The organism is Helicobacter pylori (genome assembly GCF_003637665.1).
Taxonomy (GTDB): domain Bacteria; phylum Campylobacterota; class Campylobacteria; order Campylobacterales; family Helicobacteraceae; genus Helicobacter; species Helicobacter pylori_CK.
Window position 1 is genome coordinate 230687 of the sequence record NZ_MVWR01000001.1, and the last position, 93947, is coordinate 324633.

The 93947-nt window shown below is 38.7% G+C and carries 87 protein-coding genes, 2 tRNA genes and 2 pseudogenes (1 of these 91 cut by a window edge); 42 read left to right on the plus strand and 49 right to left on the minus strand.

Annotated elements, in window-relative coordinates; genetic code table 11:
• The 4 genes from dxs to EAL49_RS01180 form a co-directional block, all read left to right on the plus strand.
• Window positions 1–1288: the 3' portion of a 1-deoxy-D-xylulose-5-phosphate synthase gene (gene dxs, locus EAL49_RS01165; RefSeq protein ID WP_162973060.1), read on the plus strand. The gene continues 563 nt to the left of window position 1, outside the view; the window shows 1288 of its 1851 coding nt (coding positions 564–1851); its start codon lies beyond the left edge, outside the window; the stop codon is at window positions 1286–1288.
• 20 nt (window positions 1289–1308) lie between these two features.
• Window positions 1309–3099, plus strand: coding sequence for a translation elongation factor 4 (gene lepA, locus EAL49_RS01170; protein WP_120828445.1), 1791 nt, complete (start codon window positions 1309–1311; stop codon window positions 3097–3099).
• A 15-nt stretch (window positions 3100–3114) separates the two neighbouring features.
• Window positions 3115–3873 (plus strand): protein NO VEIN domain-containing protein, encoded by a 759-nt coding sequence (locus EAL49_RS01175; protein WP_120828321.1) that lies wholly within the window; start codon window positions 3115–3117, stop codon window positions 3871–3873.
• Between the two features lie 351 nt (window positions 3874–4224).
• Window positions 4225–6285, plus strand: a complete 2061-nt coding sequence (locus EAL49_RS01180) for an OLD family protein (protein WP_120828323.1) — start codon at window positions 4225–4227, stop codon at window positions 6283–6285.
• A gap of 309 nt (window positions 6286–6594) precedes the next feature.
• Here the strand turns inward: EAL49_RS01180 and EAL49_RS01185 are convergent, their stop codons facing one another.
• The 8 genes from EAL49_RS01185 to EAL49_RS01220 all read right to left on the minus strand — a co-directional run bounded on the left by EAL49_RS01185 (window position 6595) and on the right by EAL49_RS01220 (window position 17891).
• On the minus strand, window positions 6595–7404 hold the full coding sequence (locus EAL49_RS01185; protein ID WP_120828325.1) for a flagellar hook-basal body protein: 810 nt from the start codon (window positions 7402–7404) through the stop codon (window positions 6595–6597).
• Window positions 7405–7456: 52 nt separating this feature from the next.
• Window positions 7457–8737 (minus strand): MFS transporter, encoded by a 1281-nt coding sequence (locus tag EAL49_RS01190; RefSeq protein WP_120828328.1) that lies wholly within the window; start codon window positions 8735–8737, stop codon window positions 7457–7459.
• A gap of 263 nt (window positions 8738–9000) precedes the next feature.
• Window positions 9001–11559: a DNA translocase FtsK gene (locus EAL49_RS01195; RefSeq protein ID WP_162973061.1), complete on the minus strand. Its 2559-nt coding sequence runs from the start codon at window positions 11557–11559 to the stop codon at window positions 9001–9003.
• Entirely contained in the window at window positions 11556–13892 is a 2337-nt protein-coding gene (addB, locus tag EAL49_RS01200; protein WP_120828332.1) for an ATP-dependent deoxyribonuclease AddB, read from the minus strand. Before addB ends, EAL49_RS01195 begins: the two co-directional genes overlap by 4 nt.
• Entirely contained in the window at window positions 13889–15814 is a 1926-nt protein-coding gene (tkt, locus tag EAL49_RS01205) for a transketolase (RefSeq protein ID WP_120828334.1), read from the minus strand. Before tkt ends, addB begins: the two co-directional genes overlap by 4 nt.
• 46 nt (window positions 15815–15860) lie before the next feature.
• A complete protein-coding gene (locus EAL49_RS01210) occupies window positions 15861–16703 on the minus strand; it encodes a bifunctional riboflavin kinase/FAD synthetase (protein ID WP_120828336.1) in 843 nt (280 codons plus the stop codon).
• Complete coding sequence (gene tlyA, locus EAL49_RS01215; RefSeq protein WP_120828338.1) at window positions 16669–17376, minus strand: 23S rRNA (cytidine-2'-O)-methyltransferase TlyA; 708 nt, start codon at window positions 17374–17376, stop codon at window positions 16669–16671. Before tlyA ends, EAL49_RS01210 begins: the two co-directional genes overlap by 35 nt.
• Window positions 17376–17891, minus strand: a complete 516-nt coding sequence (locus tag EAL49_RS01220) for a hypothetical protein (protein ID WP_000523535.1) — start codon at window positions 17889–17891, stop codon at window positions 17376–17378. Before EAL49_RS01220 ends, tlyA begins: the two co-directional genes overlap by 1 nt.
• 66 nt (window positions 17892–17957) lie before the next feature.
• Here EAL49_RS01220 and pyrB point away from each other — a divergent pair, with 66 nt between their 5' ends.
• The 6 genes and pseudogenes from pyrB to EAL49_RS01250 all read left to right on the plus strand — a co-directional run bounded on the left by pyrB (window position 17958) and on the right by EAL49_RS01250 (window position 24632).
• Entirely contained in the window at window positions 17958–18881 is a 924-nt protein-coding gene (pyrB, locus tag EAL49_RS01225) for an aspartate carbamoyltransferase (protein WP_120828339.1), read from the plus strand.
• A 253-nt stretch (window positions 18882–19134) separates the two neighbouring features.
• A pseudogene (gene hofB, locus EAL49_RS01230) lies at window positions 19135–20576 on the plus strand (outer membrane beta-barrel protein HofB).
• 90 nt (window positions 20577–20666) lie between these two features.
• A complete protein-coding gene (locus EAL49_RS01235; RefSeq protein ID WP_120828342.1) occupies window positions 20667–22322 on the plus strand; it encodes an ABC transporter ATP-binding protein in 1656 nt (551 codons plus the stop codon).
• Window positions 22316–22939: a neuraminyllactose-binding hemagglutinin family protein gene (locus EAL49_RS01240; protein WP_120828344.1), complete on the plus strand. Its 624-nt coding sequence runs from the start codon at window positions 22316–22318 to the stop codon at window positions 22937–22939. The genes EAL49_RS01235 and EAL49_RS01240 overlap by 7 nt, the downstream gene beginning before the upstream one ends.
• A 3-nt stretch (window positions 22940–22942) precedes the next feature.
• Entirely contained in the window at window positions 22943–23512 is a 570-nt protein-coding gene (locus EAL49_RS01245; RefSeq protein ID WP_120828346.1) for a restriction endonuclease, read from the plus strand.
• 124 nt (window positions 23513–23636) lie between these two features.
• Window positions 23637–24632: a HoxN/HupN/NixA family nickel/cobalt transporter gene (locus EAL49_RS01250; protein ID WP_120828348.1), complete on the plus strand. Its 996-nt coding sequence runs from the start codon at window positions 23637–23639 to the stop codon at window positions 24630–24632.
• Window positions 24633–24635: 3 nt separating this feature from the next.
• On the opposite strand, the gene EAL49_RS01255 is transcribed toward EAL49_RS01250, so the two are convergent.
• Window positions 24636–25157, minus strand: a complete 522-nt coding sequence (locus EAL49_RS01255) for a flagellar FLiS export co-chaperone (protein ID WP_120828447.1) — start codon at window positions 25155–25157, stop codon at window positions 24636–24638.
• 135 nt (window positions 25158–25292) lie between these two features.
• Here EAL49_RS01255 and csd4 point away from each other — a divergent pair, with 135 nt between their 5' ends.
• Together csd4 and EAL49_RS01265 are read left to right on the plus strand one after the other, a co-directional pair.
• The gene (gene csd4 / locus EAL49_RS01260; RefSeq protein ID WP_120828350.1) at window positions 25293–26609 is read left to right on the plus strand and encodes a DL-carboxypeptidase Csd4; all 1317 of its coding nucleotides are present in this window, start codon (window positions 25293–25295) and stop codon (window positions 26607–26609) included.
• A 209-nt stretch (window positions 26610–26818) separates the two neighbouring features.
• Window positions 26819–27091, plus strand: a complete 273-nt coding sequence (locus EAL49_RS01265; protein WP_120828449.1) for a hypothetical protein — start codon at window positions 26819–26821, stop codon at window positions 27089–27091.
• A gap of 161 nt (window positions 27092–27252) precedes the next feature.
• Here the strand turns inward: EAL49_RS01265 and copP are convergent, their stop codons facing one another.
• The 7 genes from copP to EAL49_RS01300 are packed head-to-tail and all read right to left on the minus strand — an operon-like array spanning window position 27253 to window position 33907.
• Window positions 27253–27453: a copper-binding metallochaperone CopP gene (gene copP / locus EAL49_RS01270; RefSeq protein ID WP_120828352.1), complete on the minus strand. Its 201-nt coding sequence runs from the start codon at window positions 27451–27453 to the stop codon at window positions 27253–27255.
• Window positions 27454–29679: a copper-translocating P-type ATPase CopA gene (gene copA / locus EAL49_RS01275; protein ID WP_120828354.1), complete on the minus strand. Its 2226-nt coding sequence runs from the start codon at window positions 29677–29679 to the stop codon at window positions 27454–27456.
• Entirely contained in the window at window positions 29676–30389 is a 714-nt protein-coding gene (gene pssA / locus EAL49_RS01280) for a CDP-diacylglycerol--serine O-phosphatidyltransferase (protein ID WP_001122192.1), read from the minus strand. Before pssA ends, copA begins: the two co-directional genes overlap by 4 nt.
• Window positions 30379–30633 (minus strand): hypothetical protein, encoded by a 255-nt coding sequence (locus tag EAL49_RS01285; RefSeq protein ID WP_120828356.1) that lies wholly within the window; start codon window positions 30631–30633, stop codon window positions 30379–30381. The genes pssA and EAL49_RS01285 overlap by 11 nt, the downstream gene beginning before the upstream one ends.
• Before the next feature lie 2 nt (window positions 30634–30635).
• Entirely contained in the window at window positions 30636–32534 is a 1899-nt protein-coding gene (ftsH, locus tag EAL49_RS01290) for an ATP-dependent zinc metalloprotease FtsH (protein ID WP_120828358.1), read from the minus strand.
• Window positions 32535–32542: 8 nt separating this feature from the next.
• Window positions 32543–33520, minus strand: a complete 978-nt coding sequence (prmA, locus tag EAL49_RS01295) for a 50S ribosomal protein L11 methyltransferase (protein WP_162973074.1) — start codon at window positions 33518–33520, stop codon at window positions 32543–32545.
• Window positions 33521–33532: 12 nt separating this feature from the next.
• Entirely contained in the window at window positions 33533–33907 is a 375-nt protein-coding gene (locus EAL49_RS01300) for a chemotaxis response regulator CheY (RefSeq protein WP_000772151.1), read from the minus strand.
• A gap of 290 nt (window positions 33908–34197) precedes the next feature.
• On the opposite strand from EAL49_RS01300, the gene EAL49_RS01305 reads away from it, so the two are divergent.
• On the plus strand, window positions 34198–34800 hold the full coding sequence (locus EAL49_RS01305) for an outer membrane protein (RefSeq protein WP_000291621.1): 603 nt from the start codon (window positions 34198–34200) through the stop codon (window positions 34798–34800).
• A 1-nt stretch (window position 34801) separates the two neighbouring features.
• Here EAL49_RS01305 and EAL49_RS01310 read toward each other — a convergent pair.
• From EAL49_RS01310 to panB, 9 genes are all read right to left on the minus strand, one after another.
• Window positions 34802–34889 (minus strand) — tRNA-Ser (locus EAL49_RS01310).
• 42 nt (window positions 34890–34931) lie between these two features.
• Window positions 34932–35339, minus strand: a complete 408-nt coding sequence (locus tag EAL49_RS01315; protein ID WP_120828362.1) for a hypothetical protein — start codon at window positions 35337–35339, stop codon at window positions 34932–34934.
• A 2-nt stretch (window positions 35340–35341) separates the two neighbouring features.
• Window positions 35342–35572: a PP0621 family protein gene (locus EAL49_RS01320; RefSeq protein ID WP_000944409.1), complete on the minus strand. Its 231-nt coding sequence runs from the start codon at window positions 35570–35572 to the stop codon at window positions 35342–35344.
• A complete protein-coding gene (gene rsmG, locus EAL49_RS01325) occupies window positions 35566–36102 on the minus strand; it encodes a 16S rRNA (guanine(527)-N(7))-methyltransferase RsmG (RefSeq protein ID WP_120828364.1) in 537 nt (178 codons plus the stop codon). Before rsmG ends, EAL49_RS01320 begins: the two co-directional genes overlap by 7 nt.
• A complete protein-coding gene (gene queA, locus EAL49_RS01330) occupies window positions 36099–37136 on the minus strand; it encodes a tRNA preQ1(34) S-adenosylmethionine ribosyltransferase-isomerase QueA (RefSeq protein ID WP_120828366.1) in 1038 nt (345 codons plus the stop codon). The genes rsmG and queA overlap by 4 nt, the downstream gene beginning before the upstream one ends.
• A complete protein-coding gene (gene tatC / locus EAL49_RS01335; RefSeq protein ID WP_120828368.1) occupies window positions 37137–37886 on the minus strand; it encodes a twin-arginine translocase subunit TatC in 750 nt (249 codons plus the stop codon).
• Window positions 37879–38364: a Sec-independent protein translocase protein TatB gene (gene tatB / locus EAL49_RS01340; RefSeq protein ID WP_120828370.1), complete on the minus strand. Its 486-nt coding sequence runs from the start codon at window positions 38362–38364 to the stop codon at window positions 37879–37881. The genes tatC and tatB overlap by 8 nt, the downstream gene beginning before the upstream one ends.
• A gap of 67 nt (window positions 38365–38431) precedes the next feature.
• Window positions 38432–39442, minus strand: coding sequence for a Holliday junction branch migration DNA helicase RuvB (ruvB, locus tag EAL49_RS01345; RefSeq protein ID WP_120828372.1), 1011 nt, complete (start codon window positions 39440–39442; stop codon window positions 38432–38434).
• Window positions 39443–40255: a 3-methyl-2-oxobutanoate hydroxymethyltransferase gene (gene panB / locus EAL49_RS01350; protein ID WP_120828374.1), complete on the minus strand. Its 813-nt coding sequence runs from the start codon at window positions 40253–40255 to the stop codon at window positions 39443–39445. It abuts the gene before it with no gap.
• Window positions 40256–40403: 148 nt separating this feature from the next.
• Here panB and EAL49_RS01355 point away from each other — a divergent pair, with 148 nt between their 5' ends.
• Genes EAL49_RS01355 through rimP form a run of 12 tightly spaced genes read left to right on the plus strand, consistent with a single transcriptional unit; the run spans window position 40404 to window position 51015 of the window.
• On the plus strand, window positions 40404–41126 hold the full coding sequence (locus tag EAL49_RS01355; protein WP_120828451.1) for a hypothetical protein: 723 nt from the start codon (window positions 40404–40406) through the stop codon (window positions 41124–41126).
• Complete coding sequence (locus EAL49_RS01360) at window positions 41116–41973, plus strand: outer membrane beta-barrel protein (RefSeq protein ID WP_120828376.1); 858 nt, start codon at window positions 41116–41118, stop codon at window positions 41971–41973. Before EAL49_RS01355 ends, EAL49_RS01360 begins: the two co-directional genes overlap by 11 nt.
• Before the next feature lie 8 nt (window positions 41974–41981).
• The gene (locus EAL49_RS01365; RefSeq protein WP_120828378.1) at window positions 41982–42926 is read left to right on the plus strand and encodes an outer membrane beta-barrel protein; all 945 of its coding nucleotides are present in this window, start codon (window positions 41982–41984) and stop codon (window positions 42924–42926) included.
• 9 nt (window positions 42927–42935) lie between these two features.
• On the plus strand, window positions 42936–44258 hold the full coding sequence (locus EAL49_RS01370; protein WP_162973062.1) for a M23 family metallopeptidase: 1323 nt from the start codon (window positions 42936–42938) through the stop codon (window positions 44256–44258).
• 2 nt (window positions 44259–44260) lie between these two features.
• Complete coding sequence (minC, locus tag EAL49_RS01375; protein ID WP_162973063.1) at window positions 44261–44845, plus strand: septum site-determining protein MinC; 585 nt, start codon at window positions 44261–44263, stop codon at window positions 44843–44845.
• Entirely contained in the window at window positions 44842–45729 is an 888-nt protein-coding gene (lpxC, locus tag EAL49_RS01380; RefSeq protein ID WP_120828382.1) for a UDP-3-O-acyl-N-acetylglucosamine deacetylase, read from the plus strand. The genes minC and lpxC overlap by 4 nt, the downstream gene beginning before the upstream one ends.
• A 19-nt stretch (window positions 45730–45748) precedes the next feature.
• Window positions 45749–46222, plus strand: a complete 474-nt coding sequence (locus EAL49_RS01385) for a tRNA threonylcarbamoyladenosine biosynthesis protein TsaB (protein ID WP_162973064.1) — start codon at window positions 45749–45751, stop codon at window positions 46220–46222.
• Between the two features lie 53 nt (window positions 46223–46275).
• Complete coding sequence (gene thrB, locus EAL49_RS01390; RefSeq protein WP_000261726.1) at window positions 46276–47157, plus strand: homoserine kinase; 882 nt, start codon at window positions 46276–46278, stop codon at window positions 47155–47157.
• Window positions 47144–47398 carry a DUF448 domain-containing protein gene (locus EAL49_RS01395; protein ID WP_001232482.1) on the plus strand — a complete coding sequence of 85 codons (255 nt, stop codon included), beginning with the start codon at window positions 47144–47146 and terminating at the stop codon, window positions 47396–47398. The genes thrB and EAL49_RS01395 overlap by 14 nt, the downstream gene beginning before the upstream one ends.
• The gene (infB, locus tag EAL49_RS01400) at window positions 47395–50247 is read left to right on the plus strand and encodes a translation initiation factor IF-2 (RefSeq protein ID WP_120828384.1); all 2853 of its coding nucleotides are present in this window, start codon (window positions 47395–47397) and stop codon (window positions 50245–50247) included. The genes EAL49_RS01395 and infB overlap by 4 nt, the downstream gene beginning before the upstream one ends.
• The gene (gene rbfA, locus EAL49_RS01405) at window positions 50247–50582 is read left to right on the plus strand and encodes a 30S ribosome-binding factor RbfA (RefSeq protein ID WP_033761304.1); all 336 of its coding nucleotides are present in this window, start codon (window positions 50247–50249) and stop codon (window positions 50580–50582) included. Before infB ends, rbfA begins: the two co-directional genes overlap by 1 nt.
• A complete protein-coding gene (gene rimP, locus EAL49_RS01410; RefSeq protein WP_000162254.1) occupies window positions 50575–51015 on the plus strand; it encodes a ribosome maturation factor RimP in 441 nt (146 codons plus the stop codon). The genes rbfA and rimP overlap by 8 nt, the downstream gene beginning before the upstream one ends.
• A 107-nt stretch (window positions 51016–51122) precedes the next feature.
• Here rimP and acs read toward each other — a convergent pair whose 3' ends face one another.
• Window positions 51123–53111, minus strand: a complete 1989-nt coding sequence (gene acs / locus EAL49_RS01415; RefSeq protein WP_120828386.1) for an acetate--CoA ligase — start codon at window positions 53109–53111, stop codon at window positions 51123–51125.
• A gap of 198 nt (window positions 53112–53309) precedes the next feature.
• On the opposite strand from acs, the gene EAL49_RS01420 reads away from it, so the two are divergent.
• The 3 genes from EAL49_RS01420 to EAL49_RS08225 all read left to right on the plus strand — a co-directional run bounded on the left by EAL49_RS01420 (window position 53310) and on the right by EAL49_RS08225 (window position 55692).
• Window positions 53310–54422, plus strand: coding sequence for a metallophosphoesterase (locus EAL49_RS01420; protein WP_120828388.1), 1113 nt, complete (start codon window positions 53310–53312; stop codon window positions 54420–54422).
• A gap of 339 nt (window positions 54423–54761) precedes the next feature.
• A complete protein-coding gene (hsrA, locus tag EAL49_RS01425; RefSeq protein ID WP_001264984.1) occupies window positions 54762–55433 on the plus strand; it encodes a response regulator-like transcription factor HsrA in 672 nt (223 codons plus the stop codon).
• 109 nt (window positions 55434–55542) lie between these two features.
• Complete coding sequence (locus tag EAL49_RS08225) at window positions 55543–55692, plus strand: hypothetical protein (RefSeq protein WP_162973052.1); 150 nt, start codon at window positions 55543–55545, stop codon at window positions 55690–55692.
• Window positions 55693–56403: 711 nt separating this feature from the next.
• On the opposite strand, the gene EAL49_RS01430 is transcribed toward EAL49_RS08225, so the two are convergent.
• Both EAL49_RS01430 and flhA read right to left on the minus strand, forming a co-directional pair.
• Window positions 56404–57447: a 3',5'-cyclic-nucleotide phosphodiesterase gene (locus EAL49_RS01430; RefSeq protein WP_162973065.1), complete on the minus strand. Its 1044-nt coding sequence runs from the start codon at window positions 57445–57447 to the stop codon at window positions 56404–56406.
• 30 nt (window positions 57448–57477) lie between these two features.
• Window positions 57478–59679 carry a flagellar biosynthesis protein FlhA gene (gene flhA, locus EAL49_RS01435; protein WP_120828390.1) on the minus strand — a complete coding sequence of 734 codons (2202 nt, stop codon included), beginning with the start codon at window positions 59677–59679 and terminating at the stop codon, window positions 57478–57480.
• Window positions 59680–59819: 140 nt separating this feature from the next.
• On the opposite strand from flhA, the gene rpsO reads away from it, so the two are divergent.
• The 13 genes from rpsO to EAL49_RS01500 all read left to right on the plus strand — a co-directional run bounded on the left by rpsO (window position 59820) and on the right by EAL49_RS01500 (window position 69924).
• Entirely contained in the window at window positions 59820–60092 is a 273-nt protein-coding gene (gene rpsO, locus EAL49_RS01440) for a 30S ribosomal protein S15 (RefSeq protein WP_001207122.1), read from the plus strand.
• 29 nt (window positions 60093–60121) lie between these two features.
• Complete coding sequence (locus EAL49_RS01445; RefSeq protein ID WP_120828392.1) at window positions 60122–61411, plus strand: O-antigen ligase family protein; 1290 nt, start codon at window positions 60122–60124, stop codon at window positions 61409–61411.
• 129 nt (window positions 61412–61540) lie between these two features.
• Window positions 61541–62044: a type II 3-dehydroquinate dehydratase gene (gene aroQ / locus EAL49_RS01450; RefSeq protein WP_000699284.1), complete on the plus strand. Its 504-nt coding sequence runs from the start codon at window positions 61541–61543 to the stop codon at window positions 62042–62044.
• Between the two features lie 13 nt (window positions 62045–62057).
• Window positions 62058–63131, plus strand: coding sequence for an aminopeptidase (locus EAL49_RS01455; RefSeq protein ID WP_120828394.1), 1074 nt, complete (start codon window positions 62058–62060; stop codon window positions 63129–63131).
• Window positions 63131–63619: a 2-amino-4-hydroxy-6-hydroxymethyldihydropteridine diphosphokinase gene (folK, locus tag EAL49_RS01460; RefSeq protein ID WP_162973066.1), complete on the plus strand. Its 489-nt coding sequence runs from the start codon at window positions 63131–63133 to the stop codon at window positions 63617–63619. Before EAL49_RS01455 ends, folK begins: the two co-directional genes overlap by 1 nt.
• The gene (gene flhF, locus EAL49_RS01465; RefSeq protein ID WP_162973067.1) at window positions 63616–64989 is read left to right on the plus strand and encodes a flagellar biosynthesis GTPase FlhF; all 1374 of its coding nucleotides are present in this window, start codon (window positions 63616–63618) and stop codon (window positions 64987–64989) included. The genes folK and flhF overlap by 4 nt, the downstream gene beginning before the upstream one ends.
• The gene (gene ylxH / locus EAL49_RS01470; RefSeq protein WP_100975000.1) at window positions 64986–65870 is read left to right on the plus strand and encodes a flagellum site-determining protein YlxH; all 885 of its coding nucleotides are present in this window, start codon (window positions 64986–64988) and stop codon (window positions 65868–65870) included. Before flhF ends, ylxH begins: the two co-directional genes overlap by 4 nt.
• A gap of 4 nt (window positions 65871–65874) precedes the next feature.
• A complete protein-coding gene (locus tag EAL49_RS01475) occupies window positions 65875–66189 on the plus strand; it encodes a hypothetical protein (RefSeq protein WP_000868000.1) in 315 nt (104 codons plus the stop codon).
• Window positions 66167–66934 carry an RNA polymerase sigma factor FliA gene (locus EAL49_RS01480; RefSeq protein ID WP_120828398.1) on the plus strand — a complete coding sequence of 256 codons (768 nt, stop codon included), beginning with the start codon at window positions 66167–66169 and terminating at the stop codon, window positions 66932–66934. The genes EAL49_RS01475 and EAL49_RS01480 overlap by 23 nt, the downstream gene beginning before the upstream one ends.
• A complete protein-coding gene (gene fliM / locus EAL49_RS01485) occupies window positions 66927–67991 on the plus strand; it encodes a flagellar motor switch protein FliM (protein ID WP_000763562.1) in 1065 nt (354 codons plus the stop codon). The genes EAL49_RS01480 and fliM overlap by 8 nt, the downstream gene beginning before the upstream one ends.
• Window positions 67992–67994: 3 nt before the next feature.
• Window positions 67995–68867: a flagellar motor switch protein FliY gene (gene fliY, locus EAL49_RS01490; RefSeq protein ID WP_120828400.1), complete on the plus strand. Its 873-nt coding sequence runs from the start codon at window positions 67995–67997 to the stop codon at window positions 68865–68867.
• Window positions 68868–68893: 26 nt separating this feature from the next.
• Entirely contained in the window at window positions 68894–69430 is a 537-nt protein-coding gene (locus EAL49_RS01495; protein ID WP_120828402.1) for a NanQ anomerase/TabA/YiaL family protein, read from the plus strand.
• Window positions 69427–69924: a DUF2147 domain-containing protein gene (locus EAL49_RS01500; RefSeq protein ID WP_000780285.1), complete on the plus strand. Its 498-nt coding sequence runs from the start codon at window positions 69427–69429 to the stop codon at window positions 69922–69924. Before EAL49_RS01495 ends, EAL49_RS01500 begins: the two co-directional genes overlap by 4 nt.
• A 19-nt stretch (window positions 69925–69943) precedes the next feature.
• Here the strand turns inward: EAL49_RS01500 and fur are convergent, their stop codons facing one another.
• The 4 genes from fur to EAL49_RS01520 form a co-directional block, all read right to left on the minus strand.
• A complete protein-coding gene (gene fur / locus EAL49_RS01505) occupies window positions 69944–70396 on the minus strand; it encodes a ferric iron uptake transcriptional regulator (RefSeq protein WP_000824996.1) in 453 nt (150 codons plus the stop codon).
• 159 nt (window positions 70397–70555) lie between these two features.
• Window positions 70556–71731 carry a replication-associated recombination protein A gene (locus EAL49_RS01510; protein ID WP_120828404.1) on the minus strand — a complete coding sequence of 392 codons (1176 nt, stop codon included), beginning with the start codon at window positions 71729–71731 and terminating at the stop codon, window positions 70556–70558.
• Window positions 71728–72099, minus strand: coding sequence for a heat shock protein transcriptional repressor HspR (locus tag EAL49_RS01515; RefSeq protein WP_000332999.1), 372 nt, complete (start codon window positions 72097–72099; stop codon window positions 71728–71730). The genes EAL49_RS01510 and EAL49_RS01515 overlap by 4 nt, the downstream gene beginning before the upstream one ends.
• A 9-nt stretch (window positions 72100–72108) precedes the next feature.
• Window positions 72109–72975, minus strand: a complete 867-nt coding sequence (locus tag EAL49_RS01520) for a DnaJ C-terminal domain-containing protein (RefSeq protein ID WP_120828406.1) — start codon at window positions 72973–72975, stop codon at window positions 72109–72111.
• 167 nt (window positions 72976–73142) lie between these two features.
• On the opposite strand from EAL49_RS01520, the gene EAL49_RS01525 reads away from it, so the two are divergent.
• Entirely contained in the window at window positions 73143–74393 is a 1251-nt protein-coding gene (locus tag EAL49_RS01525; RefSeq protein WP_120828408.1) for a hypothetical protein, read from the plus strand.
• Window positions 74394–74454: 61 nt separating this feature from the next.
• On the opposite strand, the gene EAL49_RS01530 is transcribed toward EAL49_RS01525, so the two are convergent.
• The 17 genes and pseudogenes from EAL49_RS01530 to EAL49_RS08575 all read right to left on the minus strand — a co-directional run.
• Window positions 74455–75312 carry a 5'-3' exonuclease gene (locus EAL49_RS01530; protein WP_120828410.1) on the minus strand — a complete coding sequence of 286 codons (858 nt, stop codon included), beginning with the start codon at window positions 75310–75312 and terminating at the stop codon, window positions 74455–74457.
• Between the two features lie 232 nt (window positions 75313–75544).
• Window positions 75545–76441, minus strand: a complete 897-nt coding sequence (locus EAL49_RS01540) for an OriC activity response regulator (RefSeq protein WP_120828412.1) — start codon at window positions 76439–76441, stop codon at window positions 75545–75547.
• Window positions 76442–76462: 21 nt separating this feature from the next.
• Window positions 76463–77683: a bifunctional 2-C-methyl-D-erythritol 4-phosphate cytidylyltransferase/2-C-methyl-D-erythritol 2,4-cyclodiphosphate synthase gene (locus EAL49_RS01545; protein ID WP_120828414.1), complete on the minus strand. Its 1221-nt coding sequence runs from the start codon at window positions 77681–77683 to the stop codon at window positions 76463–76465.
• Window positions 77684–77704: 21 nt separating this feature from the next.
• Window positions 77705–79135 (minus strand): DegQ family serine endoprotease, encoded by a 1431-nt coding sequence (locus tag EAL49_RS01550; RefSeq protein WP_120828416.1) that lies wholly within the window; start codon window positions 79133–79135, stop codon window positions 77705–77707.
• A gap of 44 nt (window positions 79136–79179) precedes the next feature.
• The gene (locus tag EAL49_RS01555) at window positions 79180–80622 is read right to left on the minus strand and encodes an amino acid permease (RefSeq protein ID WP_162973068.1); all 1443 of its coding nucleotides are present in this window, start codon (window positions 80620–80622) and stop codon (window positions 79180–79182) included.
• A gap of 191 nt (window positions 80623–80813) precedes the next feature.
• Window positions 80814–81353, minus strand: coding sequence for a CDP-diacylglycerol--glycerol-3-phosphate 3-phosphatidyltransferase (gene pgsA / locus EAL49_RS01560; protein WP_017180680.1), 540 nt, complete (start codon window positions 81351–81353; stop codon window positions 80814–80816).
• On the minus strand, window positions 81350–81958 hold the full coding sequence (locus tag EAL49_RS01565; protein ID WP_120828422.1) for a hypothetical protein: 609 nt from the start codon (window positions 81956–81958) through the stop codon (window positions 81350–81352). The genes pgsA and EAL49_RS01565 overlap by 4 nt, the downstream gene beginning before the upstream one ends.
• Before the next feature lie 9 nt (window positions 81959–81967).
• Window positions 81968–82756, minus strand: a complete 789-nt coding sequence (locus EAL49_RS01570) for an enoyl-ACP reductase (protein ID WP_033612894.1) — start codon at window positions 82754–82756, stop codon at window positions 81968–81970.
• A complete protein-coding gene (gene dapA, locus EAL49_RS01575) occupies window positions 82753–83655 on the minus strand; it encodes a 4-hydroxy-tetrahydrodipicolinate synthase (RefSeq protein ID WP_120828424.1) in 903 nt (300 codons plus the stop codon). The genes EAL49_RS01570 and dapA overlap by 4 nt, the downstream gene beginning before the upstream one ends.
• 14 nt (window positions 83656–83669) lie before the next feature.
• A complete protein-coding gene (gene pqqE / locus EAL49_RS01580) occupies window positions 83670–85004 on the minus strand; it encodes a zinc protease PqqE (protein WP_120828426.1) in 1335 nt (444 codons plus the stop codon).
• A complete protein-coding gene (locus EAL49_RS01585) occupies window positions 85001–86056 on the minus strand; it encodes a quinone-dependent dihydroorotate dehydrogenase (protein WP_120828427.1) in 1056 nt (351 codons plus the stop codon). The genes pqqE and EAL49_RS01585 overlap by 4 nt, the downstream gene beginning before the upstream one ends.
• Window positions 86057–86092: 36 nt before the next feature.
• Window positions 86093–88120, minus strand: coding sequence for an RNA degradosome polyphosphate kinase (locus tag EAL49_RS01590; RefSeq protein WP_120828429.1), 2028 nt, complete (start codon window positions 88118–88120; stop codon window positions 86093–86095).
• Window positions 88121–88214: 94 nt separating this feature from the next.
• Window positions 88215–88292 (minus strand) — tRNA-Pro (locus EAL49_RS01595).
• 266 nt (window positions 88293–88558) lie between these two features.
• On the minus strand, window positions 88559–89674 hold the full coding sequence (locus EAL49_RS01600; RefSeq protein ID WP_120828431.1) for a restriction endonuclease subunit S: 1116 nt from the start codon (window positions 89672–89674) through the stop codon (window positions 88559–88561).
• Window positions 89667–91298, minus strand: coding sequence for an N-6 DNA methylase (locus EAL49_RS01605; RefSeq protein ID WP_120828433.1), 1632 nt, complete (start codon window positions 91296–91298; stop codon window positions 89667–89669). The genes EAL49_RS01600 and EAL49_RS01605 overlap by 8 nt, the downstream gene beginning before the upstream one ends.
• On the minus strand, window positions 91288–93570 hold the full coding sequence (locus EAL49_RS01610; RefSeq protein ID WP_240461633.1) for a DEAD/DEAH box helicase family protein: 2283 nt from the start codon (window positions 93568–93570) through the stop codon (window positions 91288–91290). Before EAL49_RS01610 ends, EAL49_RS01605 begins: the two co-directional genes overlap by 11 nt.
• Before the next feature lie 173 nt (window positions 93571–93743).
• Window positions 93744–93822, minus strand: a pseudogene (locus EAL49_RS08575) (type I restriction endonuclease subunit R); the annotation flags it as partial.
• Window positions 93823–93947: the final 125 nt, after the last annotated feature.

Genomic DNA, 93947 nt, shown 5'->3' on the forward strand with positions numbered 1-93947 from the left:
GAAAGGCCCGTTTTACCAGTCTTTCCGCTCTAAAGTTAAAAAAATCTTAAGCACCTTACCTGAAAGCGTGAATTACTTAGCGAGCCGTTTTGAAGAATCTTTTAAACTCATCACCCCGGGCGTGTTTTTTGAAGAACTAGGCATTAACTATATAGGGCCTATTAATGGGCATGATTTGAATGCGATTATTGAAACCTTGAAATTAGCCAAAGAGCTTAAAGAACCGGTGCTAATCCATGCGCAAACCTTAAAAGGCAAAGGCTATAAAATCGCTGAAGGGCGCTATGAAAAATGGCATGGGGTGGGGCCTTTTGATTTGGATACCGGCTTGTCTAAAAAATCCAAAAGCGCGATTTTATCGCCCACTGAAGCGTATTCTAACACCCTTTTAGAATTGGCCAAGAAAGATGAAAAAATCGTAGGCGTAACCGCGGCGATGCCTAGAGGCACAGGATTAGACAAACTCATTGACGCTTACCCTTTGCGCTTTTTTGATGTCGCTATCGCTGAACAACACGCTTTAACTTCCAGTAGTGCTATGGCTAAAGAGGGGTTTAAACCTTTTGTGAGTATCTATTCTACTTTTTTGCAAAGGGCTTATGATTCTATTGTGCATGACGCTTGCATTTCTAGCCTGCCGATTAAATTAGCTATTGATAGGGCTGGGATCGTGGGTGAAGATGGCGAGACGCACCAAGGGCTTTTAGACGTGTCGTATTTGCGCTCTATCCCTAACATGGTCATTTTTGCCCCACGAGACAATGAGACTTTAAAAAACGCCGTGTATTTTGCTAATGAATACGATTCAAGCCCTTGCGCGTTCCGCTACCCTAGGGGATCGTTTGTATTAAAAGAGGGGGTTTTTGAGCCTAGCGGTTTTGTTTTGGGGCAAAGTGAATTGTTGAAAAAAGAGGGCGAAATTTTACTCATAGGCTATGGTAATGGTGTGGGGCGGGCGCATTTGGTCCAACTGGCTTTAAAAGAAAAAAACATAGAGTGCGCGCTTTTGGATTTGAGATTCCTTAAACCTTTAGATCCAAATTTAAGCGCGATCGTTGCCCCTTATCAAAAGCTCTATGTTTTTAGCGATAATTACAAGCTTGGGGGGGTGGCTAGCGCGATTTTAGAGTTTTTGAGCGAACAAAATATTTTAAAGCCTGTTAAAAGCTTTGAAATCATGGACGAATTTATCATGCATGGGAACACCGCTTTAGTGGAAAAATCCTTAGGCTTAGACACAGAGAGTTTGACTGACGCTATTTTAAAAGATTTAGGACAAGAGAGATGAAAGAAAAGACGCCTACGCCAATGAAAAATATCCGCAATTTTTCCATTATCGCTCACATTGACCATGGTAAAAGCACTTTAGCGGATTGTTTGATTTCTGAATGCAACGCTATCAGCAACAGAGAAATGACGAGCCAGGTGATGGACACTATGGATATTGAAAAAGAAAGGGGCATTACGATTAAGGCTCAAAGCGTGCGCCTGAATTACACTTTTAAAGGGGAGGATTATGTTTTAAACCTCATTGACACCCCAGGGCATGTGGATTTTAGCTATGAAGTGTCTCGCTCTTTGTGTTCGTGCGAAGGGGCGTTATTGGTGGTGGATGCCACTCAAGGCGTGGAAGCGCAAACCATCGCCAACACTTATATCGCTTTAGATAACAATTTAGAAATTTTACCGGTGATCAATAAAATTGATTTGCCCAATGCGAATGTTTTAGAAGTCAAACAAGATATAGAAGACACGATAGGGATTGATTGCTCTAACGCTAATGAAGTGAGCGCTAAAGCTAGGCTTGGCATTAAAGATTTGTTAGAAAAAATCATTACGACCATTCCTGCCCCTAGCGGCGATCCTAACGCTCCCTTAAAAGCACTCATTTATGATTCATGGTTTGACAATTATTTAGGGGCGCTAGCGCTGGTGCGCATCATGGACGGGAGCATTAATACAGAGCAAGAAATTTTAGTGATGGGAACGGGTAAAAAACATGGCGTTTTAGGGCTATACTACCCCAACCCTTTGAAAAAAATCCCCACTAAAAGTTTAGAATGCGGTGAGATTGGCATTGTGAGTTTGGGGCTAAAAAGCGTTACGGATATTGCGGTGGGCGACACGCTCACAGACGCTAAAAACCCTACCCCTAAACCCATTGAAGGCTTTATGCCGGCTAAACCCTTTGTTTTTGCAGGGCTTTACCCTATAGAAACGGACCGGTTTGAAGATTTAAGGGAAGCGTTATTGAAACTCCAGCTTAACGATTGCGCTTTAAACTTTGAGCCTGAAAGCTCTGTGGCGCTTGGCTTTGGCTTTAGGGTGGGCTTTTTAGGGTTATTGCACATGGAAGTGATTAAAGAAAGGCTGGAGAGGGAATTTGGCCTTAACCTCATCGCTACCGCTCCCACGGTGGTGTATGAAGTGCATTTAACCGATAATAGCATCAAATACGTTCAAAACCCTAGCGAATTGCCCCCTGAAAACCATATCGCTTGCATCAAAGAGCCTTTTGTGAGGGCGACGATCATCACGCCGAGTGAATTTTTGGGTAATTTAATGCAGTTATTGAATAATAAAAGAGGCATTCAAGAAAAAATGGAATATTTGAACCAATCTCGTGTCATGCTCACTTATTCCTTGCCGAGCAACGAAATTGTGATGGATTTTTATGACAAGCTCAAATCTTGCACTAAAGGGTATGCGAGCTTTGATTATGAGCCGATAGAAAACAGAGAGGCTCATTTAGTGAAGTTAGATGTGAGAGTGGCAGGCGATGTGGTGGATGCGCTTTCTATCATTATAGATAAAAACAAGGCGTATGAAAAGGGGCGAGCTTTAGTGGAAACGATGAAAGAGCTTATCCCAAGACAGCTTTTTGAAGTCGCTATCCAAGCGAGCGTGGGGAATAAAATCATCGCCAGAGAGACGATTAAATCTGTCGGTAAGAATGTAACGGCTAAGTGTTATGGGGGCGATATTACACGAAAAAGAAAACTCTTAGAAAAGCAAAAAGAGGGTAAGAAACGCATGAAAGCTATCGGCAAGGTGGAGCTTCCCCAAGAAGCGTTTTTAGCGATATTAAAGATTGATTAGGGCGTTGTTAAGTCTATGGCAAAACATAGAAATTATGAAATTTTAAATCTCATAGGCTATGTTTTGGCAAAATTTGATAATGACTTTATTAAAGAATTTGGTTTTTCTACTAAAAATGCTTTTTTTGAATATTGTGTCCAAATTGGCTTGGCTGACACGATTGGTGTTATCAAAAATCGCATGGATTTATTTGATTATTTTTTTCCTAACAAACGCAAAGGTTGGTGGCAAAAAGGCGATGCCTATATCCATAGAAAATTATGGATTGATAGTTTGTTTGGAAATGAAAGCGTTAAGGGTTTTAGCCATATTGTGAAATTGTTTTTGCAAGAACAATACGGAATCAAAGATTTAGGCATTACCCCTAACGCTTACCTTAAAACCCGCTATAAAAGCATGCAAGAAACGGGTTTAGAAGCCGAATTGTATTTTTTAAACTACTATAAAAACATCAAAATATTCTCTTGTGGGCATTTAAAAGACATGCGTCTTTTTGGCGATGGGTATGACTTCTATATTCAAACCAACAAGCAGGCGTTTTTAGTGGAAGTTAAGGGGATTAGAGAAAAGCAAGGGGCATTGAGATTGACCCAAAAAGAATACGATCAAGCGCAAACTTATAGCCATGATTATGTGCTTGTAGTGGTATTGAATTTGAGTGAAAAACCCTATCTTTTATCTATCGCTAACCCCTTAAAGCATTTAGAATTTAAGGCATGCGAGAGGAAGCAAAAAAGCATTTTAGAATACCACTTAATAGGGCAAATAAAATAACTATATTAAAGGTGGGGTTCATTTAATCTAATTAATAGCAGTGGTTGGAAATTTAGATATAATGAAGAGCTTTAACCAAGCTTGAGAGACGGATGAAAAAAATCCGCTTGAATTATCTTAAAAATGAGCCAAGAAGGGAAAAATCCACATGAGCAATCATCATAACAACAAAAAAGAAGAGAATACAAACAAGGCACAAGTTACCCCCCCCCCAACAATAATAACGATGCAGAGCCTTTAAAGGTAACCACGCGCTACTTAGAGGTCAAGAATTATAAAAATATTGGTGTTCAAAACGAGCAAGAAAAAGATGAAAGGCTGTATCTTAACAATTCGTTTAATGGCGATAAGTTGGGCGGTTTGGTTATTATTCTAGGTGAGAATAATACCGGTAAAAGCAATTTATTGAAAGCTTTAGGGTGTTTTAGCGAGCATGTAAATGAATTTAAGGAAAACTGCACCCCTAATTATTTAGGGTTTAAAGATGCGATCACGCAGTTAGGGTTGTGTGCAGAAGAAAAAAGTGGCAAAAATAAAAACAATGTGTTTAAGGCAAATATAGAGATTAAGAATGATGAAGTCTCGTATTCTCTAACCCCAACAACCGAGCAACTTAAAAGCGTTTGTTTTGCATTACTCAATAGTTTAGGTGGGTTAGAAGCCAATACTAAAACAGACTTTATCAACAAGCTTAATCGCACAAATAATGAAGACAGTTTGTTAAAGCTTTTTAACGAAATTGATCAGCTTTTAAGCAATGAAAAAGTTGTAATAGAAGTAAAAAAGCAATTTCAAAAAGATTTGTCTAATTGCAAGACAAAATTAAATCAAGAATTAGAACAAATCACTAATAAATGGAATGATTATCTAAGATCAGATGATACAATGATAGGAGAAATAATTGACAATATTGTTAATAAAGAGACAACGCTAGAACACATGCGTTCTTATTTAGAGCAATTCAGAGAACTTGTAAAAGGATGTGTCGACCGATACAATCGTAATAATTGGAACCATATAAACTATCCCAATTTCCCCACAATAGATTTAGAAGAACCTATTTTAAAAAATCCTACTTTAGGTTCGCATGTGGATTATGAGAATATGGAAAGTGTTTTAAAAGATTACCCATTAGAAAAGTATGCGGATGTAAAACATTTCTTGCATTCTAAACTAGGTCAAGTCTTTTATTACAAACCCACAAAGAGTTTTGAAGCTGAAGATTTGATGACAACGCCAGATGATTTGACTCAAAGCGAGTTTTTTGAACTCTTGTTTAATGCGATCGATCAAAATGCTTTTAAAGAAATAAAGGAAGCTTATAACGCTTATACAGAAAAAAAACAGAGAGGTTATTTAAACCAAGCAGAAAGAAAATATGAAAAGCTTATCAATGAAAAGGTTTCTAAACATTTCAATCAAATGTATTTTCAAAATAAAAATGAAGATTTTTATTATGAATTTGATTTTAAATTAGACAGTCAAGAGATCTCACTCTCACTTTTTAAGAGAAGCAAGGAAGAAAAAGAAGAAGTTTTAGTGTTAGACCATCAAAGCGAAGGGTTTAGGTGGTATTTTGATTTGTTTTTCAATCTCTTATGTAGTTCTCATTTAAAACCTAATTCTATTGTTATTATAGATGAAGGATTTTCTAAGCTTTCTGCACCTACATGCATAGAGTGCCACAATTTTTTAAAAAAATTAGGGCAAGACAAAGGGATTACTTTTGTGATAAGCACGCACAATCTCTATTTTGCAAATCTAGATTATTTAGATGAACTAAAATTTTTGAAAGTAAATAAGGATTTGCGTAGTGTGAGTGTCAATCAATTTACATCTAGAGATCTAAATGATAGCACTCCTTCAAAGGTTATAAAAAAATTAATATGTGCGAACCATAAGACTCTTAATGAAAACGATCGTCTTTTGTTTGTAGAAGGCATTAGCGATTACAATTATTTGAGCGCGTTTAAATTGCTCTATGAACAGGAAAAAAAGACCTCCTTAAACATCGTGTTTTTACCCGTTAACGGACTAGGGAATGATGATTTAAAAGAATCAAAAAAGCCACAAATGAAACAAATTTTAGAAACTTTAGTTCAAGAAGAGCCAAACACCACGCTATTAGTGGATGGGGATACAAGGGGTAAGGCATGCGAAGAGTTGAATAAGGAATTAAAGAATAAGCTCAACATTCTAAAACTCAATGATTGCGATGATAGTTTTAAAAATTTCAAAAACATTGAAGATTGTTTCAGCCAAAAGGATAAAATCAAATTGGACTTAAAAAACAAAAGCTCTCGCTCACACACCGCCTATACAAGCGCTTTAAAGAATGACTTGCTCTTAAACCCTAGTTTAGTGGAAGCAGAAAGAAAATTTTTACAAGCTTTTAAAATGGCTCTATCTTAAAATGGATACTGATAATCAAGTGGGTAATCAAAAAGCTTGATTGGGGCGATAAAAACATTAAGGGAATTAGAGACCAAGCCGACACTCTCTAACCATTACAGAGACGGCATCAACTGTAGCGTCTCAAACCTTAATGGGAATATCCTACCACAAACGAGCTTAAAACACAAAAGCCACAACGAACTGAACAATAAAAAAGAAAAAATAAACATGCAAACATGCGCATGCATGGAAATTTTTCACAAGTTAAAGAGGCAAAAGAAATTTTTGAAGACTCGCAAGCCAAAAACAATCCTAAACCATTCGCCTTTAAGCTTTTGTAGCGAGTTTATTGATCGCTTCAGCGTTCATGTCATCTTGATGGGTTTTTAGCACTTTAGAATACATGTCCAAAAAGCGGTTGATTTCAATTAAAGCGCTCATCTCACGCACCGCATTGACATTGCTTTTTTCTAGCATGTATTGTTTTAACGCACCAGAGTCAGAGACTTGATGGATGCCTTCGCCCTGATAAGTATAAAGGTTTTGCCCTATTTTTTTAAGGTTTTTAGGTTCGCTAAAACCCACTAAAGCTAACGCGCCCGCTTGAATTTGGGCTTCATTATCCCTAAAAGTGATTCCACCATTTTGATTGACTTCAATTTCAGCGTCAGGCATGAGCATGATCCCTCCTTTTTCGTTCAAGCCAGAGCGTGAAAGCACCTTAAAGCCATTAAGAGTAACTAAAAAGCCGTCTTTATCCACGCTAAAATGCCCGTCTCTGGTATAAGCGACGCCCTCATTAGTTTGTATCGCAAAATAGAGGTTAGGGCTTGTTAGGGCAAAATCTAGGGGGTTATGCGTTCCTTCAAACGCGCCAAGGCTTCTATCCGTATAGATTTCTGATAGAATAGGCACACGATTGAGATTGCGATTCAAATACTTCGCACTCGCTTTGGTTTGATCTTCTAATGGCAGTTGCTCTCGGTATTGTTGGTAAAGCCTTAAAAAATCGCCTGTAATTGTGTCGTCTCTTTTAAAGCCATTGGTGTTTAGGTTAGCTAAATTATTAGAGGTTAAATCCAAGCGGTTAAATTGTGTGGCCATCGCTCCTGCGGCCGCATAATACCCATTTTGCATGCAATAATCCTTTTAAAAGGAAAATTATAGCAAAAATTAAATAAGAACCAATTTACTCCAAATAGGTTTTTTTAGGGAATATGATAACCATAACCATAAAAATAATAATGCTCAACATGACATAGCCCACAAACCCCACTTCAAAACCATGTTGTTTGAATTCTAACGCTACATAGCTCGCACTCCCCCCAAAAAGCGCATTTGCAATCGCATAAGCCAGCCCCACGCCAAGCGCTCGCACATGTTCAGGGAATAATTCCGCCTTAATAACCCCAGCAATGCAAGTATAAAAACTCATCGCGCTCAATGCAAGCATTTCATAAAATAGGGCTTCATACACGCTAGTAGCATGCTTGATACCATAAAAGACAAGGGGCGTTACAATAAGCCCTGCGATAGCAAAAATCATCAACATTTGGGTGCGTTTGATCCTGTCTGCAAGCATCCCGCATAAAGGCTGCAAGAAGATGAAATAACTGAGCGCTAAAAGCATGATAAAACTGCTTTCTTTAGGGCTAAATGATGAGCTATTAGTTAAAAAGATTTTTAAATACACCGTAAAAGTATAGAAACACAAACTCCCTCCCATAGTTAGCCCAAAGACTATCATTAAGGCTTTTTTATGGTGGAGCAATTCCTTTAAACTGCCCCTTTGGGTTTCGTCTTTAATAGTGGTTTTGGAAGTTATCTCACTATCCATAGTTTCTTCCATGATATTTCTTAAAAAGAGCGAGAGTAAGGCTAATATACCCCCTAAAGCGAATAAATAACGCCAAGCGAACGCGCTGATTTGCTCATGCGTGTAAATATTTTCAACGATAAAGAGCGAAAAAATCGCTAAGAGTTGCCCTCCAACTAAAGTTACATATTGAAAAGAACCATAAAAACCTTTTTTGCCATTCTTGCCTAATTCAGAGAGGTAAGTGGCGACCACGCCGTATTCGCCTCCCACGCTAAAGCCTTGCAAAAGCCTGGCTAACAATAAAAATAAAAACGCCCATTCCCCTACGACTTCTTTAGTGGGGAGCAATGCCAACATGAAAGAGCCTAGCGCCATAAGGATAATAGAATACACCATAGAGGTTTTACGCCCCTTTTTATCCCCCAATTTACCAAAAAACAAACTCCCCAAAGGGCGCATGAAAAACCCTAGCATGAAAACCAAAAAAGCTGAGATTAGCGCTAAAGTGGGGTCGTTCGTGTGGGTAAATTCCTTAGCGAAATAAGGCGCTAAGAACGCATAAGCGTAAAAGTCATACCATTCCACTAAATTGCCTGAACTAGCGGCTAAAAGGGATTTTAAGGGTTTTTTGGTGGCGGTTTGGGGGCTCATGGCTATCCTTGAACATGAAATTTTTAGGTAATTTTACTAGGAGTTAGGGAAATCACAGATAATATTTGATTAATAGATGAAAGGTTGGTATCGTTTGTATCATTGAGAAAAGTTTTTGTTTTTAATGAAGGATTGATAATAAAGTCTAAAAAATGCGCAAAGGCATTTTTAAAATCAATCATAAAGAGCTTGCGAAAAGCAAGCGGTAACTTTTAAAAATTAAAAATAATGTTTCTATTGCCAATATCCAATGAAAACAAAGCCTAAAAGTTTTGCAAAATCTCTCTGTTGCCTTTGGCGTTTCTTGGGGATAAAAAGCCTTGAGCTTCTAATTCGTCAGTAATGGTAGCGGCTTGGTTGTAGCCGATTTTTAATTGGCGTTGTAAAAAACTCGTAGAAGTGATCTTTTTTTCTAAAATCACCGCTTTAGCCCTTTCTAGAATGTCATCGCCTTGATAGTTAGGGGTGTCTAAAGGCATGCGCGATTCTTCTAGCAAGAAATCTTTATCGTATTCCACTTCTTTTTGGGCTTTAATAAAATCCACGATTTTTTTGATTTCATCTTCAGTGGCAAAGGGGGCATGCAAGCGCACTAACCCGTTCGCTCCCGGGGGGGTAAAGAGCATATCGCCTCTTCCTAACAAGCTTTGCGCCCCATCGGTGTCTAAAATCACTTTAGAATCAATCTTAGTGCCTACCCTAAAACTCACCCTTGAAGGCAAGTTGGTTTTAATCAAGCCGGTTACGACATCCACGCTTGGGCGTTGGGTCGCTACAATGAGGTGCAAGCCGCTCGCGCGTCCCATTTGAGCGATTCTAGCGATAGGAAACTCCGCTTCCTTGCCCCCTGTCATCATGAGATCCGCTAATTCATCAATCACCACAATCAAATAGGGGAACGCTTCAACGCCGTTATTTGGGGCTTGCTCATTGTAAGAATCAATGGTTTTAACCTTGTATTCGCTCATTAAAGAATATCGGCGTTCCATTTCTTTAGCCACGCTTTGTAAAGCCCCAATAGCTTTTTTAGGGTCGGTGATAATGGGCGTGAGTAAGTGGGGAATGTCTGCATAAATGCTAAATTCTACCATTTTGGGATCGATCATCACTAATTTGAGCTGATCGGGGGGGTTTTTATAAAGTAAGGATAAAATCATCGCATTCACGCCCACGCTCTTACCGCTTCCTGTCGTGCCGGCGATGAGCAAATGGGGGAGCTTTTTTAAATCCGTGATGAAAGGGTTACCCACAATGTCTTTGCCTAAAGCTAGAGTTAAGGGCGAGCTGGATTTTTGAAACAATTCGCTCTCTAGAATTTCTCTTAAATAAATAATTTGGCTTTGGCTGTTAGGGATTTCAATGCCAACGACATCTTTACCTTTAATAGGGGCTTGAATGCGGATGGATTCAGCGCATAAAGTCATCGCTAAATCATCGCTCAAGCCTAAAATACGACTCACCTTAACATTGGGAGCTGGGCGGAATTCAAAAGTGGTTACAATAGGGCCTGAATAAGTGCGGATAATATCGCCATCAATTTTAAAGGTGCGCAGCTTGCTCAATAGATCCTGGATTTTTTGGTCAATCTCGTTTTCGTCTAAAGAAGTGTCCTTCAAACAAACCGCATTCAATAATTGCGTGGTGGGAAGCTCATAATCTTTGGGTTTTTCTACTTCGCCATAATCCAATCCGTCTAATATCTCTTTATTTTCGCTCAATTCTTTAACCATAACGGGTTTTTTAGTGCTTGTGGGGGTTATTATACTAAAGTTTGGAGCGTTTTGTGCCTCTTTTTCTTCTTCTTTTATATTTTCTTTTATCATTTCTTCTTGTGCGTTTTCTTGTGGGTTTTCTTCTTTTTTTGGGTGGTTGGGGGTTTTTTGGTTTTCTGTCTTGTTGTCATTTTCTGTGTTGGGCGCAAGTATGGGCATGATAGGTTTGGGCGTGGCAGGTTTGGACATAGTAGGAGCAAGAGTTTCTTGTTTAGGCGTGGGTTCTCTTTCTTTAGTTTCTTGCTTAGTTTCTTTTAAAGGGGGGTTAGTGGGGTTAGACAAATCATCAAATCGGTTTTTTTTAGGGTAAATAGTGTAATGGGTAGGGGGGTGGGAGGAAATTTGGACTAAGCCTTCTTGCGGCTCTGAATCGTTTAAAGTCGTGTTATAGGGGGTAGGGATCGCTAGAAACGATTCTTCGTTAGGGGTTTTGTGGTTTTCATCAATAAGGTTTTCTTTAAGGTTTTCTTTTTCTTTGTCGTTGTTGGTTTCTTTTTTTTGGATATCTGATGGGGTGTTTTCAAAACCCTCTTTTTTTGGGCTAAAATTAGGGCTAAAGGCTTGTAAGCATTGTTTATAAATCTCTTTTAAAAGGTTTTGCGTTTTGTTTATATAAGGATAAAAAACGCTTTTAGGGGGTAGTTTGAATAAAATCAAATAAGAAATAACTATCATAAGCGTTATCAGCGCATAAAGCCCAAAGTCCCCTATAAAAGGGCGTAAAAACAAACGCGCGCTGTTGCCGATTTCCCCTTGATTCAACAGGCTAGATTGTAAAAAGAGCAAAGATAAAATGCCTAATAGATGCCCTAAAGTTTTTTCTAAAACGATTTCTGTAAAAGGGTTTTTAGTCTTGTATAAAAGGAATAAAACCCACGCTAAATAGGGCAGATTAATCAATGAAAGATACCCAAAATATTTTTTATTGAGTGCGGCAAACCACACCCCAAAACGCCCCACTAAACCGCTATTACCTAGCCATGAAGATAGGGTTAAAAACGCTAATAAAACCCCTATGATTAAAGCTAAATAAAGTTTTTTAGATTTCATCGGTTGCACATGTCTTTAAAAGAGCAATATTCACAATCTTTAGCCTCTAAAGTTTTTTCAAAAACCATTTCTTGCTTGAGTTTGGGGATAAGAGAAAATTCCAAATGATCCATTTTAGCCTGTAAAATAAGCTCATCTTCTTCCACTAACTCGCCCTTTCTTAAATCATAAAAAAAGGCTTTTATAGGCTCTTTGTAGCCCAGATTTTTAAGGGCAAATGCATAGATGGCCATTTGATAATCGGTGCTGATTTGAGCGATTTCTATGGGGCTTAAGCCTTCTCTTTGTGTTTTACTCATGTTGTCTAATTTCAAATCGTTTTTGAATTTGTAATCCAATAAAATCATCTCATTGTCAGCCGTTTTGTCAATCCTGTCTATACGCCCTTTAAACGCAACGCCTTGAATGGTCGTTTCAAAGCTTTTTTCAAGATCAAGGATTTTGATTTTTGTATTAAAGCGTTCTTTTTCTTTAAGATAAAAAGCTTGGATTTTTTTGAGCGCTACAAGAGTGTCTAAACGCTCTTTAGGGGTAATGTTTTCTCTTGTTTCTAAGAGCCAAATGAGTCTCTCTTCTAATGCATAGGGGTTTTTGTCTTTTTCATAAGCTTCTTTTAAAAGTTCATGGAGCAAACTGCCCACAGCGCTATTATTTTCATCTTTAGGGCTTTCTTTGAATCGCTTCATGTAGTGGTAGTAGAAACGGCGCTTGCAAGTTAAAAAAGCGTTTAATGAGCTAGTGCTAAAGCTAAAATCTTTAGGGATAGCGGCTTTGATTTCTTCTTCTTGGTAGTCTTTTAAAGGAGTTGGTGCAAAAAGCGTGTAAGCGTCTTTGATAGGCTCTATATGCAAATTTAATTCTAAAAGCATGTTAGAGGCTTTTGAAGTTTCGCTCTCTATATAAGAAAGTGTTATTTCTTTAGAGTTTTTAAAGAGCTGGTAGTAATAATGTTTTTGCAAATTTTTCTTATCCAATAAAGTGGGGAGGTTGAGCGATTTCCTTAAAGCAGAGTTTAAAAACAAATCGCAATCTTTAAGGCTTGGCACGCAGGTTTCATTAAAATCCACAATAACGATTTTATCAAATTGCATGCCCCTTGTTTCTAAAGTGTCCATGACTCGTATTTTGCCCCCACTAGAATCGTCTAAGCGGAAGTTGGCTTCAAATTCTTGCAAATACAAATGCAATAAATCTTTAAGGCTGTAGTTTTTAAGCGTGTCTTTTAAAAGATGATACTGGTGCATGATTTGAGAATGCACTTCTTTTAAGGGCGCTTTTTCTTTAGAGCTTTGTTGTTCTAAAAGCGGGAGCGTAATATTTTCTAAATCCAATAACGCAGACTCGCTTAAATTAAAATCGCTTGTTTGTAAATCTTCTAAGATTTTGACAAGCTCTGTATAATAAGGGCTGTTTTTAGCCCCTAATCCCATCGCAAAATTCAAATTGTTGTTTCTATCTAAAAGTTTTAAAAAAGGTAAAAAATCCGCATTGGGCGTGATGATCGCCATTTTATTAGGGTCGTTATCTTTTTGCAAATATTCTTCTATGGTTTGTAAAACTAAAGCGCTTTGTTTTAAATAACTGGAGTTAGCATAAAGCTTTGGCTCTATTTTTTGATCATTAAAAGTTTGAGAAAGGATCTTTTGGGTTTTAAAATCAATGGAATAATCGCAATCTGTCTCTAATTTGAGATTCAAAAATTCCAAAAATTTTTGGTTGTATTTATCGCAAGATAGGTGTAAAGTGATAGGCACTAATTCGGCCACTTCTAATAAGCATTGCCTTTCAAAAACACTCATAGAGCCGTCTAAATACCATTCAATGGAGGAAAAATGCTCAAAAAATTCTTTTAAAATGGCGGGCTTTTCTTGCATGATTTTGTCATAAAAGCCTAATCTTTCTAGCTTTTTAATGTAGCACTCATAAATCATTTCCAAGACTTCTAAATGCTTTTCATAATCCAAATAAATGTCTTTAGAAGAAAGTTCATTGAGTTTGATACAAGCCGAACTCAGCTCATCAAACAAATCAAACAAAAAAGAAGTGCTTTCCAAATACCCCAAAAAGCTGTTTTCAAAAAGCAAAAGCCCTTCAAGAATGGATTTTTTTTCTTTAGCGATAGCTTTAATGGTGTCTATCATTAAAATTTGGCGCGCGTTTTTAGGGATTTTCTTTTTATTAGGGATGTAAAAAGCCTGTTCAAAAAAACTCCCCATGCTCATCGCGCTAGGCAAAAACCCTTCGCCTTGCTCTAAATAGAAATGTTTCAAACGCCTAGTGGAGCTAAAAACAAACAAGGGGGTTTTTTCTAAAAAAAGTTTTTCTAAGTTCATGCGTTGAGCAACCTTTTAGCTTGAGTGGTAATGTTTTCAACGCTAAAGCCGAATTTCTCAAAGAGTTTATCGCCCTTTGCTGAGCTCCCAAAAGAATCCATGCCAATGATTTTATCCGCAAAACGATACCACTCTATCGCACGGCTCGCTTCAATGACTAAGACTTTGCCCTTAAAGAGTTCTTTAAGATAGCTTTCATCTTGCTCTATCAACAAATCAAAGCAAGGTGCGCTGATGACTTGCGTTTGGATATTTTCTCGCTCTAAAATTTTAGCGCTCTCTAAAGCCAAAGACACTTCGCTCCCGCTCGCAACGAGCGTGATAATGGGATCTTTAGAGTGGTGTTTAACATACGCCCCTTTTAAAACCTGCTCTTTAGAAACCTCATCAAGCACGGGCAAATTCTGGCGCGATAAAATAAGAGCGCTAGGAGCGTTCAAACTTAACGCCACTTGCATGCAAGCCGTATTTTCAAAAGCATCGCTGGGTCTGAAAGCATAGAAATTGGGCAAAGCGCGTAAATGGCTCAATTGCTCTATGGGCTGGTGCGTCGCTCCGTCTTCGCCCACGCCAATGCTGTCATGCGTAAAGATAAAAAGGGCTTTTAGTTTCATCAAAGCGCTCAAACGAATGCTGGGCATTAAATAATCGCTAAACACAAAAAAGGTCGCGCAAAAAGGCACAAACAAGCCATACGCCGCTAAAGCGTTAGTGATAGCCCCCATGGCATGCTCTCTGATCCCAAAATGCAAATTCTGCCCTAAAGGGAAATCGCCAGAGTGTTTTAACTGCGTGTTATTAGAGGGGGCTAAATCCGCGCTCCCCCCTAAAAAGCCCTCGCATTCTTTAGCGATAGCGTTTAAAATCATGCCGTTACTCACTCTCGTGGCTAGAGATTCGCCTTTTTTAAAGGTGGGGTAATGGATGGCGTTAAAATCAAAATCCTTTAACGCATGGATTTTTTCTTTTATTTTAGGGCTTAAGGATTTTTCCCATAAGGCTTCTAAGCTAACGCCCCTAACTTTCACTTCTTCAAAATGCATTTTGTTTTTTGGGCTAATGATAAAGCTTTCATTAGGATTGATTTGAGCGTTTTCTTTGGATTGTTTTAACACTTCTTTATTTAAAGGCGAGCCATGCGTTTTTTCACTCCCCTCTAAACCAACAGCCCCCTTACCAATAATCGTATGAGCGATCAAAAGCGTGGGTTTATGGGATTTTTTGGCTTCTTCTAAAGCGTTATGAATCGCTTGATAGTCATGCCCATCGCATTCTAGCACTTCCCAATTTTGCGCTAAAAAGCGTGTTTTAACCTGTTCGCTAAAACTAATATTAATAGCGCCTTCAATGCTTATCTGATTGCTGTCATAAATCACGATGAGGTTATCAAGGCGAAGGTGCCCGGCTAAAGAAGCGCTCTCATAGCTAATGCCTTCTTGCAAATCCCCATCCCCACACAAGCAATAGACTTTATGAGAAATCACTTCTTTATCCAAAAGGTTTTGAGCGTATTGACTCGCCATGCTAAAGCCCACAGCGTTAGCAAAACCTTGACCTAAAGGGCCTGTGGTGATCTCAATGCCTTCAGTGTGGTGCAATTCGGGGTGTCCTGGGGTTTTAGAGTGTAATTGCCTGAAACGCTTTAAATCTTCTAAACTCAAATCAAAGCCCCACAAATGCAACAAACTATACGCTAACGCGCTCGCATGCCCTCCGCTAAAAACCAGCCTATCCCTATTGAGCCATTTAGGGTTGGTGGGGTTAAGATTCAGGTGCAAGCTTAAAACCACCATCACATCAGCTAGCCCTAAGCACACGCCCGGATGCCCGCTATTAGCCTTATCTATCATGTCTGCACACAAAAAGCGAAGCGCATTCGCCATGCTTTTTAATCGTTCTAAGTCAGCGTTACTCAATCGCATTAAATTTTTCCATTTTTAAGGTTTTTAAAAGCCATTTTAACACAAATTATCTCAAAATCTCTTTGGCCATTAAGATGTCTTGTTGGATCTGATTTTTAAGCTCTTTTAACGAAGAAAAACGCATGTTGTCTCGTATTTTTTGAACCAAACGCAAAGCGATTTCTTTGGGCGGGTTTTCTATGATGGTATCAAGAACATGGCATTCTATGGCGAAATGTTGATCCGTGCTTAAGCGATTGCCTATAAAACTCACGCTTTTTTGATAAATTGGATCCTTTATTTTCACTAAACTCGCATACACCCCAAAACTAGGGAGGATAAAATCTTTAGTTTTGATATTTAAAGTAGGCGCTAATTCTTTATGCCCTAAGCCTTGATCGCTAATGACCTCCCCGCACACTTCATAAGGCCTGCCTAAGAGCTTGTTAGCTAAAAGTAAGTCGCCATGACTTAGGGCTAGTTTGATGGTTTTAGAATGCACGCTAATGTTTTGGATTTTCACTTCAGGCACAATAATGGTTTTTTCAAAACGCTCTTTTAAGAATAAAGCGTCATTTTGCCTCTCATGCCCAAACCTGAAATCATAGCCCACCACCAGGCGTTCTAAATGGGGGAATTTCTTTTTTAAAAGCTCTAAAAATTCTAGGGCGTTTAATCGCGAAATCTCTTCTAAATACACAAAAAATAAAGGCATGCCCACGAGTTTAGCGCGGTATTTTAGGGGGGTTAAATAGCCTTTAGTGTAATGTTTTTTTTCTATGATTAAAAGGGCTTTGGGGTCTTTTAATTCTTTAAAAAGGGCTTGATGCCCTAAATGCAAGCCATCAAATTTACCGATAGCTAAGCTTTTAATCTTAGGCTCGCTTGAAATGGATAAAAAATTCAACATTCCCGTTTTTCCCTTTCACTAAGCTTTCTTGGATCTTTAAGATTTGAAAATCCTTTGTTTTTAAATGGTTTTTAAAGTTTTCTAAAGCGTTCAAAATGGCTTCTTTATCCATTACCACCCCCTTTTTATTGCGTTTTATTTTTCTACCCACTTCAAATTGCGGTTTGAAAAGCGCCAAAAATTCACCGCTTAAAGGCACAATCGCCTCTAAAATACAATATAAAGAAATAAAGCTCACATCACAAAGCACTAAATCAATTTTTTCTGGCGTTTTAAATTCTCTAATATCGCACTCTTCGTAACATTCTATGCGTGTATCGTTCCTTAAACTTTCATCTAATTGCATTTTCCCCACATCCACGCAAAGCACCTTTTTGGCCCCTTTTAAAAGAGCCACTTGACTAAAGCCCCCCTTGCTCGCTCCCACATCTAAAACCACCTTTTCTTTAAAATCTATAAAATGATCTTCTAAAAAAGCCCCTAATTTTTCCCCAGCCCTGCTAACGAGTAAATTTGGAGCGATGAGTTCAATTTGATCACCCTCTTTAACGATAAAAGAGGGTTTAGAGATGACTACCTTATTGACTAAAACCTGATTTTTTAAAACCAACGCTTTAGCTTTTTCTCTGCTATTTGCTAAATGCTGGTTGAATAAAGCGTAATCTAGGCGCATTAAAATTGAGGTAGGGGGACTTGATAAGCGAAATTAAAAACAATCTTGCCTAAACTATAGGCATCAAGCTCTAGTTTGGCTTCTTGCACCGCTAAATAATCCAATTTGTTAAAAGCGAGCAAAAAAGCTCTGCTCCACCGGTTCGTGGTTTCTAAAATGCCATCAAATTCATCTTTTGTGATTTCTCGCACCCATAAAGGCTCTGAGCCTGTAGGTTTTGTGCCAAAAAGTTCATAAGAAATATAGCCATCATCTATCCAATCGTTATTTTGCGTGAAAATCTCCACTAAAAAATACTCATGGTCATAGTAAGTGCCGCTATCCACATCGTTTAAATGCGTAGCGATAGCCGTGATGATAGGCACATTATCTTGGGTGATTTCGCCCTTTCTGCTGGCTTGGATCTTTTTTTCTAACACTAAGTCTAGCGTGTAAGTGTCTTCATTAAAATTGCTCACACACCCTAAACAAAAGAATAAAAACACCAGAAGTGTTGAGAGATTTTTCAAGCCCATTCCTTGCTAAAACCCATGCCATTTTTAGCTAAAATAAAACCTATATTATAACTAAAAGGGGGTTTTATGCCAAAAAAATGCCGACACTTGCTCCAAACCAGCGATTTAAGCCTAGATGAAATCAAGCTTTTATTAGAAAAAGCGAGCGTTTATGCGAACGATTTTAACGCCGTATCTTTAGAAACAAAAGAAAAAATGCACAATAAAATCATCGTGGCTTTATTTTTTGAAAATTCCACCCGAACGGTGTCTAGTTTTGAAATCGCAAGCCTAAGGTTGGGGGCAAAAATAGTGAAATTAAACATGCAAACAAGCTCCACTTCAAAGGGTGAAACTTTGATAGACACTTTTAAAAATATCCATGCCATGCAGCCTGACGCTATCATCACACGGCATGCTTTTTCAAGCGCGCCTTTTAAATTAGCTGAATTTTCACAATGCCCTTTGATTAACGCAGGAAGCGGCACAAGCGCTCACCCTACCCAAGCGTTATTAGACTTGCTCACCCTTTATCGGCATTTTGGCAGTTTGGAAAATCTAAAAGGAAAGAAAATCGCTTTTATAGGCGATGTGAAAAATTCCAGAGTGGCTAATAGCAACATTAAATTGCTCCAAAGGCTAGGGCTTGAGATCATGCTGTGCGCCCCAAGCTCCATGCTCCCTACCACTCCTTTAAAAACGACGCACAACATTGAAGAAGCGATAGCATTTGCAGACATTTTAATGAGTTTGAGGACCCAAACCGAACGGCACAACACGCCCATTTTTGCGAGCTTGAAAGATTATGGCAACGCTTATTGCATCACCCAACAACGCCTAGAGGCTCATGCTAAAAATAAAGAGATCATTATTTTACACCCAGGCCCGGTGCATAGGGATATTGATATAGAAAGCGCGGTGTTAGAAGACAAGCGATCTAAAGTTTTAGAGCAAGTCAAAAATGGCGTGGCAATGCGCATGGCGGTGTTGGAATTTTTGCTATTAGATTGATTATCAAACTTAAAAAATGCTTTTTAGCATTTTTTAAAAAAATGGGTTTGGTTATAAAACGGCACAAAAACCCCAATTTGATTAAATTTTGATTTACTTTATCTCATTTTATGATGAAATTAAAAAAATTTCGTTATAATCTAAAATAGTTGAGTTAATTAAAAGTAAATAAATAGCTTGATTATGCTTCTTTGTTTTTAGATCAGTTAAGAATTGCAGTCTTTAAGATGTATTGGCTATTAAAAGGAAAAAAATGAAAAATAGCGCGCCTTTAAAGAATCAAGTTTTTTGCGGGTTATATGTTTTAAGTTTGAGCGCTTCTTTGCAAGCGTTTGATTATAAAATTGAAGTTTCAGCGGAGTCCTTTTCTAAAGTTGGCTTTAATAAAAAAAAAAGATTGACATAGCTAGGGGGATTTATCCTACAGAGACTTTTGTAACCGCTGTAGGTCAGGGCAATATCTATGCGGATTTTTTATCCAAAAGCCTTAAAGATCAAGGGCATGTTTTAGAGGGAAAAGTCGGCGGCACGCTAGGAGGGATCGCTTATGACAGCACAAAATTTAATCAAGGTGGATCGGTTATTTATAACTACATCGGTTATTGGGATGGCTATTTAGGGGGTAAAAGAGCCTTGCTTGATGGCACGAGTATCCATGAGTGCGCGCTTGGATCTGATGGCAAGGTGATTGATTCTATAGCGTGCGGGAACGCTAGGGCTAATAAAATCCGCCGTAATTACTTGATGAATAACGCTTTTTTAGAATACCGCTATAAAGATATTTTTACGGCTAAGGGAGGGCGTTATCAATCTAATGCTCCTTACATGAGCGGTTACACGCAAGGTTTTGAAATCAGCACTAAAGTCAAGGATAAAAATGAAGGAAGCCACAAATTATGGTGGTTTAGCTCATGGGGTAGGGCGTTCGCTTATGGGGAGTGGATTTATGATTTTTATTCTCCAAGAACCGTGATTAAAAACGGGCGCACTCTAAATTATGGTATCCATTTAGTGGATTACACTTATGAAAGAAAAGGGGTTAGCGTCAGCCCTTTTTTCCAATTTTCGCCCGGGACTTATTACAGCCCTGGGGTGGTTGTAGGCTATGATAGTAACCCTAATTTTGATGGCGTGGGCTTTAGATCCGAAACAAAAGCTTATATTTTGCTCCCTGTCCATGCCCCCTTAAGAAGAGATACTTATCGTTACGCTGTGAAAGCGGGCACTGCTGGGCAAAGCTTGCTCATTAGGCAACGATTTGATTACAATGAATTTAATTTTGGGGGAGCGTTTTATAAAGTGTGGAAAAACGCAAACGCTTATATCGGCACGACAGGAAACCCTTTAGGCATTGATTTTTGGACCAATAGCGTTTATGATATAGGGCAAGCCTTAAGCCATGTGGTAACCGCTGATGCCGTCTCTGGTTGGGTTTTTGGTGGGGGCGTGCATAAAAAATGGCTGTGGGGGACTTTATGGCGTTGGACTAGCGGCACTTTAGCCAATGAAGCGAGTGCGGCTGTTAATGTGGGCTATAAGATCAGTAAGAGTTTGACAGCGAGCGTGAAATTAGAATATTTGGGCGTGATGACGCATTCAGGCTTTACGGTAGGGAGTTACAGGCCCACGCCCGGCTCTAAAGCGCTTTATTCAGACAGGAGTCATTTGATGACAACCCTTAGTGCTAAATTCTAACCAATCGCTTTAAGCTGTTTATTAAAGCGTTAAAAATCCCTTAATAAAAACACTATAATACAAGTTTAATCAAATCCAAAGGTTAAGCATTTGAAACTCTTTTTCAGGCGGTATTCTAAATACCTTAAAGAGCATTATAAAAGTTTTATAGTGGTTTTATTTTCTTCTTTGGTGGTGGCTTTAAGCACGGCTTGGGGGACTTATTTGGTCAAGCCCACTTTAGATGAAATTTTTATCAATAAAGACACTCACATGCTCAAAATCCTGCCTTTTTTAGTGATTTTGGCGTATTTGGGCAAGAGTGGGGGCATGTATTTAGGCACTTATTTCACTAACTTTATCGGGCTTGATATTGTCAAAAAAATACGCAACACCATGTTAGAAAGCCTTCTAAAAATGGAAATGGATTTTTTTAACAGGACTAAAAAGGGCGAATTGATCGCAAGGATCACCAATGATATCGGTTTGATTAGAGCGAGTTTGTCCAATTACCTTTCAGAGAGTATAAGAGAGGGGCTAACGATTGTCGGGTTAGTGGGGGTGGTGATCTATCAAAGCCCTAAATTAGCACTAGTGGGGCTAGTGATCATGCCGCTAGCCGCTATTCCTATCAGCAAAATCATTCGTAAGGTTAAAAAACTCGCTAAATCCCATCAAGAGAGTAACGCCAAAATCACCGCTCGTTTGAGTGAAGTCTTTAACAATGTGGAAGCGATTAAAATCTCTAATGGCGAAAAGTTAGAGCATAAGGCTTTTGTGAAAGAAAATGAAGCGTTTTTTAAAATCGGTATCAAAAACATCGCTGTGGCTGAAATTTCTTCGCCTTTAATGGAGTTTTTAGGCTCGATTGCGATAGCGCTAGTGATTTATTTAGGGGGGAATGAAGTGATTAGGGGTCATATTAGCGTGGGGGCGTTTTTTTCTTTCATCACGGCCCTTTTTATGCTCTATACGCCGATCAAACGCTTAACTAGGATTGTTTCTAATTTTCAAGAAGCCTTAGTCGCTAGCGACAGGATCCATGAGATTTTAGAAAGAGAGCCGGCTATTGTTGATGGGGGATTAACGCTAAATAACGCTATACACACCATAGAATTTAAAAAGGTGTGGCTGGCTTATGCGCTAGATGTTCAAGAGCGTTATGTCTTAAGCGATATTAGTTTGAAATTCCAACAAAATGAAATCATCGCTTTAAAAGGCGAAAGCGGGAGCGGTAAAAGCTCATTAGTGAATCTGATCTTACGCCTTTATGAGCCAAGCCAGGGCGGAATTTTCATTAATGATCAAAAAATAGAGAGCATCACTCAAAAATCCTTGAGAGAAAAGATTAGCGTTGTCACTCAAAGGGTGTTTATTTTTAACGGGAGCGTGGCTGAAAATGTGGCGTATGGTTTAGAAATTGATGAGGTCAAAATCAAAGAATGCCTAAAAAAAGCTCAAGCCTTAGATTTTGTGGAAAAAATGCCTCATGGGATAGAGAGCGTTTTAGATGAGTTTGGCGCTAATCTTAGCGGCGGCCAACGCCAAAGAATCGCCATTGCAAGAGCCTTGTATAAAGACGCTCAAGTTTTAATCTTTGATGAAGCCACTTCCGCTTTGGACAATAACACAGAAGAGAGCGTTAAACAAAGCATTTTAGAATTGAAACAAAACCGCTTGATCATTCTCATCTCGCACAACCCAAGCACGCTAAAATTAGCCACTAAGCATGTGAAATTAGAACATGGGCGTTTGATAGAATGCTAAGGGTTTTAAGCGTTGGTGTTGTTTTTATTTTACTAGGGTGTCAGTTTTTCAACAAAACAACGCTCCATTTAAAATATAAAGATTACCCCAAAAACAGCCCTTTAAAAACCGCTTTCACTTTAACCCCCCCTAAAATCTTTTTTAACGCCCGTTTTGTGCCGCCCTTTTACCAAAAAGAATTTAAAAAAGCGCTCACCCAACAAATCGCTTATTTTTTAAAAGATAAAAGCGCTTTTATTCTCAATGTTTCAGGCAATGTTTTTTTTTCTTTTGAAGAGAGTCCTAAAGATTTAAAAGCCATTAAAGAAAGGCTTAAAAAGACGATTGAGCCTAACGCTGACCCAAAATCTGTCATGCGTTTTTTAAACCTTCAAGCGAGCTTGATTTTAGAATGCGTCCCGCAAACCACTTGCCCGTTTGACACCCTTTTAATCCCCACCGCTTTCAGCGTGCCTGTTTATTATGCTAATCGTTTGGGCGATAACCCCTCTCTTTTTTCCCAAGAAGACAAATCCTATCATAACGCTTTAATCAAAGCCCTTAATAAGGCTTACTATTCTCTTATGGAGGGTTTAGAAAAGCGTTTGAACGCTATAGAAAATGCCGAGTGGCTTTAAGGCATGAAAAAGATTTTATTTTTTATTTTTGTCATTTTGTTTTCGGTAGGGATTTATTTAGCTTGGCATGTTGTATTGGAAAAAGCCTTAGAATTGAAGTTGGTTACTTCGGCTAATGATTTGCTTTTAAAATTGTTGTCAATTCTTGGCGTTTTTTCCATGTTAGTGCTTTTTCAAGGCGTTATCTCTTCGTATAAGAAGCGCCAACTCAAACGCATTTTGCAAAAAATAGACGCCATGAACGGCTTTGAATTTGAAGAATATTCTAAAATCTTTTTCACTTCAAAGGGTTTTGAAGTTACAATCACTCAAAAAAGCGGCGATTATGGAGCGGATTTGATTATAGAAAAAGACGGCATCAAGTGGGCGGTTCAAGCCAAACGCTACTCGTATAAAGTTTCGCCCAAAGCCATTCAGGAGGTGGTCTCTTCTAAAGCTTACTACGCTTGCGAAAAAGCGTGCGTGATCACCAACAGCTACTTCACGCAGGCCGCTCAAAAACTGGCTCAAGCTAATGAAGTGCTTTTGATTGATAGAGACGAATGGATCAAATTTTTGGGTGGGAAAAACTAATCTAGTTAAAAATTTTTTAGAACAATCTACAGAAAATAAACAAAAAACAAATCCTAAGATTTTCTAATTTAACAAAATATATTACAATCATTCAAAAAATATTATTTTTACAAAAAGGCACGCTGTGAAATTGTGGTTTCCTTATTTTTTAGCGATTGTGTTCTTGCATGCATTAGGCTTAGCGTTGCTCTTTATGGCCAATAACGCTTCGTTTTATGCGGCGGCGTCTATGGCTTACATGCTAGGGGCAAAGCATGCGTTTGATGCGGATCACATCGCTTGCATAGACAACACCATTAGAAAGCTCACCCAACAAGGCAAAAACGCCTATGGTGTGGGGTTTTACTTTTCTATGGGGCATTCAAGCGTGGTGATTTTAATGACTATTATCAGCGCGTTTGCGATCGCTTGGGCTAAAGAGCACACGCCGATGCTAGAAGAAATAGGGGGGGTAGTGGGGACTTTAGTTTCAGGGCTTTTTTTGCTCATTATAGGGCTATTGAATGCGATTATTTTAATAGATTTATTAAGAATATTCAAAAAATCGCATTCTAATGAAAGCTTGAGTCAGCAACAAAATGAAGAGATTGAACGGCTTTTAACGAGTAGGGGCTTACTTAATCGCTTTTTTAAGCCCTTGTTTAATTTCGTCTCCAAGTCGTGGCATATTTATCCTGTGGGTTTTCTTTTTGGGCTGGGTTTTGATACCGCTAGTGAAATCGCGCTTTTGGCCCTCTCTAGCAGCGCGATTAAAGTGAGTGTGGTGGGCATGCTCTCTTTACCCATTCTTTTTGCCGCTGGCATGAGTTTGTTTGACACTTTAGATGGGGCGTTCATGCTCAAGGCGTATGACTGGGCGTTCAAAACCCCTTTAAGAAAAATCTATTACAATATCTCCATCACCGCTTTAAGCGTGTTTATCGCGCTCTTTATCGGGTTGATTGAGCTTTTTCAAGTCGTTAGCGAGAAACTCCATTTAAAATTTGAAAACCGCCTTTTAAACGCCCTACAAAGCCTGGAATTTACAGACTTAGGCTATTACTTGGTGGGCTTATTCGTGATAGCGTTTTTAGGCTCATTCTTCTTATGGAAAATCAAATTTTCTAAATTAGAGGGCTAGATTTTAAGCCCTCAAGTTATCGCTCAACAAATCTTTAAGGTTTTTATTTGAAAAACTTTGTTTTGGCATGAAAGCTTTAGGGTTTGAAAGGCTTTCGCTCAAATAGCCTAATAATTCCTTAATTTCGTTTAATTTTTCTTCCAAATAAGCTTGAAACTCGCCCGCATTTTCCAATAAATTCAAAGGATTATCCACAATCATGGAAAAAACTTCATCATGGATTGCAATGTTGAGCTGGGTGTCAAACAAAGGGGAGGCTAAAAACTGGCAATTTTCTACGATTTCTCGCAATTCTTGTTTGATGATAGAAGCTTGCAAAGCGTCTTTATCTTCTAAACCCATGCTCTTATTGAAAAGCTTTTTGCAAGCGATTTGTAAGACTTGTAACGCTCCAACGCTCTCGTTTATATTTTTCATGTCCCTACTGAATTGGGCGATTTGTTGGGATTTTTCTATCGCATTGGTTTTAAAATCGCTTGTTTCAACATCACCCAAATGCTTTTGAAGAGTTTTTAAAATATCCATAAAAAACCTTTTAATATAGAATTGATCATTCACAAGCATTTTTCGTTCCTTTTTATGGAAACTTTAAAAAACACCCTTAAAAAGGTTTTTAGGTATAATTAGCGATCTTTTAGTTTCAAATAGTAGAGAGATTGGATGAAAAAAATATGGCTTTTAGTGTGGGGCTTGTGTTCTTTGGTGTTTGTGCATGCGATAGAAACGATAGAAAAAGCCCCTACAAATGTAGAGGATAGAGACAAAGCCCCCCATTTGTTGCTTTTAGCGGGGATTCAAGGCGATGAGCCTGGAGGGTTTAATGCGGCTAATTTGTTTTTAATGCACTATAGCGTTTTAAAAGGCTTGGTGGAAGTGGTTCCCGTATTGAATAAGCCTTCTATGTTAAGAAATCATAGGGGCTTGTATGGGGATATGAACCGCAAATTTGCCACTTTAGACAAGAATGACCCTGAATACCCCACTATCCAAGAAATCAAATCCTTGATTGCAAAACCAAGCGTGGATGCCGTCTTGCATTTGCATGATGGCGGTGGGTATTACCGCCCTGTTTATGTTGATGCGACGCTCAATCCTAAGCGCTGGGGGAATTGCTTCATTATTGATCAAGATGAAGTTAAAGGGGCGAAATTCCCTAACCTGCTTGCTTTCGCAAACAATACGATTGAGAGCATCAACGCCCATTTATTGCGCCCTATTGAGGAGTATCATTTAAAAAACACGCGCACCGCACAAGGCGATACAGAAATGCAAAAAGCCCTAACTTTTTATGCAATCAACCAAAAAAAGAGCGCTTTTGCCAATGAAGCCAGCAAAGAACTCTCTTTAGCATCAAGGGTGTTTTACCATTTGCAAGCCATTGAGGGCTTACTCAACCAGCTCAATATCCCTTTTAAGCGCGATTTTGAGCTTAACCCTAGCAGCGTGCATGCCCTAATCAATGATAAAAGCTTGTGGGCAAAAATCAGCTCTTTGCCTAAAATGCCCCTTTTTAACTTGCGCCCTAAACTCAATCATTTCCCCTTACCCCACAACACTAAAATCCCGCAAATCCCCATAGAGAGCAACGCTTACATTGTAGGGCTAGTCAAAAATAAACAAGAAGTGTTTTTAAAATACGGTAACAAGCTTATGACACGATTATCGCCCTTTTATATAGAGTTTGATCCTTCTTTAGAAGAAGTGGAAATGCAAATTGACAATGAGGATCAAATGGTTAAAATAGGGAGCGTGGTTGAAGTGAAAGAGAGTTTTTATATCCATGCTATGGACAATATCCGCGCGAATGTGATTGGCTTTAGCGTTTCTAATGAGAGTAAGCCTAATGAAGCGGGCTATACGATTAGATTTAAAGATTTTCAAAAACGCTTTTCACTGGACAAGCAAGAAAGAATCTATCGCATAGAATTTTATAAAAACAACGCGTTTAGCGGGATGATCTTAGTGAAATTTGTGTAGGAATGCATAAACCTTAGAGTTTATAGCGTTTTAAGGCAACGCATGATAAAACGATAGCCGCAAAATAAAGGATAGTTATGCCATACATTAGAAATCTTGATTTGTCATTACCTGACTTAACGAATAGGCTATGTAAAATAAGCAGAAGACTTTATATCATGCGTTCATCTTATTCTTTTTTGGCAAGGGAACATTGTGTTTTAGAAAGAATGCATGAGATAATTCAAAAGGGCATGGATGGCTTAATACAGCGATTAGACAATGACTTAAAAGACGATCGCTCTCGTATTCTTGTCCCTATTAAATACATAAGCGACTTATGCCTAGTGTCTGGCAATATGAAACCTGACGAGCTGTGCATATTGTTTGTTGAAATTTTTGACCTTATTCGTTTGCGATTCAAAAGCAAACTACCTCGCAATTCCCTTTCTTTTATGGGTGGTGTGATTAGCGGCTTGAATGAGGAGATTCGTTTGTATTAAAAGTGGAAATGAGAAAATGCGACAATTTCTTTCTCTTATGGTTATGATAAATCACGATTAAAAAGGCGTAAAAACACCCAAACAAAGCATTAAAAGACAACAACCCCCCTTTGAATGTTGCTGTCTTTAAACTACTATCTTTATATCACACCACTCCTATATCACACCACTTCTTGCCCAGCATCTAATAAAGCTTCTTTGATCAAATCCTGTGTCGCTGGAGCGTCAAACTCTACAACCACGCTCTTTTTTTCCACGCTCGCATCAATAAAGCTCACGCCTTCAATTCCGCCCACAAATTTTTCAATTTTATCCACGCAATGGTCGCAAGTAATGCTTGGCACTTGAAAAGTTGCTTTCATTCAATGATCCTTAATTTTAAAATTCCTTAGCCTTTGGGAGTTTAAGACCACACTCACAGAGCTTAAACTCATCGCTAAACCCGCAATCGCCGGACTTAACATGATATTAGCCTTATAAAGAACCCCACAAGCTAAAGGGATAAACACGCTATTATAACAAAAAGCCCAAAACAAATTTTCTTTGATATTTTTAATGGTCGCCTGGCTTAATTTAATCGCGCTATAAACTGATTTAATGTCGTTATTAAAGCTCACAATGTCCGCTGCTTGCACGCTCACATCGCTCCCTTTAGCCATCACCACCGCCACATCGCTCATAGCAAGACTAGGAGCGTCATTCAAGCCATCGCCTACCATCATAACGATCTGCCCTTTTTCCTTAAGCTCTTTGATCTTGTTGAGCTTGTCTTGTGGTTTGGCGTTGCTGATATAACCATCAATCCCTAATTCAAACGCGCATTTTTGGACATTCTCTCTATTGTCCCCGCTTAAAAGAAAGGTGTTAATGCCTAATTTTTTGATTTGAGCGATATGCTCTTTCACGCCTTTTTTGGGCAAATCTTCTAAAACAAACACCCCTAAAAGCTCGTCTTCTTTTTCATTAATCATTCTACCCACAAACACTAAAATCCCGTTTTCTTGAATTTCTAGCGTGTTAATAGGGTTAAAAAACTCGCTATTGCCTACTTTAATGATCTCTTTAGCGCCTTGATAATCTGTTTTAGCGCTGATGCCAAAACCCGTTTTCACTTTAACTCCGCTCATTTCTTTTAAGGGAGCGTTATGCTCTTTGGCGTATTCTACAATCCCTTTAGCAATGACATGTTCGCTGCTCTTTTCAATACTGAGCGCTAAACTCAATAGCTCTAATAATTCTATCTTAGAATGAACGCTTTTAACGATAGGCTTGCCGTTAGTGAGCGTGCCGGTTTTATCAAAAACGATCGTATTGACTAGCCTTGCTTTTTCTAAACTTTTAGCGTCTTTAAAAAATAAACCTAAAGAACTCGCTTTTTGGTTCGCTACTAAAATACTCATAGGTGTAGCCAGCCCTAAAGCGCAAGGGCAAGAAATCACTAAAACCGATACAAACACTTCTAAAGCGATCCCAAAATTCCACCAAAAATCAGGCTTGGGCGCGATGATGAGCCACACTATAAATGCTAAAATAGCGATAGCGATCACGCTTGGTACAAACACGCTTGAAACCTTATCCGCTAAGCGAGAAATCTCTGCCTTTGAGCTTTGAGCGTTATGGATCATTTCTATAATTTGAGACAAGGTGCTGTTTTTGTTGTTTTGCGTGGCTTTCATTAAAAAACTCGTGTTGCTATTGAGCGTCCCTGAAAAGACTTTATCGCCGACTTTTTTATAAACCGGCAACGCTTCGCCGCTCAACATGCTCTCATCTAATTCCCCTTCGCCCTCTATGATTTCGCCATCCACTGCAATAGTGCTTCCAGGGAGAACCTTTAGAATATCCCCCACCACAATGCTATCCACCAAAACTTCAATCTGTTGGTTATTTTGCATTTTAAGGGCGGTTTTAGGGGCGTTTTTCATCAAAGCTTGCATAGCGTCTAAAGCCTTGTCTTTAGAAACATTTTCAATGCGTTTGCCCACCATCACAAACATTAAAATCACGCACACGCTTTCAAAATAATAATGCCCATAAGACCATTGATTTGTATAAACGAAACACAATTGCCACAGGCTTGAAATTAAAGCAGCACTTGTGCCTATGGCGATAAGGCTGCTCATGTTGGGTTGTCTGTGCCACAAAGCTTTAAACCCTTGAATGTAAAAATCCCTCCCCAAATGCATGACAATGAGAGCGCCTATAAGCTGTAAGCAAGCGTTTAAAAAATTACTATGATTATTAATCGTAAGCAAGCTTTCAGGTAAAAGGCTAGGACTAAGCATCGCTCCCATAGAAAGATACACCACAAAAAGCGTGAAAACAACCGCCAACGCTAATTTAACATTAGGGTTAAAAAATTCTTTTTTTTCTTTTGCTAGAGTTTTTTTAGGGCTATAACCTAGTTTTTCAATGAGTTTAAAAATTTCATCTAAATTGGTTTCGTTTTCGTTAAATTCAATGTTAGCACTCTTATTTAAAAGGCTCACTTCTATTTTTTTCACAAAACTCTTACGCCCTAAAGAGCGTTCAATCCCACTAGAACACGCCGTGCAAGTCATTCCCTCTATGTAAAAAGATTCTTTCATGCGCTTTTATTTTTATTAAAAATAATTTTTACCATTAAAAAGAGCCACCGAATGATGCCATAAATCAAATACAACCCCATAAACACGCTCAAAGCCTCTAAAGGGCGCACAAACACTAACGATAAAAAAATCAACACTAAGATGAAAAGCTTGAGATTCCACTTGACTTTTTTAAAATTAGGGTAGCGGATATTGCTCACCATAAGCACCCCCAATAAGACAATAAAGCTTAAAAATAACTTTTCGGTATTGCCTTCTAAAAAATGGTATTTGTTATCCAATAACACGCAAAGCACCACCAATACCGCCGCCGCAGGGATAGGGATACCGATGAAAGAATAGGGGTCGCTTGTGTTGGTGCTGATATTGAATCGCGCCAATCGTATCGCTCCAAAAATCACAAACAACGCGCTCACCGCCATGCCTATGCGCCCAAAGTTATACCCCACATAAAAGTAAGTAATAAGACTTGGGGCTACCCCAAAAGCGATTACATCAGCTAGGGAGTCAAATTCTATACCAAACTTGCTAGTGGTGTTGGTAAGCCTTGCGACACGCCCATCAAGCCCGTCTAAAATAAGGCTCGCTACCACTAACCAACACGCCATGACAAATTGGTAACTGGAAGCGTAAAAAATACTCATCATGCCTAAAAAAATACTGCTAGCGGTGAAAAGATTGGGGAAAAGATAGAGAGGGTTAATAGGCATTAGAGATTCTTTTTAACTTGGCTTTTAGAATAGGAATAAAAACGATTTTAAAATCAATTATGGGAATAAAAATCTTACAAGTGCTAAAAAACTCACAAAAAAAGAGCGTTAAAGCAAACGCTTTATAACGCTGTTGATAAGCATGAATTTTTAGAAAACAAAATCTAAAAAAAAGCTTTAAACAAACAGAATGTTTATCATAAGGCTTTAAACCCTTATCAAAAATCTGTTTGTAAGCTCGCACTTTTAACTCGCTTGCTCTTCTAAAGGGATCAAACGGCTTTCTAAATTGTTGGCGGCTTCGTATTCGCTGATGATTTCACGCACCCTTTCGCCTGTAATGACTTCTTTGTCAAACAATTCTTTGACCATGATTTCAATCGCTTCTCTGTAGTCGCTTAAGGTTTGTTTGACATGCTTATAGCGTTCTTCTAGCAGGTTTTTAATGAAAAGATCCATTTCTTCTGCGGTCTTTTCGCTAAATTCCCTACTGCTTCCATAACCGCCTCCTAAAAAGGCGTTCCGTTGCTTTTCTAACACCATAAGCCCACTGACACTGCTCATGCCGTAGTAACTCACCATGCCTTTAATAATATCAGTCGCTCTTTCTAAATCGTTGCTCGCACCGGTAGAAATTTCTTCCAAAAAGACTTCTTCAGCCGCTCTCCCGCCTAAAAGCACATCAATTTCAGCGATGAGTTCGTGTTTTTGCATCAAGTATTTGTTTTCTTCAGGCGTGTTAAGGGTGTAGCCCAAAGCTGCCATACCCCTTGGAATGATAGAAACTTTATTCACCCTAGCGCTCCCTTTAGTCATTTCAGAAATCACGGCATGCCCGCTTTCATGGTAGGCGACGATTTTCTTTTCTTTAGGACTGATGCGCCTACTTTTCTTTTCTAACCCTGCAATCCCTCTTTCAACCGCTTCTTTTAAATGCTGTTGCCTGACTTCTTTTTGGTTGTTTCTTCCTGCTAAAAGCGCGGCTTCATTGATGATATTCGCTAAATCCGCCCCCGCAAGCCCTGCGGTGAGTTTGGCGACTTCTTGCAAATTCACATCATTAGCGAGTTTCACGCCTTTAATATGCACTTTTAAGATTTCTACCCTGCCATTAAAATCAGGCTTATCCACTAAAACCTGCCTGTCAAAGCGCCCTGGACGCATTAACGCCGGATCTAAGATTTCGGGGCGGTTCGTTGCGGCTAAGACAATCACAGGCGCATTTTCGCTCCCAAAACCATCCATTTCGGCTAAGAGCTGGTTTAAGGTTTGCTCTCTTTCATCATTCCCGCTTACCACGCCTCCAACCGCTCTGCTTTTACCTATGGCATCAATTTCATCAATAAAAATGATGCTAGGGGCTTGTTTTTTAGCGGTTTCAAACAAATCCCTAACCCTGCTTGCCCCTAAGCCCACAAACATTTCAATGAAACTGCTCCCTCCCATAGAGAAAAACGGCACATGCGCTTCGCCGGCTACCGCTTTTGCTAAAAGGGTTTTACCGGTTCCTGGAGGCCCCACTAATAACACACCTTTAGGGATTTTAGCCCCTAAATTAGCGTATCGTTCGGGGTATTTTAAGAAATCTACGATTTCTACCACTTCTTCTTTGGCTTCTTCATTGCCTGCCATGTCATTAAAACGCACATTAGGTTTTTCAGCGTTAATGAGTTTTTTCGCACTCCCCATGCCAAAAATACCCCCACCCATATTTTTTTGCATGCGGTTCGCCATAAACATCCATAGCCCTAAAATCACTAAAATAGGCATGAGCCACCCTAACATGTCTGTAAAAAAGTTAGACTCGCTAAAACCAGAATAATTGATTTTTTTCTCGTCTAACAAAGGCACTAAGGTCAAATCAGGCACTCGTTTAGCGATATAAATCACACGATTGTTGCCCTCTTTATGGCTGGCTTTGATCAAAGTTTGACCGATGCTCACATTTTCCACTTCATTATTACTGATGAGCTGTTTGATTTCATGGTAGCTCACATTTTTAGTGCTAGAAGCTAAGAAATTGTCCGAAAAACTGCCATCAGAATTGAAAGAGCGTAGAAAAAAAATGAGTAAAATCCCTCCAAGAACCGCAAGGATAATGGGACTTTGAAAAAAAGGTTTTTTAGGTTCGTTCGTTGGTTTCATTATAATCCTTAATTTATTGGTTGTTTTTTAAGCAATTTTAGAGCGACCCATTCGTTACGCTTTCGTTGCTCTAAAACCTCAAATCCATTATAATAGATCTGTAAAACAGAGTTTAAATGGGTTTCTAAAATCCCTGATAAAATAAGAGTGTGGTTACAAAGCCGCACAAATTCATTATACAAACTCTTAATCACATCAGCGACAAGGTTCGCCACAATGATATCAAAACGCCCTTTAATTTTTTGCGTAGAGCCATAAATGACTTTATCTTGCGCTAATAGGGTGATTTGATTCAAGCTAAAATTTTTTAGGGTTTCTTCAACGGCTAAACTATCCGTATCGCAAGCTACTAAAGCGCTAACGCCTTGTTTTTTTAAGGCGATGCTTAAAATCCCGCTCCCACAGCCCACATCTAAAGCGTTTTTGCGTTTTAAATCAAGGTTAGAGAGCAATTCCAAACACATAGAAGTGCTTTCATGATGGCCTGATCCAAAGGCCAAAGCCGGATCAATCATTATGCAATCATTTGTAGCGACATGGCTTGGCTTTTGATGCCAGCTAGGGTGTATGTAAAATTTGGCGCATTGCACCGGTAAAATAGCTTGTTTGTAAGCTTCTAGCCAGTCTTTTGAAGCCAAATTGCGTGAAAGGTAGAAAAAATCAAACTCACTTTGCAGGTTTTGTTTTAAATTCAAACAAAACGCTTCTAATGCTGGAATGAGCGAGTTATTCAAATCCTTTTGAGAGCGTAAAATAACGAAATTTTTGAGATGCGGAGGTTTTTCTTTTAAATTTTCTTTTAAAGGATCATGAGTGGTGAAGTAATGCCAACTGGATTGGCTTATAAATCCAATGGTTTCTTTATCGTCAAACGCTTTTAAATTTTCTAGGCTTGATTCTTCTAAGGCTAGATGCGTGGTATCTAAAAGAAAGCTCTCAAAAAGCTCTTGCTCCTTAGGGAAGATAAAGAAAAACTCATAATACATTGGCTTTAACACTCAATCGTTTGTCCCTAAAACAACCTCTAATTTTTCTTTCAAAACTTGGGGGGTAAAAGGCTTCACAATGTAGTTGTTCACGCCCGCTTTCAAAGCCGTAATGACTTCAGCTTTACCGCCCTCTGTGGTGATCATGATAATAGGGATTTCTTTAAAACGGCTATCAGAGCGCACCTTTTTAACGAGATCCAAGCCGTTCATTTCAGGCATGTTCCAATCTGTGATAAGCACCTTAGTGTCCGCATTAGCGTCTAGTTTCTCCCAAGCTTCCACCCCATGCTCAGCTTCTAAAACATCTTCATAGCCTAAGCGTGAAAGTGTATTTTTAATAATTCTTCTCATAGTTGAGCTATCATCTACTACCAGTAGTTTCAAAGTGCTTCTCCTTTTAAGATTGCATTTAAATTAGGCTCTTTTTAAACAGCCAAAGCGTCTCTAACGCCTTATAATAATAAATCATTCCAAATAATAGCATGTTTTGATTAAAATTACCTTGACCAACAATAATCATTGGCTAAATGGAGCGTTCAATGAGCGTTCTCATTTGTAAAAAAATTCAGTTTGTTTGCTATCATAATAGTTTAAAAGTAATAAAATAACTTTTGAGCGCGATAAAGGGTCATTGGATGGTTTGAAAAAAAGAAAGACAAGGATTTTACAAGTAAGTGTATTATTTAAGAATTTTAATACTGGGTATAAGTTTTTTAAATATTTTAAATGCTGAAAATTTGAGTTACATGTCTTCTTCTTATCAAATAGGCACGGTGTTTATGCGCCCTTTAAACACCAACAAGCTTTTACAAGGGGCTTCAATCCTTCAAGGCTATGAAGTGAATCCTAAAAACGATTGGGCTTATTCTAGGTATTATTTCTTTATAGATTATGGCAATGTGCTTTTTAATAATGACTCTACTTTACAAGCGAACATGTTCACTTATGGGGTGGGAGGGGATTTCATGGTCGCCTACGCTAAAAACCCTATCAACCGCTGGGCTTTTTTCTTTGGCTTGCAACTGGCCGCTAACACATGGATACTCAACAATAAAGTCAAAGATTTGGTGGTGAACACTTGGGATTCATTAAAAGATTTCAATTTTCACAACACTTATTTCAGGGCTATCGGGAAATTTGGGGTGCAGTTTCGCACGATCGTTTTGTATCATAAGGTGGATGTAGAAATTGGCATGAAAATCTTTTTAACCCCTGAAAGGCGCAGTTTGTTTGAAAGGAGCTTTTTGTTTTTTGTTTCGCATTCGTGGCATTTTTAAATGGCGGAGAGAGAGGGATTCGAACCCTCGAAGGCTTGCACCTTACACGCGTTCCAGGCGTGCTCCTTCAACCACTCGGACATCTCCCCTTAAAAGGGGCTTATTATAACTAAGATTTGTTTAAAAAGGGCTTATTTTAAAAGGAGTGAATCTTTAGAAATCACGCCATCTATTTGATTTTTAGCGCAAATTTCCCACGACTCTGTATCGTTTAAATCCATAAAAAACAAGATTTTGCTATCTAACAAGTAATTCGTGGCGTGTTGTTGGGCGAGTATGGCTTGCTTAATATCCTTAAAAATACAATAGAGCGGTTTGAAAGCGTTGAATAAAAAAAAGGCGTCCGTTTCTATCTTGTGCGATAAAAAGATCACGCTAAAATGGACGCTATTTTCACAGCAATACTTAGCTAATTCCAAATTTTTTGGGTGCGCTTCAAAACACACTATATCGTTATTGGTGCTAGAATGAACGCCATCGGTGTTTTTAATGAAAACAAAACGAGTGCTAGGGATTAAAGGGTGTCCTAAAATAAGCATATTTATCTCTTATCCTTCAAACAAGTTTCACTGCAATAGGCTACCGCTCCGCTGTAAATAGCGTCTTTGCTAGAGACATAGGTTTGGCATTTAGAGCATACAATCATGTGATCTTCTAATTCTTTGGGGGTTTGTTGCGTGTAAGAGTGGTTGTCTTTGTGGGGTTTTTGCCTCAAAAACAAACGCCATAAAACCCACACGATAATGAGTAGGGGGATTAAAATTCTTAACATAAACTTTCCTTTGATTTGTAAAAATAAACTCGTTTTTGATGCATAAAGCATTCAGTGTCTTTACAAGCGATTTCATCTTTTAACTGCTCGCCTTTATAAAATAAAAAATACCCCTTATCTTTTAGGAAGCGTTGGCTTTTTTCTATCAAAAAAGAAGAGCTAGCGACCGCTCTAGAAGTGATCAAATCCACTTGTAAAAGATTTTGATAATCTTCTAAACGCTTTTTAATGATTTCAATGTTTTTTAAAGGCAAAACGCTTTTAAGGTAATTTAAAAAAGCCGCTCTTTTTATTCTTGGCTCTAAAAGAATGAATTTTGTTTCAGGTTTTTCAAGGGCTAAAGGGATAGCAGGAAGTCCCGCCCCGCTCCCAATATCCAAGCAGCTTTTAAAATCTTTGATAAATTCTAAAGGTTTTAGAGCGTCTGTGATCTGGAGTTCTAACTCGCTTAAACGTTTCGCGCCGCTCAAGTTGTGCGTTTGATTCCATTCTAAAAGGATATGCGCGTAGTCTTGTAATAAGGGGTTCATAAAATCAGCATCCCATCGCCATAGGAATAAAAACGATACTTCTTTTCTATGGCTATTTTGTAGATTTCTTTGGTTTTTTCTAAGCCTATCATCGCGCTTACAAGCATTAAAAGGCTTGATTTGGGCAAATGGAAATTAGTGAGCAAGCAATTAACATGCAAAATAGGATTGGCAAGATGCAAGAATATATCGCATTCAAACGCCTCTTGATTAGGGTTTTCTAAACGCTTAAAGTATTCTACGCTCCTTAAAGCGGTCGTGCCGATGCATAAAATCTCTTGGGATTCTTGCAAAATTTCTTGGCTCTTTTTAGGAATGCGTAAAACTTCTGTATGGATTTGATGCTCTCTAATATCTTTAGTTTCTACGCCAAGAAAAGTCCCAGCCCCCACATGCAAGGTTAAAAAAGCGTGCTTGAAACCTTTCAATAATTTTTCTAAGGCATTTTGAGAAAAATGCAATGACGCTGTAGGGGCAGCCACCGCGCCGATGTGTTTAGCGAACACGCTCTGGTATTCATGCGCATCCAAATTTTCATCGGCTCTTTTAATGTAAGGGGGTAAGGGCATATGCCCGTATCGCTCTAAAAGCTTTAAGATGTTCGCTTGATTTAAGGGGGTTTTATGGTCATAAAAAGCGATCAAGCGCTGGCCGTTATGAAGCAATTCCAAGACTTCAGCGTAACAATTTGCATCAAAAAAGATTTTGTCCCCCACTTTGATCTTACCCTTGATTTGAGTTAGAGCGGTATTATTTTTAAAAAAGCGGTGGAAAAACACTTCGGTCGTTTTTGATGACAAAAAGGCATGCTTAGATCCAAAAAGCCTGGCCTTAATCACTTTAGTGTCGTTCAACACAATAAGGGCGTTTTTAGGGAAAAAATCTAAAACATGCTCAAAAGTGGTGTGCGTGATTTTTTGCGAACGCCTTTCATAGACGAGCAATTTAGCCTTTTCTTTGGGCAAAATGGGGTAGTTGGCGATCAATTCTTTAGGTAAGTGGTAATCATAGCTTTCTAAATCAAATTCTTTCAACTACGACTCGCTCTTTGTATTCTCTTTGGCGTTATTTTCGCTATCTTCTTCGTTGTCTTTGGGAGCCGGATTGATTATTTTGGCGATTAAAATAGAAAGCCCATAAAGCCCCACTAAAGGCAACGCCATAAAGATTTGACTCACCACATCAGGGGGAGTGATAATGGCTGCTACAATAAAAATCACTACAATAGCGTATTTGAAATACGCTTTCAAGCTCGCATCGGTAATCAAGCCCACTTTAGCCAAAAAATACGCCAAAACAGGCAATTCAAACGCCACGCCAAAACCTAAAATCAAGCGCGTGAAAAAGCTCACGTAACTGGACGCAGAAATATTGGCCGCAAACACATCGCTCCCAAAAGTGGCTAAGTATTCAATGATGAAAGGGAACACCACATAATAAGAAAACGCCGCCCCGATTAAAAACATGCCGCTCCCAAAAAACACAAAAGGCAAAATCACTTTTTTTTCATTCTTGTAAAGCCCTGGAGCGATAAAGAGCCATAATTGCCAAAAAATAATGGGCATGGAAATGACGATAGCGGCTGAAAAACTGATTTTAACCGCTACCATGACCCCTTCAATAGGGGAGAGCTGAATGAGCGTGCCTTTATAAGAATTTTTAACAAATTCAAAAATACTTTTCCAAAAATGAAAGCATCCCAAAAACGCCACTAGAATCGTTCCTACAGAAATCATCAAACGCTTTCTTAATTCCTGTAAATGCGGTTTTAAATCTTCAAACATGCTCTTTTTCTTTGTCGTGTTCTTTGGCGTTGTTATCGGTTGCTGATTTGACTTCTTTAGGAGATTCATCGCTTGAAACTTCTTTATTTAAGGCTTCTTCATTGGAAACTTCTTCATTTAAATGGTGGTTAGGGGGGGTGTTGGTTTCTAAACTGCGTTGGTAATCTTGCATCAAATCCTGAATGCTTTTAATCTCATTTTCTGCAGTTATTTTAGCGTCTTCTAATTCTTCAATCTTAACGCCCTTAAGACTCTCCACTTTATTTTCAAAGAGCTTTTGATACTCTAGGGTTTCTTTTTTGATTTCTTCAATATTGATTTCTTTATCTAAAGTGTCCTTAGCGTCATTGAGCGTTTTTTTAACCGTGCGAAAAAACTTCACTATATCCACGACAGCTTGGGGGAATTTTTCTGGCCCTAAAAAAATAATCGCTACAATTAACACCACAAGGATTTCAAAAAAGCCCATGCCAAACATAATAATCTACTTTTACACCCTTTAAAATTTTATCGTTATTGTAGTGTAATTTTCTTTCTAAACAAGATTAAAATAAAGTTTGAGACTTTAAAGTGGGGATTTTTAAAAGCGCGTGGGTTTTAGGCGTGGCGATTCTGCCTTTAGCGGTGCGTTCTAAATAACCATTAGCGAGTAAAAAAGGCTCAATCACGTCTTCAATCGTGCCTTCATCTTCTCTCATAGACGCTGCAATCGTGTTCAAACCCACTGGTCGCCCTTGAGCGTTAGCCAACAAAGATAAATACGCCAAATCCGCTTCATCAAAGCCTAATTCATTCACGCCTAATTCCTTCAAAGCATGCAAAGTGATGTCTAAATCCATCAAGCTTGAATTTTTGACTAACGCAAAATCGCGCACCCTTTTTAAAAGCCTTAAAGCGATTCTTGGCGTGCCTCTACTCCTTTTGGCGATTTCATCAGCGCTTTCTTCTTTGATGTCTTGGTGGAGTTTGGCGGCGGCTTTTTTAATGATGAGGGCTAGTTCGCTAGGGCTATAAAATTGCATTCTAAAGCTCATGCCAAATCTGTCTCTTAAGGGGTTAGAGAGCATTCCGGCTCTAGTAGTAGCGCCGATGAGGGTGAAAGGGGGTAAATCAATTTTAATGGTTTGAGCGGCCGGGCCTGAGCCTATGATAATATCCAGCCTGAAATCTTCCATAGCCGGGTATAAAACCTCTTCAATCGCTGGGCTAAGCCGGTGGATTTCATCAATAAAAAGAATGTCTTTAGCTTGCAAATTGGTCAAAATGGCGGCTAAATCACCGCTTTTTTCTATCATGGGAGCGGCGGTGATTTTGATATTGGTTTCCATTTCTTTAGCGATGATATGGCTTATTGAAGTTTTACCCAAACCGGGCGGGCCAAAAAAGAGCATGTGATCCAAACTTTCTTGGCGTTTTTTAGCCGCGCAAATAGAAATTTGCAAGTTGCTTTTAATCTTTTCTTGACCGATAAAATCTTCCCAAAGACTAGGGCGCAAACTCACTTCTTGAGAAGTTTCAAAATCCAAAGTTTCTAAATTGACTATCCGTTCTTTCATTTAATGATAACTTTCTAGCTCGTTAGGGAAGTTTCCCTTTTTCACATCATCAGCGTATTGCTTGATAGCGTTTTGAACCAATTTTTTCCCTTTAAGGTATTCTCGCACGAATTTAGGCTTAAAGCTATCAAAAAAGCCTAACATATCGCTCCACACTAAAATCTGCCCGTCGCAATCTTTACCGCTCCCTATGCCGATCGTGGGGATTTTGATTTTTTGCGTGATTTTTTGGGCGATAGGGGTGGTTATACCCTCTAAAACCAACAAACCCGCCCCAGCTTCTTCCAAACTCAAGGCGTCTTCTAAAAGCTTTTTTTGTTGCTCTTCATTTTTGCCCTTAATCTTATAACTTCCATCAAGACGCACGAATTGGGGCATTAAGCCGATGTGCCCTACCACAATAACGCCTTCATTAGTGAGCGTTTTAACCAATTTCGCTTTTTCTTTCCCCCCCTCTAGTTTGATCGCACTCGCTTGGGTTTCTTTATAAACTCTAATGGCGTTTTTTAGGGCTGTTTTTTCATCTTTATAGCTTCCAAAGGGCATGTCTGTGATGATAAAAGGAGTCTTAGCGCCTGCGCACACGGCTTTGGTGTGATAGAGCATCATTTCCACACTCGCGCTTAAAGTGTCGTTTTGATTGAAAAAACTCATATTCAAACTATCGCCCACTAAAATCACATCCACTAGCGGATCAAATATTTGAGCGAATAGTGCATCATAAGCGGTAATAGCGATGATCTTTTCTTGATTTTTTTTAGCTTGGAGATGGTTGAGAGTGGTTTTTTTAATTGGGGCGGTTTGCATGCTCATTAAAAATCCTAAGTGTTAAATATAGTGGCATTGTAGCATGACTTTATTGGGGTGGGTAAAAATTTTACTCCATTTTAACCGGTCATTTTAATTATTTTAGTATAATTGAAAGAAACTTTTAACAAACAATTCAAGGGATTTGGCGATTTTGGGTCTTAAGAAACGAGCTATTTTATGGTCTTTAATGGGGTTTTATACAGGATTGAGTGCGCTTGATTATGATACCTTAGACCCGAAATATTACAAATATATCAAGTATTATAAAGCCTATGAAGATAAAGAAGTTGAAGAATTGATCAGAGACTTAAAAAGGGCGAACGCTAAAAGCGGGCTTATTTTAGGGATCAATACCGGGTTTTTTTACAACCATGAAATCATGGTTAGAACCAATAGCTCTAGCATCACGGGCAATATTTTAAATTATTTGTTCGCTTATGGCTTGCGTTTTGGCTATCAAACTTTCAGGCCGTCGTTTTTTGCGCGCTTGGTCAAGCCAAATATCATTGGCAGGCGCATCTATATCCAATATTATGGAGGGGCTCCTAAAAAAGCGGGCTTTGGGAGCGTGGGGTTTCAATCGGTCATGCTGAATGGGGATTTTTTGTTGGACATTCCCTTACCTTTTGTGGGAAAATACCTTTATATGGGGGGTTATATGGGTTTAGGCTTGGGGGTTGTAGCGCATGGGGTGAATTATACGGCGGAATGGGGGATGTCTTTTAACGCAGGCTTGGCTCTAACGGTATTAGAAAAAAACCGCATTGAATTTGAATTTAAAATTTTAAATAATTTCCCTTTTTTGCAATCTAATTCTTCAAAAGAGACTTGGTGGGGAGCTATAGCAAGCATTGGGTATCAATATGTGTTTTAAAAAAATAAGAAATTTCATTTTATGCTTTGGTTTTATTTTAAGCTTGCACGCTGAAGAGAATACCGCTCAAGAGAATACGACTGAAGAAAACATGATTAAAGAAAATCCCCCTAAAGACGCTCCCATTCTTTTGGAAGAAAAACGCGCCCAAACGCTAGAGTTTGAAGAAAACAAGGAAGTTAAAAAGAATATTGATGAAAAAAGCCTGCTTGAAGAAATCCATAAGAAAAAACGCCAGCTTTACATGCTTAAAGGGGAATTGCATGAAAAGAATGAATCTCTCTTATTCCAACAAATGGCTAAAAATAAGAGCGGTTTTTTTATAGGCGTAATCCTTGGCGATATAGGGGTTAGTGCTCATTCTTATGAGAAGTTTGAACCTTTAAGCAATATTCAAGCTTCTCCTTTGTTGTATGGCTTAAGGAGCGGGTATCAAAAGTATTTTGCTAACGGGATTAGCGCTTTACGCTTTTATGGGGAGTATTTAGGGGGGGCGATGAAAGGGTTTAAAAGCGATTCTTTAGCCTCTTATCAAACCGCAAGCTTGAATATTGATTTGTTGATGGATAAGCCTATTGACAAAGAAAAAAGGTTTGCGTTAGGGATATTTGGAGGCGTTGGAGTGGGGTGGAATGGGATGTATCAAAATTTAAAAGATATTAAAGGGTATTCACAGCCTAACGCCTTTGGGCTAGTGTTGAATTTGGGGGTGAGCATGACGCTTAACCTCAAACACCGCTTTGAATTAGCCTTAAAAATGCCTCCCTTAAAAGAAACTTCGCAAACTTTTTTATATTATTTTAAAAGCACTAATATTTATTATATTAGTTACAACTATTTATTGTAAAGGCTAAAATGTTGAAATTTAAATATGGTTTGATTTATATCGCGCTCATTATAGGACTTCAAGCGACAGATTATGACAATTTAGAAGAAGAAAACCAACAATTAGACGAAAAAATAAACCATTTAAAGCAACAGCTCACCGAAAAAGGGGTTTCGCCCAAAGAGATGGATAAGGATAAGTTTGAAGAAGAATATTTAGAGCGAACTTACCCAAAGATTTCTTCAAAGAAAAGAAAAAAATTACTCAAATCTTTTTCCATAGCCGATGATAAGAGCGGGGTTTTTTTAGGGGGTGGGTATGCTTATGGGGGATTTAATCTTTCTTATCAAGGGGAAATGTTAGACAGATATGGCGCAAATGCCTCTAGCGCGTTTAAAAACAATATCAATATTAACGCTCCTGTTTCTATGATTAGCACTAAATTCGGGTATCAAAAATACTTCGTGCCTTATTTTGGGACACGATTTTATGGGGATTTATTGCTTGGGGGAGGGGTGTTAAAAGAGGATGCAAGCAAGCAATCTGTAGGCTCGTTTATTTATGTTTTAGGGGCTGTCAATACCGATTTATTGTTTGATATGCCTTTAGATTTTAAAACTAAAAAGCATTTTTTAGGCGTTTATGCGGGTTTTGGGATAGGGCTTATGCTCTATCAAGACAAGCCTAATCAAAACGGGAGGAATTTGGTAGTTGAGGGCTATTCAAGCCCTAATTTTTTATGGAAATCTTTGATTGAAGTGGATTATACTTTTAATGTGGGCGTGAGTTTAACGCTTTATAGGAAACACCGCTTAGAGATTGGCACCAAATTACCGATTAGCTATTTGAGAATGGGAGTGGAAGAGGGAGCGCTCTATCAAAATAAAGAAGATAATGAACGATTGTTGATTTCAGCTAACAACCAGTTCAAGCGATCCAGTTTTTTATTAGTGAATTATGCGTTCATTTTTTAAGGCTTGATCTTGGAGTTAAGGTTTAAAATTTTAGCGTTAGTCGTTTTAATTTTAGGGGGTTATTTGATTTTTAACGCTTTAATCACAAAAACCAAAGCTTTAAGTTTTAGTTTAAGCAGCAAAGAGGGTGTACTTAATGGCAATGATGAAACGCTTTTTTGGGATTTAAAAAAACCCATTAAGATTAAAATAGCAGCCCCAAAGGGCATCAAACGCTATGATTTAAAAGTAACCACACAAGATGATTTGATTCTATACGAAAAAGAAAATCTGGTATTGGATAAACCCAAGTCTTTAGAAGTGCCTTTGATCAAGCCTGAAATCATGGGGCTAGAAGACAAGTGCCTTTCGTATGAAATTCAAGCTAATGATTGGAGTTATGCTAATTTTTTCAATGGCAATAAAGCGTCTTTCAAACAAGAAGTGTGTGTTGATACGATAAAACCCTCAATTACTATTTTATCTCGTTCCCCAAGCATCGCTTATGGAGGGAGCGCGATAGTTGTCTTTGAAGCTTTGGATAAGAATTTGTCTCAAGCGTTTGTGCGCGTCAAAAAAAAGGATTTTGAAGCTTTCAGGCTTTTAGAATTCAAACAGCGTAATGTTTTTATCGCTCTAGTGCCTTGGTCTTACAAAAATAAGGATTTTAAAGCGTTTATTGTCGCTAAAGATAAAGCCTATAACTCTAATACCACCCCTTTATTGTTCAAGCGAAAAACCCGTCATGTGAGGGAAAAAGATATAGACTTAAGCGCCCTAAAAGATAAGATTACAAAGCAAGAAAAATTCCAAAACCACACTGAACAAACTTTATTAGAAAGATTTTCCAACGCGCGCTTAAAAGATTTGGAAAAAATCCACAAGATTGCTTTAGAGCAAGGGGATTTTTATAAGGATTTTTCTCATTTTCAAGCGCTAAAACCCTTGAACGGGCCTTTTAAAATGGCAAGCAATTTTTTAGAAAATCGGCGTATCTTAAAGGATAATCAGGTGTTGTTCCAGTTCTTGCATTTAGGGGTGGATTTGATGCCTAGCAAGGATTTGTCTTTAGCGTTTGATCCGTCTGCGAAGAGGGTTTTTAAGGGGGAGTTGGATTTTTATGGTAATAGTTTAATCCATTGCTATGGGTTAGGTTTGTGCGTTTTTTTAGCCCATTTAAAAGATGATGAAAGCGTGGGGAGTAGTGGTTTGAAATTAGGGATCGGGTTGCATTTAGGGATGCTTTTACAAGGGGTTTTTGTCCGGCCCAATGAATGGCTTAATGAGCAATGGATAAAAACCAATATCATCACCCCCATAGAGCAAGCCAAACGGATTTTAATGAAAGGATAGTCATGTTAAAAACGAATCAAAAAAATGTGCATGCGTTTGAAATTGAAAAGCAAGAGCCTGAAGCGGTCATGGAATTTTTAGAAAAAAACCATGCTCTTTTGCAATATTTTCTCATTATATTTAAATACGATATTGAACCAGAAGTCAAAGCCGTTTTGCGCAAACACCAGCTTTTGTTTTTAGAAACGAATCGCGCTTTAAACGGGCGCTATATCAAAACCACAGAAAAAGACGCTAACCTTTTAAAGCAAAATAACCCTAATGCGATAGAACTCAAAACAACGATTTATGAGCGTAATATCAGGAGCGGGGAAGAGATTTATAGCGCTAACCACCTTATTTTTTTGGGTAATATCCACAACGGGGCGAAGATTATTTCAGAGGGCTGTGTGTCGGTTTATGGGGTTTGCGAAGGGGCGATTGCGTGCTTTGGAGAATATTTGATCTTAAAAGAAGTCAAGAGCGCTCAAATCGTTTTTCAAAATAAAATTTTATCTCTAAAAGAGGTTGAACGGCTTTTGGTAAATAAAAATATTAAAATAATCACTAAAAATGACGATATACTAGACATAAAGGAAGTATTATGAAACAAACAACCATTAACCACTCTGTGGAATTAGTAGGGATAGGCTTGCACAAGGGCGTTCCTGTGAAGCTTGTTTTAGAGCCTTTAGGAGAAAGTCAAGGCATTGTTTTTTACCGCTCTGATTTGGGCGTGAAGCTCCCCTTAAAACCTGAAAACATCGTGGATACCAAAATGGCAACCGTGTTGGGTAAGGATAACGCTAGGATTTCTACGATTGAGCATTTGCTTTCAGCTATCCATGCGTATGGCATTGATAATCTTAAAATCTCTGTGGATAACGAAGAAATCCCTATCATGGATGGGAGTGCTTTGGCTTATTGCATGCTTTTAGATGAAGCAGGGATTAAAGAACTAGACGCTCCTAAAAAAGTGATGGAAATCAAGCAAGCCGTTGAGGTTAGAGAGGGCGATAAATTCGTTAAAATTGAGCCAGACAGCCAGCTTTCTTTGAATTTCACGATTGATTTTAACCATCCGGTTATCGCTAAGCAAGCCCATCATTTCATCTTTAGTAAAACCGCTTACAAAGAGCAAGTCGCTAAAGCCCGCACCTTTGGGTTTTTGCAAGAAGTGAATTACTTGCGATCCATTGGTTTGGCTAAAGGGGGAAGCTTGAATAATTGTATCGTTCTGGATGAAAACAGCATTTTGAATAAAGAGGGCTTGAGGTGCGAAAAGGAATTCGTGTGCCATAAGATTTTAGACGCTATGGGGGATCTGATGGTTTTAGGCATGCCCGTGATGGGCAAATACACTTCTTTTTCAGGGAGTCATAAACTCAATTCCATGTTGGTTAAAGCCATTTTAGCGGACGCCAAAAATTACGAAGTTTTGATCGCTACAGATCCAGCTAAAGAATTTGCGTTGCAAAAGGCTTTCGCTTAATCCTAATTAGGGTTTATTTTTGGAATTGGATTTAGCGCTTATCTCTTTAGGCGAGGGGGTCTTGCTTGGGGTGTATCAAAACAATTTTTTATGCGCTTCTTACACTTCCAAATCAAAAACAAGTGAAGCTTTAGTGGAAGTTTTTTCGCAATTATTTGAAGATTTTAAAAACCCTACTTTACCGGCGATTAAAGGGGTTTATTACGCTAAAGGGCCAGGGAGTTTCACTAGCCTAAAGCTCACGCATGTTTTCTTACACACTTTGGCTTTAATCCATGACTTTGAACTCTATTCCACCACAGGCTTTGATTTTAACGACAACACGCCCATTTTGGCGTATGCCAATAAATACTTTGTTTCAAAAGAAAGGGAAAGCTTGAGCGATTTTAAAGATTTGAAAATTGTGCCAAAAGATTTCATGCTGCCCCCCTTTTTAGAGAAAGACAAATTCACCCAATTGAACACGCCGTTTTACATTTTGCCTCCTATTTAGTGTATAATGCTAGTTTTAAAAATGAAAGGGTATCAACAATAGGGGTTTAAAATTTGGTAGTGAGTGTTCCTGCAACGAGTGCGAATTTAGGCCCCGGTTTTGATTGCTTGGGTTTGAGCTTGAATTTACGCAATCGTTTTTTTATTGAGCCTAGCAGCTTCCATGCGGTGAAATTGGTTGGGGAGGGTGAGGGGATTCCTAAGTTTTTAACCAACAATATCTTCACTAAAGTGTTTTATGAGATTTTAAAAAAGCATGGGAATGACGGATCGTTTAAATTTTTATTGCATAATAAAGTCCCTATTACAAGGGGCATGGGGTCTAGCTCGGCGATGATTGTGGGTGCGGTCGCTTCAGCGTTTGCGTTTTTAGGGTTTGATTTTGATAGAGAAAATATTGTCAATACCGCTCTAATTTATGAAAACCACCCGGATAATATCACTCCGGCGGTGTTTGGGGGGTATAATGCAGCGTTTGTGGAAAAAAAGAAAGTGATAAGTTTAAAAACCAAAATCCCCTCTTTTTTAAAAGCGGTGATGGTGATCCCTAATAGGGCCATTTCCACCAAGCAATCGCGCCATCTCTTGCCCAAGCGTTACAGCGTGCAAGAAAGCGTGTTTAACCTTTCGCATGCGAGTTTGATGACGATGGCGATTGTGCAAGGGAAGTGGGACTTGTTGCGTTGTTGTTCTAAAGACAGGATGCATCAATATAAGCGCATGCAAACTTATCCTGTGTTGTTTGCGATCCAAAAGATCGCTTTAGAAAATAACGCCTTAATGAGTACGCTTTCAGGGAGCGGTTCGTCGTTTTTTAACATGTGTTATGAAGAAGACGCTCCCAAATTAAAGCAGGTTTTGAGCAAGAAGTTCCCTAAATTTAGGGTAGCGGTTTTAGATTTTGATAATGATGGGGTTCTTATTGAGAAAGACTGAAATTAAAATCCGCATGTGTGTGGCGTGCAGAATGCGCCAACCTCAAAAGGATTTGTTGCGTTTGAAAAGCTTTGACAATCAAATCATGGAGTTTGATGGCAAAGGCCGTAGTTTTTATGTGTGTGGAAATTGTTTGAAAAATGGAGAAAAAAAGTTGTTGAAAGCGGTTTCAAAAATGAAGAATGCCCCAAAAGATACCAAAAACATCATTACTTGGATTAAGGAGAGAAGCATAGCATGAGTGGTATGGTTGATTTAAAAGAATTTTTAGCCGAGCTTGGTAAGACCCAAAAAGAGCTTAAAAATGTGATCGAGCAAGCCAAAGATATTGGTTTAGAGCTTAAGACAAATTCTAAAATGACCCCAGAGCAGGCAGGCAAGCTATACAAATACATTGTGGATGGCATTAAAGAACAAATACAAGCCAATCAACCCACTAAAAATCCTGAACAAGACAATAAAGACGATTTGAATACAGCCGTAGCGTCTAAATCTCTTAACAAAAAGGTTTCTAAAACGCCTAAAAAAGAAGAAAAAAGCCAGCCAAAGCCCAAAAAAACTAAAGAAAAGAAAAAAGAAGCTCCTGCACCCATTGCTAAAAAGAAGGGAGGGATAGAGATTGTCAATACTTTTGAAGACCAAACGCCCCCTCAAACGCCCCCTATAGAAAACACCCCTAAAGTGGTTAGCCATTCTCAAATAGAAAAAGCCAAGCAAAAACTCCAAGAAATCCAAAAAAGCCGAGAAGCCCTAAATAAGCTCACCCAAAGCAACGCTAACAACGCTAACAGCACCAATAACGCTAATAACGCTAAAAAAGAAATCAGCGAAGTTAAAAAGCAAGAGCAAGAGATCAAACGCCATGAAAACATTAAAAGACGCACCGGTTTTAGGGTGATTAAACGCAACGATGAAACAGAAAATGAAATTGAAAACGGCGTAACAGAAAGCAAAAAACCCACTCAAAGCGCGGCGGCTATTTTTGAAGACATTAAAAAAGAATGGCAAGAAAAAGACAAACAAGAGGCTAAAAAAGTTAAAAAACCCAGTAAGCCCAAAGCCACCCCCACAGCCAAAAACAACAAATCCCATAAAATTGATTTGAGCGATGCGAGGGATTTTAAGGGCAATGATATTTATGATGATGAAACCGATGAAATCTTATTGTTTGATTTGCATGAACAAGATAATCTCAATAAGGAAGAAGAGGAAAAAGAAACCCGCCAAAATATCAACGACAGGGTGCGCGTCCAAAGAAAAAACCCTTGGATGAATGAAAGCGGGATCAAACGACAATCCAAGAAAAAACGCGCATTCCGTAACGATAACAGCCAAAAAGTGATCCAAAGCGCGATTGCAATCCCTGAAGAAGTGCGCGTCTATGAATTCGCGCAAAAAGCGAATTTGAATTTAGCCGATGTGATTAAAACCCTCTTTAATTTAGGGCTTATGGTAACTAAAAACGACTTTTTGGATAAGGATAGCATAGAAATTTTAGCCGAAGAGTTCCATTTAGAAGTTTCTGTTCAAAACACCCTAGAAGAATTTGAAGTAGAAGAAGTGCTAGAGGGGGTGAAAAAAGAGCGCCCACCTGTGGTTACTATCATGGGGCATGTTGATCATGGTAAAACTTCACTACTGGATAAAATCCGTGATAAAAGAGTCGCTCACACTGAAGCTGGGGGGATCACTCAGCACATTGGCGCTTACATGGTAGAAAAGAATGACAAATGGGTGTCTTTCATTGACACCCCAGGGCATGAAGCCTTTAGCCAGATGCGTAATCGTGGGGCTCAAGTTACAGATATTGCAGTGATTGTGATAGCGGCTGATGATGGGGTGAAGCAGCAGACTATTGAAGCTTTAGAGCATGCAAAGGCCGCTAATGTGCCTGTGATTTTTGCGATGAATAAAATGGATAAGCCTAATGTCAATCCGGACAAGCTCAAAGCCGAATGCGCTGAGCTTGGCTATAACCCTGTGGATTGGGGCGGAGAGCATGAGTTTATCCCTGTTTCGGCTAAAACGGGCGATGGCATTGACAATTTATTAGAAACCATTCTTATCCAAGCGGATATTATGGAATTAAAAGCCATAGAAGAGGGCAGCGCTAGAGCGGTTGTTTTAGAAGGAAGCGTGGAAAAAGGGCGTGGGGCAGTGGCCACTGTGATTGTCCAAAGCGGGACTTTGAGCGTGGGGGATAGTTTTTTTGCCGAAACGGCGTTTGGTAAAGTAAGAACGATGACTGACGATCAAGGCAAGAGCATTCAAAATTTAAAACCCTCTATGGTGGCTCTCATCACAGGCTTAAGCGAAGTGCCTCCTGCAGGATCTGTTTTAATAGGGGTAGAAAACGATTCTATCGCACGCTTACAAGCTCAAAAGAGGGCGACTTATTTGCGCCAAAAAGCCTTGAGTAAAAGCACTAAAGTGTCTTTTGATGAGCTTTCAGAAATGGTCGCTAATAAGGAATTAAAAAATATTCCTGTAGTCATTAAAGCGGATACGCAAGGAAGCTTAGAAGCCATTAAAAACAGCTTGTTAGAGCTTAATAACGAAGAAGTGGCGATTCAAGTGATCCACTCAGGGGTGGGGGGTATTACTGAGAATGATTTGAGCTTGGTTTCTAGCAGTGAGCATGCGGTGATTTTAGGCTTTAACATCCGCCCTACCGGTAATGTGAAAAATAAGGCTAAAGAATACAATGTGAGCATTAAAACTTACACGGTGATTTATGCGTTGATTGAAGAAATGCGATCGCTGTTATTAGGCTTGATGAGCCCTATCATTGAAGAAGAGCATACCGGACAAGCGGAAGTGAGAGAAACCTTTAATATCCCTAAAGTTGGCACGATAGCCGGGTGTGTGGTGAGCGATGGGGTGATCGCTCGTGGCATTAAGGCGCGTTTGATTAGGGATGGCGTGGTGGTTCATACCGGCGAAATCCTTTCTTTGAAACGCTTTAAAGACGATGTGAAAGAAGTTTCTAAGGGCTATGAGTGCGGGATCATGCTAGACAATTATAATGAGATTAAAGTGGGCGATGTGTTTGAAACCTATAAAGAAATCCATAAAAAAAGAACCCTCTAATGAACGCTCATAAAGAACGCTTAGAATCCAATCTTTTAGAATTACTACAAGAGGCTTTAGCGAGCTTGAATGATGGCGAGTTGAATTCTTTAAGCGTTACTAAAGTGGAATGCTCTAAAGGGAAACACCACGCTTATGTGTTTGTGCTTTCATCAGATCATAAAATCCTTTCCAAATTAAAAAAAGCTGAGGGTCTTATCAGGCAATTTGTTTTGCAAGCGAGCGGGTGGTTTAAATGCCCAAAACTCAGTTTTGTTTTAGATGATAGTTTAGAAAAGCAGCTCCGCCTAGACGCCTTATTTAATGAAATCGCTAAAGGGAAAGATAATGACTAAAAAAATAGAAGAGAAAATAGAGGGCGTGATTGAAAGTTTGGGTTATTTGCTTTATGATGTGAGTTTAGTTAAAGAAAATGAGCAGCATGTTTTAAGGGTGAGCCTTAAAAACCCTAATGGGGCGGTCAGCTTGGATATTTGCCAACAAGTGAGCGAGGTGATTTCGCCCTTATTAGATGTGTGCGATTTTATTCAAGACGCTTATATTTTGGAAGTGAGCTCTATGGGGTTAGAAAGAACGCTTAAAACCCCCAAACACTTCAAGCTTTCTTTAGGTGAAAAAGTGGAAGTCAAACTCACCAATAAAGAAAGCTTTCAAGCCGTCCTTAAAGACGCTAACGATTTGAGCGCGGATTTTGAATTAGAGGATCACGCTATCAAAAGCGTGGAGTATAAAGATTTAAAGAAAGTTAAAACGCTTTTTGAGTGGTGAAATAACGCTAATCGGTAGCGTTTGCACACCCTATAAGAGATTATCGCTTGATTGAAATCGGACTCTTATTATTTGGCTAAAAAACGCTAAAAAGCATTTTTTAGATTTCACTCCTCCATTTGAGCGATGCTCATTATTTCTTTAACCACATTCACATCTTCTAGCGTGCTTAAATCTTGAGTGATGGGCTCTTTTTTGGCGATAGATTTCAAAAGCCTTCTCATGATTTTCCCGCTCCTGGTTTTAGGCAAACCTGGCACATACATGACATTGTCTAATTTAGCGATCTTTCCAATTTCAACGGATAAGATATGATTCATTTCTTTTAACAATTCTAAACTCTCGCCAAGATTGCATTTAGCCCCATCGCACAGCACCACAAACGCAAACAAGCCCTCTCCTTTAATCGTATCAGGGATACCCACCACCGCGCATTCAACCACCATTTCATGTTTAGAAATAGCGCTCTCCACTTCAGCCGTGCCAATCCTGTGCCCGCTCACATTCACAATATCATCTGTGCGCCCAATAATAGTAATGTATCCGTTTTCATCCACGATAGCGCCATCTCCAGAGAGGTAGACATATTCCCCATTCAACTTGATCTGAGAAAAATAGCTATCAATGTATCGTTTTTCATCGCCCCAAATGTTTCTTACCATAGAAGGCCATGGCTTAGTGATGCATAAAAACCCTTGCTCTCCGGGCTTTGTTTTGGTGCCGTCTTCGTTTAAAACTTCTGCATGGATGCCAGGCAAAGGTAAAGTTGCACAGCTGGCCCTTATAGGCGTAGCTCCCGGTAAAGGGCTGATGATATGCCCGCCTGTTTCTGTCTGCCACCAAGTATCCACGATACTGCATTTTGAATTGCCGATTTTTTCATAAAACCATTTCCATGCCGTAGGGTTAATGGGCTCTCCCACCGTTCCTAAAACTTTGAGTGAGTCTAAATTATACTTTAAGGGTTCGTTTTCGCCTTTAGCATGCAGCATTCTTATAGCGGTGGGGGAAGTGTAGAATTTATCCACGCGGTATTCTTCTATCATCCTCCACCATCTCCCATAATCCGGATAAGACATCGTGCCTTCTAGTATCAAAGTTGTCGCCCCACAAGCTAAGGGCCCATAAACCACATAAGTGTGCCCTGTGATCCAACCAATATCAGCGGTGCACCAAAAATTATCGTTATCTCTAATATCAAAAACCCACTCCATCGTCATTTGTGCCCACAGCAAATACCCCGCACTGCTGTGTTGAACGCCTTTAGGTTTCCCGGTTGATCCGCTTGTATAGAGCAAGAATAAAGGATCTTCAGAGTCCATCATTTCAAGTTCGCATTTATCGGATTGGTAATTGACCATTTCATTATAGACAAAATCGCGCCCTCTCACATAGTCAATCTCTTTGGCGTTTCGTATCACAATGAGCGCTTTTTCCACGCTAGGGCAGGCGTTATTTTCTAGAGCCTTGTCAAGGGCTGGCTTGAGCATGTAGGGTTTGCCTTTTCTAAAAGTCCCATCCGCTGTGATAACTAATTTGGCTTGAGCGTCGTTGATCCTATCCCTCAAAGCTTCAGGGCTAAACCCAGCAAAAACGATGCTATGGATCGCTCCAATCCTAGCGCATGCGAGCATCATATAAACGCTTTCTACAATCATAGGCATATAGATAATGACTCTATCGCCTTTTTTGACATTGAATTCGTTTTTTAAAAGGTTGGCTGTTTTATTGACTTCAGAGTGGAGTTTTCTGTAAGTGATGACATTATAATCCCCCATTTCCCCTTCAAAAATGATCGCTACTTTATTTTTTTTGTCTTTTAAATGCCTGTCTATGCAATTGTAAGAAACATTGATTTTGCCGTTTTCAAACCATTTGAAAAAAGGGGCGTTATCGCTGTTTAAAACCTTATCAAAAGGTTTAAACCATGTGAGTTTTTGTTTGGCTAACTCGCCCCAAAAATGTTCATAATCTTCATTGGCTTCATGCACTAAATCTTTATATTCGCACATGTTTTTAATCCTGGCTTGCTTGGCAAACACCCTGTTAGGGTTAAAGATTTTTTTAACGAATTCTAAATCTTCGTCTAATTGCATTGTATCTCCTTTCTATGGTTTTAAGCGCATTTTTTATTATTGTATCCAAACTCACACTCTTTTATTAAAGGGAGGGATACTTTTCTCTTTCTGTGTGGATTGAGACTGATAAAGAAGGAAACAATAGCACGATGAAAGGGTGCATTAGCGTTAATTATGATAGAATGACAGAACACTTTATGGTAATAAAAGGGTGGTATGCTGATCTCCATAGCGTTTTTATTGGTTTTGTGTCTTTTGAATTATAGTTCTTTTAGGATGTTAAAATCGTTTTTAACCTTAAAAAAAATCTCCCAATACGCTTATTTGGGGTTTTTTATCCTTTTGAGCACGGGCGAGGCGGCTTTTGCTTTTTATAGAAATAACATGCCTAGCCATTTGTTTGTTTTGACTTCGGCGTGTTCGTTTGTATCTTTTATTGTTTTTATCCTTTCTTTAAGTTTTTACGGGTTTTCTTACTCCATAGAAAAAATAGATTTTTTGTATTCAAGGCGTAAAAGTTTAAAAAACTTTTTAAAATTGGGGTTTTATCTGGCGTTATTAGGGTATTTTTGGCACGGGTTTTATGAAGGGTTGGCCCGCCCTAAAATCAAAGAAACCCCTATTTATTTGGATAAGCTGGATAAAGAGTTAAAGATCATTTTACTCACAGACATGCATGTGGGGAGTTTGTTGCAAAAAGATTTTGTTGATTACATTGTAGAAGAAGTCAATCAAAAAGAAGTGGATATGGTGCTGATTGGGGGGGATTTAGTGGATGAAAACATTGAAAAAGTCAAATCTTTTTTACTGCCCTTAAACAACCTTAAAAGCACGCATGGCACTTTTTATGTGCCAGGAAATCATGAGTATTATCATGGCATAGAGCCGATTTTATCGTTTCTTGACACGCTTAATTTGACGATTTTAGGGAATGAGTGCGTGCATTTAGGGGGGATCAATTTGTGCGGTGTGTATGATTATTTCGCAAGGAAGCGTCAAAATTTTGCCCCTGATATTGACAAAGCTTTAAAAAAGCGTGATAGTAGTAAGCCTACGATCCTTTTGGCCCACCAGCCCAAACAAATTAGAAGCCTCAAAGAAGGCCACTCTGTAGATTTAGTGCTTTCAGGGCATACCCATGCAGGGCAAATCTTCCCCTTTAGCCTTTTAGTCAAGTTGGCGCAAACCTATCTATATGGTTTATACAAGCACAGCCCCACCACTCAAATTTACGTGAGCAGTGGGGCAGGGTATTGGGGTGTTCCTTTAAGGTTTTTAGCCCCTAGCGAGATCGCATACCTTAGGCTTTTACCTAAAAATCAAGCTTAGTTGAACAAAATCTTAAAATCGTAATCAAGCGGTTAAAAACAAGGAGTTAAAAAACAACCGCCAAGACAAAGGGAAAGGAGGGGGAGGTGACCCTTCAATCTTAGCGGTGCCAACCAAACCATAAGGAATGGTTGGATTTGTAATTATACAATAAAATGGTGATTTTTAGCAAATGATTTTAAAAATTATCCATAAAAACGCTCAAAGGTATTTTTACAACCAATAACCAAGGGCTTGATTTTAATCAAGCGATAACTTTTATTAATATTTTCTTAAACTAATTTAAAATTATGATATAATCAGTGCTTGAATTACTCTTAAATGCAGGAGTCATACACCATGCGCGTTCTACTGATTGAAAAAAATTCTGTTTTGGGTGGAGAAATTGAAAAAGGCTTAAATGTTAAAGGCTTTATGGCTGATGTAACAGAGAGTTTAGAGGATGGGGAATATCTTATGGATATTAGGAACTATGACTTGGTTATGGTTAGCGATAAAAATGCTTTAAGTTTTGTTTCTAGAATCAAGGAAAAGCATTCTTCTATTGTTGTTTTAGTTTCTTCTGATAACCCTACAAGCGAGGAAGAAGTCCATGCGTTTGAGCAGGGTGCGGACGATTACATCGCTAAGCCTTACCGCAGCATTAAGGCTTTAGTCGCAAGGATTGAGGCTCGTTTGAGGTTTTGGGGTTCTAATGTGATTGAAATTGGGGATTTGACCATTAGCCCTGATGAAGAAAAGATTATTTACAAGGGGCGTGAAGTTGAAGTGAAAGGGAAGCCCTTTGAGGTGCTTACCCATCTTGCCAGACATAGGGATCAAATCGTCTCCAAAGAACAGCTTTTAGACGCTATTTGGGAAGAGCCTGAAATGGTTACCCCTAATGTCATTGAAGTGGCTATCAATCAAATCCGCCAAAAAATGGATAAACCCTTGGGGATTTCCACGGTTGAAACCGTAAGGCGCAGAGGCTATCGTTTTTGCTACCCCAAACCGGCGTGTGAAGAATAAATTCTTTTTGCTAAAAATAGATTAGAATGAGAGTGTGGAGCGGATAAAATCAAATATTTTAATAGCGATAATAGAGACACTCGTATCATGTTGGTGTTTAGCTAGGAGCGTGATCATTTTATCTGCGATTAGTAGGGTGTTTTGGTTAAACCCTTATCGGATAAATAAAAATAACCATGTTTCTTTGTTGGAATTAGAAAGCTATAAAACAAGGGCGGTCGCTGACGATAAGTCGGTATTGTTAGATTTTGTTTTGTAAGGTTGGCATAGTTAAACAAATCCCCCATAAGGAGATGTCTATGGGGGAGATAAGGCTTAACCTTTAAGAAAACTCAAAACAAAACAATATTAGCAAAACTTTACTAACTTGTCAAGTCCTAACACAAAAATGCAAACTTTGGCTCCGTTTTCATTGGATATTGAAAAAGTCTTATTTTTGTGGGATTTTTATGGGATACAAGAAAAATACACAAAGAAAACGCTAGCTAAACCCTAGCTTGCACTAAAATTTTAGTATAGTGGCGTTGTGAGAACCATTAAAACTATGATTGCTAATAGTAGTTTCATAGTTGGTCATCTCCTTTTTAAGATAGCCGCTCACTATTACCCCAAACCCTAACATGCTCCAAATACCCGCAACAAAAAAACAATAAAATAGAGAGATAACTTAAAATGATTATTTGCGTTGGCGTGATGATAATTTAAAAAACCTAAAAATACTAAAAAAGCGTTTTTTACAATCAAATTATTAAAAGAGCTTGATTTTAATCAAGCGATGGATTTTTAAGTGCTCTTTTGGGGGTTATGGGGGTTAGTTGGAGGTTTGTAGGGGGAGAATTATTTTAAAACACCCCTTATTCCCTTAAAAAATAAGTTTTTGCCATAAAACGATGGAAAATTTTTAAACCTTATCAAAAAGAGTTTTTAAACTCTTGTTAGTTTTTGTTAGCTTTTTCTAAACAGCTTAGTTTTAAGCGTTATTGAAGATTTCTTCAATTTGTTCTTTAATATCCCTATAATTGAAACTCTCTCTAAAACCATCAATCTTGCCTCCGCTCGCATTCCTATGCCCACCCCCATTAAAACACATTTGACTGAGTTCGCACACATCGCAATTCCCATTCGCTCTTAAGCTCACATTCCCTTTAGCGTTCACATCCATATAAAAATCAAAATCCGGATTTTGCGTTAAAAAAAGGTTAGCCAACACGCTAATACCCCCCATTGAATAACTTAAAAACCCTTTTTTATCCTGGTAATAAACGCTGCAATCATGCTTTTTTAAAGAGAGTAAATGCGTTTGCGCGTTTGAAGAGATATTGTCCATCGTTTCTGTATCAGGGTCGCCCCCTAAAGCGATTTTTTTGAGTTTGAACAAATCATTATCATAGGCTACAGGGGCATTTTCTAAAAACAAATAGTTTTTAACTTCTTCTAAAAGCTTTAATTTATAATTGCGGTTCTCATCATCAAACATGAAACGATTCAATTCAGAGCTTTGGTTAATCATGCGCATACACACCTTGCCTAATTCAAAGCCATAACCTTGCGTGTCCCAAATATCCACAGAATTGACCATTTCCACTAAAGGCTCTAGCCATGTTGTGTTTTTTGGCTCTAAAAGAGCGTAATGCTTTTTCAAAAACTCATACACGATTTTAGTCGCACAGCGGTTCGTGTCTAAAAAATACCAATGGAAACTCTCAGCCACTTCCTTACCGCTGATATGGTGATCTAAAAGCTGGATTTGAATGTTTTTATTTTGCAAGCGGTGTTCTTGGATCTTATCCTGCAAATACTCTGCTTCATTTAAATTCAAATTCAAATCGCTAATCAAAATAAGGAATTCACTCTCTTTAGATTGAGCGATCGCGTTTAGAATTTCATAAATTCTCGCTGAGACTTCACGCCCGTAATTAGCGTTATAGCATTGGATATTTTTAAAAAATTGTTTTGAAACAAGCTGGCATGCATAGCCGTCTAAATCAATGTGTGAAAGGTGGTAAACTTGCATCATTCTCCTTTTTTATCAATTATTTATCCATTAAAAGTTAATATGGATCGTGCCTAAGGCTTCAAAATTAGAGTTAGGATCTAATTCCGCATGGCTTAGCACGACCACATCAATCCTGGCCTGCTCCATTTGATTAGAAAGAGCTTTTCTTAAATTAGGCTCTACAATCAAAATCACCGGAGCGATCCCTTTTTGCAAGACTTTCATGGCCTCTTCAGAGACCCCTTCAATGAGTTTTTGCAATTCGCCCACATTGAGCAGCAAGCTCTTAGAAGCGCCATTTTCTCGCAATTTATTAAGCAAAAATTGTTCGCTATCGGTAGAAAAGGTTAAAAATTTCAAACGCCCGTCTTCAGATTTAAAAGCGTTAGTGATCACCCTAGAAAGCCTCGCCCTCACTTGTTCGGTTAAGATATTCACATCGTTTTGAACCAACGGAGCAATATCGGTAATCGTTTCTAAAATAGTGAGCATGTCTTTAATGGGGATTTTTTCATGCAACAAGGCTTGCAAGACTGATCGGATCGCACCGGTGGGGATTTTTTTACTCTCTTCTACAATCGTAGGATAGTCTTTAGCCAAGCGCTCTAAAAGGGATTTCACTTCATCTTTAGTGATAAAATCTTCAGCGTATTTTTTCACTAATTCGCTGGTGTGCGTCGCAATAACGGTGCTTGGATCAATAATGGTATAGCCTTGAATAATGGCTTCTTCTTTATTTTTAGTTTCAATCCATAAAGCGTCCATTCCAAAAGCCGGCTCTTTAGTGGGAATGCCTTCAATTTCTTTATTCACAAAACCGGTATTCATGGCTAAAAATTTATCCGGCATCACCATGCCCTCACCAATCACAATACCCTTAAGCTTGATTTCATAATGCGTGGGGGGGAGCTGTAAATTATCTCTGATCCTTATTTGAGGCATTAAAAAACCATAATCGCTCGCTATCTTTTTTCTAATGCCCCTAATCCTTTCTAACAAATCGCCCCCTTGTTTCATGTCCGCTAAACTAATGAGCTGATACCCTAAAGCCAACTCTAAAAATTCAATTTTTAACACTTCATCAATGGCTTGTTCTTCTTCTCTTTTAAGCTCTTCTTGGGTTTTAGTCCTTGTGGTGGGGGTGTGGGGTTTGACTTTGGAGCTTTGGGGTTTTTCGCTCAAATCCAGGCCAAATTTTTGACTCAAATAATTCTCTAACTGGGTGAGCAACCCGTCTTTTCCCTCTCTGCTAATCAGCCATGCAACGAATAAAAAGAGACTCCCTACGAACGCTAAAGAAAAGGTAGGGAGTCCAGGAATGATCGCAAAAAGCAATAAAATCGCCCCTACAATCACTAAAGTTTTGCTTTTATTCATAAGCTGTGTGATGAGCTTGGAAGCAAAGTCTTCTTCTTCGTTTTGCGTGGTGCGAGTGGCGACAATACCGGTCGCTGTCGCAATGATTAAAGCAGGGATTTGCCCCACAAGCCCATCGCCAATGGTTAGGATAGTGAAAGTGCTAGCGCTAAAGCTTAAGCTCATATCCCTTTGAAACACGCCCACTAAAAACCCTCCAATAATATTAATAAGCGTGATGATAATAGAAGCGATCGCATCGCCCTTGACAAATTTAGACGCGCCATCCATCGCGCCATAAAAATCCGCTTCTTGGCTTAATGCGGCGCGCCGTTTTTTGGCTTCCTTATCGTCAATCAGCCCTGAATTCAAGTCCGCATCAATCGCCATTTGCTTTCCTGGCATAGCGTCTAGAGCGAATCGCGCCCTCACTTCAGTAACCCTAGTAGAGCCATTAGTAACCACTAATAGATTCACTAACACTAAAATACTAAAGATAATCGCCCCAATCACATAATTCCCGCTCACGCTAAATTCCCCAAACGCTGTGATAATATCGCTCACCGCGCTAGGCCCTTTATAGCCTTGCGTTAAAATCATTCTAGTCGTGGCGACATTTAAAGCCAAGCGGTATAAGGTTACAATGAGCAATAAAGTGGGGAAAGCGCTAAAATCAGTCGGCTTGTCAATATAAAGCCCGATTAAAATAATCAACACCGATAGCGCGATAGAAATCGTGAGTAAAAAATCCAACACAAAAGGCGGTAACGGCACGATAATGATCGCTAAAATCGCTATCACAAAGACCACAAGGGCTAAGTCTTTGGATTGCAAAAAGCGTTTAAAGACAGGGAAAGTCTTTTTAAAAGCTAATTTGGAGCGTTCGTTTGCCATAATCTAAAATCAATGCCTTAATCTGGTAGGTGGTTTGTCTTTTTAGGCTTATTATAATATAAAGTTTAAGCGTATGATACAAAAAAGCTTATTTTACGCTATAATGTGATCTTTATTAAATTACCAATTAGGAGGTCGTTATGGCTTTGAATCTGGAGAAAAAACAAGAAATCATTAAGGCGTTTGCCACTAAGGAAAACGATACGGGTTCTTGTGAAGTGCAAGTGGCGTTGTTGAATGAAAGGATCAAGCTTTTAACCGAGCATTTAAAGGCTAACCCCAAAGATCATTCCAGTCGTTTAGGGCTTTTAAAATTAGTCGCTCAAAGACGCAACTTGTTGAAATACATCAAACGCACCAATCATGCGCGTTATGTGGTTTTGATTGAAAAGCTAGGCATTAAAGACAGGTAGTTTTATCGGTTTTAGGGTATGGCGAGTTTGTGTTGAAAGAGCGTTTGAAGGCCTTTTTTAGTGCGGACTCTGTTTTCACTTTAATTTTTGCTCTTTTCTTTCTCACTTCGTTTAAAAAGCCTTTAACGCAAGTCTTATTGATTGTTTTAATGGTTTTTTTGTTTCTTAGGTGTTATTTTCAAGCGTCTTTGAAAGAAACCTTCGCAATTAATCATTTAAAAACCATGCCTTTTAAATGGCTCACTCTGGCTTTTTTAGGCGTGTTTTTAAGCATCTTCCCTAACATGTTTAACATGTATGATAGCCAAACTTTCCGCTACAATTTATTCGCTCTAAACATGTCCTTAACTTACGCTTGCGGGGCGTTATGCTTGCTTTTTGCCAGCCGTTTAAGAATCAAATTGAATCAAAAAATCCTTTTTTATAGCATGGCTGTTGCAAATTTCATCAACGGCTTGCTTTCATTAGTGCAAAAAATTTATTTTAACATGCCCAGAGCGCAAGGGTTTAGCACGGTTAAGGAGTATGTGGTTTTAGTGAGCGTTTCCATTTTAGGCTGTTATATTTATGCGCTTTATTCGCAAAATCAAAAAGAGAAACTTTTTTTCACCCTTTCTGTTTTTGTGGGGTTTTTAGTCGTTATTTTAAGCGCTACAAGGAGCGCGACAATCGCTTTTGTTATTACTTTTTTAATCCTTTCTTGCTTTATTTTATACGCCAAAAAATCGCTCAAACCATTGGGTTATATGGTGGTTGTGAGTCTTATTTTGAGCGCTTTGTATATGGGGAGTAACGCTTTAGAAAAAAGGGGGGCAATAGAGCAATCTAGGGTTCAAAACCAAACCTTTGAAGAAGATTTGAAACGCTACGCTAAAAAGGACGCTGATAGCAGCATCGGGTGGCGTTTGGAGCGCTGGAAAGAAGCCCTAACGGTTTTGCGTTTAAGGCCCTTTTTTGGTATGGCCGCTAGCGAGAAATGCCAAAGGTTAGAAGAGATTTTATCCTTATCAAAGTCTTATAGGGCAAAAGATTTGATTCTTTGTTATGAAAGATACGACAATCAAATCATTCATGTTCTAGCCACTAGGGGGATCATAGGCTTTTTGATCTGGCTCTTTTTTTTATTAGTTATTGTAAAGATTTTTTGGAGCGGGATCAAGCAAAATTCTTTAATATCATTCTTTATATTAACGGCATTCACTTTTTACCTCATTTTTGGCATCGGGTTTGACCCCTTTGATTTCTTCATTACGGGAAGTTTTTTTGTAGGAATGGTCATGATGGCTGTTTTTTTAAAAAAAGATAAAAGCGCTTTTTAGCATCAAAGAGTTTGATATTAGTCAAGCGGTAGTTTCTTGACAATGCGTTCTTAGGGGATTTAAGGGGTAAGATAAAAACTTATGCTATAATGTGGTCTCATTCCATATTCAACAAGGAGAAATAAATTAATGAAAATTTTAGTGATTCAAGGGCCTAATTTAAACATGTTAGGACACAGAGACCCAAGACTTTATGGCATGGTAACCTTAGACCAAATCCATGAGATCATGCAAACTTTCGTGAAACAAGGCAATTTAGATGTGGAATTAGAGTTTTTTCAAACCAATTTTGAGGGCGAAATCATTGATAAAATCCAAGAGAGCGTGGGCAGCGATTATGAAGGGATCATCATTAACCCTGGAGCGTTTTCGCACACTTCTATTGCGATTGCAGATGCGATCATGCTAGCGGGCAAACCCGTTATTGAAGTGCATCTCACTAACATTCAAGCCAGAGAGGAATTCAGGAAAAATTCTTACACCGGAGCGGCTTGTGGAGGCGTGATCATGGGATTTGGCCCGCTTGGCTACAACATGGCTTTAATGGCGATGGTCAATATTTTAGCCGAAATGAAAGCGTTCCAAGAAGCCCAAAAAAACAACCCTAATAACCCCATTAACAATCAAAAATAAAAGGGGGCTACCTATGAGAGGATTAGAAAGAGAATCGCATTTCACGCTCAATGAAAACGCGATGTTTTTTGAATGCGCTTATAGTTGCGATAACGCTTTGTTTTTGCAATTAGACGATCGCTCGTTTTTTATCACTGATTCTCGCTACACTCAAGAAGCTAAAGAAAGCGTTCAGCCTAAAAATGGCGTTTTAGCGGAAGTGATAGAATCCAGCGATTTAGTGCAGAGTGCGATTGATTTGATCGCAAAGAGTTCGGTTAAAAAGCTCTTTTTTGACCCCAATCAAGTGAATTTGCAAACCTACAAGCGTTTGGATTCGGCGGTTGGGAATAAGGTTATTTTAGAGGGCGTGCCTAGTTACCACCGCCAAAAACGCATCATTAAAAACGATCATGAGATCCAACTCCTCAAAAAATCTCAAGCGTTGAATGTTGAAGCTTTTGAAAATTTTGCCGAGTATGTGAAAAAGATTTTTGATGAAAAAGAATCCTTGAGCGAGCGGTATTTGCAGCATAAGGTTAAGGACTTTTTGACTAAAGAGGGGGTTTATGATCTGAGTTTTGAGCCTATTTTAGCCTTGAATGCGAACGCGAGCAAGCCCCATGCTTTGCCTAGCGCGAAGGATTTTTTAAAAGCGGAGCATAGCATTCTTTTGGATATGGGGATCAAATACGAACGCTATTGCTCGGATAGGACTCGCACGGCTTTTTTTGACCCTAAAGATTTTGTCTTCACAAGAGAGCAGAGTTTCAAGGATAAAGAGCGTCAAAAGATTTATGACATTGTGAAAGAAGCGCAAGAAAAGGCTATTTCAGGCATTAGAGCGGGCATGACCGGTAAAGAAGCGGACGGCTTGGCTAGGGGAGTGATTAGCGATTATGGTTACGGGCAGTATTTCACTCACAGCACCGGGCATGGCATTGGCTTAGACATCCATGAGCTTCCTTATATTTCATCGCGCAGTGGAACCATTTTAGAAGAGGGCATGGTGTTTTCCATAGAGCCTGGGATTTATATCCCTGGATTTTTTGGGGTGCGCATTGAAGATTTAGTGGTGATCAAAAATTCTAGGGCTGAGCTTTTGTGATGCGAGAGATCCTTACTAACCGCTTTTTCCCTAGCCTTTTTAAAAAAAGGCTTGATTTTTCTAACAGGGTGGTTTTAGGGTTGGGATCTAATCTTAAAAATCCTTTAAAAATATTAAAAAATTGTTTTTTATATTTTAAAAATCATAGTAAAATCGGAAAAATTTTTTCTTCGCCTGTTTATATCAATCCGCCTTTTGGTTACACTAACCAACCTAACTTTTATAACGCTACGATTATCCTTAAAACATCTTTAAGTTTGCGCCATTTTTTCGCCCTGGTTTTTTATATAGAAAGGCGTTTTGGGCGCAAAAGGAAGCGCGATTTTAAAGACGCTCCAAGAACTTTAGACATTGATATTATCGCTTTCAACCAAGTCATTTTAAGACAGAATGATTTGATTTTACCTCATCCTAAATGGAGTGAAAGGGATTCGGTGTTGGTGCCGTTAATTTTGCAACAAATTCTTTTTAAAAAAGGGGAGTGGTGAAATTCTATACCTATAGTGGGGAGACGGCCGCTGAAGCTTTAAAGATCGCTCAAAGCCACCATGGGGTGGATACGCTGGTGTTTAAAACCCAAGAAATCCGTAAAAAAACGCTCACTTCTTCTGGGCTTTATGAAATCGTTGTGGCGGTTGAAGAAGAAGAAAGCAAACCCCCTAAAGCTCCCCTTATTCCAGAAAGTTTGTATGATGAAGAATTGAATGAAGAAGATGTGGTCATGCAGCTTTCAAGCACTGTAGAAGAAATGCGCAAACTCGCCGGGGTTTCATCTAATCAGCGCAACTATAGTTTTTCAAAAAATAAGACCCTTTTAGAAAAAGACGCCCCGTTAGAGGATGCGCCTTTAGAGGCTAATAAACAGGACGCTTTATTGCAAGCCTTAAAAGATGAAGCCAACCATAAAAAAGAAAGAGAAAAAAGAGAAGTTAAACAAGAAGAAGAAATTAAAGACATCAATCTGCAATTAAGTAAAATCAGAGACAGCTTAAAACTCATCCAAAACATGTTTTGGGATGAGAAAAACCCCAATTCTATTAATATCCCTCAAGAATTTGCAGAAATTTACAAACTGGCCAAACAAAGCGGGATGAAATCCAGCCATTTAGATGAAATCATGCAATTGAGCCTGGAATTGATGCCTTTACGCATGCGCGAAAATTCCGTAACGATCAAGCGTTATTTTAGAGAAGTGTTGCGCAAAATGATTTTGTGCCGCCCTGAAGATTTGAATTTAAGGCAAAAACGCATCTTAATGCTTGTAGGGCCAACAGGCGTGGGGAAAACGACGACTCTAGCCAAATTAGCTGCACGCTATTCTAGAATGCTAGCGAAAAAATACAAGGTGGGCATTATCACTTTAGACAATTATCGCATTGGGGCTTTAGAGCAATTGAGTTGGTATGCTAATAAAATGAAAATGAGTATAGAAGCGGTGATTGACGCTAAAGATTTTGCTAAAGAAATTGAAGCTTTGGAATACTGCGATTTTATTTTAGTGGATACGACAGGGCATTCGCAATACGATAAAGAAAAAATTGCCGGTTTGAAGGAATTTATAGATGGGGGTTATAATATTGATGTGTCCTTAGTGCTTTCGGTTACCACTAAGTATGAAGACATGAAAGATATTTATGATTCTTTTGGGGTGTTAGGGATTGACACTTTAATCTTTACGAAATTAGATGAGAGTAGGGGGTTAGGGAATTTGTTTTCTTTAGTGCATGAAAGCCAAAAGCCTATCAGCTATCTTTCTGTTGGGCAAGAAGTGCCTATGGATTTGAAAGTGGCTACTAATGAATATTTAGTGGATTGCATGCTAGATGGCTTTAGTAACCTTAATAAGGAACAAGCATGAACAATCAAGCGAGCCGCTTAGATAATTTGATGAATCTTAAAAACCCTAAAAGTTTTTTTGATAATAAAGGGAATACCAAATTCATCGCTATCACAAGCGGTAAGGGAGGCGTGGGGAAATCCAACATTAGCGCTAATTTAGCCTACTCTTTATACAAGAAAGGTTATAAGGTAGGGGTGTTTGATGCGGATATTGGTTTAGCGAATTTAGACGTTATTTTTGGGGTGAAAACCCATAAAAATATCTTGCATGCCTTAAAAGGTGAAGCCAAATTGCAAGAAATTATTTGTGAGATTGAACCTGGGCTTTGCTTAATTCCCGGGGATAGCGGCGAAGAAATATTAAAATACATTAGCGGCGCAGAAGCTTTAGATCAATTCGTGGATGAAGAGGGGGTTTTAAGCTCTTTAGATTATATTGTGGTTGATACGGGAGCTGGGATTGGAGCCACTACACAAGCGTTTTTGAATGCGAGCGATTGCGTGGTGATTGTTACCACACCCGATCCTTCAGCGATTACGGATGCGTATGCATGCATTAAAATCAACTCCAAGAATAAAGATGAATTGTTTCTTATCGCTAACATGGTAGCCCAACCTAAAGAGGGCAGGGCGACTTATGAAAGGCTGTTGAAAGTGGCTAAAAACAATATCGCTTCATTAGAATTGCATTACTTAGGAGCGATTGAAAACAGCTCCTTATTGAAACGCTATGTGAGGGAGCGCAAAATTTTGAGAAAAATAGCCCCTAACGATTTGTTTTCGCAATCCATTGATCAGATAGCGGGCCTTTTAGTTTCTAAATTAGAAACCGGCGCTTTAGAAATACCAAAAGAAGGTTTGAAAAGCTTTTTTAAAAGGCTTTTGAAGTATTTGGGGTAGGCTGATGAAAGTTCAAAATTTTATCCATTTTTCTGTTGTGGTAGGGTTTTTTTTGGGGTTAGTGTTTTCGGTGTTGAAATTCAATGAGCCAGAGAGCATTTTATTATGGACGGTGTTATCCACGCTTGGGGGATACTTGATCGCGTTGCTGTTTGCGTCTATTTTTATCGCTTGCACGGATTTAGATATTTGTCTTTTTGACAAAAAAGGCACTGAAGAGAGCTTGCTTCGTTTCAACCATGAGTTTAAGAACAGAGAAAAAGAAGTGGCTAGTATTTTAGAATACATTAGAAGTTATGATTTTGATGATGGAAAATAGAATGCCCAAAGAAATTCAAAAAACTGAAACCAGCGAAAAAAATATAGAAAAGGTTTTGAACGCCTATGATGAGCAGCAACACCACCATCAAGACGCGCTCGCTATCCAGTATTTACCGGCCGTGCACGCTATGGCGTTTCGTTTAAAAGAGCGTTTGCCCAGCTCTATTGATTTTAACGATCTGGTTTCTATTGGCACTGAAGAATTGATTAAATTAGCCAGGCGTTATGAGAGCGCGTTAAATGATTCTTTTTGGGGGTATGCTAAAACTCGTGTCAATGGGGCGATGCTAGATTATTTGCGCTCTTTAGATGTGATTTCTCGCTCTAGCAGGAAACTCATTAAAAGCATTGATATTGAAATTACCAAACACCTTAATGAGCATGGGAAAGAGCCTAGCGATGCGTATTTAGCAGAAGCTCTAGGAGAAAATATTGAAAAGATTAGAGAAGCTAAAACGGCCTCAGATATTTATGCGTTAGTGCCAATAGATGAGCAATTCAATGCGATTGAGCAAGATGAAATCACTAAAAAGATTGAAGCAGAAGAGTTGTTAGAGCATGTCCAAAAAGCGTTGAATCAAATGAGCGAACGAGAGCAAATCCTTATCCAGCTTTATTACTTTGAAGAGTTGAATTTGAGCGAGATCAAAGAGATTTTAGGCATTACTGAATCGCGCATTTCTCAAATCATTAAAGAAGTGATTAAAAAGGTGCGTAAATCCTTAGGAGTGGATCATGGCTGATATTTTAAGCCAAGAAGAAATTGATGCGCTTTTAGAAGTCGTTGATGAGAATGTGGATATTCAAAATGTCCAAAAAAAAGATATTATCCCGCAGCGCAGCGTAACCCTCTATGATTTCAAACGCCCCAATCGTGTGAGTAAGGAGCAACTGCGTTCTTTTAGGAGTATCCATGATAAAATGGCTAGGAATCTTTCCAGTCAAATTTCTTCTATCATGCGTTCTATTGTGGAAATTCAGCTCCATAGCGTGGATCAAATGACTTATGGCGAATTTTTGATGAGTTTGCCTAGCCCTACGAGTTTTAATGTCTTTTCCATGAAGCCTATGGGAGGAACGGGGGTTTTAGAAATCAATCCTAGCATCGCTTTCCCTATGATTGACAGACTATTAGGGGGTAAGGGGAGCGCGTATGATCAAAACAGGGAGTTTAGCGATATTGAATTGAATTTATTGGATACGATTTTACGCCAAGTGATGCAAATTTTAAAAGAAGTGTGGTCGCCCGTGGTGGAGATGTTTCCTACCATTGACGCTAAAGAATCCAGCGCGAATGTGGTCCAAATCGTCGCTCAAAATGAAATTTCTATCATGGTGGTTTTAGAGATTATCATTGGGCATAGCCGTGGGATGATGAATATTTGTTACCCGGTGATTTCCATTGAGAGCATTCTTTCTAAAATGGGGAGTAGGGATTTGATGCTTTCAGAAACGAATTCCAAAAAGAGCCGTAATAAGGAATTGCAAGCGCTATTGAGTGGGGTGAGCGTGGATATGATCGTGTTTTTGGGCGCGGTGGAATTGAGCCTGAAAGAAATGCTGGATTTAGATGTGGGGGATACTATCCGGTTGAACAAGATCGCTAATGATGAAGTGAGCGTGTATGTGCATAAAAAAAAGCGTTATTTAGCGAGCGTGGGGTTTCAAGGGTATAGGAAAACCATTCAAATTAAAGAAGTGATCTATAGCGAAAAAGAACGCACTAAAGAAATTTTAGAAATGCTAGAAGAGCAGCGCAGAGGCAAAGTGGGCGATATTATGAAAATAGAAGAAGAGTGAGAAATGCAAGATTTTATTAAGATTTTTATTCAAGAGGTTGTCTCTACTTTAGAAGGGTTAGTGGGTAAGGCTCCAAGCGTGGGATTAGAAAAAGAAATTTCTAGTAGCGACGAATCTTTTTTGAAATTAATCAGCGCGCCTTATGCAAGGGTTAAAATTAGCGCGATTGAAAAAGAAGAGAGCTCTATTGAATTACTGGCTCCGGTAGATTTAGTTACCGCTTTAAGCGATTTGATGCTAGGAGGTGAGGGAGCGAGTAAGGAAGAAATGGATAATGACGATTTAGACGCTTTTAAAGAAATGGCTTCTAATATTTTTGGCGCGATCGCTACAAGCTTGAAGTCTCAAGAATTGCTCCCTAAACTCAATTTCACCACCACGAATGCTGAAATCGCTAAAGAGCTTCCTAAAAGAGAAGATTACGCTAAAGCGGTGGTGTTTTCTTTTAAAATGGAAGCCATCAAAGAAAGCCAAATCATTTTATTGACTACGGCGGCTTTTGAGCACCAATTTGAAAAAACGCATAAAGAAGAAAAAGAAGAAACGATAAAGAGCACTACTGAAGCTACTGAAGAGGTTAAAACCCATGACGCGTCTTTAGAAAACATAGAAATCCGCAATATCAGCATGCTTTTAGACGTGAAATTGAACGTTAAGGTGCGCATCGGGCAAAAAAAAATGATTTTAAAAGATGTGGTCTCTATGGATATAGGGAGCGTGGTAGAGTTGGATCAATTGGTGAATGACCCTTTGGAAATTCTTGTAGATGACAAGGTGATCGCTAAGGGCGAAGTGGTGATCGTGGATGGGAATTTTGGTATTCAGATCACGGATATTGGCACTAAAAAGGAACGCTTAGAGCAACTGAAAAATTAAACCATTAAAGTAAAGAAGGAAGGAATATGGCTATTTTTGGGGAATTAGGCTCGCTTGGGCATTTGTTTAAAAAAACGCAAGAATTAGAAATTTTGCATGAGTATTTAAAAGAGGTCATGCAAAAGGGTAGTAAAGCGAATCAAAGGGTTTTAAACCTCGCTTCTAATACAGAATTTCAAGTGCCTTTAGGGCATGGCATCTTTAGCATAGAGCAGAGCTATTGTTTAGAGCATGCCAAAGAAAGCGAGAAAGGCTTTTTTGAAAGCCATAAAAAATACATGGATTTCCAGCTGGTTGTCAAAGGCGTTGAGGGGGCTAAGGTGGTGGATATAAGTAGGGCGATGGTTAAAAACCCTTACGATGAAAAAAGAGATTTGATCGTTTATGAGCCGGTTCAAGAAGCTTCTTTTTTGCGTTTAGATGCGGGCATGCTGGCTATTTTTTTTGAAAACGATGTGCATGCGTTGAGGTTCTATGGAGAGTCTTTTGAAAAATATAGGGAAGAGCCGATTTTTAAAGCGGTCGTTAAAGCGCCTAAAGGATTGATCAAATTAAAATTATGAAATTGGTGAGTCTTGTTATAGTTTTTTGTTGTTTTTTAGGGGCTGTAGAGTTGCCTGGAATTTATCAAACTCAGGAATTTTTATACATGAAAAGCTCTTTTGTGGAGTTTTTTGAGCATAACGGGAAGTTCTATGCCTATGGTATTTCTGATGTGGATGGCTCTAAAGCCAAAAAAGACAAGCTTAATCCTAACCCAAAGCTAAGGAATCGCAGCGATAAAGGCGTGGTGTTTTTAAGCGATTTGATTAAGGTTGGAAAACGATCTTATAAAGGCGGTAAAGCGTATAATTTTTATGACGGCAAGACCTACTATGTAAGGGTTACTCAAAATTCAAACGGGGATTTAGAATTCACTTCAAGCTATGATAAATGGGGGTATGTCGGCAAGACTTTCACTTGGAAACGCTTGAGCGATGAAGAAATCAAAAATCTAAAACTCAAGCGTTTTAACCTGGATGAAGTCCTTAAAACCATTAAAGATAGCCCTATCTAAGCTTCTTCTTTAAAATCTTTTAACATTCACTCTCTTGGCATTCTTTACACCACACAAACATTTTCATGTCATGGCTAATCAGCTTGGCTTGATATTTTTTAACGACTTCATTCTGGCGGTTTTCAATTTCAGGGTCTGCAAATTCAATGATCTTGCCGCAATGCAAACAAATGATGTGATCATGGTGTTCTTTAGCCGCAATTTCATAGCGCCGGCCGCTTTTTGAAGTCTCTAAAACACAGATAAAATTTTCTTTTTCTAAGAAATTCAAAATGCGATAGACTGAAGAAATGCTGGTGTTTTTGTCCTTTTGGCGGATAGAATGCGTGATTTCTTCAGGGCTTAAGTGTGTGCCGCTGCGATACAAAACGCTCACCACTTCTTCTCTTTGTTTTGAATTTTTGAGTCCGTTTTTTTTGATAGACATCCTCAAGCGCTCTAAAATGGATTCCAAAGTTTCTAATCTTTTCATGCTGATATCTTCCTTATCCGTAAAATGATTTTTATAACTAGAATATTATTATACAATAATAATGCGATGAAACATAGATAAAACTCATTATTATTTTAATTTAATCAAAAAATATTGATTTTTTATTACCATTGTCGCATTTTAATGTAACTTATAAGATCAATTTCTTATTTTATCAAGCCATTCTAAAAGGGTTTTTTCAAACCCTATGCCTTGAGAAGAAACCAGATTTAGGGGTTTTTCCAAATAATCTTGTTTGACATAGCCGTTATAATCATGCGGGTAAAGGTAATCTTTAGCGTTAGGCAACAGGTGTTTAGGAATAGGGTAGAGTGAGCCTTTTTGAACGCAATCCAAAGCCTGATTGATCGCTCTATAAGCCGTGTTAGACTTGGGCGAACAAGCCAGATAAATCACGCATTGGCTTAAAATGATGCGCGCTTCAGGGTAGCCGATTTGTTTGACTGAAAACAAGCAAGAAGAGGCTAAATTAAGGGCGTTTGGGTTAGCGTTACCAATATCTTCGCTCGCAAAAATCACCAGCCTTCTGGCGATAAATTCCGGGTTTTCCCCGCCAGCAATCAAGCGCGCCAGATAATAGATGGAAGCGTTTTCATCGCTCCCTCTTAAAGATTTGATTAACGCGCTAGTGAGGTTATAATGCGTATCATCGCTATAAGATCCATCATTTAGGCTATGGGGCCGTAAGGATTGTAGGGTTTTTAAAGTGATAGGATCTTCTATTTTAGCGCTCAAATCTAAAAGGTTTAATAACGCTCTAGCATCGCCAGCGCTGTTGTTTAAAAGATAGGTTTTAGCGTCAGGCTCTATTTGTTTTTTGAGCAATGTTAAAGCCTTATCGCAAAGCTTGTCTAAATCGCTCTTGTTTAGGGGGGTCAATTCAAAAATAAAACTTCTTGAGCGGATCGCATGGCTTAGGCTGTAATTAGGATCTTGCGTGCTAGCCCCTAAGATTAAAGCGCGATCTTTTTCCATAATGGGGAGTAAAAATTCTTGTTGGGTTTTATTCAATCTGTGGGTTTCATCAATAAAAATAACGGGTTTTAAAAGGGTGTTTTGGTAATTTTTAAGCTTAAGGCGCAAATCCTCTAGCTTAAAATCTGTCGCATTGAATAAAAGAATGGGGCGCTCTAGGGAGTGAGCGATGATTTGAGCCAGGCTTGTTTTACCCACGCCAGGAGGGCCATAGAAAAATGCATGGGGGAAGTGTTTGGATTGTAGGGCTTTAAATAAGGGGGCGTCTTTCCCTATTAAATGCTCTTGGCCTAAAAAATCTTCTAGGCTTGTGGGGTTTAAAAGCGAAGTCAGGCTCATTTTTTAAATAAAATCAATTCATAGAAATTAGTAGGGGTGTTTAAATTTTTCGTTGGGGTTTTGGTGTTTTTAGAGTGTTTTTGCAGAGCGTCTTGCAGTTCTTTATTGAGGTTGTCTAATTCATCAAGCTTTTCTTTTAAACGCAAGATAATATCCACGCCCGCTAGATTAACCCCCATATCCCTTGTAAGGCGTAAAATCGTTTTGATTTTGTCCATGTCTCGTTGGGAATACAAGCGCATTTTCCCATCAGTCCTGCTAGGCTCTATCAAACCCTCTTTTTCGTATTGGCGCAAGGTTTGAGGGTGCACGCCTAAGATTTTAGCCACGACGCTGATTAAATAAAGCGGTTCATCATAATCGCACACGATTCCTCCTTACAATTCTTTTTCTAATAACGCTTTCAACTCATTAGAAAGCGTCTCCGTTTTAGGCAAGATCAAACGAGCTTGCAAATACAAATCCCCCACATGCGAAGTTTTTCTGTTTTTGATCCCTTTTTCTTTAATGCGGAATTTTTGCATCGCTTTGGTGTTAGGGGGAATGGTTAGGGTTAAGGTTTTATGCCAAGTAGCGATTTCAATTTTCCCTCCAAAAAGAGCCGTTTTTAAGGGTAAATCAAAGATTTGGATAATATCGTCTTTCTCGCGCCTATACATTTCATCTTCTTCAATATGGATCTGCAAGAGCAAATCGCCCCTGCCCATTTGCCCCTTTTTCCCTTTGTTGCGAACCCTGATTTTTTCGCCCTCTTCCACGCCGATAGGGATTTTAAGGCTAAAAATCTCATTATTGATGCTCACTTGTTTTTTATTGCCTAAAAGGGTGTCTAAAACAGAGACATTTAAAGTGATGGTCATGTCTAAATTTTCAGGGGCGAAATTGGAAAAATTAAAGCCAGAAAAACCTTGCGAGTTTTGAGAAAATCTTTGCGAAAAGCCTCCTTTCCCAAAAATAGAGCTTAAAATATCGTCTAAATCTTCACTAGGACCACGGCTTCGGGCAAAGTCGCTGAAATTCTGCCCGCCAAACATGTTATCGCCAAACTGATCGTATTGGCGGCGTTTTTCTTCGTCGCTTAAAATTTCATAAGCGGCGTTGATTTCTTTGAATTTCTCTTCGGCTTCTTTGGTTTTATTCAAATCCGGGTGGTATTGCCTAGCTAAACGGCGGTAGGATTTTTTGATTTCATCTTGGCTGGCGTTTTCGCTCACGTTTAAAGTTTGGTATAAACTCTTACTCATGGATCACCTTTAAAATAGTTTTATTAGAATACTATCATAAATCTTTAGTGTTAGTCAATCAAGTTTATTGATAATGTTTAATGGTAATTGAGATTTTAAACCCGTTTCAGCGCAATTAAAAGGAATTTTAACTAAAATATTGAGTTTAAATCCACGATGAGTTTTTAATGCAATATAAGAAAAATAAGAAAAGATATTATTATTTAGCGTTAGGGATCCTTTTTTGTAATGGTCTGTCTTTGAAAGCTTTAGAAATCGCAGTCAAACCTTTTGGCTATCTGGGGCTATTGTATAATCAAGGGGCGCAAAAAAACCCTCACAGCTATGTGGGGGCTTTAGCGCGTCTTGGGGTGGATTTTTCTTATAGCAATGGGTGGTCCTTTGGTATTGGAGCGATTGGGGCTTGGAATATTTATAACAAACAGCGTTTGGCTAACCTTTACATCAGTCTAGGGAATTTTTTTGGTAACCCTAACAATGTTAAACCTTATTTGAGCGCTGGCGATGTTTCCGATGCGTATCTTCAATACGCTAACCAGCGTTTTAAAATCGCTTTAGGGCGTTTCAATACCGATTTTGTGGATTTTGATTGGATAGGGGGCAATATTCAAGGGATCTCTGTGGCTTTTAAGCAAAATTCCATGCGTTATTTTGGGATTTTTATGGATAGCATGCTTTATAACGGGCATCAAATTAATAAAGAGCAAGGCAATCGGATCGCTACTTCCCTAAACGCTCTAGCGTCTTATGATCCTGTGTCTAAACGCTTGTATGTAGGGGGGGAAGTGTTTGTTTTGGGCGCAGAATACAGGCATGAAAATCTTAAAGTGGTGCCTTTTATTTTAACGGACACCCGCTTGCCTTTGCCCACTCAAAATGTTTTAGTGCAAGTGGGGGGTAAGTTGGAGTATGACGCTTCCTTATCTAAGGGTTTCACTTCGCACACTCTAGTGCATGGCATGTATCAATACGGTAACACTGATGCGGCTACAAGCGCTAAAAATGCCGGCTTGTTTTTGATCGATCAAACTTTTAAATACAAAATTTTTAATTTTGGAACGGGTTTTTATATCGTTCCGGCAAGGAACAACAAGGGCTATCTATGGACTTTTAACGACAGGACTAAATTCTATGGTCGTGGGATCAACGCGCCCGGTGTGCCAGCGATTTATTTTGCTAATTCTAGCATTTCAGGCTATGTTTTTTTAGGGCTTAAGACTAAAAGGGTGCGTTTAGACGCGATGGTGGCTTTTGGGGATTATCAAGAATATTCTTTAATGAGCAGTTTTAGGGTTTGGACTTATAGGAGTTTGTCTTTTGATATGGGTGGGGGGTATGTGTATGCTTATAATTCTAAAGCCACAAGAAAAAGCCTTGGAGATAGTTCTTTTGTCTTTTTTGGGAAGTTTTTATTTTAAAAAATGCCATTTTACAATCAATAGCAAAGGGCTTGCCACAAGTAAGCGATAATTTTTTGTTTTAAGAAATTCTTTTAAAATCAGGTTTTTGTGTTTTTTTAGGGAAAAAAGTTTTTTTGAACTCAGGTTCCCATAGTTTGATCACGCCATGGTGGGTCATCTGGTGCATATTGACTAAACGCATGTTTAAAAGAGCCTTTTCTTTAGCTTCGCTGTCGCTCAAATCTTCTTTGATTTTGAACGCTTGAATGATCTGCTCCCACAATTCATGCTCTTTAGCGTCTTCGTTTAAAAAATCTTTATAGTTGAAGCCACCAATCCCTTTGACCCCCTTAATATTATCCCCCTTATCCCCCACAACGCACTGGTAATAAGCAAAAAAATGAGCCTCTTTTTGACTCACATTAAAAAAAGCGTTGGTTTTGAGATTGAAATGAGAGCCTCTATTGGAATACAAAATATCCTTATCCATGCTGGCTATCACATAATTGTTGGGGTCTTTCTTTTTGTAAAAAGAGATAATATCATCGGCTTCATATTCAAAACAATGTTCGCCCTGGATTTTAGCCCCTTTTTTTAGGGGGTATTTTTCCACGATGGCGATTTTTAGGGTTCTTAGAAGGGCTTTAAAATCTTCATCAAATTGGTGGCGTTTTTGTTTGTAATGATCGCACAGCTGGTAGCGGAAACTCTCTCTGCCCCTAGTGATAAAAAAAAGCGTTTTAGAGCAACGGGTCTTGCGCATGATAGATAAAATTTGAGTGGTAAGAAAGATTATGCCCACTTCTTGCAAGCTATAAGCGGCGAATCTTTTGGGGAGCGTTTTATTAGAGAGCAAACGCCTAACAATATTAGGGATAACGCAATCAATGTCCAGTAAAAGAGTTCTTGAATGCGTGAATCTTGTTTTGTTAAACACTTGTCTAATGGTTAATCCTTAAGTTGAATTTCTCTTTTCAAAAGTTAAACTATTATAGTAAATATATAGCAAATAATAAGTTATTTTAATAATAATTAGCTCTATTCTCATTAAATACGCTAAATTTTAAGAGATCACCGCTTGTTTTAGCTCTTTTGATTGTAAAAATGCTTTTAGCATTTTTACATTTTATGATCAACGCCCCACAAAAACAGGGTTTAAGGATTTTCTGTTATTTGCGCGGTAAGTTATATTTCCGGCGTTTTTCCCAAAGGCTTTTGCGGCTAATGCCAAGCTTGTTAGCCAATTCTGTATCGGTGCAAGTAGAAGAAAAATGCCTAATCGCTTCTTTTTCATACTCTTGAATGGAAAGGAAAGTCGTGTTATCGCTAAACAAAGATAGGGGTTTATTGCCGTATTCAATGCTCACAATTTTAGGAAATTCTAGGGGTTCTTTATGGGTATAGGACAAAACAATGGGGCATGAACGAGCCAATTCTAGCAATTTCAATTGCTCATCTTTTTTAAGCTCTTCTAAATGCATGATGTAAAAAGGGCGTTCTAGTTTGTCTTTATTCTTGTATAGCTCTTTCCAAGTGGTATCCTTTAAAGAGAAAAAAGAAAAATCCATTTGCCTTTCTTTAGCGTATTGCAATAAATAAGCGTTCGCAAGCTCTTGAGAGGGCGTGTGAATAATAAAGGGCGGCCTGTAAGAAAAATCTTTAGGCAAGGGCAATTCCGCATGGATAAAGTCTAAGTAATTTTCATAAAATCCCAAGCGAGCGGTCATTTCTTGGTAGGCTTTGTGGTATTGGATCTTACGCAACAATTCATCCATTTTAAAAGGTTTTAGAATATAATCTCTCGCTCCCGCTTGAATGGGTTTATTCACCCCATCTTCATTGACATGCGAAGCCATCATGATAATGATTTGCTTGGAATTATAACGCACAAAATGTTCGCAACGCCCTTGAGTGCAAACTTTAGAAGAAACCAAAATCACATCATAAGGCTCTTTATTTTCTTCTGAAATGCTAGAGATGATCTCGCAAAAATGCCCTAAATCATGCAAATTATGCGAAATACTCCTAGCTAGTGCTAAATCGTCTTCAATGATTAAGATTTTCATCCATTCTTCCTTTTATCGCGTTTAAAGTTTTTGTTTATAACGCATGCTCGCATGCGCTTGGACTAACAGCCCTTCTTGTTGGCCAATGAACCCCATTTTTTCCATTGTGGTGGCTTTCAAGCTGATTTGAGATTTTTCTAAACCTAAAAGTTGGCTCAAATTCTCTAAAATCGCCGGTTTGTAAGGAGTGATTTTAGGGATTTCGCTAAAAATAGTCGCTCCCATTTCAAGCAATTCAAACCCAATGCTTTGAGAAAAATCCAACACGATTTTTAAAAGCTCTTTAGAAGAGGCGTTTTTGTATTTGGGGTCATTATCAGGGAACCATTCGCCAATATCCCCCCCTTTAATCGCCCCTAAAATCGCATCAATAACCGCATGCAATAAAGCATCGCCATCGCTATGGGCCTTTAACCCAAACTCGCAATCCAAAACAACCCCCCCTAAAACCATAGGCTTATTTTTAACAAACGCATGCGTATCAAAACCCATGCCTATAAAAGTGTCTTTTGCTGGGTTGAAAAAGAGCGCGAAATGTTTCAAATCATCGCTTGTGGTGAGTTTGTGCAAATTTTTACTGCCTTCAATATAACTCACACGATCAGGGAAAGCTTGTAAAATCGCGCTGCTTTCATCTTTAAAATCCCCTTGATTTAGGGCTGATTGGAGCGTTTTGGTGTGGCTTAATTGCGGGGTTTGAATGAGTTTGATCGCTTCTCTGTCTAAAGCCTCGTTATAATAGATCGCTGTGTCATAGCAAGGCAAGTAAGGAGCGATGCAATAATGGCTCGTTTGTTGGAGGGCTAAAAACAAGCTTTTGAGCGCTTCCATATTGGCTAAACCCCTAGCCGCATCGCTGGTAAGCGTGTAAGCGCTATCAATTACTTTTAAAGCGTTACGGACGGATTCTTGCCTTGATGCCCCGCCTTTTACAAGCTTGATTTCAGGGTAATGGCGTTGGATATAAATATAATCCAATTCGCTTACGACTAAAAGGATTTCTTTAAAGTCTAGGGCTTTTTTAAAGCTTTCATAAACGCTGAGCCATAAGGGGGTATGATTAGAGCGCAACCATTGTTTTTTGATTGTTTGAGAAAAACGCTTAGACTCCCCAGCGGCCAATAAAACAACGCTCGTTTGTTTGATAAGCGTTTCTAGCGTTTCTTTAGTTTCAAAAGGGTCTTCTTCTAAACTTTCTAAAGAGAGTTTAAAAGCTTCCCCATTCACTCTAATCAAAGACATGCGGCTAACAATCCATCTCTATCATTTCACCAAAATGATCCTATAACCTTGATTCAAGTCTAAAACTAAGAATCGTTTGGGTTTGCCTTTATACTTTTCTAAAGCATGGTTAAAATCCGCAACGCTTTTCACTTCAATCTCTTCAATTTTTGTGATAATGTTACCTTGCCTAAAGCCGGCTTGCTCTGCTGGGGAATTTTCATTCACTTGAGAGACTAAAACCCCTTGAACATCATCGCTCAAACGCATAGACCTTTTGGTTTTTTGGGTTAAATCTTCTACTTGAAGCCCGTTCAATTGGCCTTGTGCACCGTTTTGAGCAGAAATGGTTTCTTTTTTGTTAGGGTTTTTCCTTTCGGCAAGAGTGAGAGTGAAAGTGCGTTCTTTTTTGTCTCTAATGACTTTTAAGGTTACTCTTTGATTGGGCAGCATAGAGCCGATTAGATTTCTTAACTCGTTCGTGTTTTTAACCTTTTTGCCATTGACTTCAGTGATCAAATCCCACACCAAAATCCCTGCTTTTTTAGCCGGAGAGTCTTTTTCTACGCTAATGACTACCGCCCCTTCTTTATTGTCATAAGAATTTTGCAAATCGCCACTCAAATCTTGCAAGCCCACGCCCAAGTAACCTCTTTCAATCTTACCGGTTTTGATGAGCTGGGTTACAATATCCTTAACCATGTTAGAAGGGATGGCAAAGCCAATGCCGTGGTTGCCCCCGGTTTTAGAGATGATAGCGGTATTGATCCCCACTAATCCTCCACGGCTGTCAATCAAAGCGCCGCCGGAATTTCCAGGGTTAATAGAAGCGTCTGTTTGAATGAAATTTTCATAGCTGTTGATCCCAATCCCGCTTTTATTGAGCGCTGAAACAATGCCTTGAGTAACGCTTTCGCCCACGCCAAAAGGGTTACCAATCGCAAAAACCAAATCGCCCACTAAAATATCATTAGAATCAGAGAATTTGATCGTGGGTAAGTTGTCTTTAGTGATGCGAATCACCGCCAAATCGCTTTCAGAATCCGTGCCTACTAAAGTGGCAGGATATTCTTTGTTGCTCCCTGGAATGGTTACTTTAATCTTATCTGCACCATCAATCACATGGTTATTCGTAACGATATAGCCATCTTTAGAAATGATGACGCCGCTGCCTAAAGCCCTTTCCATTCTTTCTTTAGGGATCATGCCGCCCAAATCCCCAAAAAATTGTTGGAAAAAGGGGTCGTTAAACACACCGCCACCTATAAAGTTGTTTTTAATCTTCTTTTCAGTGGAGATATTCACCACCGCTTTAATAGAATCCTTAATAGAATCGTGGTAAGAATAGATCGTATCCTCTTTAGAGGGGACGCTTATTCGCTCTTTCACTTTGGGCATGCTTTGGATTTGGATATTGCCCGCATTCAAGCTTAACGCTAAAGCCAAAGAGATAAAAAGGGTTTTTTTCATCATGGTTACTTCCTTAAAATGTGCTAAACTTCAAAATTAAAAAGAGATTATATCAAATCTTTTTTGTTATTTTCATTAGCTTTTTGTGTAAAATAGTATCCAATGTAACAAATAACAGCAAAAACAATCGTTAAAATCATCCCAATGCGTTGATCCTTATCCATAGCCGAACCAATCACGCCGATAATGCACCCCGTGATCCCTATGAGTTGCAAAAAGGGCAGAAAGGGGGCTTTATAAGGCAAATCCTCTAAAGAATGCCCGGCTTTTAAGTATTGCTTGCGGAAAGAATATTGCGAAATGGACACGCTAACCCACACAATAATCACCGTGAAACTGATCACATTAATCAAAGCTTCCACGACATTTTCTTTCGCATAAATTTGGACTAAAAGCCCTATGAGAGAAAAAGAAAGGGAAAAAAACATCGCATAAGTGGGCGTGCCTTGTCGGTTGAGTTGGGAAAAAACTTTAAAAAACATCTTTTGTTTGGACAGCCCATAAATCATGCGGCTCGCTCCATAAAGCCCTGAATTAGCGGTAGAAAACATCGCCGTAATGATAACAGCGTTCATTATATCAGCCACATAAGGGATACCCATGCCAATAAAGGGCAAATTGATGCGTTCTAAAACGCTCACAAAAGGGCTTTGCGCGATAGAAGAATCATTCATGGGTAAAAAAACAGAAATGACAAACACCGAGCCTAAAAAGAAAAAGACAATCCGCCACAAAGTCGCTTTAATCGCTTTAGGCATCACTTCGCTAGCGTTTTTAGTCTCTCCTACAGCCACCCCAATCACCTCTGTGCCAGTGAAAGCAAAAATGACAGCGAGCATAGCAGAAAAAACCGCCGCGCTCCCGTTAGGGAAAAACCCCTTATCGCCAAAATGGAAGTTATCAAAAATAGAACTAAACCCATGCAAATAGATTTGATAGAGGATCCCAATTACGCCAATGCCTATAAAAGCGATCACCGCTAAAACTTTAATCAGGCTAAAGAAAAACTCGCCCTCGGCAAAAATTTTAACCGAAAAAAAGTTCAATAAAAAAACTAACGCAATGCATAAAATAACCCAATAATGGATAGGAATACCCGCAAACCAGCGTTGCATGAGCATGCCTATAGCGATGTATTCTAGCGCAACCGTGATCACCCAGCCAAGCCAATACATCCAAAAAACCATATAGCCCGTGCCAGGGCCTATGAATTTAGCCGCATAATCCCCAAAACTGCCCGTAGTGGGATAAACGCTAGCCAATTCGCCTAAAGAGAGCATGATACAATAAACCACAAGCCCTCCAAAACAATAAGCGATCAAGGTCCCTAAAGGGCCGGCGCTTGCAATATTACCCCCAGTGCCTACAAAAAGCCCTGTGCCAATCGCTCCTCCAAAGGCAATCATCAAGAGATGGCGCATTTTCATGTCTCTTTTAAGCTCGCCTTGTTTTTGCGTGGTATTTTGATGCGTTATCTTTTGATTGTCCATGCGACACCTCCTTAGATTGAAAATAAAAATAGCTTGAATTATAACAAAAATAAAATGATTTTTTTTAATTGAATATTGAAAATAAAATTTTAAAAAAACGAAAGAATGCTAAAGTTGGTGTTTATCAATATTTGATGAGAGCGGATTTTTAAGGTATTTTTTTAAAGAACGCTAAAAATTATTTTAAAACATTAAGATTTATAATATTTAATCGTGTAATCTATCCCCGAATAAAGGGTTAAAAAAACCGCTATAGCCACAAGCGCATAGGAGTAAGTTAAATTGGCTAATAAAGCGCCAATCGCCACGACTTGAGAAACGGTTTTATACTTGCCTAACGCATTGACAGGAATATCCTTTTTTTCATTAGCGGCTAAAACCCTAAGCCCTGAAATAAAAAATTCGCGCCCTAAAATCACAAACGGGATCCACGCATTCACACGATCCAAATGGACTAACCCTAAAAACGCGCTCAAAATAAGGATTTTATCCGCTAAAGGGTCAAAAATTTCCCCAAAGCGCGATTTGGCTTTATAGCTTCTAGCGATGTAGCCGTCCAATAAATCCGTGAGCGCTGCAAATAAAAAAACCAATGAAGAGATCATGTTAATGTGAAAGGGGGTTAAAAAACTGAAATAAGTGCGCGTGTTTAACAATAAAAACAATAAAAATAAGGATAAGACAATGCGTAAAATCGTCAAAAAATTAGGCAGGAGTTTTAAAACTTTCATGCTTTCAAAAAGACTTGTGAAAAATTCAAAAACGCGCGCGCCAAAAACCCAAGCGCCACACACATTAAAATCACAGCGGTCGTTAAAAAGATGATAACTAACGCTTGCACTAAAATCCCTAAAAGAGCTAGCATGAAACTAAAAAGCAACAACCTAAAACCGCTTAAAAAAAATCTTTCTTGCGTGTAAAGGCTCAACTCTCTATAGAGTTTATGCAAATAAAAAATAGAAACACCATTACCGATCAATGAAAGGGCGTTACTGGCGTTAGGGACAAGATAGCTTAAAAGAGCGCATAAAATCACCGCCAAAAAACTGAAAGCAAAATTTTCAAAAAAACTCAGATGGCGCGTGATTTTAGAAAGCCTGTAAAAACCAATCGCTCCGGCAATAAACCCAATCGCGCACAAAAAAAGAGACAATAACACGATATAAGCCAATTGATTATTGAAGAGGTTAGAAATTTGAAACGATTTTGTTCCGCTTGAAACAAGAAAAAGCACTAAAAGAATAGCCCCACACAAAGGGGCGAAAAAATAGCCCAACAAGCATTTTTTAATGAATTGCAACTCTTTGTTTTGGTGGATGTGGATAATGTTTTTCAAAAAAAATCTTTATTTAAAAGTGGTCCCGCCATCTACAACGATCGTTTGCCCTGTAAGCCAACCGCTTTGGGTTTCATCGCATAAAAAATAAGCCGCTCCGGCTAGATCGTTAGGATTGCCCATGCGTTTTAGGGGCGATTGCTCTTCTACTTTTTCTTTAATCTCCACATAATCAGGGAAAGCTTTCAAGGCGTCCGTATCAATAGGCCCGCCGCTAACCGCATTCACTCTAATGTTAAATTCGCCTAAATCCACGGCAGCGTATTTGACCATGGTTTCTACGGCGTTTTTAGAATTGCCATGCCCAGCATAATTAGGCATATAGACCAAATTCCCGGTAGAGCTTAAGCTCACGATCGCCCCACCGCCTATTTTTTGCATGCGTTTTGCCGCTTCTTGAGCCCCCACCACAAACGCTAACACGGTGGCTGTGTAAATGTTGTTTAACCCCTTAGGTTTTAATCGCATGAAAGGCGCAAATCCCCCCACAACAGAGCGCCCATAAATAATAGCGTTAGAAATAAAAAAATCCACTCTGTCAAAATCCGCGTCAATTTGTTTGAAAAGCTCTGTGTATTGCTCAGGCTCTAAAACATTAAGGGGGTAGGCTTTGGCTTTAATGGAATATTTTTGCTCCACATCTTCTATAATTTTGTTGGCTTCTTCAACATTTTTATTGTAAGTGAAAGCGATATTCACGCCGCTTTGAGCGAAACGATACAATATCGCCTTGCCAATGCCTCTAGTCGCGCCGCTAATCACTAGGGTTTTATGTTTCATGTGATTGGAACCATTCATGCAATTACCTCATATTGTTGTAAAGTTTTTTCTAAAAGTTTAATCGTTTCCTTGCTTGGAGCCACTAAAGGCAGTCTGTAGCTTGGGTTTTCAATCAAGCCGGCTAAATGCATAGCCATTTTAATAGGGATAGGGTTCGTTTCTACAAAAAGGGCTTGATGCAAATTAAAAAGCTTGTCTTGGATTTCTAGGGCTTGTTGGTATTCATGTTTGAGCGCGCAATTGACCATTTGTGAAATCAAATTGGGCATTAAATTACCGGTCACTGAAATCACGCCTTGACCCCCTGAAAACATGATAGAGTGGTTGAGCGAATCTTCCCCACTAAAAATGTGAAAATCTTTTTCATGATGGTGCAATTCTGTTACTCTTTTCAAAGAGCCAGACGCTTCTTTAATGGCTTTAATGTTAGGGATTTCTCTAAAAAGCTTGAGAGCGGTTGGAACTTCAATAGACACGCCCGTTCGGCTTGGCACATCATAAAGCATGACAGGGATTTCTACCGATTGAGCGATAGTTTTATAATGTTCAAACAAGCCTTGTTGGGTGGGGCGGTTATAATACGGACTTACGCATAAAATCGCATCTGCGCCGATTTTTTGAGCGAACTTTGCCAAAGAAAGGGACTCGCTCGTGGCGTTACTGCCCACGCCGGCTAACACTTTCATGCGTGAATTGGAGGGCGTTTTAGTGTTTTTGCAAGTCTCTATGGCGATTTCAATGCAACGCATGTGCTCTTTGTGGGTGAGCGTGGCGGATTCCCCTGTCGTGCCAACAGGCACGCATGCGTCCATGCCCTGAAAAATTTGGCGCTTGATCAAAGTTTCATAAGCGGCCTCATCAACGCTCAAATCTTTTTTAAAAGGCGTAATTAACGCACTAGATGAATGAAATTGCATGTTATAAGGCTCTTTTAAGGTTTCAAAAACACGGTGGTTGATTGGGTGTCTTTAAAATATTCATTAGCCACACGCACCAAATCGCTCACTTTTAAATCCAAAAATTGTTGCTGATAATCCGTCAAGCCTTGAATATCGTTTTGCACTAAATAGTCCGCAAAAAGCCCCGCAACATCGCTAGAACTTTCTAAATTAGAAATAAAATCAGCTTTTTGATTGATTTTGAGCTTGTCTAACTCCGCTTGAGTGATTTCGCCTTTTTTAAGCTTTTCTAAAAGCGCTACGATTTCTTTTTGTAAGGCTTCGGCTTTGACATTAGGATTACCCCCCGCAATGAATAAAAACACGCTTTCATCTTGTAATTGCATGTTGTGCGAGAAAGCTTGAGAAGCCAGGCGTTTTTTATCCACTAATTCGCTTTGCAACCACGAGCTTTTACCTTCGCCTAAAAGCCTGCTTAACGCATCTAAAGCGACTTGATCTTTATGCTTGAAAGCAGGCACTTTATACCCAAGGGCCACCCATTCTAAATGGACCCCATCTTTATGCACGACTGCCGTTCTGGCTCCATCTTGCTTAGGCTCTTTCATGTAAGGGGTGGGGATAGCTTTTTCATCAAGGTTTTTTAAGGATTCAAAATGCTTTTTACTCAATTCAAAAACCTTTTGGGAATTGACATCGCCTACCACTAAAATAATAGCGTTTTTAGGCTGATAATAGAGCGAATGGAATTTTTTAATGTCTTTTAAAGTCCAGTTTTGAATATCATCCATAAAACCAATGGGCGTCCAATGGTAGGGGTGATAGACATAAGCGGTGTTAAAAAAGCGGAAATAAAGCATGCCGATAGGGGAATTATCAGTGCGCCATCGCCTTTCTTCAGCGACCACTTGACGCTCAGGCAAAAACTCATCTTCTTTTAAATTCAAAGAACCCATGGTTTCAGCGAACAATTCTAAAGACTTATCCAAGTTGGCTTGACTGGTTTTAATGAAATAGCGCGTGATATCAAAGCTCGTAGAAGCGTTACTCACGCCCCCAAAACGCTTAACGATTTTATCAAATTCGCCGGCTTTAAGGTTTTTGGTGCTTTTAAAATTCAAATGCTCTAACATGTGAGCGATCCCGCTCTTGCCCATGACTTCGTTTCTAGAGCCGACTTTATAAAGCACATCCACTTCTATAACCCCGGTTTTATTTTCTAAGGGGACGCTTACGACTTGCAACCCGTTTTTTAAGGTAACGCTCTCATGTCTGGGTAAGTAAGATTGTGCGTGCATGCTCGCTCCTAAAGTGACTAACAAGACAGAACTAAGCCCTAAAAGTCTTTTAACAGAAAAATATCTCATCTTAAATCCGCTCCTATAGCCTCTTTAACGCTCAAAAATCCATCTTTTTGGAGTAATTTTACCAAATCTTTAAGAATATTTTGGCATAAATTTGGCCCGTTGTAAATAAAAGCGCTATAAATTTGTAACAGACTCGCTCCCATTTTAATCCTTTCATAAGCTTCTTTGGCATCGCTAATCCCCCCCACAGAAACAAGAACGCTTTTATTGAAAAAAGCTTTAGCCAATTCTTTAAAGATTTCACGGCTTTTTTTAGTCAAGCATTTCCCGCTCAAGCCCCCCATTTCTTTAGGAGCGAACACCAGGCTTTTATCAATGGTCGTATTAGTCGCAATAATCCCATGCGCTCCTGCTTCAATAGCGCTATTGACGATTTCTAGCATGCTATCTATTTCTAAATCTGGGGCGATTTTTAAAAATAAAGGTTTATGGGTCATTTCTTTAGCCATGCAAAAAAGCTCATTCACAAACGCTTTATTTTGTAAATCCCTTAAATTAGGGGTGTTGGGCGAAGAAAGGTTGAAAGTGTAATAATCGCCAATGTTTAAACATTGATTTAAAACCGCCTTGTAATCTTCTAGGGCATGCGCTTGCTCTATGTGTTTGTTTTTGCCTAAATTGATGCCAATAGGGGTTTTATAAGGGGCGAAGCGCTTAAACGATCTCGCTCCCAAAACCGCCCCGTAATTATTAAACCCCATCGCATTTTGTAAGGATTCTTCTTCAATGTGCCTGAAAAGCCTTGGTCTTTCATTCCCCACTTGCGCTTCATTGGTGAGAGTGCCTGCTTCTAAATAGCCAAACCCAAAAGCAATTAACGCCCTGAGCATGGAAGCGTTTTTATCAAAACCGGCGGCTAAACCTAAGGGGTTAGGGAAGTTTAAGCCTAAAATGTCATTTTCAAGCTTTGGGTTTTTATAACCCCATTGAGAATGGATTAAATTACACAAAAAGGGCGATCTAGAAAGCATTCTTAAAATCTTGCAAACTTTTTCATGCGCGTCTTCAGCGTCCAGGCTAAAAAGATATTTTTTTAATAACGAATAAAGCATTTAAATCCTTATCTTTTATGATTTGAACGATAACCTTTAAAAGGTTTTAAGGGCTTGTTTTTCAAAATAATCCTGTGAATTTAAAGGATCGTTAGGGTTTGAAACTTTAGCGTAACGGCCTTTAGAATTTAACTCGTAGCGTTTTAAAGTGTCTTTTAATTGGATTTCTAAAATATGCAATAATTTATGAGCGATCTTTGGGTTTGTGGCGGGAATGAGCAATTCCACGCGCCTTTCTAAATTCCTGGGCATTAAATCCGCGCTAGAAAAATAAATATTTTCATGTTTAAAATAATAAATGCGTGCATGTTCTAAATATTTCCCCACAATGGAATACACCCTGATATTTTCGCTCAAGCCCTTGACTTGGGGCTTTAAACAGCAAATCCCTCTAATAATGAGATCAATTTTAACCCCTTTTTGAGAGGCTTGATAGAGCCATTCAATGATTTCGCTATCCACTAGGGCGTTGGCTTTTAAAATGATATAGCCTTCTTGTTTGTGATTCATTTCATTTTGGATTAATTCAATGATTTTAGGCTTGATCTGTTTGGGCGCCATAAAAAGCGTTTCTAATGCGCTATTAGTCGCACTGCTAGTGAGCAAGGAATGGAAAAGCTTGATAATGTCGTTAGCGATTTCATTTTTAGCGCTAAAAAAACTCACATCGGTATAGACTTTAGCGCTCAAAGGGTTGTAATTGCCCGTGCTTAAATGGGTGAAATGGCGTAATTGGTTGTCTGTTTTTTTGGTGATTACGAGCATTTTAGCATGCACTTTGAGTTTGAAAACGCCATAAACGACTAACGCGCCCGCCCTTTCTAAAGCTTTTGCCCAATGCAGATTGCTTTCTTCATCAAAGCGCGCTTTTAATTCCACTAAAACGCTCACTTGAATCTTGCTCGCCGCTTCAATTAAGGCTTTGACAATGGGGGAATGCTTGCCCACACGATAAAGCGTCATTTTGATAGAAAGGGTGGTTGGATCGCTAGCGGCTTGCTCTATTAAATCAATCACAGGCTCAAAACTTTCATAAGGATGAAACAGCAACAGATCTTGCTTTTCTATGGATTTGAAAAGATCGTTTTCATTGAAATGAGGGTGGATTTTGGGCGTGAAATTGGGCGATTTGAGCGCTTTAAAATCGCTGTGATTGACCAATTCCCACAAATCCCCTAAATTGAGTATGATCATGCTTCTATAAATATGCATGCCGGTGAGTTTGTGCTTTTTGTAAGAGTGGGTTTGAAAACTCCTTAAAGACGCTAAAAGGGTTTTTAAAAGCTCTTGACTCCCTTTTTGGGTTTGCAAGCGCACGATTTCGCCTTGATTTCGTTTCCTCAAACTCTTACTCATCAAATCCGCATAATCATGCGCTTCATCTTCAGTGATAGCAATATCCGCATCGCAAGTTACCCTAAACGCCATGCAATCTAAAATCTCATGCTCTAAAAACAATTCTTCTAAATGCGCTTCTACGATTTCTTCAGCTAGCACGAACAAGCCCTTTTCTAGCTCTACAAAACGGAAGATAAAAGAGGGGAGTTTGATGAGTGCATAGGAGGTAATTTGGGTTTCTTTGTCTTTAATGCGGGCAAAAAGCGCGAAAGTCAAATTCGCTAAAGGCGGGAAAGTGTGCGAAGAATCCAACTTAAAAGGCAAGACTAACGCATAAAGCTGCTCTTTAAAATAGGTTTTAGCCTTCGCTTTTTGCTCTAGATTCAATTCATTATAGGGGGTGATACAAAGCCCTTTTTTAAAGAGTAGGGCTTGGATTTTTTGGAATTCCAACTCCCTTTCTTCAATTTCATGCGCTAAATAATGCTTGATTTTTTCCAGTTGCTCTTCAGGGCTTGCGCCATCAATGCCTTTAGAGGCGATTTTATGCTCATAGAGTTGTTTAAGCCCTGCCACTCTTATCATGTAAAATTCGTCTAAATTCGTGTCATAAATGGCTAAAAATTTCAAGCGCTCTAATAAAGGCAAGCTCTCATCTTTGGCTTCGTTCAAAACCCTTGTGTTAAAAGCTAACCATGAAAGCTCTCGGTTAAAGAAACGATTCAATAGAAATCCTTTCAATCATCATGTTTAAAAATTGATTTTGTTTAGTGTGATTATATAATGAAACGATAATGATTGAAGCTTTTTTAAAAAGTCATGGTCGGAGTAGCGGGATTCAAACCCACGACCTCACCCACCCCAAGGGTGCGCGCTAATCAGGCTGCGCCATACTCCGCAATCAAAAAGGGCTATTCTAATATAAGTTTTCTTAGTTATTGCTTATTTCTGGTTTTTATTTGTTGTAGGTTAGACACAAAAACCTAAAAAATGCTCAAAGGCATTTTTTAAAATAAAAATATAAAAGAGCTTGACGCTAGTCAAGTGATAGCTTATTGAAAAGCGGTCTTCTCGGGTTAGGGGGGTTTATTAAGGGGGTTAAGGGGGTATTATCGCAAAATACCCCCTATCCCCTTAAGGAAATGAGTTTTACTATAAGATTTTTTATTTAGGTTTGATAGGTTTGACTTGCTGTTTTAGGAGTAGGGGGAGTAGGAAGTCCCTGATTTGTTCTAATTTTTTAGAAGTTCTTGTGTTAATGGATATAAGCGTGAGTAGAGGTATTATAATTTGATTAAATTTTTTAATTTCATGCACGGACGGCATGTAAATGGGATATTTTTTAAGCAAATTTTTTTGTAAGTGTTTAAGGCTAGTTCCTTGAAAAAAGCTTTGATTGATATGGTTTTTTATGCTTGAAAGCAGTAAATATAAATAGTCGCTAAATTCGTTAGCGCAAATACACCAAGTATCCGTTGAATAAGAAGCTTTGCCTACATAAAATTTAATACCAGCATTACCCCCAGTATTTAAAAAGCAATTTCTGCCATCAATGATCGCTTTAGGATAGGATAGGGTATTATCTCCGCTTGTAAAAAAGGGGTATTTATCTTGGGTTTTTTGGGCGTTTTTGACCATAATACTGGATTTAGGATTTTCAATAATGATTTGTTCTAGCTTTGCATTTTTAGGTTTGTATTTGAAATAATATTCATAGACTTTATGAGCGAGGTTGTGTAAACGCTCATTGATTTTGTGGTTGTTCTCTATTTTTTGATCTAAAATAGAAAGCGTGCGGGCTATTTTTTGTTGTGTTTCTAGTGGGTAAAGTTTGATTTTAATATTAAGAAAATCTAAGGGCGTGATAGAGGGGTAGCTAGAAGTTCCACATTCTGCAATGCGTTGCAAGTAATGAGTGATTTTATCTTGCGTAATATAGTAATACAAATAATCAGGGTCTAATTTTTTTAAGTCTATAATATCTATTATGATGAAAGCGGTAGAAACTAAAAAATTTTTTGGAATTTCTTTGATAATCCCAAAGTGGCGTTGGTTAGGTCTTACACTAGAATAAATAATGCTATTAAGAGAGCATTTTCGTTTCGCTCTTGAAGGCAATTTTTCTTTTGTTAAATCAATTTTTAGAAAAGCATTTATTCTATTATTTGTAATGTTGTCAGTATCTAAATAACAAACTTTTTTGTAATTGTCTTCTTTAGTGTGGTTGTTTTGATTGATAGCAATCACTGAATTATTTTTTAAATCTAAAAGTTTAGTCATAATTAAGATTTCCTAAAGTTTCTAAAATTTCTTGTTGCAAGCTCTGGCTTTCATCAAAAAGGCTTGTGAGTTCGCTTGAATATTGCTGCATTAAGTTTTCAAACTTCGCTTGGCTGATTGTCTCGCTCGTGTCTTCTATAGTGAAATACTGCCCGGGGTTTAGAGAATAATTTTTTTCTGTAATTTCATCAAAAGAAACCAGAGCGCAAAAATCCGCTTTTTGGGTTTTGTTTTGAAAAGTTTCTAAAATCAAATCAATATCGCTCTTTCTTAAGCGCGTTTTTTTGTTTTTGTTTTCGGTGTATTCTTCGCCGAGTTTGGAAGCGTCAATCAAGATCACTTCCTTTGCACTTGGCGTTTTTTGAAAAAAGATGATGCTCACGTTAGTGCCGGTGTTGGCAAAAACTTGACTGGGCATGCAAACCACCCCATAAACGAGCCTTTCATCTACTAAATGCCTGACAATCTTATTTTCTACCCCGCTTTTAGCGCTGATGAATCCGGTTGGCACGATAATAGCCCCCTTACCCTTATGGCTAAGCATGTTCAAGCAATGCTGGAAAAAGAGCGTGTAAATGGGCATTTTGCTTTTATCGTTTTTAGGGATATTAGGCACGCCTAAGAAAAAATCGTTTTTGTTTTGCGAAATTTCGGCATGCTCGTTGGAAAAATCCAGCTTGAAAGGGGGGTTACTCACGATGTAATCCATTTTCCCATGACATTCTTTAGAATGGTAGGGGTTAGTTAAAGTGTTTCCCTCAATGGCGTTTTTTAAAGAGTGGGTCAAGTCGTTTAAAATCAAGTTGAGTTTGAGCATTCTTAAGGATTTTTGCGAAATGTCTTGGGCATAAAGGGTGCAAGAATCCGTGCCTATTTGGTGGGCTAATGCCATTAAAAGCGTTCCTGTGCCTGCACTTGGGTCATAGATTTTGACGCTTTGAGTCGGCTCATTAATTAAAAGCTTAGCAATGATGCTAGCGATGCTTAAAGGGGTGTAGTATTCGGCGTATGTCCCTCCGCTGTTGTTATTGTAATCTTTGATTAAGTATTCAAAAATGGGGGCGAAAAAATCATAGCCTTGTTGGTTTTTTAGGTTTAAAAAAGCCTGTTTGAAATTAAACTTTTTGAGTTTGTCCAGTAAGGCTCTTGCAAAATTAGCCCTTTTAGACTCTTCATTAATGTATTGTGAGACGCTTTCAAATAAAGCGATAGTGGTTTTATCCGTGCTTGTGGTGTTAAAAAGCTCGGCATTATTGCTAGAAATACGATTAAAAATAGCGTCTAGCTTTAGGTGTAAATCGTTATCGTTAAAATGTTTTTCAAAAAGATAGCTTAAAAGATCATCATAGGCGAGTTTGGGGAGTCTTTTATCGGTTAATGTAATAAAGAAATCTTCTTTTTCTTCTTTTTTAAAGTCTTTGTAATCTTGTATTTTTTGGTTGGGGAATTCTTGTTCAAAAAGGAATTCAAACTTATCGCATAAGAATTTATACAAAAAGCATTGCGTGATGATCTTGTATTCGTTGCCGTCGTTCCTTAAACCAAAATTCGTGAAAATGACTTTTAAATCGTCAATGAGGCTTAGGGTGTCTTGTTTGATTTGCAATAAAGCGTTATTGGGCATGTGAATTTCCTTGATGGTGGTTTTGCGTGAGATTGTTAGAAAGGGTTTGAGCGATAAGTTCTGTTTCTTTTTCTAAATCTTTTAAGGAGGGGTTTTTTTTGAAAGCTTCCCTTAATTCTGCTTTTATGGCATTTTCTAGATAATCTTTGTCCTCTAAGATTTCTTGACGCTTAGAAATACGCTCATCAAGAGCTTTTTTGAGCGCGCTTAAAAGCGTGAAAATTCCTGTTGGGTTAGAAAGGTTTTGCTCCATAAGACGCTCCACAAGGTGCTTATGCGCGCTCGCATAAGATAAATCATTATCGTATTTGTTTAATAAGTGGGTGGTTTGTTCTTTGTGTTGTTTGAGTTGTGAAACAAACGCGCTCAAGGAATGAGAAATTTCTTCAAAATTTTGGCTCGTTACGGGCGTTTGGAATAGTTTTAAAAAGTCTTTAGAAATCTTTTGGAGTTCTTTATCTTTTGGATCTTGGATTTTTTCTAAAATCTCTTTAACTTGCTCTTGTTTGGCGCTAATCTCTTCTTGTTCTTTAAAGCGTAATTCTTTGCTTTCTTTAAACTCTATTTTAAAGTCTAAAAGAGCGATGAGATCTTCTAAAATAATTAAATCGTTTGGGTTTTTAGGCTCATTGATGTTTTTTAACGCATGGAGGTGTTTGGCTTTTTGATGAAGCATTGAAGAGATTTTATGGATCTTTTCAATATCCATTTTTTCTTTTAGTGAAAGGATTTTTTCATCATTAGAAGTGCGGATTAAATTGTAGCGCTCTTTGAGCGTGTTAATGGCGCGCGAAACTTTTAAAAGCTCGTTCATTGTGCTCATACCAACAATGGCGCTAGTCATGGCCTCTATATCATCAATGGGGTAATCAAAAAGATCGTCATAGGCGTTTTTAATGTCTTCTTCTAAAATCTTACGATCCGCAAACATGTCTTTGAGATTAGAATCGCTATTGGCATTGCTTTGATTGAATTGGTTTAATTCTTTCAAGTAATCATCAGTCGTTTTGTCAAAATTCTCTTGAATCCCTACAAAATCTATAAGATAGCCAAAAGACATGTTGTTATAGGGGCGATTCACTCTGGCTAGGGCTTGGAGTAAATTGTGATCTTTTAATTCTCTGTGGATATAAAGGCGTTTGAGACTGGGTAAATCAAAGCCGGTTAAAAGCATGTTAAACACAAAGACTATATCAGTATCCCCATGCTTAAAAGAATAAATCTTTTCTTTGACTTCTTGTTCGTCATGCAAAATCAGACTGGATTGGAGTTTGTTTAAAATGTTTAAGTTAGGGTTTTCTTGCCGGACTTTTTCTTGGACTTCATTAAAAAATAAATTAGCTAACTTGGCTTGGGCACTTGAAAAACAAACCACCATAGCCTTTAAATTTTCATCATTATTTACACGCCTGAAATTCAATAAATCTCTGATGATATAATAGAGCATTTCTTTAATGTATCTTTCATGATTAAAAATCCTTTCTTTTTTAACCTCTATGTCTTCAATAGTGATGCTTTCTTGTAAAAGGCGATAGATTTCTTGTAATTTTTCTTTATAACTCTTTTCAATGATTTCTAATTGGAGTTTTAGGGTGTGTCTGTCTTTAATGGATTCTGCATAAGAATAGGTGTGCAAGTAGTTGCCAAAAGTGTTTTTAGTGGCTTTATCTTGCACGTTGTTTTCTAATAGGGGCGTGCCTGTGAGGGCGATTTTTACCGCTGTTTTGTCGCATTCTATCAAATTAGCGTAAAAACAACCTTTAGGGTCATAGCTCCTGTGGGCTTCATCTATGATAAACACCCTTTGTAAATCATGGTTATCTTTTGTCGCTTCTTGTAATTCTGTTTTAGAAACAATTTCTTTAGGAGCGCTAGAGAGGTCTTCATTGGGGGCTTTTTCTTCATTAGGGGATTTGAATTTTTGGATATTCACAACGATGATTTCATCATTCCCTTGAGGGCCTTCAAACACGCTAGCGTTTTTTAATTTTTGGCTCAAATCCTCTTTATTTTCTGCCTCATGCACACAAAGGCCTCTTTTTAAAAACTCGTTTTTGGCTTGTTCTAATAAATCCAACCTGTCCACAATAAAATAAAATTTAGTCTTTTTGTTTAGCGGGCTAAAAAAGTCTCTGATGAGTTTGGTTAAATGGTAGGTTAAGGCGGTTTTACCGCTGCCTTGCGTGTGCCAGATGATGCCTTTTAGAGGGTCTTTGGGGTTCGTTTCATAATGCTTTTGCAATTCTTTTAAAACGTTCAAGCTCGCAAACATCTGCGCATATCGCCAAATGTGTTTTTTAAGCTCTGATTTTTCTTTTAAGAAACTGATACCGTATTTTAGGATAAAGCAAAGCCTTTTGTGAGAGCAAAACGAAGTTAAAAGGGAGTTTGTGGGGGTGTCTTTAGAGCTTTTTAGGGTGTCGGTATCTTTAAGGTTGAATTCTTTTAAGACGCGTTTTTGAATTTCTTCAAGCGATCGATGGTTTTGATGGTTTTGATCATTTTCGGGGGGGGGGGGAATATCTTGTTTTATTTGTTTACAAAACAGCTGTAAAAAGGGGGCGTAGTGAGGACATTATAAAACGCCTATACAGGGGTGTGTTTTTTATACGGGGGTATATTTCCTATAAAGACCACTTTTTGTTAAAG

Bases quoted from the DNA above. Each gene is read 5' to 3' on its own strand.
- lepA (WP_120828445.1), top strand. From the start codon at position 1,309: ATGAAAAATATCCGCAATTTTTCCATTATCGCTCACATTGACCATGGT.
- EAL49_RS01175 (WP_120828321.1), top strand. From the start codon at position 3,115: ATGGCAAAACATAGAAATTATGAAATTTTAAATCTCATAGGCTATGTT.
- EAL49_RS01185 (WP_120828325.1), bottom strand. From the start codon at position 7,404: ATGCAAAATGGGTATTATGCGGCCGCAGGAGCGATGGCCACACAATTT.
- EAL49_RS01190 (WP_120828328.1), bottom strand. From the start codon at position 8,737: ATGAGCCCCCAAACCGCCACCAAAAAACCCTTAAAATCCCTTTTAGCC.
- EAL49_RS01195 (WP_162973061.1), bottom strand. From the start codon at position 11,559: ATGAAATCTAAAAAACTTTATTTAGCTTTAATCATAGGGGTTTTATTA.
- addB (WP_120828332.1), bottom strand. From the start codon at position 13,892: ATGAACTTAGAAAAACTTTTTTTAGAAAAAACCCCCTTGTTTGTTTTT.
- tkt (WP_120828334.1), bottom strand. From the start codon at position 15,814: ATGCGATTGAGTAACGCTGACTTAGAACGATTAAAAAGCATGGCGAAT.
- EAL49_RS01210 (WP_120828336.1), bottom strand. From the start codon at position 16,703: ATGTTGAATTTTTTATCCATTTCAAGCGAGCCTAAGATTAAAAGCTTA.
- tlyA (WP_120828338.1), bottom strand. From the start codon at position 17,376: ATGCGCCTAGATTACGCTTTATTCAACCAGCATTTAGCAAATAGCAGA.
- EAL49_RS01220 (WP_000523535.1), bottom strand. From the start codon at position 17,891: ATGGGCTTGAAAAATCTCTCAACACTTCTGGTGTTTTTATTCTTTTGT.
- pyrB (WP_120828339.1), top strand. From the start codon at position 17,958: ATGCCAAAAAAATGCCGACACTTGCTCCAAACCAGCGATTTAAGCCTA.
- EAL49_RS01240 (WP_120828344.1), top strand. From the start codon at position 22,316: ATGCTAAGGGTTTTAAGCGTTGGTGTTGTTTTTATTTTACTAGGGTGT.
- EAL49_RS01245 (WP_120828346.1), top strand. From the start codon at position 22,943: ATGAAAAAGATTTTATTTTTTATTTTTGTCATTTTGTTTTCGGTAGGG.
- EAL49_RS01255 (WP_120828447.1), bottom strand. From the start codon at position 25,157: ATGGATATTTTAAAAACTCTTCAAAAGCATTTGGGTGATGTTGAAACA.
- csd4 (WP_120828350.1), top strand. From the start codon at position 25,293: ATGAAAAAAATATGGCTTTTAGTGTGGGGCTTGTGTTCTTTGGTGTTT.
- EAL49_RS01265 (WP_120828449.1), top strand. From the start codon at position 26,819: ATGCATGAGATAATTCAAAAGGGCATGGATGGCTTAATACAGCGATTA.
- copP (WP_120828352.1), bottom strand. From the start codon at position 27,453: ATGAAAGCAACTTTTCAAGTGCCAAGCATTACTTGCGACCATTGCGTG.
- copA (WP_120828354.1), bottom strand. From the start codon at position 29,679: ATGAAAGAATCTTTTTACATAGAGGGAATGACTTGCACGGCGTGTTCT.
- pssA (WP_001122192.1), bottom strand. From the start codon at position 30,389: ATGCCTATTAACCCTCTCTATCTTTTCCCCAATCTTTTCACCGCTAGC.
- ftsH (WP_120828358.1), bottom strand. From the start codon at position 32,534: ATGAAACCAACGAACGAACCTAAAAAACCTTTTTTTCAAAGTCCCATT.
- prmA (WP_162973074.1), bottom strand. From the start codon at position 33,520: ATGTATTATGAGTTTTTCTTTATCTTCCCTAAGGAGCAAGAGCTTTTT.
- EAL49_RS01315 (WP_120828362.1), bottom strand. From the start codon at position 35,339: ATGCTTATTTTAGGACACCCTTTAATCCCTAGCACTCGTTTTGTTTTC.
- EAL49_RS01320 (WP_000944409.1), bottom strand. From the start codon at position 35,572: ATGTTAAGAATTTTAATCCCCCTACTCATTATCGTGTGGGTTTTATGG.
- rsmG (WP_120828364.1), bottom strand. From the start codon at position 36,102: ATGAACCCCTTATTACAAGACTACGCGCATATCCTTTTAGAATGGAAT.
- tatC (WP_120828368.1), bottom strand. From the start codon at position 37,886: ATGTTTGAAGATTTAAAACCGCATTTACAGGAATTAAGAAAGCGTTTG.
- tatB (WP_120828370.1), bottom strand. From the start codon at position 38,364: ATGTTTGGCATGGGCTTTTTTGAAATCCTTGTGGTGTTAATTGTAGCG.
- ruvB (WP_120828372.1), bottom strand. From the start codon at position 39,442: ATGAAAGAACGGATAGTCAATTTAGAAACTTTGGATTTTGAAACTTCT.
- panB (WP_120828374.1), bottom strand. From the start codon at position 40,255: ATGAGCATGCAAACCGCCCCAATTAAAAAAACCACTCTCAACCATCTC.
- EAL49_RS01360 (WP_120828376.1), top strand. From the start codon at position 41,116: ATGTGTTTTAAAAAAATAAGAAATTTCATTTTATGCTTTGGTTTTATT.
- EAL49_RS01365 (WP_120828378.1), top strand. From the start codon at position 41,982: ATGTTGAAATTTAAATATGGTTTGATTTATATCGCGCTCATTATAGGA.
- minC (WP_162973063.1), top strand. From the start codon at position 44,261: ATGTTAAAAACGAATCAAAAAAATGTGCATGCGTTTGAAATTGAAAAG.
- lpxC (WP_120828382.1), top strand. From the start codon at position 44,842: ATGAAACAAACAACCATTAACCACTCTGTGGAATTAGTAGGGATAGGC.
- infB (WP_120828384.1), top strand. From the start codon at position 47,395: ATGAGTGGTATGGTTGATTTAAAAGAATTTTTAGCCGAGCTTGGTAAG.
- rbfA (WP_033761304.1), top strand. From the start codon at position 50,247: ATGAACGCTCATAAAGAACGCTTAGAATCCAATCTTTTAGAATTACTA.
- rimP (WP_000162254.1), top strand. From the start codon at position 50,575: ATGACTAAAAAAATAGAAGAGAAAATAGAGGGCGTGATTGAAAGTTTG.
- acs (WP_120828386.1), bottom strand. From the start codon at position 53,111: ATGCAATTAGACGAAGATTTAGAATTCGTTAAAAAAATCTTTAACCCT.
- EAL49_RS01420 (WP_120828388.1), top strand. From the start codon at position 53,310: ATGCTGATCTCCATAGCGTTTTTATTGGTTTTGTGTCTTTTGAATTAT.
- hsrA (WP_001264984.1), top strand. From the start codon at position 54,762: ATGCGCGTTCTACTGATTGAAAAAAATTCTGTTTTGGGTGGAGAAATT.
- EAL49_RS01430 (WP_162973065.1), bottom strand. From the start codon at position 57,447: ATGCAAGTTTACCACCTTTCACACATTGATTTAGACGGCTATGCATGC.
- flhA (WP_120828390.1), bottom strand. From the start codon at position 59,679: ATGGCAAACGAACGCTCCAAATTAGCTTTTAAAAAGACTTTCCCTGTC.
- rpsO (WP_001207122.1), top strand. From the start codon at position 59,820: ATGGCTTTGAATCTGGAGAAAAAACAAGAAATCATTAAGGCGTTTGCC.
- aroQ (WP_000699284.1), top strand. From the start codon at position 61,541: ATGAAAATTTTAGTGATTCAAGGGCCTAATTTAAACATGTTAGGACAC.
- EAL49_RS01455 (WP_120828394.1), top strand. From the start codon at position 62,058: ATGAGAGGATTAGAAAGAGAATCGCATTTCACGCTCAATGAAAACGCG.
- folK (WP_162973066.1), top strand. From the start codon at position 63,131: ATGCGAGAGATCCTTACTAACCGCTTTTTCCCTAGCCTTTTTAAAAAA.
- ylxH (WP_100975000.1), top strand. From the start codon at position 64,986: ATGAACAATCAAGCGAGCCGCTTAGATAATTTGATGAATCTTAAAAAC.
- EAL49_RS01475 (WP_000868000.1), top strand. From the start codon at position 65,875: ATGAAAGTTCAAAATTTTATCCATTTTTCTGTTGTGGTAGGGTTTTTT.
- EAL49_RS01480 (WP_120828398.1), top strand. From the start codon at position 66,167: ATGATTTTGATGATGGAAAATAGAATGCCCAAAGAAATTCAAAAAACT.
- fliM (WP_000763562.1), top strand. From the start codon at position 66,927: ATGGCTGATATTTTAAGCCAAGAAGAAATTGATGCGCTTTTAGAAGTC.
- fliY (WP_120828400.1), top strand. From the start codon at position 67,995: ATGCAAGATTTTATTAAGATTTTTATTCAAGAGGTTGTCTCTACTTTA.
- EAL49_RS01495 (WP_120828402.1), top strand. From the start codon at position 68,894: ATGGCTATTTTTGGGGAATTAGGCTCGCTTGGGCATTTGTTTAAAAAA.
- EAL49_RS01500 (WP_000780285.1), top strand. From the start codon at position 69,427: ATGAAATTGGTGAGTCTTGTTATAGTTTTTTGTTGTTTTTTAGGGGCT.
- fur (WP_000824996.1), bottom strand. From the start codon at position 70,396: ATGAAAAGATTAGAAACTTTGGAATCCATTTTAGAGCGCTTGAGGATG.
- EAL49_RS01510 (WP_120828404.1), bottom strand. From the start codon at position 71,731: ATGAGCCTGACTTCGCTTTTAAACCCCACAAGCCTAGAAGATTTTTTA.
- EAL49_RS01520 (WP_120828406.1), bottom strand. From the start codon at position 72,975: ATGAGTAAGAGTTTATACCAAACTTTAAACGTGAGCGAAAACGCCAGC.
- EAL49_RS01525 (WP_120828408.1), top strand. From the start codon at position 73,143: ATGCAATATAAGAAAAATAAGAAAAGATATTATTATTTAGCGTTAGGG.
- EAL49_RS01540 (WP_120828412.1), bottom strand. From the start codon at position 76,441: ATGAAAATCTTAATCATTGAAGACGATTTAGCACTAGCTAGGAGTATT.
- EAL49_RS01545 (WP_120828414.1), bottom strand. From the start codon at position 77,683: ATGTCTTTGATTAGAGTGAATGGGGAAGCTTTTAAACTCTCTTTAGAA.
- EAL49_RS01550 (WP_120828416.1), bottom strand. From the start codon at position 79,135: ATGATGAAAAAAACCCTTTTTATCTCTTTGGCTTTAGCGTTAAGCTTG.
- EAL49_RS01555 (WP_162973068.1), bottom strand. From the start codon at position 80,622: ATGGACAATCAAAAGATAACGCATCAAAATACCACGCAAAAACAAGGC.
- pgsA (WP_017180680.1), bottom strand. From the start codon at position 81,353: ATGAAAGTTTTAAAACTCCTGCCTAATTTTTTGACGATTTTACGCATT.
- EAL49_RS01570 (WP_033612894.1), bottom strand. From the start codon at position 82,756: ATGAATGGTTCCAATCACATGAAACATAAAACCCTAGTGATTAGCGGC.
- dapA (WP_120828424.1), bottom strand. From the start codon at position 83,655: ATGCAATTTCATTCATCTAGTGCGTTAATTACGCCTTTTAAAAAAGAT.
- pqqE (WP_120828426.1), bottom strand. From the start codon at position 85,004: ATGAGATATTTTTCTGTTAAAAGACTTTTAGGGCTTAGTTCTGTCTTG.
- EAL49_RS01585 (WP_120828427.1), bottom strand. From the start codon at position 86,056: ATGCTTTATTCGTTATTAAAAAAATATCTTTTTAGCCTGGACGCTGAA.
- EAL49_RS01600 (WP_120828431.1), bottom strand. From the start codon at position 89,674: ATGACTAAACTTTTAGATTTAAAAAATAATTCAGTGATTGCTATCAAT.
- EAL49_RS01605 (WP_120828433.1), bottom strand. From the start codon at position 91,298: ATGCCCAATAACGCTTTATTGCAAATCAAACAAGACACCCTAAGCCTC.
- EAL49_RS01610 (WP_240461633.1), bottom strand. From the start codon at position 93,570: ATGTTTGCGAGCTTGAACGTTTTAAAAGAATTGCAAAAGCATTATGAA.